94 protein-coding genes and 5 pseudogenes (2 of these 99 running past the window's edge) are annotated in these 115343 nt (G+C 70.7%); 56 read left to right on the top strand and 43 right to left on the bottom strand.

All coding sequences use genetic code 11. From position 1 onward, the window contains the following. Window positions 1-728 carry the end of an NCS1 family nucleobase:cation symporter-1 gene (locus tag ACIBLC_RS02410; RefSeq protein ID WP_399208735.1) on the top strand. The gene continues 802 nt to the left of window position 1, outside the view, so 728 of the gene's 1530 nt are visible here — the last part of the coding sequence; its start codon lies beyond the left edge, outside the window; the stop codon is at window positions 726-728. 122 nt (window positions 729-850) lie between these two features. Here the strand turns inward: ACIBLC_RS02410 and ACIBLC_RS02415 are convergent, their stop codons facing one another. Then, on the bottom strand, window positions 851-1510 hold the full coding sequence (locus ACIBLC_RS02415; protein WP_399208736.1) for a hypothetical protein: 660 nt from the start codon (window positions 1508-1510) through the stop codon (window positions 851-853). Window positions 1511-1782: 272 nt separating this feature from the next. On the opposite strand from ACIBLC_RS02415, the gene ACIBLC_RS02420 reads away from it, so the two are divergent. Next, a complete protein-coding gene (locus tag ACIBLC_RS02420) occupies window positions 1783-2415 on the top strand; it encodes a DUF4232 domain-containing protein (protein ID WP_399208737.1) in 633 nt (210 codons plus the stop codon). A 22-nt stretch (window positions 2416-2437) separates the two neighbouring features. Here the strand turns inward: ACIBLC_RS02420 and ACIBLC_RS02425 are convergent, their stop codons facing one another. Further along, window positions 2438-3493 carry a biotin/lipoate A/B protein ligase family protein gene (locus ACIBLC_RS02425; protein WP_399208738.1) on the bottom strand — a complete coding sequence of 352 codons (1056 nt, stop codon included), beginning with the start codon at window positions 3491-3493 and terminating at the stop codon, window positions 2438-2440. Window positions 3494-3818: 325 nt separating this feature from the next. Here ACIBLC_RS02425 and ACIBLC_RS02430 point away from each other — a divergent pair, with 325 nt between their 5' ends. The 8 genes from ACIBLC_RS02430 to ACIBLC_RS02465 all read left to right on the top strand — a co-directional run bounded on the left by ACIBLC_RS02430 (window position 3819) and on the right by ACIBLC_RS02465 (window position 13284). Continuing rightward, window positions 3819-5675 (top strand): gamma-glutamyltransferase family protein, encoded by a 1857-nt coding sequence (locus ACIBLC_RS02430; RefSeq protein WP_399209259.1) that lies wholly within the window; start codon window positions 3819-3821, stop codon window positions 5673-5675. Window positions 5676-5813: 138 nt separating this feature from the next. After that, window positions 5814-6659 (top strand): inositol monophosphatase family protein, encoded by an 846-nt coding sequence (locus ACIBLC_RS02435; RefSeq protein ID WP_399208739.1) that lies wholly within the window; start codon window positions 5814-5816, stop codon window positions 6657-6659. A gap of 282 nt (window positions 6660-6941) precedes the next feature. Beyond that, window positions 6942-8351, top strand: a complete 1410-nt coding sequence (locus tag ACIBLC_RS02440; protein ID WP_399209260.1) for a phytoene desaturase family protein — start codon at window positions 6942-6944, stop codon at window positions 8349-8351. Further along, window positions 8348-8857, top strand: a complete 510-nt coding sequence (locus ACIBLC_RS02445; RefSeq protein WP_399208740.1) for an O-acetyl-ADP-ribose deacetylase — start codon at window positions 8348-8350, stop codon at window positions 8855-8857. Before ACIBLC_RS02440 ends, ACIBLC_RS02445 begins: the two co-directional genes overlap by 4 nt. 79 nt (window positions 8858-8936) lie before the next feature. Further along, the gene (locus ACIBLC_RS02450) at window positions 8937-9677 is read left to right on the top strand and encodes a class I SAM-dependent DNA methyltransferase (protein WP_399208742.1); all 741 of its coding nucleotides are present in this window, start codon (window positions 8937-8939) and stop codon (window positions 9675-9677) included. A 475-nt stretch (window positions 9678-10152) separates the two neighbouring features. Further along, window positions 10153-11097 (top strand): lysylphosphatidylglycerol synthase domain-containing protein, encoded by a 945-nt coding sequence (locus ACIBLC_RS02455; RefSeq protein WP_399208743.1) that lies wholly within the window; start codon window positions 10153-10155, stop codon window positions 11095-11097. 155 nt (window positions 11098-11252) lie between these two features. After that, window positions 11253-12725, top strand: a complete 1473-nt coding sequence (locus ACIBLC_RS02460; RefSeq protein WP_399209261.1) for an AlkA N-terminal domain-containing protein — start codon at window positions 11253-11255, stop codon at window positions 12723-12725. Window positions 12726-12798: 73 nt separating this feature from the next. Next, window positions 12799-13284 (top strand): methylated-DNA--[protein]-cysteine S-methyltransferase, encoded by a 486-nt coding sequence (locus ACIBLC_RS02465; RefSeq protein ID WP_399208744.1) that lies wholly within the window; start codon window positions 12799-12801, stop codon window positions 13282-13284. A 104-nt stretch (window positions 13285-13388) separates the two neighbouring features. Here the strand turns inward: ACIBLC_RS02465 and ACIBLC_RS02470 are convergent, their stop codons facing one another. Then, window positions 13389-14126 (bottom strand): SIR2 family NAD-dependent protein deacylase, encoded by a 738-nt coding sequence (locus tag ACIBLC_RS02470; RefSeq protein WP_399208746.1) that lies wholly within the window; start codon window positions 14124-14126, stop codon window positions 13389-13391. Window positions 14127-14225: 99 nt separating this feature from the next. On the opposite strand from ACIBLC_RS02470, the pseudogene ACIBLC_RS02475 reads away from it, so the two are divergent. Next, a pseudogene (locus ACIBLC_RS02475) lies at window positions 14226-14333 on the top strand (DUF2191 domain-containing protein); the annotation flags it as partial. A 25-nt stretch (window positions 14334-14358) separates the two neighbouring features. Here ACIBLC_RS02475 and ACIBLC_RS02480 read toward each other — a convergent pair. Next, window positions 14359-14850 (bottom strand): NUDIX domain-containing protein, encoded by a 492-nt coding sequence (locus tag ACIBLC_RS02480; protein ID WP_399208747.1) that lies wholly within the window; start codon window positions 14848-14850, stop codon window positions 14359-14361. Between the two features lie 229 nt (window positions 14851-15079). Between ACIBLC_RS02480 and ACIBLC_RS02485 the strand changes: the two genes are divergently transcribed. After that, entirely contained in the window at window positions 15080-16240 is a 1161-nt protein-coding gene (locus ACIBLC_RS02485; protein ID WP_399208748.1) for a glycerate kinase, read from the top strand. Window positions 16241-16300: 60 nt separating this feature from the next. On the opposite strand, the gene ACIBLC_RS02490 is transcribed toward ACIBLC_RS02485, so the two are convergent. Continuing rightward, on the bottom strand, window positions 16301-17506 hold the full coding sequence (locus tag ACIBLC_RS02490) for a helix-turn-helix domain-containing protein (RefSeq protein WP_399208749.1): 1206 nt from the start codon (window positions 17504-17506) through the stop codon (window positions 16301-16303). A 187-nt stretch (window positions 17507-17693) separates the two neighbouring features. On the opposite strand from ACIBLC_RS02490, the gene ACIBLC_RS02495 reads away from it, so the two are divergent. Genes ACIBLC_RS02495 through ACIBLC_RS02515 form a run of 5 tightly spaced genes read left to right on the top strand, consistent with a single transcriptional unit; the run spans window position 17694 to window position 22635 of the window. Continuing rightward, complete coding sequence (locus tag ACIBLC_RS02495; protein WP_399208750.1) at window positions 17694-18500, top strand: ABC transporter ATP-binding protein; 807 nt, start codon at window positions 17694-17696, stop codon at window positions 18498-18500. Continuing rightward, a complete protein-coding gene (locus ACIBLC_RS02500) occupies window positions 18497-19351 on the top strand; it encodes an ABC transporter ATP-binding protein (protein WP_399209262.1) in 855 nt (284 codons plus the stop codon). The genes ACIBLC_RS02495 and ACIBLC_RS02500 overlap by 4 nt, the downstream gene beginning before the upstream one ends. Then, a complete protein-coding gene (locus ACIBLC_RS02505) occupies window positions 19348-20238 on the top strand; it encodes a branched-chain amino acid ABC transporter permease (RefSeq protein WP_399208751.1) in 891 nt (296 codons plus the stop codon). The genes ACIBLC_RS02500 and ACIBLC_RS02505 overlap by 4 nt, the downstream gene beginning before the upstream one ends. A 25-nt stretch (window positions 20239-20263) precedes the next feature. Next, window positions 20264-21370, top strand: a complete 1107-nt coding sequence (locus tag ACIBLC_RS02510; protein ID WP_399209263.1) for a branched-chain amino acid ABC transporter permease — start codon at window positions 20264-20266, stop codon at window positions 21368-21370. Then, window positions 21367-22635: an ABC transporter substrate-binding protein gene (locus tag ACIBLC_RS02515; RefSeq protein WP_399208752.1), complete on the top strand. Its 1269-nt coding sequence runs from the start codon at window positions 21367-21369 to the stop codon at window positions 22633-22635. Before ACIBLC_RS02510 ends, ACIBLC_RS02515 begins: the two co-directional genes overlap by 4 nt. Before the next feature lie 95 nt (window positions 22636-22730). On the opposite strand, the gene pssA is transcribed toward ACIBLC_RS02515, so the two are convergent. From pssA to ACIBLC_RS02560, 9 genes are all read right to left on the bottom strand, one after another. After that, window positions 22731-23549 carry a CDP-diacylglycerol--serine O-phosphatidyltransferase gene (pssA, locus tag ACIBLC_RS02520; RefSeq protein ID WP_399209264.1) on the bottom strand — a complete coding sequence of 273 codons (819 nt, stop codon included), beginning with the start codon at window positions 23547-23549 and terminating at the stop codon, window positions 22731-22733. Window positions 23550-23577: 28 nt separating this feature from the next. Beyond that, window positions 23578-24234: a phosphatidylserine decarboxylase gene (locus ACIBLC_RS02525; RefSeq protein WP_399208753.1), complete on the bottom strand. Its 657-nt coding sequence runs from the start codon at window positions 24232-24234 to the stop codon at window positions 23578-23580. A 171-nt stretch (window positions 24235-24405) separates the two neighbouring features. Further along, entirely contained in the window at window positions 24406-25611 is a 1206-nt protein-coding gene (locus ACIBLC_RS02530) for an acyl-CoA dehydrogenase family protein (RefSeq protein ID WP_399208754.1), read from the bottom strand. 2 nt (window positions 25612-25613) lie between these two features. Then, the gene (locus tag ACIBLC_RS02535) at window positions 25614-26126 is read right to left on the bottom strand and encodes a MaoC family dehydratase (protein WP_399208756.1); all 513 of its coding nucleotides are present in this window, start codon (window positions 26124-26126) and stop codon (window positions 25614-25616) included. Between the two features lie 5 nt (window positions 26127-26131). Continuing rightward, the gene (locus ACIBLC_RS02540; protein ID WP_399208757.1) at window positions 26132-27091 is read right to left on the bottom strand and encodes an HpcH/HpaI aldolase/citrate lyase family protein; all 960 of its coding nucleotides are present in this window, start codon (window positions 27089-27091) and stop codon (window positions 26132-26134) included. Next, a complete protein-coding gene (locus ACIBLC_RS02545) occupies window positions 27088-29115 on the bottom strand; it encodes a protein meaA (RefSeq protein WP_399208758.1) in 2028 nt (675 codons plus the stop codon). Before ACIBLC_RS02545 ends, ACIBLC_RS02540 begins: the two co-directional genes overlap by 4 nt. Before the next feature lie 10 nt (window positions 29116-29125). Next, window positions 29126-30463 carry a crotonyl-CoA carboxylase/reductase gene (ccrA, locus tag ACIBLC_RS02550; RefSeq protein ID WP_399208759.1) on the bottom strand — a complete coding sequence of 446 codons (1338 nt, stop codon included), beginning with the start codon at window positions 30461-30463 and terminating at the stop codon, window positions 29126-29128. Between the two features lie 399 nt (window positions 30464-30862). Further along, the gene (locus tag ACIBLC_RS02555) at window positions 30863-31675 is read right to left on the bottom strand and encodes a TetR family transcriptional regulator (protein ID WP_399208760.1); all 813 of its coding nucleotides are present in this window, start codon (window positions 31673-31675) and stop codon (window positions 30863-30865) included. A gap of 136 nt (window positions 31676-31811) precedes the next feature. Continuing rightward, window positions 31812-33617: a 3-hydroxyacyl-CoA dehydrogenase family protein gene (locus ACIBLC_RS02560; protein ID WP_399208761.1), complete on the bottom strand. Its 1806-nt coding sequence runs from the start codon at window positions 33615-33617 to the stop codon at window positions 31812-31814. Window positions 33618-33988: 371 nt separating this feature from the next. On the opposite strand from ACIBLC_RS02560, the gene ACIBLC_RS02565 reads away from it, so the two are divergent. Then, window positions 33989-34561 carry an adenylosuccinate lyase gene (locus tag ACIBLC_RS02565; protein ID WP_399208762.1) on the top strand — a complete coding sequence of 191 codons (573 nt, stop codon included), beginning with the start codon at window positions 33989-33991 and terminating at the stop codon, window positions 34559-34561. A gap of 106 nt (window positions 34562-34667) precedes the next feature. Here ACIBLC_RS02565 and ACIBLC_RS02570 read toward each other — a convergent pair whose 3' ends face one another. Both ACIBLC_RS02570 and ACIBLC_RS02575 read right to left on the bottom strand, forming a co-directional pair. Continuing rightward, window positions 34668-36251: an alpha/beta hydrolase gene (locus ACIBLC_RS02570; protein WP_399208763.1), complete on the bottom strand. Its 1584-nt coding sequence runs from the start codon at window positions 36249-36251 to the stop codon at window positions 34668-34670. A 169-nt stretch (window positions 36252-36420) separates the two neighbouring features. Next, window positions 36421-37455, bottom strand: coding sequence for an Rv2578c family radical SAM protein (locus tag ACIBLC_RS02575; protein ID WP_399208764.1), 1035 nt, complete (start codon window positions 37453-37455; stop codon window positions 36421-36423). Between the two features lie 172 nt (window positions 37456-37627). Between ACIBLC_RS02575 and ACIBLC_RS02580 the strand changes: the two genes are divergently transcribed. The 4 genes from ACIBLC_RS02580 (at window position 37628) to ACIBLC_RS02595 (ending at window position 44189) form a co-directional block, all read left to right on the top strand. Beyond that, window positions 37628-38083 (top strand): SRPBCC family protein, encoded by a 456-nt coding sequence (locus tag ACIBLC_RS02580; protein WP_399208765.1) that lies wholly within the window; start codon window positions 37628-37630, stop codon window positions 38081-38083. Window positions 38084-38252: 169 nt separating this feature from the next. After that, window positions 38253-40652 (top strand): MFS transporter, encoded by a 2400-nt coding sequence (locus tag ACIBLC_RS02585; RefSeq protein WP_399208766.1) that lies wholly within the window; start codon window positions 38253-38255, stop codon window positions 40650-40652. Window positions 40653-40812: 160 nt separating this feature from the next. Then, a complete protein-coding gene (locus ACIBLC_RS02590) occupies window positions 40813-43269 on the top strand; it encodes a SpoIIE family protein phosphatase (protein WP_399208767.1) in 2457 nt (818 codons plus the stop codon). A gap of 194 nt (window positions 43270-43463) precedes the next feature. Beyond that, entirely contained in the window at window positions 43464-44189 is a 726-nt protein-coding gene (locus ACIBLC_RS02595) for a class I SAM-dependent methyltransferase (protein WP_399208769.1), read from the top strand. 52 nt (window positions 44190-44241) lie between these two features. Here the strand turns inward: ACIBLC_RS02595 and ACIBLC_RS02600 are convergent, their stop codons facing one another. Further along, complete coding sequence (locus ACIBLC_RS02600; RefSeq protein WP_399208770.1) at window positions 44242-45891, bottom strand: carboxylesterase/lipase family protein; 1650 nt, start codon at window positions 45889-45891, stop codon at window positions 44242-44244. 204 nt (window positions 45892-46095) lie between these two features. Between ACIBLC_RS02600 and ACIBLC_RS02605 the strand changes: the two genes are divergently transcribed. The 8 genes from ACIBLC_RS02605 (at window position 46096) to ACIBLC_RS02640 (ending at window position 54962) form a co-directional block, all read left to right on the top strand. Further along, complete coding sequence (locus tag ACIBLC_RS02605) at window positions 46096-46929, top strand: M55 family metallopeptidase (RefSeq protein ID WP_399208771.1); 834 nt, start codon at window positions 46096-46098, stop codon at window positions 46927-46929. Next, window positions 46922-48226: a M20/M25/M40 family metallo-hydrolase gene (locus ACIBLC_RS02610; protein WP_399208772.1), complete on the top strand. Its 1305-nt coding sequence runs from the start codon at window positions 46922-46924 to the stop codon at window positions 48224-48226. The genes ACIBLC_RS02605 and ACIBLC_RS02610 overlap by 8 nt, the downstream gene beginning before the upstream one ends. 29 nt (window positions 48227-48255) lie before the next feature. After that, on the top strand, window positions 48256-50217 hold the full coding sequence (locus tag ACIBLC_RS02615) for a prolyl oligopeptidase family serine peptidase (protein WP_399208773.1): 1962 nt from the start codon (window positions 48256-48258) through the stop codon (window positions 50215-50217). Further along, window positions 50214-51140, top strand: coding sequence for an LD-carboxypeptidase (locus ACIBLC_RS02620; RefSeq protein WP_399208774.1), 927 nt, complete (start codon window positions 50214-50216; stop codon window positions 51138-51140). The genes ACIBLC_RS02615 and ACIBLC_RS02620 overlap by 4 nt, the downstream gene beginning before the upstream one ends. A gap of 180 nt (window positions 51141-51320) precedes the next feature. Continuing rightward, on the top strand, window positions 51321-53123 hold the full coding sequence (locus ACIBLC_RS02625) for a CocE/NonD family hydrolase (protein WP_399209265.1): 1803 nt from the start codon (window positions 51321-51323) through the stop codon (window positions 53121-53123). A gap of 58 nt (window positions 53124-53181) precedes the next feature. Next, the gene (locus ACIBLC_RS02630) at window positions 53182-53430 is read left to right on the top strand and encodes a DUF1049 domain-containing protein (protein WP_399208775.1); all 249 of its coding nucleotides are present in this window, start codon (window positions 53182-53184) and stop codon (window positions 53428-53430) included. A gap of 32 nt (window positions 53431-53462) precedes the next feature. Beyond that, window positions 53463-54032: a GNAT family N-acetyltransferase gene (locus tag ACIBLC_RS02635; protein WP_399208776.1), complete on the top strand. Its 570-nt coding sequence runs from the start codon at window positions 53463-53465 to the stop codon at window positions 54030-54032. A 33-nt stretch (window positions 54033-54065) separates the two neighbouring features. After that, on the top strand, window positions 54066-54962 hold the full coding sequence (locus tag ACIBLC_RS02640; RefSeq protein ID WP_399208778.1) for an arginase family protein: 897 nt from the start codon (window positions 54066-54068) through the stop codon (window positions 54960-54962). A 155-nt stretch (window positions 54963-55117) separates the two neighbouring features. Here ACIBLC_RS02640 and ACIBLC_RS02645 read toward each other — a convergent pair whose 3' ends face one another. Beyond that, window positions 55118-55471, bottom strand: coding sequence for a VOC family protein (locus tag ACIBLC_RS02645; protein WP_399208779.1), 354 nt, complete (start codon window positions 55469-55471; stop codon window positions 55118-55120). Window positions 55472-55678: 207 nt separating this feature from the next. Here ACIBLC_RS02645 and ACIBLC_RS02650 point away from each other — a divergent pair, with 207 nt between their 5' ends. Beyond that, window positions 55679-57226: an NAD(P)/FAD-dependent oxidoreductase gene (locus tag ACIBLC_RS02650; RefSeq protein WP_399208780.1), complete on the top strand. Its 1548-nt coding sequence runs from the start codon at window positions 55679-55681 to the stop codon at window positions 57224-57226. After that, window positions 57223-57417 carry a hypothetical protein gene (locus ACIBLC_RS02655; protein ID WP_399209290.1) on the top strand — a complete coding sequence of 65 codons (195 nt, stop codon included), beginning with the start codon at window positions 57223-57225 and terminating at the stop codon, window positions 57415-57417. The genes ACIBLC_RS02650 and ACIBLC_RS02655 overlap by 4 nt, the downstream gene beginning before the upstream one ends. Here ACIBLC_RS02655 and ACIBLC_RS02660 read toward each other — a convergent pair. Both ACIBLC_RS02660 and ACIBLC_RS02665 read right to left on the bottom strand, forming a co-directional pair. Then, the gene (locus ACIBLC_RS02660) at window positions 57414-58235 is read right to left on the bottom strand and encodes a class I SAM-dependent methyltransferase (RefSeq protein WP_399208781.1); all 822 of its coding nucleotides are present in this window, start codon (window positions 58233-58235) and stop codon (window positions 57414-57416) included. The two genes, ACIBLC_RS02655 and ACIBLC_RS02660, sit on opposite strands and share 4 nt — an antisense overlap. 121 nt (window positions 58236-58356) lie before the next feature. Continuing rightward, window positions 58357-59850, bottom strand: a complete 1494-nt coding sequence (locus tag ACIBLC_RS02665) for a bifunctional phosphatase PAP2/diacylglycerol kinase family protein (RefSeq protein ID WP_399208782.1) — start codon at window positions 59848-59850, stop codon at window positions 58357-58359. Window positions 59851-60055: 205 nt separating this feature from the next. Between ACIBLC_RS02665 and ACIBLC_RS02670 the strand changes: the two genes are divergently transcribed. From ACIBLC_RS02670 to ACIBLC_RS02695, 6 genes are all read left to right on the top strand, one after another. After that, window positions 60056-61675 carry an ATP-binding cassette domain-containing protein gene (locus ACIBLC_RS02670; RefSeq protein ID WP_399208784.1) on the top strand — a complete coding sequence of 540 codons (1620 nt, stop codon included), beginning with the start codon at window positions 60056-60058 and terminating at the stop codon, window positions 61673-61675. Window positions 61676-61852: 177 nt separating this feature from the next. After that, window positions 61853-62086 (top strand): DUF6158 family protein, encoded by a 234-nt coding sequence (locus tag ACIBLC_RS02675; RefSeq protein WP_399208785.1) that lies wholly within the window; start codon window positions 61853-61855, stop codon window positions 62084-62086. Window positions 62087-62305: 219 nt separating this feature from the next. Next, complete coding sequence (locus ACIBLC_RS02680; RefSeq protein ID WP_399208786.1) at window positions 62306-63097, top strand: RNA polymerase sigma factor SigF; 792 nt, start codon at window positions 62306-62308, stop codon at window positions 63095-63097. Window positions 63098-63561: 464 nt separating this feature from the next. Further along, window positions 63562-64218 carry a hypothetical protein gene (locus ACIBLC_RS02685; RefSeq protein WP_399208787.1) on the top strand — a complete coding sequence of 219 codons (657 nt, stop codon included), beginning with the start codon at window positions 63562-63564 and terminating at the stop codon, window positions 64216-64218. A gap of 234 nt (window positions 64219-64452) precedes the next feature. After that, window positions 64453-65700, top strand: coding sequence for an aminotransferase class I/II-fold pyridoxal phosphate-dependent enzyme (locus ACIBLC_RS02690; protein WP_399208788.1), 1248 nt, complete (start codon window positions 64453-64455; stop codon window positions 65698-65700). Then, window positions 65697-66824 (top strand): MBL fold metallo-hydrolase, encoded by a 1128-nt coding sequence (locus ACIBLC_RS02695; protein WP_399208789.1) that lies wholly within the window; start codon window positions 65697-65699, stop codon window positions 66822-66824. The genes ACIBLC_RS02690 and ACIBLC_RS02695 overlap by 4 nt, the downstream gene beginning before the upstream one ends. A gap of 91 nt (window positions 66825-66915) precedes the next feature. Here the strand turns inward: ACIBLC_RS02695 and ACIBLC_RS02700 are convergent, their stop codons facing one another. Together ACIBLC_RS02700 and ACIBLC_RS02705 are read right to left on the bottom strand one after the other, a co-directional pair. Further along, the gene (locus tag ACIBLC_RS02700; protein ID WP_399208791.1) at window positions 66916-67539 is read right to left on the bottom strand and encodes a DedA family protein; all 624 of its coding nucleotides are present in this window, start codon (window positions 67537-67539) and stop codon (window positions 66916-66918) included. 100 nt (window positions 67540-67639) lie between these two features. After that, a complete protein-coding gene (locus ACIBLC_RS02705) occupies window positions 67640-68413 on the bottom strand; it encodes an MBL fold metallo-hydrolase (protein ID WP_399208792.1) in 774 nt (257 codons plus the stop codon). A gap of 84 nt (window positions 68414-68497) precedes the next feature. On the opposite strand from ACIBLC_RS02705, the gene ACIBLC_RS02710 reads away from it, so the two are divergent. The 4 genes from ACIBLC_RS02710 (at window position 68498) to ACIBLC_RS02725 (ending at window position 74196) form a co-directional block, all read left to right on the top strand. Next, window positions 68498-68965: a hypothetical protein gene (locus ACIBLC_RS02710; RefSeq protein ID WP_399208793.1), complete on the top strand. Its 468-nt coding sequence runs from the start codon at window positions 68498-68500 to the stop codon at window positions 68963-68965. A gap of 117 nt (window positions 68966-69082) precedes the next feature. Beyond that, window positions 69083-71170 (top strand): phage holin family protein, encoded by a 2088-nt coding sequence (locus ACIBLC_RS02715; RefSeq protein WP_399208794.1) that lies wholly within the window; start codon window positions 69083-69085, stop codon window positions 71168-71170. A gap of 162 nt (window positions 71171-71332) precedes the next feature. Further along, window positions 71333-72394, top strand: a complete 1062-nt coding sequence (locus tag ACIBLC_RS02720) for an ATP-binding protein (protein WP_399208796.1) — start codon at window positions 71333-71335, stop codon at window positions 72392-72394. A gap of 65 nt (window positions 72395-72459) precedes the next feature. Then, entirely contained in the window at window positions 72460-74196 is a 1737-nt protein-coding gene (locus ACIBLC_RS02725) for a hypothetical protein (protein ID WP_399209266.1), read from the top strand. A gap of 16 nt (window positions 74197-74212) precedes the next feature. On the opposite strand, the gene ACIBLC_RS02730 is transcribed toward ACIBLC_RS02725, so the two are convergent. Beyond that, on the bottom strand, window positions 74213-76714 hold the full coding sequence (locus ACIBLC_RS02730) for a VWA domain-containing protein (RefSeq protein ID WP_399208797.1): 2502 nt from the start codon (window positions 76712-76714) through the stop codon (window positions 74213-74215). Next, window positions 76704-77489: a hypothetical protein gene (locus ACIBLC_RS02735; RefSeq protein ID WP_399208798.1), complete on the bottom strand. Its 786-nt coding sequence runs from the start codon at window positions 77487-77489 to the stop codon at window positions 76704-76706. The genes ACIBLC_RS02730 and ACIBLC_RS02735 overlap by 11 nt, the downstream gene beginning before the upstream one ends. 156 nt (window positions 77490-77645) lie before the next feature. On the opposite strand from ACIBLC_RS02735, the gene ACIBLC_RS02740 reads away from it, so the two are divergent. After that, on the top strand, window positions 77646-78074 hold the full coding sequence (locus ACIBLC_RS02740) for an OsmC family peroxiredoxin (protein ID WP_399208799.1): 429 nt from the start codon (window positions 77646-77648) through the stop codon (window positions 78072-78074). 222 nt (window positions 78075-78296) lie between these two features. Next, entirely contained in the window at window positions 78297-80207 is a 1911-nt protein-coding gene (dnaK, locus tag ACIBLC_RS02745; protein WP_399208801.1) for a molecular chaperone DnaK, read from the top strand. Between the two features lie 772 nt (window positions 80208-80979). On the opposite strand, the gene ACIBLC_RS02750 is transcribed toward dnaK, so the two are convergent. The 4 genes and pseudogenes from ACIBLC_RS02750 to ACIBLC_RS02765 all read right to left on the bottom strand — a co-directional run. Continuing rightward, window positions 80980-81129: a hypothetical protein gene (locus tag ACIBLC_RS02750; protein WP_399208802.1), complete on the bottom strand. Its 150-nt coding sequence runs from the start codon at window positions 81127-81129 to the stop codon at window positions 80980-80982. 134 nt (window positions 81130-81263) lie between these two features. Beyond that, window positions 81264-82637: a hypothetical protein gene (locus ACIBLC_RS02755; protein WP_399208803.1), complete on the bottom strand. Its 1374-nt coding sequence runs from the start codon at window positions 82635-82637 to the stop codon at window positions 81264-81266. 4 nt (window positions 82638-82641) lie between these two features. Beyond that, complete coding sequence (locus ACIBLC_RS02760) at window positions 82642-83838, bottom strand: JmjC domain-containing protein (protein WP_399208804.1); 1197 nt, start codon at window positions 83836-83838, stop codon at window positions 82642-82644. Window positions 83839-84544: 706 nt separating this feature from the next. Continuing rightward, window positions 84545-85163, bottom strand: a pseudogene (locus ACIBLC_RS02765) (IS630 family transposase); the annotation flags it as partial. Between the two features lie 389 nt (window positions 85164-85552). Between ACIBLC_RS02765 and ACIBLC_RS02770 the strand changes: the two are divergent. Beyond that, entirely contained in the window at window positions 85553-86746 is a 1194-nt protein-coding gene (locus ACIBLC_RS02770; protein ID WP_399208805.1) for an esterase-like activity of phytase family protein, read from the top strand. A gap of 77 nt (window positions 86747-86823) precedes the next feature. On the opposite strand, the pseudogene ACIBLC_RS02775 reads toward ACIBLC_RS02770, so the two are convergent. Together ACIBLC_RS02775 and ACIBLC_RS02780 are read right to left on the bottom strand one after the other, a co-directional pair. Further along, window positions 86824-88479 (bottom strand): annotated as a pseudogene (locus ACIBLC_RS02775) (molybdopterin-dependent oxidoreductase); the annotation flags it as partial. Window positions 88480-88647: 168 nt separating this feature from the next. Continuing rightward, on the bottom strand, window positions 88648-89511 hold the full coding sequence (locus tag ACIBLC_RS02780; RefSeq protein WP_399208806.1) for a helix-turn-helix domain-containing protein: 864 nt from the start codon (window positions 89509-89511) through the stop codon (window positions 88648-88650). Window positions 89512-89703: 192 nt separating this feature from the next. Here ACIBLC_RS02780 and ACIBLC_RS02785 point away from each other — a divergent pair, with 192 nt between their 5' ends. Continuing rightward, window positions 89704-90129, top strand: a complete 426-nt coding sequence (locus ACIBLC_RS02785; RefSeq protein ID WP_399208807.1) for a hypothetical protein — start codon at window positions 89704-89706, stop codon at window positions 90127-90129. 7 nt (window positions 90130-90136) lie between these two features. On the opposite strand, the gene ACIBLC_RS02790 is transcribed toward ACIBLC_RS02785, so the two are convergent. Further along, window positions 90137-90976, bottom strand: coding sequence for a helix-turn-helix domain-containing protein (locus tag ACIBLC_RS02790; RefSeq protein WP_399208808.1), 840 nt, complete (start codon window positions 90974-90976; stop codon window positions 90137-90139). A 36-nt stretch (window positions 90977-91012) separates the two neighbouring features. On the opposite strand from ACIBLC_RS02790, the gene ACIBLC_RS02795 reads away from it, so the two are divergent. From ACIBLC_RS02795 to ACIBLC_RS02805, 3 genes are all read left to right on the top strand, one after another. Beyond that, the gene (locus ACIBLC_RS02795; RefSeq protein ID WP_399209267.1) at window positions 91013-92080 is read left to right on the top strand and encodes an ADP-ribosylglycohydrolase family protein; all 1068 of its coding nucleotides are present in this window, start codon (window positions 91013-91015) and stop codon (window positions 92078-92080) included. 98 nt (window positions 92081-92178) lie between these two features. Continuing rightward, on the top strand, window positions 92179-92484 hold the full coding sequence (locus tag ACIBLC_RS02800) for a 4a-hydroxytetrahydrobiopterin dehydratase (protein WP_399208809.1): 306 nt from the start codon (window positions 92179-92181) through the stop codon (window positions 92482-92484). Window positions 92485-92489: 5 nt separating this feature from the next. After that, window positions 92490-93239: a class I SAM-dependent methyltransferase gene (locus ACIBLC_RS02805; protein WP_399208810.1), complete on the top strand. Its 750-nt coding sequence runs from the start codon at window positions 92490-92492 to the stop codon at window positions 93237-93239. 163 nt (window positions 93240-93402) lie between these two features. On the opposite strand, the gene ACIBLC_RS02810 is transcribed toward ACIBLC_RS02805, so the two are convergent. From ACIBLC_RS02810 to ACIBLC_RS02840, 7 genes and pseudogenes are all read right to left on the bottom strand, one after another. Then, window positions 93403-93870 (bottom strand): cupin domain-containing protein, encoded by a 468-nt coding sequence (locus tag ACIBLC_RS02810; RefSeq protein ID WP_399208811.1) that lies wholly within the window; start codon window positions 93868-93870, stop codon window positions 93403-93405. A gap of 282 nt (window positions 93871-94152) precedes the next feature. Continuing rightward, window positions 94153-94662, bottom strand: a complete 510-nt coding sequence (locus ACIBLC_RS02815; RefSeq protein WP_399208812.1) for an SRPBCC family protein — start codon at window positions 94660-94662, stop codon at window positions 94153-94155. A gap of 210 nt (window positions 94663-94872) precedes the next feature. Beyond that, window positions 94873-95232, bottom strand: a pseudogene (locus ACIBLC_RS02820) (alkene reductase); the annotation flags it as partial. A 291-nt stretch (window positions 95233-95523) separates the two neighbouring features. Continuing rightward, window positions 95524-95844, bottom strand: coding sequence for an alpha/beta hydrolase (locus ACIBLC_RS02825; protein WP_399208813.1), 321 nt, complete (start codon window positions 95842-95844; stop codon window positions 95524-95526). Between the two features lie 98 nt (window positions 95845-95942). Beyond that, on the bottom strand, window positions 95943-96884 hold the full coding sequence (locus ACIBLC_RS02830) for an NADP-dependent oxidoreductase (protein WP_399208814.1): 942 nt from the start codon (window positions 96882-96884) through the stop codon (window positions 95943-95945). 111 nt (window positions 96885-96995) lie between these two features. Beyond that, a pseudogene (locus ACIBLC_RS02835) lies at window positions 96996-97806 on the bottom strand (helix-turn-helix transcriptional regulator). Window positions 97807-98225: 419 nt separating this feature from the next. Then, window positions 98226-98537: a hypothetical protein gene (locus ACIBLC_RS02840; RefSeq protein WP_399208815.1), complete on the bottom strand. Its 312-nt coding sequence runs from the start codon at window positions 98535-98537 to the stop codon at window positions 98226-98228. Window positions 98538-98841: 304 nt separating this feature from the next. On the opposite strand from ACIBLC_RS02840, the gene ACIBLC_RS02845 reads away from it, so the two are divergent. Then, window positions 98842-99141, top strand: coding sequence for a MerR family transcriptional regulator (locus ACIBLC_RS02845; protein WP_399208817.1), 300 nt, complete (start codon window positions 98842-98844; stop codon window positions 99139-99141). A gap of 308 nt (window positions 99142-99449) precedes the next feature. Here ACIBLC_RS02845 and ACIBLC_RS02850 read toward each other — a convergent pair whose 3' ends face one another. After that, complete coding sequence (locus ACIBLC_RS02850) at window positions 99450-99929, bottom strand: hypothetical protein (RefSeq protein WP_399208818.1); 480 nt, start codon at window positions 99927-99929, stop codon at window positions 99450-99452. A gap of 62 nt (window positions 99930-99991) precedes the next feature. On the opposite strand from ACIBLC_RS02850, the gene ACIBLC_RS02855 reads away from it, so the two are divergent. Beyond that, a complete protein-coding gene (locus ACIBLC_RS02855; RefSeq protein WP_399208819.1) occupies window positions 99992-100960 on the top strand; it encodes a helix-turn-helix transcriptional regulator in 969 nt (322 codons plus the stop codon). A gap of 40 nt (window positions 100961-101000) precedes the next feature. Further along, window positions 101001-102884: a rhamnogalacturonan lyase gene (locus tag ACIBLC_RS02860; protein ID WP_399208820.1), complete on the top strand. Its 1884-nt coding sequence runs from the start codon at window positions 101001-101003 to the stop codon at window positions 102882-102884. Window positions 102885-102930: 46 nt separating this feature from the next. On the opposite strand, the gene ACIBLC_RS02865 is transcribed toward ACIBLC_RS02860, so the two are convergent. Both ACIBLC_RS02865 and ACIBLC_RS02870 read right to left on the bottom strand, forming a co-directional pair. Beyond that, complete coding sequence (locus tag ACIBLC_RS02865) at window positions 102931-105564, bottom strand: cellulose binding domain-containing protein (protein WP_399208821.1); 2634 nt, start codon at window positions 105562-105564, stop codon at window positions 102931-102933. Between the two features lie 115 nt (window positions 105565-105679). Beyond that, on the bottom strand, window positions 105680-108595 hold the full coding sequence (locus ACIBLC_RS02870) for a glycoside hydrolase family 48 protein (RefSeq protein WP_399208822.1): 2916 nt from the start codon (window positions 108593-108595) through the stop codon (window positions 105680-105682). Window positions 108596-108848: 253 nt separating this feature from the next. Between ACIBLC_RS02870 and ACIBLC_RS02875 the strand changes: the two genes are divergently transcribed. The 4 genes from ACIBLC_RS02875 (at window position 108849) to ACIBLC_RS02890 (ending at window position 113954) form a co-directional block, all read left to right on the top strand. Beyond that, window positions 108849-110327, top strand: coding sequence for a cellulose binding domain-containing protein (locus ACIBLC_RS02875; protein ID WP_399208823.1), 1479 nt, complete (start codon window positions 108849-108851; stop codon window positions 110325-110327). A gap of 92 nt (window positions 110328-110419) precedes the next feature. Continuing rightward, window positions 110420-112129: a glycoside hydrolase family 6 protein gene (locus ACIBLC_RS02880; protein ID WP_399208824.1), complete on the top strand. Its 1710-nt coding sequence runs from the start codon at window positions 110420-110422 to the stop codon at window positions 112127-112129. Between the two features lie 160 nt (window positions 112130-112289). Then, window positions 112290-113192 carry a class I SAM-dependent methyltransferase gene (locus ACIBLC_RS02885; protein ID WP_399208825.1) on the top strand — a complete coding sequence of 301 codons (903 nt, stop codon included), beginning with the start codon at window positions 112290-112292 and terminating at the stop codon, window positions 113190-113192. Window positions 113193-113252: 60 nt separating this feature from the next. Then, on the top strand, window positions 113253-113954 hold the full coding sequence (locus ACIBLC_RS02890; protein WP_399208826.1) for an SDR family oxidoreductase: 702 nt from the start codon (window positions 113253-113255) through the stop codon (window positions 113952-113954). A gap of 72 nt (window positions 113955-114026) precedes the next feature. On the opposite strand, the gene ACIBLC_RS02895 is transcribed toward ACIBLC_RS02890, so the two are convergent. Both ACIBLC_RS02895 and ACIBLC_RS02900 read right to left on the bottom strand, forming a co-directional pair. Beyond that, on the bottom strand, window positions 114027-114818 hold the full coding sequence (locus ACIBLC_RS02895) for an aldo/keto reductase (protein WP_399209268.1): 792 nt from the start codon (window positions 114816-114818) through the stop codon (window positions 114027-114029). 82 nt (window positions 114819-114900) lie between these two features. Further along, window positions 114901-115343: the 3' portion of an ABC transporter ATP-binding protein gene (locus ACIBLC_RS02900; protein ID WP_399208827.1), read on the bottom strand. 412 nt of this gene lie beyond the right edge of the window; the window shows 443 of its 855 coding nt (coding positions 413-855); its start codon lies beyond the right edge, outside the window; it ends in the stop codon at window positions 114901-114903.

Below are 115343 nucleotides of genomic sequence, written 5' to 3' on the forward strand. Positions count from 1 at the left end.
TCCCGGACTTCACCCGGTACGGCAGGAGCCAGAAGGCGCAGACCTGGGGGCAGGCGCTCGGCCTTCCCACCACGATGACGCTCTTCGCCTTCCTGTCCGTGATGGTCACCTCCGGTTCCCAGGCGGTGTACGGCGAGGCGATCTGGGACCCGGTCCAGCTCGCCGCCAAGACGGACAACGTCTTCGGCATCATCTTCGCGCTGGTGACGGTTCTGGTGGCGACCCTGTCCGTGAACGTCGCGGCCAACCTGGTCTCGCCGGCCTTCGACTTCTCCAACATCGCGCCCCGTAAGATCAGTTTCCGGGCCGGTGCCCTCGTCACCTGCGTGCTCGGCGTGCTGATCTTCCCGTGGAAGCTGTACTCCGACCCGCAGGGCTACATCTTCACCTGGCTCGGTCTCGTCGGCGGTCTGCTCGGCACGGTCGCCGGCATCCTCATCGCCGACTACTGGATCCTGCGCCGCACCAAGCTCGACCTCGCCGACCTCTACAGCACGGGCGGCCGCTACTGGTACGACGGCGGCTGGAACTGGCGGGCCGTGGTCGCCTTCGTCACCGGCGGCGTACTGGCCGTCGGCGGCGCCGACTTCCATCCACTGATCGACGGACGGCCCATCCCGGCACTGGACGCGCTCGCCGACTACGGCTGGGCGGTCGGCCTCGGGACGTCGATGGTGCTGTACCTGGCGCTGATGCTGGCGCGAGGGCGGGGGAAGACGACTGTCTGATTCAGGGCCACTTGGGTGGGGCCGACCGTCTGACGGCGGTCGGCCGCACCCATCCGGTCAGCCGCACCCATCGGGTCAGCCTCGCCATTGCCGCTCTGCCCCGCGGGTTCCTGCTCGGTGCGCTATTTCTTCTCCAGCGCGGCTACGGCTTCCTTGGCGGCGCTGATGGCACCCTTGTTGATCACGTCCGCGCTGGGTGCCTTCTTCGACTCGAAGTCGCTGCCGTTGTACGTGATGAGGACCAGCGCGTTGGAGGCTCGCACGATCACCACTCCCTCGCGGGTCTGCTGCTTGTCCTCGGTGGTGAGGTTCACGACGGAATAGCCCGAGTCGCCGACGCCGGGGACCGCCCCTCCGCCGCTCTTGTCCGCGACGCGCTCCTTGTAGGACTTCTCGGCGGCCGCGTCCGACTCCTTGACCTCGTACGAGACGTCCAGCCAGCGGTAGTCGAACCCCTTCAGGGCGTTCCAGGAACAGGTGCGGCGCACCGACTTGTCGGTCGACGCGATCTCCTGACCGGCCGTCTTGGCGCCCGGGACCAGCGACTTGATCGTCTTGTCGGCCACGCTGTCGCAGGGCGCGGGGGCGGCGGCGTACGTCTTGGTGGCCGCGGAGGTCGACGGCGCGGACGACGACTCTGTCGGCTTCTGCGGCGATTTGTCCTCGGCGGCGGTCGGGGTCGCGGCGAGCGGACCGGTCGTCAACGCCCAGCCCGCCGAGGCGAGCACGACGACCGGCAGCAGACGCGCGGTGAGAGCGAGCGGCAAAGGAAGAGAACGCACGGCGCACTTCTCGTGGGGGACGGTGCGGAGATGGCCCGCACTGCGGACGGGACGCCAGTGTCACACGACTCCCTGTGGGGCGGAAGCCCGAACTCGCTCCGTGCCTGTGTGGTGACAGTGACTCGCTGTTGACGGCCTGTGCGCCCCCGGCGTCGGCGCGGGCCGCGGCGGGGCATGCGGACCGTGTCCGTCCTCCCGCGCTGAACTGGCGCGCGGGCAGAGGGAGTTGCGGGGGCGCGCCTCTCGTCGGGGCCGCGTGCCATGATCGGCGGGTGAGCGCGATACGCCTGAAGTCGACCCGTGGAGCGGCCCTCGTCTGTCTGGTGGCGCTGGCCGTGAGCGGCTGCGGGCTCTCCACCGAGCTGGACCGCGAGCTTCACCCGGATGGCAGACCCAGTCCGGAGAGCGAGCCCGGCCCGGCCGCGACACGTGCCGTCGAACCACCCGAGTCCGGCTCGCCCGCACCGTCCCCGCCGGTCCAGGCGGCGAGCGGCTGCCCGTCGTCCGGTCTGCGATTCGGGGTCGGCCCTGTCGACGGGGCGATGGGGCTGCGGTCCATGACGCTCACCATGACCAACTGCGGCGAGCGGCCGTACGAGCTGGACGGCTACCCCTCCGTCACCGTCCTGGACGAGGCGGGCGAACCGTTCCCGGACGTCCGCACGGCCGAGGGGACGGACGAGGTGCCCATGGCGTCGGACCGGAGCGAACCCGAGCCCTTCACGCTCGGACCCGGCGAGACCGCCCAGGCGGGGCTGCTCTGGCGGATGGCGGCCGAGGACGGTACGTACCTCCGCGTCGCGCCGGACAAGGAGCGGGACGCCGTGAACGTGCGCCTCGACGACCCTCTCGACATCGGCCCGGAGAACGTGCTGGGTACGACGCCGTGGGTCCCGGCGTTGTAGCGGGCCGTCCTGACGGCGGGAGTTACGGCACCCTGCCGGTCCACTCCGCCGAGCCGAACTTCGTCCGCGCGAGTTCCTCAGCGCGCGCCAGCTCCCCGGGTGTCACCTTGCCGGCCGACAGCCCGTACCGGCCACGGAACGAGTCGGTCATCCTCTCGATGACCGCCTCGCGGGCCAGCCCGGTCTGCCGCCGCAGCGGATCCACCCGCTTCTTCGCGCTCTTCGTGCCCTTGTCGGAGAGCTTCTCCCGGCCGATGCGCAGTACTTCGAGCATCTTGTCGGCGTCGATGTCGTACGCCATGGTCACGTGGTGGAGCACCGCGCCGGGCCCGCCGCCCGGGCCGACCGTCCGCTTCTGCGCGGCGCCCGCGACCTTCCCGGCCTCCGTGGCGATGTCGTTCAGCGGCTGGTACCAGGCCTTGACGCCCATGTCGCCGAGCACCCAGTCGTCGAGGTAGGCGTAGCTGTCCTGGAACGACAGCCCCTGGACGAGGGACTCGGGCACGGAGAGCGAGTACGTGATGGTGTTGCCCGGTTCCACGAACATCGCGCCGCCGCCGGAGATGCGCCGTACGACCTCGATGCCGTGCCGCGCGGCGCCGGCCGGGTCGACCTCGTTGCGCAGTGACTGGAAGCTGCCGATGATCACGGCGGGCGCGGCCCACTCCCACACGCGCAGCGTCGGGGGCCGGTGGCCCGCGGCGACCTCGGCGGTCAGGACCTCGTCCAAGGCCATGTGCAGGGCGGGGGACTGGGGTCCCTCGTGGATCAGCTGCCAGTCGTAGTCGGTCCAGTCCGTGGCGTGCGCGAGCGCCCTGCGTACGGCGATGGCGATGCCCTCGGAGGTCAGGCCGTACATCACCGTCCCCTCGGGCAGGGCGGCGTCGACACGGGCGGCCAGTCCTGCCGCGTCGGTGTCCGCCGGGGCGCCGTTCAGCGCGTCGTCGACGGCGTCCAGCGCCTCGTCCGGTTCGAGGAAGAAATCGCCCGCCACGCGCGCGTGCCGCAGGACTCCGCCCTCGACGTCCAGGTCGACCACGACGAGCTTGCCGCCCGGGACCTTGTACTCACCGTGCACCGATCCGCCTCCGTATCCGTTCCACGAGGGGCAACGCCGGCCTCGGATGATTGATTCCGGCAGGGTGGCGCCCTCGGCGGTTCGCCGAGGAATCCTTATTGCATGGTGTCTGCAATAGCGGATCTATTGCAGAGAGGTCGTGCGTCGGGTGACACTGAGGCCCGGGTGCGGAGCGCGTCCTGCCTGACGCGTCCGAGTTCCTCGGGCATCGCTCCGCACCCCCTTCTCGCCCGGCTGCCCGACTCCGGTTCGGACGCGGGCGTGGGCCTGCGATCAGCGGAGCACTAGCCTGGTCCGGCCCATGTGCCGAAACAGCGAGGTGCCCGTGTTCACGACCCGCCCCACCCTCCAGGGCACCTTCGGCATGGTGTCCTCGACGCACTGGCTCGCCTCGCAGTCGGCGATGGCCGTCCTGGAGGACGGCGGCAACGCATACGACGCCGCGGTCGCCGCCGGCTTCGTCCTGCACGTCGTCGAACCACACCTCAACGGACCCGCGGGCGAGGTCCCCATCATCGTCGCGCCCGCGGGCAGCGAGGTACGGGTGCTGTGCGGACAGGGCGTCGCGCCCGCCGGAGCGACGATCGCCCACTACCGGGGACTCGGTCTGGATCTCGTACCCGGTACCGGGCCGCTCGCCGCCGCCGTACCCGGCGCCTTCGACGCCTGGATGCTGCTCCTGCGCGACCACGGGACGAAGTCCCTCGCCGACGTCCTGAAGTACGCCATCGGGTACGCGGAGGACGGGCACGCGCCCGTGGAGCGCGTCGGCGAGACGGTGGAGGCCGTGCGCGAGCTCTTCGAGACGGAGTGGACCTCGTCGGCGGAGGTCTACCTGCCGGGCGGCAGAGCGCCCCGCCCCGGCGAACTGTTCCGCAACCCCGCCCTCGCCGACACCTGGCGACGGCTGCTCGAAGAGGTTTCCGACGACCCGGAGGTGTCCGCCGCGTCCGGGGTCTCCGGGGAGGCGGAGCGGGTGCGGCAGATCGAGGCCGCGCGCGAGGTGTGGCGTTCCGGCTTCATCGCCCAGGCGCTCGTACGGCAGTCGCGGCGCCCCGCCATGGACACCAGCGGCGAGCGCCACGCCGGCACGTTGACGGCCGCCGATCTGGCCTCCTGGTCCGCGAGTTACGAGGCTCCGGCGACGTACGACTGGCGAGGCTGGACCCTCTGCAAGGCGGGCCCCTGGAGCCAGGGCCCGGTCCTGCTCCAGCAGTTGGCCCTGCTGCCGCCGCGACTGCCGCGATACGGCTCCGCCGACTACGTCCACCTCCTGATCGAGGGCTGCAAGCTGGCCATGGCCGACCGGGAGGCCTGGTACGGGGACGCGGCCGAGGTGCCGCTCGACGCGCTGCTGTCGGAGCCGTACAACACCGCCAGGCGCGCGCTCGTCGGCGACAAGGCCTCCTACGAACTGAGCCCCGGCAGTCCCGGCGGGCGGGTGCCACGGATGAGCGGGCACGCGCGCGTGGTGGCCGCCGGCGAGCCGGGCTTCGACGCGCTCGCGGCGCCGGGGGCGGGCGAACCCACGGTGACCCGGGCGGCCACGGACCCCGGGGTGGCGCCGGACGGCGGCACCCGCGGCGACACCTGCCACCTCGACGTCGTCGACCGCTGGGGCAACATGGTCGCGGCCACGCCCAGCGGCGGCTGGCTGCAGTCCAACCCGGTCGTGCCCGAACTGGGCTTCCCGCTCGGCACCCGGCTCCAGATGGCCTGGCTGGAGGAGGGGCTGCCCAACTCCCTGACGCCGGGCCGCCGTCCGCGCACCACGCTGACCCCCTCGCTCGCGTTGCGCGGCGGAGTGCCGGTCATGGCGTTCGGCACACCCGGCGGTGACCAGCAGGACCAGTGGCAGACGCACTTCTTCCTGTCCGTGGCGCTCCGCGCCGAGGTGCGCGGCGGCCTCGACCTCCAGGGCGCGATCGACGAGCCGAACTGGCACAACGACAGCTTCCCCGGCTCCTTCTACCCGCGCGGCATGCATCCCGGCAGCGTCACCGTCGAGTCGCGCATGGACGCGGGCGTCGTCGAGGAGCTGCGCCGCCGCGGGCACGACGTCCAGGTCGGCGAGGCCTGGTCGGAGGGCCGGCTGTGCGCGGTCGCACGGGACCCGGACACGGGAGTGCTGTCGGCGGCGGCGAATCCGCGGGGGATGCAGGGGTACGCGGTGGGACGCTGATCCGCGTACCCTCGACTCCCACGCACCCCAGCGCGGCGCACACTCTCCGTCACCGCGCGCTCCGGGAATTCACGGTGAATCCACCCGGAGTGCACCCGTCCGGTGAGGATTGTCAGCGACGCGTGCTGTCATGGAGTCATGATCGTAGACATCGAAACCATCGACGAGTTTCTCTCCCGCCGTACGACCGACGTCGAAGAAGCGGTCCGGAAGGCTGCCGCCGCCGAGATCATGCCGCGCTTCCGGCAGCTCGCCGCGCACGAGATAGACCAGAAGACCGGCCCGCACGACCTGGTGACGGACGCCGACCGCAAGGCCGAGCAGTACCTCACCGAGGCTCTCACCGCGCTGCTGCCCGGCTCAGTGGTGGTCGGCGAGGAGGCGGTGCACGCCGATCCGGCGACCTACGACGCGATTCGCGGCGCCGGGCCGGTCTGGATCGTCGACCCGGTCGACGGGACACGGCAGTTCGTCCACGGCGACCCCGGATTCTGCACGCTGGTCGCGCTCGCGCTGGACGGCGTCGTACGCGCGTCCTGGACGTTCGCTCCGGCGCGCGACGAGTTCGCCACCGCGGTACGCGGCCGGGGCGCCGTACTCGACGGCGTGCCCCTGCGTTCCGGCTCGCCCACGCCCGGCCGCGACCTCGACATCGCCACCTCGCACCCGGACTTCACCACGGACGCGCAGAAGCGCGCGCTCGTCGGTCTGTGGGCCGACGGCGTCGTCACCCGTCCGTGCGGCTCCGCCGGCCTGGAGTACCTGGCCGTCGCCCGCGGCGAGTTGGACGCCACGGCCTTCTCGTGGGAGGCCGCCTGGGACCACGCGGCCGGCCTGCTCCTGGTCGAGGAGGCGGGCGGTACCCACCTGACTCTCGCGGGCGAGCCGTTCCGCGTCACCGGAGGCAACACGATGCCGTTCACGGCGGCCCGCGACGAGGCCACGGCCCGCCGGGTGGTGTCGCTGCTGACGGGCGGAAGCTGAGCCGGGGCGGGCTGCGTCGGGGGGATGGAGGAAGTTCGGGCGGGTCTGTGTCGGGGAATCGCCGGAGTTCGGGCGGCCTGCGCCGGGGGGATCGCCGGACCCCGGGCGGCCCTGCGTCGGGGGAATCGCCGGAGGCCGGGCGCGCTGTGTCGGGGGATCGTTTGAGTCCGGGCCCGCGGAGCGGCGGTATCCCAATCGCCCGCGCTGTGAAGGCTGTCAGTCCCCCGGCATATCCTGATCCCAGTGGCCATCGGCTGACAAAGGAGTCCGAAGGTGCCGTCGATGCTCGATGTGGTCGTGGTGGGTGCGGGTCCGAACGGACTGACGGCCGCCGTGGAGCTGGCCCGCCGCGGCTTCTCCGTGGCCGTGTTCGAGGCGCGCGACAGCGTGGGCGGCGGAGCCCGCACCGAGGAGCTGACACTGCCCGGCTTCCGGCACGACCCGTGTTCGGCGGCCCACCCGCTGGGCGTCAACTCACCCGCGTTCAGGGCGATGCCCCTGGAGCGGTACGGCTTGGAGTGGCTGCACGCCGAGCTGCCCATGGCGCACCCGTTCTTGGACGGCACGGCGGCCGTGCTCTCAAGGTCCGTGGCGGAGACCGCCGCCTCGTTCGGGCCCCGCGACGCCGGTGCGTACCGCCGCCTGGTCGCCCCTTTCCTGCCCAAATGGGACACGCTGGTCCACGACTTCATGTCGCTGCCCCTGACCGCGCTGCCCCGCGACCCGGTCACCCTCGGCCGCTTCGGGCTCGTCGGGCTGCCGCCCTCGACCTGGCTGATGCGCCGCTTCCGGGACGAGCGGGCCAAGGCGCTGTTCTCCGGGCTCGTCGCCCATGTCATGGCCCCGCTCGACGGGATCGCGACCGGTGCCGTGGGCCTGGTCTTCGCCCTCGCCGCGCACGCCCGCGGCTGGCCCGTCGCGCGCGGCGGCTCCCAGTCCATCTCCGACGCGCTCACCGCGTACCTCAAGGACCTCGGCGGCAGTGTCCACACGGACTACGAGGTCAAGCGTCTCGACGATCTGCCGCCCGCGCGCGCCTACGTCTTCGACACCTCGCCCACCGCGCTGTCCCGCATCGCCGGCTTCGGCCGCTACTACGAGCGGTATCGGTACGGAGCGAGCGTATTCAAGATCGACTACGCGCTCGACGGCCCCGTGCCGTGGACGGCGAAGGAGGCGCGCACCGCCGGGACCGTGCAGGTCGGGGCGAGCCGCGCGGAGATCGGCAGCGCCCTGCGGGCGGCCTCGCGCGAGGGCCGGGCACCCGACGCGCCGTTCCTGATCACCGTGCAGCCCGGCGTCGTCGACCCCTCCCGGGCGCCCGCGGGCAAGCAGGTCTTCTGGGCGTACGGACACGTTCCGAACGGCTGGACGGGGGACCTCACGGACGCGATCGAGCGCCAGCTCGAGCGCTTCGCGCCGGGCTTCCGCGACCGTGTCCTCGCCCGCGCGACAGCCGGCCCGCCCGAACTCGCCGCCCGCAACGCCAACTACGTGGGCGGCGACATCGGGTCCGGCGCCGCCGCCGGACTCCAGCTCCTGCTGCGTCCCAGGCTCTCCCTCTTCCCCTACAGCACCCCGCACCCGGCCGTCTTCATCTGTTCCTCGGCCACCCCGCCGGGCCCCGGCGTCCACGGCATGTCGGGGCACAACGCGGCGAAGGCGGTATGGCGCAGGCTGAGGCAGTCATGACCACGATCACGCTGGTGCGGGGCGACATCACCCGGCAGAGCGTCGACGCCGTCGTCAACGCGGCGAACTCCTCGCTGCTCGGCGGGGGCGGCGTCGACGGCGCCATCCACCGCAGGGGCGGCCCCGCCATCCTCGCCGAGTGCCGCGAGCTCCGCGCCTCCCACTACGGCAAGGGCCTGGCCACCGGACAGGCGGTCGCCACCACGGCCGGTGAGCTGGACGCGCGCTGGGTGATCCACACCGTCGGCCCGGTGTGGCAGGGCCCGGACAGCGACCCCGCGCCCCTTGCTTCCTGCTACCGGCAGTCCCTCCGGGTGGCGGACGAGCTGGGCGCGCGCACCGTCGCGTTCCCCGCCATCTCGACCGGTGTCTTCCGATGGCCGACGGAGGACGCCGCCCGCGTCGCGGTCGAGACGGTCAGGGAGGCACGTACGACGGTCGAAGAGGTCAGATTCGTCCTCTTCGACGAGCGCGCCTACGACGCGTTCGCCGAGCAGGTCCGCTGACCCGCCCCCCGGACGGGGCGACGAGCGGCCGGCGGAAATTGCCGGGCGTCGAAGACGGCTTCCGCAGTACGGTCCCGCTGTGACCGACGAGGACGGGTATTTCGGGGAGAGCGTCGCGGCGACCTACGACGAGTCGTCGGGGCGGGAGTTCGAGCCGGGCGTCGTGGGGGCGGCGGTCGACTTCCTGGCGGGGCTCGCCGGCGGCGGCCGGGCCCTGGAACTGGGCATCGGGACGGGGCGCGTCGCGCTGCCGCTGGCACGCGGGGGAGTTCCGGTCCACGGCATCGACATGTCACGGGCGATGGTCGACCGGCTGCGCGCCAAGCCGGACGGCGACACGATCGGGGTGACGATCGGCGACTTCGCGACGACGAAGGTGGAGGGGGTCTTCTCCGTCGCCTATCTGGTCTTCAACACGATCATGAACCTGACGACGCAGGCAGCGCAGGTGGACTGCTTCCGCAATGTCGCGGCCCACCTCGAACCCGGTGGCCGGTTCGTCATCGAGGTCATGGTCCCCGAACTGCGAAAGCTCCCTGCGGGACAGACCGTCGTGCCCTTCCACGTCGGCCCGACGCGATGGGCGTTCGACGCCTACGACGTGGCCACTCAGCGGGTGAGTTCGAACTACGTCGAGGTCGTCGACGGGCACGGTGAGTACCGGTCGATCCCGTTCCGCTACGTCTGGCCGGCGGAACTCGACCTGATGGCTCAGCTCGCCGGGCTGCGCCTGTGCGAGCGCTGGGAGGGATGGACCCGGGAACCGTTCACCAGCGAGAGCGGCCGGCATGTCTCGGTCTGGGAGAAGCCCGCCGCGTAGCCGCGCGGACGGTCGGCGCCGGAGCCGGTCGACAGTCGGCCGGGAGCCGCCTGGCTCGTTGTCCTGGTGGTGTGGAAGGCCGGCCGCGTCGAGGAGAAGCGGACGGCCGGACCGCGCCCGCTCCCGGCGGACGGTCCTCGCCGCGCTGAGGCGGCCGGCCATTCCCCCGGGAGGCGGCGCGGCCGGCCACTCCGCGCGGGAGGCAGCCGGACCCCAGTCCGTCGTTCTGACGACCCCCGGAGGGGTCTCCAGCTGAAGCTGCCCCGCGCCTCCGGATGCCGCACCCGCCCTGCACCTCTGAGCAGTGCGCGATAATTTGTCCTTGATTGCGCAGAGGCTCTTCGGCCTGTGGCGGTGAAGGGTGGACGATGGCCAGGACGTCGCACGTGGCGGGTGCCGCCACGGTCGCCCGTCGGGCCTGCCCGTGGCACGTCATGGGTGAGCCGCCGGTCCGCGCCGGGGGAGGCCCGGCGACATGAGCGCTCCGCCGACCGCCCCCGCGACATCGAATCCGACCGTCGGCAGACGGGTCTCCTGGCAGGCCGGGGTCTCGCTCCTCGTGGTGCTGGGCGCCTTGTACCTCGCGCGGCGCCACTGGCCGGTGATCGAGGCGGGAGCCGTGCGGCTGGCCGGCGCCGACCGCGGCTGGCTGCTGGTGGCGAGCGCCGCCACCGTGGCTACCTGGGCGTGTTCGGCACTCGCCCAACAGGGGGCGGTGGCCCGGCCGTTGCCCGCGCGGCGACTGGTGGCCGTGCAGTTCGCGGCGTCCGCCGCCAACCATGTGCTGCCCGCCGGCCTGGGCGCGGGCGCGGTCAACCTGCGCTTCCTGAACCGGTGCGGGCTGCCGCTCGCCCGGTCGGCGACAGCCCTCGCGGTCAAGGCCACCTCGGGAGCCGTGGCGCGCGGCCTCCTGATCGCCTCCCTCGCGCTGGCCTGTCCCGGCGTACTCCACATTCCGCACGTTTCGGCGACGCCGGTGGCGGTCGCGCTCGCGGTGGTCGCCCTCGCCGCGGTGCTTCTGAAGGGGCCGCTGCGGCGCGCCCTGCGGGCCGTGCTGGCGGATGTCCGCGCCGTGCACGAACTCCCCGCGCGGGCCGCCGCGTTGTGGGGCGGCTCGCTCGCCTTCGCCGGCCTGCACGCCTCGGTGGTGATCGCCGTGTCCCAGGCCATCGATCTGCCGCTGCCCCCGGTCCAGGTCGCCCTCGCCTACCTCGCGGCGAGCAGCGCCGCCGTTCTGCTCCCGACCCCCGGCGGACTCGGCTCCCTGGACGCCGCCCTCGCCCTGGCCCTCACCCTCGCCGGAGCACCGGCAGGCGCGGCGGCATCCGTCGTCCTCGGCTACCGGCTCCTGACCGTGTGGCTGCCCCTGCTGCCGGGACTGCTGGCACTGGGAGTGCTGGTACGCCGCCGGGTGGTGTGAACGTCCGCATGGTCATCCGGCTGACAGCAGCCGACAGCAGCCGACAGCAGGGGGCGTAAGGGCTGATGGCCGGTCCCAGGACACGTCAGCTTGATGTCGGATTCCCGCCAGCCCCGGCCTCGCGCGTGCCCGATGCTTGAGGCATGAGGAACGGGATGCACACCGACACGGAACGCTGTGTGCGCGCGGTCCAATCGAAGGACGCGCGCTTCGACGGCTGGTTCTTCACGGCGGTCGTGACCACGCGGATCTACTGCCGGCCCAGTTGCCCGGTGGTGCCGCCGAAGCCGGAGAACATGACGTTCTACCCCAGCGCGGCGGCCTGCCAGCAGGCCGGATTCCGGGCCTGCAAGCGCTGCCGCCCCGACACCAGCCCCGGCTCGCCGCAGTGGAACCAGCGCGCCGACCTCGTCGCCCGCGCCATGCGCCTGATCGGCGACGGAATCGTGGACCGCGAGGGCGTACCGGGACTCGCCACCCGGCTCGGCTACAGCACCCGCCAGATCGAGCGACAGCTCCTCGCCGAGCTCGGTGCGGGCCCGCTCGCCCTCGCCCGGGCCCAGCGCGCCCAGACCGCGCGGCTGCTCATCGAGACCACCCCGCTTCCGATGGCGGAGATCGCCTTCGCGGCCGGGTTCTCCTCGATCCGTACCTTCAACGACACCGTCCGCGAGGTCTTCGCGCTGTCACCGAGCGAGCTGCGCGCACGGCTGCCCAGGCAGAAGGCAGGCGCCGCCACTCCGGGAGTGCTGAGTCTCCGGCTCCCCTTCCGCGCTCCGCTCAACCCCGACAACCTCTTCGGCCACCTCGCGGCGACCGCCGTACCCGGCGTCGAGGAGTGGCGGGACGGCGCGTACCGGCGGACCCTGCGCCTGGCCTACGGCCACGGGATCGTCGGGCTCACCCCGAACCCCGACCACATCGCCTGCCGCCTCACCCTCAGCGACCTCCGCGACCTGCCCGTCGCCATCAGCCGCTGCCGCCGCATGCTCGACCTGGACGCCGACCCGGTCGCAATCGACGACCAGTTGCGCACCGACCCGCTGCTCGCGCCGCTCGTCGACAAGGCTCCGGGCCGCCGGGTGCCGCGCACTGTCGACGGGGACGAGTTCGCCGTACGGGCCGTGCTGGGCCAGCAGATCTCCACGGCCGCCGCCCGTACCCACGCGGCGCGTCTGGTCACCGCGTACGGAGACCCGGTGGACGATCCCGAGGGCGGCCTCACCCACCTCTTCCCGTCCCCCGGGTCGCTCGCCGCGCTGGACCCCGAGTCCCTCGCGATGCCGCGCACCCGCCGCGCCACCTTCACCACGCTCGTACGTCAACTCGCCGACGGGTCAATCCACTTGGGCATCGACAGCGACTGGGAGGAGACCCGCGCCCGGCTCCTCTCCTTGCCGGGCTTCGGCCCCTGGACGGTCGACGTCATCGCCATGCGCGCCCTGGGCGATCCCGACGCCTTCCTCCCCACCGACCTCGGAATCCGGCGCGCCGCACAGGAGTTGGGCCTGCCGTCCACTCCGGCCGCACTCACGGCACGTGCGGCGGCGTGGCGCCCCTGGCGGGCGTACGCGGTCCAGTACCTGTGGGCGACGGACAGCCATCCGATCAACTTCCTTCCGGAGTAGGCCCGTACGAGACAGCCGTACGAGGATCCACAAGCAGAGCTGAGTAGTTATGCCCCCCGCACAAGGACGATTCATGAAGCGTCACACCGTGATCGACAGCCCCTACGGACCTCTGACCCTCGTCGCCGACGAAGGCGCCCTCTGCGGCCTCTACATGGTCGGCCAGCGCCATCGCCCCCTTGAGGAGAGCTTCGGCGCACGCGACGACGACGCACTCTTCGACGAGGTGTCGGACCAGCTCGCGTCGTACTTCGCGGGCGAGTTGAAGGAGTTCGACCTGCCGCTGCGGCTCGACGGCACGCTCTTCCAGCAGGGTGTCTGGGAGCAACTGCGGACGATTCCCTACGGCGAGACCCGCTCCTACGGCGAACTGGCCGCGAACCTCGGCAACTTGGGAGCCTCCCGCGCGGTGGGCCTCGCCAACGGCAAGAACCCGATCGGCATCATCGTGCCCTGCCACCGCGTCGTCGGTGCGAACGGCAGCCTGACGGGATACGGCGGCGGGCTCGACCGCAAGCAGCGGCTGCTGGACTTCGAGAGCGGCGCCGCCCTCTTCTGAGCGCCCGTGAACAGGGCTGGACGGTCAGAGGAGAGCGGAGCCACGGCCGTCCCCGTACCCTCGACCTCGCCCCGTCGGATTCCTGGTCGCCACCGGTCAGTTCCTCACCCGTCACTCTCGTTGCCCAGCCGGCGCAGCAGTTCGGGCAGGGCGGTGCCGATGGGCTGCCGGATGACCTCGTCGGCGCGATCGTCGTACGGCGTCGGTTCGGCGTTGACGATGATCAGCCGCGCCCCGTGGTCCGCGGCGACCCCGGCGAGTCCGGCCGCGGGCTGCACCTGGAGGCTGGTCCCGACGGCGATGAACACCTGGCACGCCTTGGTGATGGCGAGGGCCTCGCCGAGTACGACGGGGTCGAGCCGCTCGCCGAACATCACCGTCGCCGACTTGAGGATGCCGCCGCACCTCAGGCACGCGGGGTCGCCCTCACCGGCCTCGACCCGCGCGAGCGCGTCTTCCATCGGCGCCTTCGCGTGACACTCGGTGCACACCACCGTCCGCGCCGTGCCGTGCAGTTCGAGCACCTTGCGGGCCGGCGTCCCGGCGAGCTGGTGCAGCCCGTCCACGTTCTGCGTGATCACCCGCACCGGCACCCCGGACCGCTCCAGCTCCGCCACCGCCCGGTGCGCCGTGTTGGGCTCGGCCCGCAGCGCCTGGTTCTTCCGCCGCAGCTGCCAGGACCGGCGCCGGATCTCCGGATCACCCATGTAGTACTCGTACGTCACGAGCTTCTCGGCCTCGGGATCCTTCCGCCACAGGCCGTTCGGGCCGCGGTAATCAGGGATGCCGGAATCGGTGGAGATGCCGGCTCCACTGAGGATGGCGACGAGAGGCCTGTTCATGGGCCGAGGGTAGGACGTCCGATCGACGTGGGGCGAGGGGGGTGGTCTGCGAAAGCGACTGCCAAGGGCCGGTGATCGCGCGGGTGTCAGGGTCCCGCCATGGCCGAGGTCACTGTCTCCCTGGCCGACGGCGGGAGTGGCAGCCCCCGGAATGCCGTCGAGCTCGTTGTGCGTGACTACATCGCGTACGGGCACCGCGCGGAGTCATTCCGCCCCGGCCCGCCTCGCGAAGTCAGCCGACGCGCTGCCCGTTCTCCAGCTCCACCGTTCCCGTGCCCTCCGTCAGGACATCGAGCGCGGCGACGACGCGAAGGCCCAGCTCGCCCGGCAGGTACCCGGCAAGGTCCTCGCGCGCGACGAGACGCCAGGACAGGAGCTCCTCCTCCTGGATCCGGATCGCCGCGAAGTCCTCCGTGGTGAGTACTCCGCCGTCGTACAGATAGGCCACCAGCGGGGGTCGCGCCGCGCCGTGCACCCAGTCCACGGCGAGCAGCCGTCCGAGTTCGACGTCGAGGCCGATCTCCTCGGCGGTCTCCCGGCGGGCGCCCTGGCGCGGAGTCTCCCCGTCGTCCGATTCGACGGTGCCGCCCGGAAGCGCCCAGCCGTCACGGTAGTTCGGCTCGACCAGCAGGACGCGCCCGTCGGTGTCACGGAAGAGGGCGGCGGCCCCGGCGAGGACGCGGGGGAGGCCCGCGATGTACGTGGCGAAGTCTTGAGTGGTCACCCACGAAGGGTAACGAGCAGATTGCCCGCGATCCGGCCCGGCCGGTCCCCGTGGACGCGGTCGGCGAGCTCGGTGCCCACAGGGTCATGTCCGGTTCACCGGTTCCGGACGGTCGGACGCGGCGTTCCGCGAGGTGGCCGGGGCATGACGGCGGGGGCTTCCTCCGGTTAAGGTCGCAGCGGCGCGACTGCCTTGACGTGAGCAAGGCTCGAAAGCAAGGGGATGCAAGGTGGCGGACGCTGCTGTGAACCGGACTCGGCAGGCGGCTCGTGTGCTGATCGCCGCGGACAAGTTCAAGGGAACGCTGACGGCCGTGCAGGTCGCCGAGCGGGTGACAACCGGGCTGCGCCGCGTCGCGCCGCACGTCGAGGTCGAGGCTCTGCCGGTGGCCGACGGCGGCGACGGGACCGTCGACGCCGCTGTGGCGGCCGGATTCGAACGACGTGAGGTGCGGGTCGCCGGTCCGCTCGGTGACGAGGTCACGGCGGCGTACGCGCTGCGCGACGGCACGGCGGTCGTGGAGATGGCCGAGGCGAGCGGTTTGCAGCGGCTGCCCGCCGGGGTCTTCGCGCCGCTCACGTCCTCGACGTACGGATCGGGCGAGCTGCTGCGGGCCGCGCTGGACGCCGGGGCCCGGTCCATCGTGTTCGGCGTGGGCGGGAGCGCCACCACCGACGGGGGCGCCGGCATGCTGTCCGCGCTCGGTGCGCGCTTCCTGGACGCGGACGGCGAGCCCGTCGCGCCCGGCGGCGGCGCCCTCGGCGACGTGGTGACCGCGGACCTGTCCGGCCTCGACACCCGGATCTCCTCGGTCGACCTCGTCCTCGCCTCCGACGTGGACAACCCGCTCACCGGCCCCAAGGGCGCCCCCGCCGTGTACGGCCCGCAGAAGGGCGCGAGCCCCGACGACGTGGCCGCCCTGGACGCGTCCCTCGCCCACTTCGCCGCCGTACTGGAGAAGGCCGTCGGCTCCCGGGCCGCCGAGTACGCGGCGGCGCCCGGCGCCGGCGCGGCGGGCGGCATCGGGTACGGCGCACTCGTGCTCGGCGCCCGCTTCCGGCCCGGAATCGAGGTCATGCTCGACGTCCTCGGCTTCGCGCCCGCGCTGGAGCGCGCCACGCTGGTCATCACCGGCGAGGGTTCCCTCGACGAGCAGACCCTGCACGGCAAGGCACCCGCCGGGGTCGCCGCCGCCGCCCGCGCCGCGGGCAAGGAGGTCGTCGCGGTCTGCGGCCGGCTTGCCCTGCGCCCGGAGGCCCTCGGCAAGGCCGGCATCCGCCGCGCGTACCCCCTCACCGAGGTGGAACCCGACATCGCGAAGTGCATCGAGGACGCGGGACCGATCCTGGAGCGGGTCGCGGAGAACATCGGCCGCGATTTCCTCAACTGAGCTCAGCTCAACCACGCCGGGCGCGGTCCCAGGAAGGGGCGGAGGGGGGGAGGGAACCCCTCACCGCCCCACCCCCGGTAACCGGTACGCGTCCAACGCCAGCGTCATCTCGATCAGATCCCGGGGCCGGGCCAGCGACCGCGAGGTGAGCTGCTCCAGCCGCCGCAGCCGGTTGAAGACGGTGTTCCGGTGGCAGTACAGCCGGCTCGCGGCCCGACCGGCCGAGCCCTCACAGGCCAGCCACACGTCGAGCGTCTCAAGGAGCACCGCCCGGTCGCCGGGCTCCAGCTCGAGCAGCGCCCCGAACACGTCCGCCACCAGGCGCCCCGCCAGCTCCGGCTGGCTCACCACGAGCGCGGTCGGCATCCGCTGGTCCAGCCGTACGACGTCCCTGGCGTCCGGCGGGCAGGTGCGCAGCGCCAGCTCGGCGAGCCGCCGGGCCCGGCCCAGCTCGGCGAGCCCGGCCACCACCGGACTGATCCCGCCCGGCCCCTGACACCGTCCGTCGAGCAGCTGGGCCACCGCGTCGAGCCCCTGCCCGGCGTCCAGCGCCACCACGCCCACCTCGCAGTCCGCCCGCATCCGCCAGATGAAACGCAGCCCCGCGCCCAGCAGCGGCCGTGAGCAGGTGTCCCGGCCGTCATGGCGCTCGGCACGCAGCACCACCACGGCGTACTGCCCCATCTCCGGCAGATCGAGCCCGGCGGCGGCCCGTGCCGCGAGCCCGGGCGACTGCTGCCCCTCGAGCAGGGCGTCGAGCAGAGCCTGCAACTGCTCGTCCGTGCGCCGCCGCAGCTCCGCCTCGGTGGACCGGTACGCCTCCGTGGCGGCCGTGGCCTGCGCGTCCACCGCGGACCACACCATGGTCGCCGAGCGCATGAGCATCGAGATCCGCTCGGGCGCCAGCCCCACCGCGCCTTCCATCAGCGCGTCCCAGACGAGATAGCCCGCGGCACGGTAGGAGTGCACGAGCAACTCAAGCGGAAGCCCCTGCTGGGCCCGCCGTCGCCCGGTGTCCTCGGCGTGTTCCAGATCGCGGCGTGGCGAGTCCCGCGGCGCGGAGAGCGTCTGGATGCCGACGCGCATCGCGGCTTCGGCCTCCCGCCACTGCTGGTCGTGCGGCAGCACCTGTCCATAGACGGGGGAGTATTCGGTGAGCTGCCGCAGATGCTCGTCGACGAGCTCGGGCAGCCGTTCCAGCAGAGTCGTGCAGGACTCCGCGAGCAGCTTCCAGTCATGACCGGTCCGCGGTCGGCGCCCTCCCATGGCCGGAGGATGTCACCCGGACGGCACCTTCGACAGGCCCCTGACACGCGGTCTTGTGCGCGTGCACAACGGCCGGCCACCACCTCTGGGCACCCGCCGCGTTTCGCCCGAACCCCGTGGACGGGCGCCTGGACCAATGCTGAGGTGAGCGCCACACCGAGTGAGGAGATGGGGAGGTGGCAAGGTCATGAGCGGTTCCGCTCTGCTCGTAAGGGACCTGTCGGTCGGCTACGGCCCCGTACGCGCACTGCGCCAGGTGTCTCTGGAGGTACCCGAAGGAGCCGTGGTCACGGTCCTCGGCAGCAATGGCGCCGGTAAGTCGACACTGCTCCGGGCGATCTGCCGGACGCTCTCCTTCCACGGGGGAGCGGTGACCGGCGGCACGATCGGTCTCGGCGGACAGCCGCTGGACCGGTTCTCCGCGGACCGGGTGGTCGCCGCCGGAGTGTCCCAAGTGCCCGAAGGGCGAAGGGTGTTCGCCCGGATGACGGTCGCGGACAATCTGCGGGCCGGGGCGCTCGGCGCCGCGGGCGGCCGGGAACGGCGGGCGCGGGCGCTGCGCCGTGTGCACGACCTGTTTCCCGTACTCGCCGAACGCGCCCAGCAGCGCGCGGGACTCCTGTCCGGCGGGGAACAGCAGATGCTCGCGGTCGCGCGGGCCCTGATGGCCGCGCCCAAAGTGCTGCTGCTCGACGAACCCTCCCTGGGGCTCGCCCCGTTGATGGCCCAGCGGATCGCCGACACCGTGCGCGAGATCAACGCCCAGGGCACCTCCGTGCTGCTCGTCGAGCAGAACGCGGCGCTCGCCCTGCGGCTCGCGTCGCGCGCGTACGTCCTCGAAGTCGGCGAGGTGACCCTCTCGGGCGCGGCCGACGAACTCGCCGCCTCCGACGAGGTGCGCCGCCGCTATCTGGGCGTGGTCGACGAGGACGCGGCGGCCGACGCCGCACCGGCGCGCGGCACCCTGCCGACACTGTCCCGGTGGGAGGGGTGAATCCCGTGCCGGACGTTCCGGCCCTCGAAGTGCGGGACTTGACGGTCCGTTTCGCCGGCCTGACCGCCCTCGACAACGTGAGCTTCACCGTCCGCCCCGGCACCGTCCACGCGCTCATCGGTCCCAACGGCGCGGGCAAGTCCACCTGCTTCAACGTGCTGTCGGGTGTCTGCCGGCCCGCCTCGGGCAGTGTCCGCTTCGGCGACCAGGAGCTGACCGGGCTGCCTCCGCACCGTATCGCGGCCCTCGGCGTCGCCCGGATCTTCCAGAACCTCGCTCTGCCGCCGCACGCCACGGTCGAGGACAGCCTGTTGCTCGGCCGGCACCGGCTGACCCGCAGCGGCTTCGTGTCCGCCGGACTGCGGCTCCCTTCGGCGGCCCGCGAGGAGCGCCTGCACCGCGAACGTGTACGTGAGATAGCCGAGTTCGTGGGTCTGGAGCAGCAACTCGGCCGTCCAGCGGGCTCGCTCCCGTACGGGCAGCAGAAACTCGCCGAACTCGCCCGCGCGTTGTGCATGGAGCCCCGGCTCCTGCTCCTCGACGAGCCCGTCGCGGGCATGACCGCCGACGAACGGCGCCGCACGGCCGCGGTCGTCGCGGGCGTCCGCGACAGCCTCGGCATCTCGATCGTGCTCGTGGAACACGACATGGGGGTGGTGATGCGGCTCGCGGACGCCGTGACCGTACTGGACTTCGGCCGCCGGATCGCGGACGGCGCCCCCGTCGACGTACAGAACGATCCGGCGGTCGTACGGGCCTATCTGGGCGAGCGCTCGGACGACGAACCCGCGGACGGGCAGCCCGTCGAAAGCCACCGCCACCGAACCGACGGCGAGGAGACCGCCTCATGAGTACCTTCGCCGAACTCCTCCTCAACGGGCTCTCGTTGGGATCCGTCTATGCCCTCATCGCCCTCGGCTTCGTCGTCATCTTCCGGGCCACCGAGGTCGTCAACTTCGCGCACGCCTCACTGCTGCTGGCGGGCGGATACGTCACCGCGACCCTCCACGACGACATCGGCTTCTGGCCCGCGCTGCTCGCCGGAATCCTGGGCGCCGCGCTGGTGGGGGCGGCGGTGGAGTTCCTGGTGATGCGCCGCTACCGGGGGTCCGACCAGAGTGTCCTCGCCATCGTCACCATCGGCGTCGACATCCTGCTCACCACCGAACTGACCCGCAGGATCGGCACGGACGTGCTGCCGCTCGGCGACCCGTGGGGCACCGCCGTGCTCACCGTCGGGCCGGTCTCCCTCGCGCACACCCGGATCGCCGCGTTCGTCGCCGCCGCCCTGCTCATCACAGCCTTCCTGCTGGCCTTCCGGTACACCTCCTGGGGCGTGGCGATGCGCGCCGCCGCGGAGAGTCCGGAGACCGCCGCCCTGATGGGCGTACGGCTGGGGCGGGTGTCGCTCAGCGCCTGGGCGGTGGCCGGCGGACTCGCCGCCGTCGCCGCCCTGTTCCTCACCGTCTTCCCGACCCCGGGCCTGGAACGGGCCACCTCGCTCGCCGCGCTGAAGGCCTTTCCGGCCGCGATCCTCGGGGGTCTCGACTCCACGACGGGCGCGCTGGTCGGCGGCCTGCTCGTCGGGGTAACGGAGTCCCTCGCCACCGGCTACCAGAGCGATCTGACCTTCCTGGGCAGGGGACTCGGCGATCTCGCCCCGTACCTGGTGATGGTCGCGATCCTCCTCATCCGGCCCGCCGGGCTCTTCGGCACGAAGGAGCTGGCCCGTGTCTGAGGCCACGAAGAGCAGCGCCCGGCCGCTGTGGTTCACCCGTACCCGCACCTACGTCTGGGCCGCGGGCGCCGTCCTCCTGCTCGCCCTGCCCTTCTACCTGGACCGCTTCTGGCTCCAGGCGGGCCTGTTCGCGATGGCCGCCGGGATCGGCGCGATCGGCATCAACCTCCTCACCGGCGCGACCGGACAACTCTCCATGGGGCACGCCTTCTTCCTCGCGGTCGGGGCGTACGGCTACTGCGTGTTCGCCGGTGAGGGGGGAGACGGACTGACCGGGCTCGGCCTGCCGACCTGGCTCGCCGCCGTCCTGGGAGTACTGGCCGCAGGCGTCGCGGGCGGGCTGTTCAGCCCCATCGCGGGACGGCTGCGCGGCGCCTACCTGGGCATCGCGACCCTCGCCCTGATCTTCATCGGCCAGCATGTGCTCTTCAACGCGCGTGAGCTGACGGGCGGCTTCAACGGCCGCGACGTACCGCCCCTCAGCCTCTTCGGCCTCACCTTCGACGACAGCGAACTCCTTGTCGCCGCCGTGCCGTTCGGCTCCGCCGAGAAACTCTGGTACGCCGGACTCGTGCTGCTGCTCGGCGGCGCGCTCTTCGCCCGTGGCGTGCTGCGGGGCCGCCCGGGCCGGGCCATGAACGCGATCCGCGACCACCGGATCGCGGCCGGGGTGATCGGCGTGCCGGTCGCCCGCTACCGGGCCGCGGTCTTCGTGCTGTCCTCGATGTACGCGGGCCTGGCCGGCGTCCTGCTCGCGCTGATCTTCCAGCGGACGGTGCCGGACTACTTCGGCATGATCCTCTCGCTGGAGTACCTCGCCATGATCGTGATCGGCGGACTCGGCTCGGTCGCCGGGGCGGTGATCGGGGCGGCGTTCGTCTCCCTGCTGCCCCAGCTGCTGACCCGCTACAGCGACGCGCTGCCCCTGGTCTCCGACCCGGGCACCGGCGGGATCGCACCGGGCGAGGCGTCCCGGTACCTCTACGGCGCCGCCGTCGTGGCGGTGGTGCTCTTCCTGCCGGGCGGCCTGGTCGGGGTGGCCGCCCGCCGTCGCAAGGGGCCGGATCCACGGCCCGAACCAAAGCCCAGCCCAAGGTCCATCGCAGGGGCCACTCCAGGGGAGGAACGATGAGAACGACATACGTGGCGAGGGCCGCCGCCGGATCGCTGGCTGCCTTGCTCGTGCTGTCCGGATGCAGCTCCAAGGCCAAGGACGGTGACGACGACAAGGCCACGGCCGCCGCCGGCGGGGTGAAGACCGGCGAAGGCATCTCCGGCAAGACCATCACCCTCGGCGCGCTCACCGACATGACCGGCGTCTACGCCACCCTCGGCAAGAGCGTCACCCAGGCCCAGCAGCTCTATGTGAAGCAGCTCAACGCCGGCGGCGGTGTGTGCGGCTACCAGCTGGCGCTCACCGTGCGCGACCACGGCTACGACCCGCAGAAGGCGGTGTCCGGCTACACCGAGCTGGCACCGAAGGTGCTGGGCTTCACGCAGTTCATCGGCTCGCCGTTCGTCGCCGCCGTCAAGCAGCGCGTGGACGGTCAGGACAAGGGCCTCGTGCTGCCGCAGGCCTGGTCGGGCAGCCTGCTGGGCAGCCCCTACATCCGGGTCATCGGATCGACGTACGACATCGAGACGATCAACGCCATCGACTTCCTGATGAAGGAGAAGGGCCTCAAGAAGGGCGACAAGATCGGCCATGTGTACTTCGAGGGCGACTACGGCGAGAACGCCCTGGTCGGCTCCAAGTACATGGCGAAGGAGTCCGGGCTCACCGTCGTCGAACAGAAGATCAAGCCGACCGACAACGACATGACCGCCCAGGTCGCCGCCCTCAAGCAGGCGGGCGTCAAGGCGGTCGTGATCAGCGCGGGCCCGCGCCAGGCGGCCTCGCTGGTCGGGGTCGCGGCGGCCGGGAAGTTCAACGTGCCGATCATCGGCAACAACTCGGCCTACGCCCCGCAGCTGCTCGCCACCCAGGCCGGACCGGCCCTGACGGCGAACTACTACGTGGCCTCGCCCTCGCTCCCCATCGGAGGCGACACCCCGGAGGCCAAGAAGCTGGTCGCCGACTACAAGGCCGCCTACCCGAAGGACTCCCTCGACAACGGAGTGGTGGCCGGCTGGACCGCGGCCGCCGCCTTCGGCGAGGCCCTGAAGAAGGCCTGTGTCAGCAAGGACCTCACCCGCGAGGGCGTCGACAAGGCCCTGCTGACCCTCAACGCCTTCGACGCGGGCTTCGGCGTCGTCCAGGACTTCAGCGACCCGAAGTCGCCGTCCTCGAACCAGAGCGTCATCCTGAAGCCCGACAAGAACGCGGTGGGCGGCATGACGGTCGTACGGGAGGCCTCGGCCGCGTCCGTGGCGGAGAGTTACACACCCGCCGGGTAAAACCCGTGGAGCGCCGCACACAGGGCGCGTGACAGCAACGCCGAAGGGCCCCGAACCGGATGGTTCGGGGCCCTTCGGTCACTCCTGTACGGGCACTACGGCAGCTGGGTCGCGCGTGCCTCACGCCGGTTGCCCCGGAAGTTGTTCACCCGGCGGGCGGTGGCGAAGAGCGGGATCACCGCGCCCGTCACGAGCTGGAGCGCACAACCGGTCTGGAGCAGCAGCTGACCACCGGGGGCGTCGAAGGCCCAGGCGGCGAGCAGCCCCATGGAGACGACGATCCAGGTGAGCATCGCCACCGCGAGGGGTCCGCGCGGCTTCGGATACTCGACGCGGCTCACCATCAGCCAGGCGGTGCCGACGATCGCCATGAGCGTGGCGACGAACGGCAGCTCCAGCAGCACGATGGAGACCACGGTGAGCGCCCCGAAGGGCGACGGCATGCCCTGGAACGTGCCGTCCTTGACCGTGACGCAGGAGAAGCGCGCGAGTCTCAGGACGACCGCGAGGAGGACCACGATGGCCCCCACCGCCGCCATTCGCTGGTGCGCGTCGTCCGCGACCATGCCGTAGACCAGCACGAAGTACGCCGGAGCGAGGCCGAAGCTGATCAGGTCGGACAGGTTGTCCAGCTCGGCGCCCATGGGGGAGGAGCGGAGCTTGCGGGCCACCAGGCCGTCGAAGAGGTCGAAGACCGCCGCGCACAGCATGAGGATGACGGCCGTGGCGGCGCTGTGCCGCGCCATGCCGGTCTCCTGGCTGCCCGTGAGGTGCGGGATCAGGATGCCGGTGGTGGTGAAGTACACCGCCATGAAGCCGCAGGTCGCGTTGCCCAGGGTGAGGGTGTCCGCTATCGAGAGGCGGAGAGAGAGGGGCATCTCCTCCTCGTCGTCCACGTCGTCCGCTTCCGGCACCCAGCCGGTGCGGGACTGCGTCTCGGGATCAATCACGGTCAATTCGAGTCACCCCAGCCACGGTCTTCTGACCGACCTCCACGTCCACCTCGACACCCTCGGGGAGGTAGATGTCGACACGCGAACCGAACCGGATCAGACCGATCCGGTCGCCCTGCTCGACCTTCGTACCCTGAGGGATGTAGGGAACGATACGGCGGGCGACCGCACCGGCGATCTGGATCATCTCGATGTCACCGAGTTCGGTGTCGAAGTGCCAGACGACGCGTTCGTTGTTCTCGCTCTCCTTGTTGAACGCCGGGACGAACCCACCGGGGATGTGCTCGACCGATGTCACCGTGCCCGACAGAGGCGCGCGGTTGACGTGGACGTTCAGCGGGCTCATGAAGATCGCGACGCGGGTGCGTCCGTCCTTCCACGGCATGATGCTCTGCACCACACCGTCGGCGGGCGAGATGACCCGGCCCTGGGAGATCTCTCTCTCGGGGTCGCGGAAGAACCACAGCATGCCCGCCGCGAGCGCGGTGGCGGGCACGGCCACGGCCTTGGCGGCACCGGAGTGACGCGCGCGTGCCAGGCTGAGTGCCGCGGTGGCAACGGTCGGGAGAAGCCACGGCGATGCTCCGCGCGCGAGGCGTACGCCGACCAGGCTGTCGCGAGGTGCAGAGGTTTGGCTGTGGGGCATGGACGACCTTAGTAGCGGATGATGCCGCGCTGAAAACGGGGGACGGCGGCTTTCCCGGAATCGTACCGGTCGCGGGCCACAACTGGGTAAGCCAGGAAGCCGAGTCGGCGGCTGAAGAGTGCTGACGGGGTGTGATGTTCTTCTCGAAGGAAACACCCCTAACCGGGACATCTATCCCTGGAGTCGGTACTCCTCGAGCAGCCTGCGCCCGATGATCATTTTTTGGATCTCGGCGGTTCCTTCGCCGATCAGGAGCATCGGCGCCTCGCGGTAGAGGCGCTCGATCTCGTACTCCTTGGAGAAGCCGTAGCCGCCGTGGATCCGGAAGGCGTCCTCGACCACCTCTTTGCAGTATTCGGAGGCGAGGTACTTGGCCATCCCTGCCTCGAGGTCGTTTCGTTCCCCGGAGTCCTTTTTGTGTGCCGCGTTGACCATCATCGCATGGGCGGCCTCGACCTTGGTAGCCATCTCGGCCAGCTTGAACTGGATGGCCTGGTGCTGGGCGATCGGCTTGCCGAAGGTGTGCCGCTGCTGGGCGTAGGAGACGCCCAGCTCGAACGCGCGCTGAGCGACGCCGCAGCCACGCGCCGCCACATTCACCCGCCCCACCTCGACGCCGTCCATCATTTGGTAAAACCCTCGGCCGGTGGTGCCGCCGAGTACCCGATTGGCCGGAATGCGCAGTCCGTCCATGATGAGTTCGGTGGTGTCGACGCCCTTGTAACCCATCTTGTCGATCTTCCCGGGAATGGTGAGACCGGGGCGGACCTCTCCGAAGCCGGGCTCCTTCTCGACCAGGAAGGTCGTCATCGACTTGTGGGCCGCGGTGCCCTCGGGGTGTCCTTCGTCACTCTTCACGAGGACGGCGACCAGATTGGACGTGCCGCCGTTGGTCAGCCACATCTTCTGACCGTTCAGGACGTAGTCGTCGCCGTCCTTGACCGCCTTCGACGTGATCGCCGAAACGTCCGAGCCGAGCGCCGGCTCCGACATCGAGAACGCGCCGCGCACCTCGCCCAGTGCCATCCGTGGCAGGAAGTGGTCCTTCTGCTCCTGCGTGCCGTGCTGCTTGAGCATGTACGCCACGATGAAGTGGGTGTTGATGATTCCCGAGACCGACATCCAGCCGCGGGCGATCTCCTCGACACAGAGCGCGTACGTCAGGAGGGACTCGCCCAGACCGCCGTACTCCTCGGGGATCATCAGCCCGAAGAGGCCCAACTCCTTGAGACCGTCGACGATCTCCTGCGGGTACTCGTCGCGGTGCTCCAGCTCGGTCGCGACCGGGATGATCTCCTTGTCCACGAAGTCGCGGACGGTGGAGAGGATCTCCCGCTGGATGTCGGTGAGACCGGCGGTCTGGGCGAGTCGGGCCATGGTTACTTCTCCTGCTCCTTGAGCCGGGGGCGGCCGGGCTGCTCGCCGCCGCGCTCCTTGATGTACGTCTCGGTGGGAACCATCACCTTGCGGCGGAACACGCAGACCAGCGTGCCGTCCTGCTTGTAGCCCTTGGTCTCGACATGGACGATGCCGCGGTCCGACTTGGACCTCGACGGCGTCTTGTCGAGGACCCGCGTCTCGCCGTAGACCGTGTCCCCGTGGAAGGTCGGCGCCACGTGCTTCAGCGACTCGACCTCCAGGTTGGCGATCGCCTTGCCGGACACGTCCGGGACCGACATGCCGAGCAGGAGCGAGTAGATGTAGTTGCCGACGACGACGTTCTTCCCGAAGTCGGTCGTGTTCTCCGCGTAGTTGCTGTCCAGGTGGAGCGGGTGGTGGTTCATGGTCAGCAGACAGAAGAGGTGGTCGTCGTACTCCGTGACCGTTTTCCCCGGCCAGTGCTTGTAGACCGCGCCGACCTCGAACTCCTCGTAGGTGCGTCCGAACTGCATGATGCTCAGGCCTCCGGGACTTCGAACTTGGACGTGCGCCGCATGCCGGCGGCCCGGCCCTTGCCGGAGACGACGAGCGCCATCTTGCGGCTGGCCTCGTCGATCATCTCGTCGCCGAGCATCGCGGAGCCCTTCCTGCCGCCCGCCTCGGACGTGCAGTACTCGTACGCGTCCAGGATCAGTTCGGCGTGGTCGAAGTCCTCCTGGGAGGGCGAGAAGATCTCGTTCGACGCCTCGACCTGGCCCGGGTGCAGCACCCACTTGCCGTCGAATCCGAGGGCCGCGGCGCGCCGGGCGACCTCGCGGTAGCCGTCCACGTTGCGGATCTGGAGGTAGGGGCCGTCGATCGCCTGGAGGTCGTAGGTGCGGGCCGCCATCAGGATCTTCATCAGGATGTAGTGGTAGGCGTCCGCGCCGTAGCCGGGCGGCTGTTCGCCCACGACCAGGGTCTTCATGTTGATCGACGCCATGAAGTCGGCCGGGCCGAAGATGATGGTCTCGGTGCGCGGCGAGGCGGCCGCGATCTCGTTGACGTTGACCAGGCCCTTGGCGTTCTCGATCTGCGCCTCGATGCCGATCCTGCCGACCTCGTAGCCCATCGTCTTCTCGATCTGCGTCAGCAGGAGGTCGAGAGCGACGACCTGCTGGGCGTCCTGCACCTTCGGCAGCATGATGCAGTCGAGGTTCTGGCCGGCCCCCTCGACCACGGTCACGACATCGCGGTACGTCCACTCGGTCGTCCAGTCGTTGACCCGCACGACCCTCGTCTTGCCGGTCCAGTCACCCTCGTTGAGGAACTTCACGATGGTGTGCCGCGCCTCGGGCTTGGCGAGCGGCGCGCACGCGTCCTCCAGATCCAGGAAGACCTGGTCCGCGGGGAGGCCCTGGGCCTTCTCCAGGAAGCGGGGGTTGCTTCCCGGCACCGCCAGACAGGAGCGGCGGGGGCGCAGACGGTTGACGGTCATGCGGGGACCTCCAGGGGGTCGAGCTTGTTCGCTTTGCGGATCTCGTCGACGATACGGCCGATGATTCCGGTGATGTCGAAGTCCTTCGGGGTGAAGACCGCGGCCACTCCGGCGGCCCGCAGCAGTTCGGCGTCGGCGTTCGGGATGATCCCGCCCGCGATCACCGGGATGTCGCCCGCGCCGGCCTCGCGCAGCCTCTCCAGCACGTCCGGCACGAGCTGGGCGTGCGAGCCGGACAGGATCGACAGGCCGACGCCGTGCACGTCCTCGGCGACGGCCGCGGCCACGATCTCCTCCGGGGTGAGCCGGATGCCCTGGTAGACCACCTCGAACCCGGCGTCGCGGGCCCGCACGGCGATCTGTTCGGCGCCGTTGGAGTGCCCGTCCAGGCCCGGCTTGCCCACCAGGAAGCGGAGCTTGCCGACCCCGAGGTCCTTGGCCGTCACCTCGACCCTGCGGCGCACCAGCGCCATCGCGGTGCCCTCCCCGGCGGTCACCGCGACCGGCGCGGACGAGACACCGGTGGGGGCGCGGAACTCGCCGAACACCTCGCGCAGGGCCCCGGACCACTCGCCGGTCGTGACACCGGCGCGGGCGCACTCCAGGGTGGCCTCCATGAGGTTGTCGGTGCCCTTGGCGGCCTCCTTCAGCCGCTCCAGCGCCTTGCACGGGCGCGGGTGGTTGAACGGCGGCTGGTAGCGGGTGTCGCGCCAGTTCTGGAGGGCGGCGACCACCCGTGCCTCGACGGCCGGGTCGACCGTCTGGATGGCCGCGTCCAGGTCGGCCGTGAGCGGGTTCGGTTCGGTCGTCTCGAAGATGTTGACGCCGACGATCTTGTCGATGCCGCCCTCGATACGGGCCCGGCGCTCGGCGTGCGAGGAGACGAGCTGCGACTTGAGGTAGCCCGACTCGACGGCGGCCATCGCGCCGCCCATCTCCTCGATACGGTCCATCTCGGCGAGCGAATCCTCCACCAGGGAGGCCACCTTGGCCTCGATGACGTGCGAGCCCTCGAAGATGTCCGCGTACTCCAGCAGGTCGCTCTCGTAGGCCAGCACCTGCTGCATGCGCAGCGACCACTGCTGGTCCCAGGGCCTGGGCAGGCCCAACGCCTCGTTCCAGGCCGGGAGTTGTACGGCACGCGCGCGGGCGTCCTTGGAGAGCGTCACGGCCAGCATCTCGAGCACGATCCGCTGGATGTTGTTCTCCGGCTGGGCCTCGGTCAGGCCAAGGGAGTTGACCTGGACGCCGTACCGGAAGCGCCGCTGCCTGGGGTCCTCGATGCCGTACCGCTCGCGCGTGATCTTGTCCCAGATCCGCCCGAACGCCCGCATCTTGCACATCTCCTCGATGAAGCGGACGCCCGCGTTCACGAAGAAGGAGATGCGCGCGACGACGTCACCCCTGCGGTCCTCGGCGATCTGCCCCGAGGCGAACACCGCGTCCAGTACGGCGATCGCGGTGGACATCGCGTACGCGATCTCCTGGACCGGAGTGGCTCCCGCCTCCTGCAGGTGGTAGCTGCAGATGTTGATCGGATTCCACCTGGGGATGTGGTTCACCGTGTAGGTGATCATGTCCGTCGTCAGCCGCAGTGAGGGCACCGGCGGGAAGACGTGCGTGCCCCGCGACAGGTACTCCTTCACGATGTCGTTCTGGGTGGTCCCCTGGAGCTGGGTGATGTCGGCGCCCTGCTCCTCGGCGACGACCTGGTAGAGCGCCAGCAGCCACATGGCGGTGGCGTTGATGGTCATCGAGGTGTTCATCTGCTCCAGCGGGATGTCCTGGAACAGCCGGCGCATGTCACCGACGTGCGAGACCGGCACGCCCACCCGGCCGACCTCGCCGCGGGCGAGGACGTGGTCGGGGTCGTACCCGGTCTGGGTCGGCAGGTCGAAGGCCACGGAGAGACCCGTCTGACCCTTGGCGAGGTTGCGCCGGTACAGCTCGTTGGACGCCTCGGCGGTCGAGTGACCGGCATAGGTCCGCATGAGCCACGGCCGGTCCTTCTGGCGCTCAGTCATCTAGGAGACCTCAGATGTTCCGGAAGCGGTTGATGGCGTCGATGTGCAGGCCGCGCTTCTCCTCGTCGCGGACACCCAGACCCTCGCGGGGCGCGAGCGCCAGGACTCCGACCTTGCCCTGATGGAGGTTGCGGTGCACGTCGTACGCGGCCTGCCCGGTCTCCTCCAGGGAGTACACCCGGGAGAGCGTCGGGTGGATCTTGCCCTTGGCGACGAGCCGGTTGGCCTCCCAGGCCTCGCGGTAGTTCGCGAAGTGCGAGCCGACGATCTTCTTCAGGGACATCCACAGGTAGCGGTTGTCGTACTCGTGGTTGTACCCGGAGGTCGAGGCGCAGGTGACGATGGTGCCGCCCTTGCGGGTGACGTAGACGCTCGCGCCGAAGGTCTCGCGGCCGGGGTGCTCGAAGACGATGTCGACGTCCTCGCCACCGGTCAGCTCGCGGATCCGCTTCCCGAAGCGCTTCCACTCCTTGGGGTCCTGGTGGTGCTCGTCCTTCCAGAACCTGTAGTCCTCGGCGTTGCGGTCGATGATCGCCTCGGCGCCCATCGCCCGGCAGATGTCCGCCTTCTGCGCGCTGCTCACGACGCAGATGGGGTTGGCGCCGCCGGCGAGCGCGAACTGCGTGGCGTACGAGCCGAGTCCGCCGCTCGCTCCCCAGATCAGGACGTTGTCGCCCTGCTTCATGCCGGCGCCGTTGCGGGAGACCAGCTGGCGGTACGCGGTGGAGTTCACCAGGCCCGGGGCGGCGGCCTCCTCCCAGCTGAGGTGGTCCGGCTTCGGCATCAGCTGGTTGGACTTGACGAGCGCGATCTCGGCGAGGCCGCCGAAGTTGGTCTCGAAGCCCCAGATGCGCTGCTCGGGGTCGAGCATCGTGTCGTTGTGGCCGTCGGAGGACTCCAGCTCGACGGACAGGCAGTGCGCGACGACCTCGTCGCCGGGCCGCCAGGCGTTCACGCCGGGGCCGGTGCGCAGCACGACGCCCGCGAGGTCGGAGCCGATGATGTGGTACGGCAGGTCGTGGCGTTTGGTGAGCTCGCTGAGCTTGCCGTAACGCTCCAGGAAGCCGAAGGTCGACATCGGCTCGAAGATCGAGGTCCACACCGAGTTGTAGTTGACCGAGGAGGCCATCACGGCCACCAGAGCCTCGCCGGGGCCGAGTTCGGGCACCGGCACGTCGTCCAGGTGGATCGACTTGCGGGGGTCCTTGTCGCGAGTGGCGAGGCCGGCGAACATCTCCGTCTCGTCCTTGTGCACGGTGATCGCGCGGTACGACTCGGGGAGGGGCAGAGCGGCGAAGTCGGCGGACGTGGCCGTCCGCGACTCGATCGCGTCCAGGATTTCCTTCACGGTGTTGCCTCCGGCGACTGGCGTCTCGAGGGAAGACGCTGAGGGTTACGTCGGTGCTGCTGCTGGATGTGAGGGGTGTGCCGTCGGTTCGGCGGAGTTGGGGCGATGGCAGCGCTTTGTGGCGCGAAGGGTGCCTGTGACGCAGGCGTCCGGGCGCGCTCGCCATTGGCTTGCGGGGACAGCCGGCGTACGAAGGGTCTCTGCACGCCGGCCGCCCGGACTCCTTCAACGTATGGCACGCCGTGTCACCTGACAAGGCACGGAGTGCCAGAAGTTGCGCTCAGGTGAAATCTTTACGTAACACTTGAGCGATGATCGATCAGGTGGGGTGCCTGACGGGCATGAAAACGCCGGACGCGCTCGAATGGAGCACGTCCGGCGTAACGAACCGAGTGTGTACTACGACCGCTCGCGGAGGGCCTGCTCGATGGTTCGCATGACCTGGTCCAGCGGGGCGTCGACGCGGGCCACCGTCACCAGGACGTCCCCCTCCGTGAATGAGGAAGCGGGCGCCGCCTGGGACGCGACCTCGCGTCCGGCGCCGATCCCGGTGCCGAAGGTCTTCCGCACGATGGAGAAGGCGTGGTCGAGCTGGGACTCGACGTCGCCCTGTCCGCCCGCCCGCAGCCAGCGCCGCAGCACGTGGTTGTGCGCCGTCACCACGGCCGACGCGGCGACCTCCGCGAGCAGCGGGTCGTCGTTGGCGTCGTCGTCGTGGGCGTGCTCGTCGAAGTGGCCCAGCAGATAGCGGGTGAACAGTCGCTCGTAGCGCGCCACGGAGGCGATCTCGGCCTCCCGCAGCGTCGGCACCTCGCGCGTGAGCTTGTAGCGCGAGACGGAGATCTCGGGCTGGGCCGCGTACATCTTCATGACTTCCTTGATGCCACGGCACACCGTGTCGAGCGGGTGCTCGTGCGCGGGAGCCGCCTTCAGTACCGCCTCGGCCCGGATCAGGGTGTCGTCGTGGTCCGGGAAGATCGCCTCTTCCTTGGAGCGGAAGTGGCGGAAGAAGGTGCGCCGTGCGACCCCTGCCTGGGCCGCGATCTCGTCGACGGTGGTCGCCTCGTACCCCTTGGTCGCGAACAGCTCCATGGCCGCGGCCGCCAGCTCTCGCCGCATCTTCAGGCGCTGGGCCGCCGCGCGACCGCCCGCGGCACTCTCCGGTGCGTCGGACGTGGCAGGTGTACGTGAGGACTTGGCGGGCTGGGACATGCCCCGAACGTACTGCATCGGTGCAGGAGAGTGCGCATGTCCGGGGATCCCCCCGCCCCGCACGGGCGGGGGGTGTACGGCAGGGCCGAGCAGGCCGCCCCAGTCGGTCCCGTCTCCGAACCAGTCGCCCTCTCCCTCAGCGCCGGGCATATTCGCGGAAGCCGCGGCCGGTCTTCCGGCCCAGGCAGCCCGCGGCCACCAGGTGCTCCAGGAGCGGCGCCGGGGCGAGGCCCGGGTCGCGGAACTCGCGGTGCAGCACCTTCTCGATTGCCAGCGAGACATCGAGCCCGACCACGTCCAGGAGCTCGAAGGGGCCCATGGGGTACCCGCCGCCGAGCTTCATCGCGGCGTCGATGTCGTCGAGCGTCGCGTAGTGCTCCTGGACCATCTTGATCGCGTTGTTCAGGTACGGGAACAGCAGCGCGTTCACGATGAAACCGGCCCGGTCCCCGCAGTCCACCGGGTGCTTGCGGACCTTCGCGCACACCTCGCGCACGGTGGCGTGCACGTCGTCCGCGGTCAGGACCGTCCGCACGACCTCGACGAGCTTCATCGCCGGTGCCGGGTTGAAGAAGTGCATGCCGATGACGTCCGCCGGACGCGAGGTGGCGCGGGCGCAGGCGATGACCGGGAGCGAGGACGTGGTGGTGGCGAGGATCGCGCCGGGCTTGCAGACCTTGTCGAACGTCGCGAACAGCTGCTGCTTGATCTCCAGGTCCTCGGCGACCGCCTCCAGGGCGAGATCGACGTCCTCGAAGGCGTCGTAGGAGCCAGCCGGGGTGATCCTCTCCAGGGTCTGCGCCGCCGCCTCGGCCGTCATCCGGCCCTTGTCGACGGAGCGCGCGAGGGACTTGCCGATCCGGGCCCTGGCGGCCTGCGCCTTCTCCTCGCTGCGGGCGGCGAGGACGACCTCGTAACCGGCCTTCGCGAAGACCTCGGCGATGCCGGACGCCATGGTGCCGGAGCCGGCGACCCCGACGGAGCGGACGGTACGACCGGGGACCCGGGCGACGCCGTCGAGGGGGGTCAGCGCGTCCCGCACGACGTCCGCGCTGCCGGAGGACTCGTACGAGTAGAAGCCGCGCCCCGACTTCCGGCCGGTCAGGCCGGCCTCGCTGAGCTGCTTGAGGATGGGCGAGGGGGCGTGCAGCCGGTCGTGCGACTCGGCGTACATGGCTTCCAGGACCGTCCGCGCGGTGTCGACGCCGATCAGGTCGAGCAGCGCGAGGGGGCCCATCGGCAGCCCGCAGCCGAGCTTCATCGCGGCGTCGATGTCCTCGCGGGAGGCGTACTTGGCCTCGTACATCGCGGCGGCCTGGTTGAGGTAGCCGAACAGCAGCCCGTCGGCGACGAAGCCGGGGCGGTCGCCGACCGCGACGGGCTCCTTGCCGAGCTCCAGGGCGAGGTCCGTGACGGCCGCGACGGCTCCCGGCGCGGTCAGCACCGAGGAGACCACCTCGACGAGTTTCATCGCCGGGGCCGGGTTGAAGAAGTGCAGGCCGAGGACGCGCTCGGGACGGGCCGAGTCCGCGGCGAGGCGCGTCACCGACAGGGCGTTCGTGCCGGTGGCGAGGATCGTGTCCGCCCGCACGATGCCGTCCAGCGCGCGGAAGACCTGCTGCTTGATGTCGTACGACTCCGGAGTCACCTCGATGACCAGGTCGGCGTCGGCCGCGGCGGTCAGGTCGGTGAACGTGCGGAAGCGGGACAGGATGTCGTCGCGCTCCTGCTCGGTGAGCCGCTCGCGTCGCACGGCGCGGGCGGTGGAGTTCTCGAGCGCCGTGACCGCCTGGGCGGCGGTGGCCTCGCTGATGTCGATGCCGATGACTTCGCGGCCGGCGCGCGCCAGGACCTCGGCGATGCCGGTGCCCATCGTGCCGAGGCCGACGACGGCGACGGTCTTCAGCGGGGACGGAGAGGGGTGGGACTGGGGAGTGGCCATCGCGGGACTCCAGGGAGAGGGTGACGACTGAGGAGCGCACGCGGGTGCGCCGACAGGCGCACACCGTGCGGGAGTTGTTGCGGGTGATGCCGGGCCGACGAGCGCACACGCCCGGTGCCGTCCCTGGGCGACGTGCCTGAACCCAGCGAACGGTGAAGCCGACCGGCTCTGTCCCGGAGCCATGTCGCACTGAGGTACCTGAAGTACCGAACCGACTGCTCTCACGACGGCTGCGTCACCAGGCCGCCGCGAGTTGAGACGCGAGTGGGTAACTCGCTCGTCTGAGCTTAACCCGCCAGTAACGAGCGCGCCAGCCCTCGAGTTTGTGATGTACGTCCCCGCAGCTCAAGGGTTTGCCTAGGCTCGGCGGCATGGACGAGGAGTTGCGATCACTCACGGAGCGTTTACGGAGCGAGGCCGGGCCTTCGGCGACGTACGACCGTCTCGTGGCGACCCAGGACGCGGGCGAGCTGGCTGCCGCGCTCACCGAGCCCGGACAGCCGCTGTGGGCAAGGGAGTTGGTCGCCTTCCGGCTCGGGGTCGCGGGGGACCGGCGGGCCTTCGAGGCACTCGTCCTGTTCCTCAACCACCGCGACCCGCAGCGCTGCGCGTCCGCCGCGTACGCGCTGGCCCGGCTCGGCGATCCCCGCACCGCCCGAGCGGCCGCCGCACTCGCCACCAACGAACTCCGCGTCGCCTACGCCCTGCATCCCGTACGTCTGCTGGCCGAGCTCCGCGCCCCCGAGGCGGCGCCCGCGCTGATCACCACACTCGAACGCCGGCTCCGCCCGCACGACCCCTACCGCGGCGTCGCCCTCGCCTGCGTCGAGGGCCTGGCCACGCTCGGAGACGAACGCGCCCGACCGGTACTGAACGAGGCCCTGGCCCATCCGGCACTCGCGAAAGCGGCGGCAGACGCCCTGGCCCGCCTGCCGAAGGGGTAGATCAGCGGTGGGCCACCTTCGTGAGAGCACCTCGGGCACCGCGACACCGCCGACGACGCCGAAGGGCTCCTCGGCGCCGTCTGGGGCGGTGTTCAGGTGTGGGGCTTCAGCTTCGGTGGCCGAGTAGGCCGTGGAGGGTTGAGCCGCGGGCTGTGGTGGAGGCGGCTTTGGTGGTCAGGGGGGTCGGGGCGGGGAGGGTTTCGCATACCGCGTCGACCTCGCCGCCGCTGCGGGGGACCTTGCCGTCGGTCAGGTACGTCGCCAGGTACTTGTCCAGGCAGGTATTTCCGCTCAGGGTGATGCCGTGGTTCCCGCCGCCCTGCTCGACGACCAGGCTGGAGCCGCGCAGGAGGTGGTGGACGGTGACCGCGCCCTCGTACGGGGTGGCCGCGTCGTCCGTGGCCTGGAAGAGCAGCGCCGGTGGAACGGCGTGGTTGGAGACGTCCACCGGCCGGAGCGAGTCGGTCGGCCAGAAAGCGCACGGCGCGTTGTACCAGGCGTTGCTCCACGTCATGAACGGCGCCTTCTCGTGCGCCGCCCAGTTGTCCGCGCGCCACTGGTCCCAGTCGCGCGGCCACGACGCGTCCCGGCACTGCACGGCGGTGTAGACGCTGTAGCCGTTGTCACCGGCCGCGTCCACGGCGGCGAAGTTCTCGTACGCCTCGACCAGCGGGTCCGCGTTCTTGTCGTTCACATAGGCCGCGAACGCCTCGGCGAGGTAGGGCCAGTAGCCGTTGTAGTAGCCGCCGGGGAGGAAGGTGTCCTCCAGTTCGGAGGCGCCCACCTTCCTGTCCGCGGGCTTCTTGGCGAGCGCCGCGCGCATCGCGTACCACTTGGCCTCGATCCTCGCGGGGTCGGTGCCGAGCTTGTAGGCGGTGTTGTGCTTGGCGACCCAGGACATGAAGGCCAGATGGCGGTCGTTGAACGCGTGGTCCTGGGCGAGGTTGTCGTCGTACCACACACCGGTGGGGTCGACGACGGAGTCGAGCACCAGGCGCCGTACGCGGTCCGGGTGGAGCTTGGCGTAGACGGCGCCCAGATAGGTGCCGTACGAGTACCCGAAGTAGTTGATCTTCTTGGCGCCGAGCGCGAGCCGGATCGCGTCCATGTCCTGGACCGCGCTCACCGTGTCGATGTACGGCAGCAGCTCCGCGTACTTGGCGGCGCACGCCTTCGCGAAGGACTTGACGCGCGTGAGGTTGGCCCTCTCCAGCGCCGGAGTGCTGGGCACCGAGTTCGGCCGCACCGGGTCGGAGTACCCCGGCTCGCAGTCCAGCGCGGGCTTGCTCGCGCCGACCCCGCGCGGGTCGAACCCGATGACGTCGTACTGCGCCGCCACCGCCCTGGGCAGCGCGGACGCGACGAATCCGGCGAGGGTGAGCCCGCTGCCGCCGGGGCCGCCGGGGTTCACCAGCAGCGGACCCTGGTACTTCTTCGCCGTGTGCGGGACGCGCGAGAGAGCCAGCGTGATCCGCTCGCTGTACGGGTTGGAGTGGTCCAGCGGCACCTTCAGGGACGCGCACTGGAGCGTCGGATAGGCACTCGTGCCGCACTTCTTCCAGGCGAGCTTCGCGGTCGGGGCGGTGCGCGGTGCGGTCGCGGAACCGGCGCTCGCGTCGGCGGGGATCGACGTCACCATCCCCGCCACTACAGCGGCAGCGCCGCACAGAGCGACTGCGCGTTTCTTCATAGGGCCTCCCGGGACGGAGGGTGTTGGGCCGTGCACGCCACGGCCTTCGCCGAATCGTCCCGGACCGGGGGGCCGGAGGAACTCGTTCTGGCGAGACTTGACCCGATTGGGCCGAGGGATGCGCTCGGATGCCGTCGACGAGGGTTCGGATCCTGTCAGCGGAGCGCGTTCACAGGAGTGTGAGCTGGGTCGGCTCGGGTGCCGCCGGCTCCGGGGCGGCGGTCATCCTGCGCGGCATCCCCGCACGCGAGGGACCGATGCCGTACTCCTGGGCCAGCTCGTGGACCTGGCGGGTGATCCGGCGCTGGTACCACTTCGGGGCGTAGGAGCCCTCCGCGTAGAGCCGCTCGTAACGGCGTACGAGGTGCGGATGGTAGTGCGCCAGCCAGGCCATGAACCACTCGCGCGCGCCGGGCCGCAGATGCAGCACGAGCGGGGTCACCGAGGTGGCCCCGGAGGCGGCTATCGCCCGTACGGTGGCGCGCAGTTGGGCCGGGTCGTCGCCCAGGAAGGGGATCACAGGGGCCATCAGGACCCCGCAGCCGATGCCGTGGTCCGTCAGGACGCGGACGGCGTCCAGGCGGCGCTCCGGCGCGGGTGTGCCCGGTTCGACGGTGCGCCACAGCTCGGGGTCGGTGAAGCCCACGGAGACCGAGATCCCGACGTCGGTCACCTCGGAGGCCTGCTTCAGGAGCTCGAGGTCGCGCAGGATCAGCGTGCCCTTGGTGAGGATGGAGAACGGGTTCGCGTGGTCGCGCAGGGCGGCGATGATGCCGGGCATCAGCCGGTAGCGGCCCTCCGCCCGCTGGTAGCAGTCGACGTTGGTGCCCATCGCGATGTGCTCGCCGTGCCAGCGGCGGGAGCCGAGCTGGCGACGCAGCAGATCCGGCGCGTTGACCTTCACCACGATCTGGGAGTCGAAGTCGAGCCCCGTGTCGAGGTCCAGATAGCTGTGCGACTTGCGGGCGAAGCAGTACACACACGCGTGCGTGCAGCCCCGATAGGGGTTCACGGTCCACTCGAAGGGCATCCGGGAGGCCCCCGGCACCCGGTTCACGATGGACCTGGCCCGGATCTCGTGGAAGGTGATGCCCCGGAACTCCGGGGTGTCGAAAGTACGGGTGGTCACCGCGTCCGCACCGAACAGAGCGGCGGCTCGGGCGGGATCGCCCGCGGGATCCACTGTGAGGTTCTCCCAGCGCATGAGGCCTCCTCGGTAGCACTGACCACAGAATAGAACACATGTTCCCTTGATCGTGCGACCTGGTATTCGGCACCCCGCGTGGCGCCCGGCGGGGCCCCCGATTTGGGCGGCCCGGCCGGGGGGTGGTTGGCTGGCCGCACACCCCGAGAAACCAAGTGCTGGAGGAAGTGCAATGGCGCAGGTCGAGGCCACCACGGAACGGGTCATCGCGGCGGACGCGGAGGCGGTGTTCGACGCTCTGGCCGACTACACCGGCACGCGCGCGAAGCTGCTGCCCGAGCACTTCAGCGAGTACGAGGTGCGCGAGGGCGGCGACGGGCAGGGCACCCTCGTCCACTGGAAGCTCCAGGCCACCAGCAAGCGGATCCGCGACTGCCTGCTCGAGGTGAGCGAGCCCACCGACGGCGAGCTCGTCGAGAAGGACCGCAACTCCTCGATGGTCACCACCTGGCGCGTCACCCCCGCCGGCGAGGGCTCCTCGCGCGTGGTCGTCTCCTCGGTCTGGAACGGGGCGAGCGGTATCGGCGGCTTCTTCGAGAGGACCTTCGCGCCCAAGGGCCTCGGCCGGATCTACGACCTGGTGCTCGCCAAGCTCGCCACCGAGGTGGAGAAGCAGCCCCAGGGCTGACGTCGCGGGGTGCACCGCCCAAGAGCCGGTTCTTCAGGGCGGGTTGCGGTCCTCACCGGTTCGAGTGGATCTCTGCGTCGCGGGGCGTTACGCCGTAACTCGTCGCGCTTGCCAGCAGTTGTCGCGTAAGCGGCAATTGTGCGAGTAGGCGCGACGAGGGGAGCGGTACGTGGGCGGGATCACTCTGGTGAAGGACGAACCGGCTGCCGCACCCCCGCAGGACCGCCCGCCACCGGCCACCGGCACGGCCCAACTGGGCCCGCGCCAGGTCCGGTTGGTCTTCCTCGGGCTCATGCTCGCGCTGCTGCTCGCGGCGCTGGAGCAGATGATCGTGGCCACCGCGCTCCCGAAGATCGTCGGTGAGCTGCACGGCCTGGACAAGATGTCCTGGGCGATCACCGCCTATCTGCTCACCTCCACCGTCGGACTCCCCGTCTACGGCAAGCTCGGCGACCTCTTCGGCCGCAAGGGCGTCTTCCAGTTCGCGATCGTCGTCTTCGTCATCGGCTCCGCGCTGGCCGGCTGGTCGCGAACCATGGACCAGCTGATCGCCTTCCGCGCGCTTCAAGGCGTCGGCGCTGGTGGCCTGATGATCGGCGTGCAGGCGATCATCGCGGACATCGTGCCGCCGCGTGAACGCGGCCGTTTCATGGGTCTGATCGGCGCCGCGTTCGGCGTCGCCTCCGTCGCGGGACCGCTCCTCGGGGGCTATTTCACCGACCACCTCTCCTGGCGGTGGTGCTTCTACTTCAACGTGCCCTTCGGCCTGCTCACCCTCGCCGTCGTCACCGTCGTACTGAAACTGCCGAAGCCCCGCAGCAGAGCGCGACTGGACGTGCTGGGCGCACTGCTGCTCGCCGCCGCGTCGACCTGCCTGGTCCTGCTGACCAGTTGGGGCGGCACCGAGTACGCGTGGGGCTCGCGGGTCATCCTGGGGCTCGGCGCGGGCGCGCTCGCCGCGACGGTCCTCTTCCTCGTCGCCGAGCACTACGCGGCCGAACCCCTCATCCCGCTACGGCTGTTCAGGGACGGCGTCTTCAACATCACGGCGCTGGTCGGCCTGGTCGTCGGCGTCGCCCTGTTCGGCGCGGCCAGCTACCTGCCGACGTTCCTCCAGATGGTGGACGGGGCCTCGGCGACCGAGTCCGGGCTCCTGATGCTTCCCATGATGGGCGGCATCGTCGGCGCGTCGATCGTCTCCGGACAGCTCATCAGCCGGACCGGCCGCTACAAGGTCTATCCGATCCTCGGCGGCGCGCTCTCGGTCCTCGGCATGTGGCTGCTGTCCCGGCTCGAGGTCGACACACCCAGGCTGCACTACAGCGTCTGGATGGCGGTGCTGGGCGCCGGAATCGGCATGGTGATGCCGGTGCTCGTCCTCGCCGTGCAGAACTCCGTGCGCCCGGCCGACCTCGGCACCGCCACCAGCGCCAACAACTACTTCCGGCAGATCGGCGGCAGCGTCGGAGCGGCCGTCTTCGGCACCCTGTTCGCCAACCGGCTGGCCGACGAACTCGCCGGCCGCCTCCCCGCGGGCGGGGGGACGGGGGTCCCGGAGTCCGAGTCGCTCACCCCGCAGCTCGTCCACGCGATGCCGGCCGCCCTGCGCGACACCTACGTCGAGGCGTACGCGCAGGCCATGCCGCGGATCTTCCTCTACCTCGTGCCGGTGCTGGTTCTCGGCCTGCTCATCGCCTTCTTCCTCAAGGAGACCCCCCTGTTGACCAGTACAGAGTCCTACGACGCTCCCGCCACCGACGCCGAGCGCGCACCGCTCGCACCCCTCCCGCAGGCCCGCACGTCGTACGCCGCCGGTCTCCCCGTGTGCGGCACCGTGCAGCACCCCGACGGCACCGTCGTACCGCGTGCCGCCCTCACCCTGATCGACGTCGCGGGACAGCAGATCGGGCGGGGCGCCAGCGCCGAGGACGGGCGGTACGCGCTGTCCACGCCGGGATCGGGGTCGTACGTCCTGATCGCCGCGGCGGGCGGCCACCAGCCGCAGGCGGTCTCGGTGACCGTCGGTGAGCGCCCCGTGGAGCTGGACGTGGTGCTCGGCGGGGCCGGACGTCTCGCCGGAAGCGTGCTGACCGCGGACGGTACGCCGGTGCGCGAGGCCATCGTCACGCTCACCAACGTCCACGGCGAGGTGGTCGCCACCACCCGCAGCGGGCGCGAAGGGGGCTATGTCATCACGGAGTTGGTGGCGGGCGAGTACACCGTCGCCGCCAGCGCGCCCGCCTTCCGCCCGGCCGCCCTCCCCGTCAGCGTGCAGGCCGCCCGCGAGACCCGCCAGGACGTCGAACTCGCGGGCGGCGCCGTGCTGCGCGGCACCGTGCGGGCCGGCGGCGGACGCCCCGTCGAGGACGCGCGCGTGACGCTCCTGGACGCCGCCGGGAACGTGGTGGACACACTCACCACGGGCGCGGACGGAACGTTCAGGTTCGTCGACCTGTCCTCCGGCGAGTACACCGTCATCGCGGCGGGCTACCCCCCGGTGGCCACCGTGCTCCAGGTCGCCGGGGGCGGCAGGACGGAACGGGACCTGCAACTGGGCCACGAGGACTAGTCATTTGGGCACGAGAACCGGTCATCGCTTAGGTCCCGGCGGCGCCGGCGCTACTCGTGGGTTCAATTCCGCCAATGCCACACATCGCGACGGACCGCCGCCGTACGGTAGTAATGGCGGCACAGATCTTCCGGAGCCGTGGGGAGAGAGGGCCTGGGCCATGGACCGTGGCACCGACGCGGGCGCGACTCCCAGCCGCGGAGCTGGGAACGGCGCGGTGGAGAACGCCGCCGCCGGCCGTATCCCGCTGGCCGTGGTGGTCGTGGACCGCGACGGCCTCGTCTCGCACTGGAGCACCGGTGCGAGACGTCTTTTCGGCGCCTCCAAGGAAGACGCGGTGGGTCGCTCCGCCGTCGACCTGCTCCCGGTCTCCGGCGCACTCCCCGATGACGAGGACACGGCGCCCTACGGGGGGTACGCGGCGTACGACGGACTCGGCCACGATCTTGAGTCCTCCCTCGACGGGCGGCTCTCCTACCCGGCCGCCGGGCGCGCCCGCCTCACCGTGAGCGGTCCCGACCGCGTCGACGTGCTGTGGTGGGCGTACCCGCTGGTGGGCCCCGGCCCCGAGCGGCTGCTCGTGCTGGCCGCCGACGCGGGCGCCATGAGCCACGAGGACGACGAGGCGGGTGTCGAGCGCATCGCGCCCGGCTTCGCCCTGCACACCGACTTCCCGGGCGCCGAGGAGCTGGCCAGGCAACTGCCCTCCATCCTGCCCAGCATGAGCGTCGGCGAGGGCATCAGGATCGTCTCGCAGATTCTCGAACTGGGCTATCCGGTACTGGAGTTCAGCCAGAACGACCGGGTGCCCGTCACCCCCGACTGGGGCGTACCCCGGCGCGCCGAGCGCAAGGCGCGCCGTGAGCGGGCGGCCAGGGCGGCGGCCACCGGTGAAACCCTGCCGGTGGACGTGCGGGACGAGGGCGAGGACCTCGAATACGTCGCCGTACGCGAGCGCCTGGAGTTCCTGAACGAGGTCAGCGGACGCATCGGCACCTCGCTGGACCTCGCCCAGACCATCCTCGAGGTCAGCCGCGCGGTGGTGCCACGCTTCACCGACGTGGCGGGCACGTATCTGCGTGAACAGGTCGTCGCCGGTGAGGGGTTCGACGAAGGGGTGCCCGACACGACGACCATGTGGCACCGGGTCGCGCTGGAGCACACGGACGAGCCGGGCCGCTGGGACGACGTCGTGCCGGTCGGCGAGGCCATGCCCTTCCCGGCGCACACGCCGTTCTTCCAGTGCATGACCACCGGTGAGCCCGTCCTCGTGCCGCGCATCAGCGAGCAGATGGGGCACATGATCGCCGCGCAGTTCGAGAAGCGCGACATCCGGCCGCTCATCACCCACCGGTCCATGCTGGTCGTACCCCTGAAGGCCCGCAACGCGGTCCTCGGGTTCATGATCCTGCTGCGCCACCCCGAGCGGGTCGAGTTCAACGACATGGACCGCGTGACGGGCGCCGAACTGGCCGCCCGCGCCGGGCTCGTGCTGGACAACGCGCGCATGTACACGTACCAGGAGAGCGTCGCCGAGACCCTCCAGGACAGCATGCTGCCGCACATCGCGCCGCGGATGGCGGGCTGCGACATCGCCACCCGCTATCTGCCCGGCACTCTCCTGGGCCGGGTCGGCGGCGACTGGTTCGACTCGGTGAAGCTGCCCGGCTCCCGGACCGCCCTCGTCGTCGGCGACGTGATGGGTCACGGCCTCAACTCGGCAGCGATGATGGGCCAGTTGCGCACCGCCGTCCAGACCATGGCCGCGCTCGACCTGCCGCCCGCCCAACTCCTGCGCAACCTCGACGACCTCGCCCAGCGGCTCGGCGACAACTACCTCGCGACCTGCCTGTACGCCGTCTACGACCCGATCGCGGGCGAGCTGCACCTCGCCAACGCCGGTCACATCCCGCCCGTCGTCGTGCGCGCCGCGGACGGCCACAGCGACCTCCTCGACCTGCCGACGGGTGCGCCGATCGGAGTCGGCGGGGTGCCCTTCGAGGCGGTACGCGTGCGAGTGGAGCCCGGCGATCGGCTCGTGATGTGCACCGACGGACTGGTCGAAGTACGCGGCGAGGACATCGGTGTCGGTCTCGCCACGCTCTGCGAGTCCGCCGCCCACCCGGCGGCGTCCATGGACGACGCCTGCGACACCATCATCCGCGCGCTCAACACCCGCGGCGGCCGCAAGGACGACGTGGCGCTGCTGATGGCCCGCCTGAACGGCATCGAACCCGAGGACGTCGCCGAATGGCGGCTCACGCTCGACCCGGTCGAGGCACGGCGGGCCCGTGCCGTGGTCCGCGAGCAGCTCCACGTCTGGGGGCTGGCCGCGCTCGCCGATCCGGCCGAGCTGATGGCGAGCGAGCTGGTCACCAACGCCGTACGGCATGCCCACAGCCGCCATGTCGAACTGCGCCTGGTGCGCGGCGAGACACTGCTGTGCGAGGTGGACGACGACGACCACACGCTGCCGACCCTGCTCAGCGCCGGTCCCGGTGACGAGTCCGGGCGCGGTCTGGGCGTCGTCAGCACGCTGTCCCGCGAGTGGGGGGCGAGCCGTACGACCGCAGGCAAGACCGTGTGGTTCGAACTGACGCTGCCGCGACGCCGCTAGCCGACCGACCAGGCAGTCCGGTCGGTCGGCGGTGGCGGGTGCGCGGGGCGAGGCCCAGGGGGCGTACGCCGGAGTACGCGTGTCGAAGGTGCCGTGAAGGAATGCGCCACGCGCTTGTGGCTGTGACCAAGGCGCGATAAACCGATCTGGCCCCGTCTCCCGACGGGTCGGCGTCGCAACCCCGGGAGTTGGGCATGAGCGTGACGAGTCGGTACAAGGAGGCCTGGGAGGGCTTCTGGCGCGAGGCCCCCGACGAACAGGGTGCGGTGTTCTGGGACGCGGAACCCGTGCTGACCGCCGGAGTTCACCTGGCCCGCTTCGAACCGCGCATGGTGGACTTCGAGTTGCCCCTGGTCGACCTGGGCTGCGGCAACGGCACACAGACCCGGTTCTTCGCGGAGCGCTTCACCCGGGTCGTCGGCGCCGACATCTCCGCCGCCGCTCTCGACCACGCCCGCCGCGCCGACCCGGAGGGCAAGGCCGAGTACCGGCTGCTCGACTCCGCCGAGAAGAGTGAGGTCGAGGCGCTGCACGCGGAACTCGGCGACGTCAACGTCTACATGCGCGGCGTGCTCCACCAGTGCGAGGCCGACGACAGGCAGGCCCTCGTCGACGGGATCGCGACGCTCATCGGCGAGCGCGGCCGGGCCCTCCTGGTCGAGCTCTCGGAGAACGCGCGCCCCCTCCTGATGGGCCTCGCGCAGGGCCCCGAGGGCCCGCCCCCCAAGCTGCGGCCGGTCCTGGCGCACGGAATCGTCCCCGGCGAGGTCGCGGACGCCGCGGTCCCCGTGTACCTGGGCGCGGCGGGTCTGACCGTGCTCGGCAGCGGTGAACTCCCGCTCATCACCACGGAGTACACACCGGACGGAACCCGGATCGAGCTGCCGTCGGCGTGGCATGTGGTGGGGCGGGAGGGCTGAGGCGAAGGCCGGTGCGGTGCCTGACTGGGCACCGCACCGGCCCGCGGTCCGGCTAGAGGCTCTTCCAGAATCCGAGGTTGTGCTCCTCGTCGAACCGTGTGGAGGCCCTGGAACAGGCCGCCGGGGACGCGCCGCTCGACGGCGCGGTGTCGCAGGCGGAGAGTGACATCACGGCGCCGGTCCTGGTGCGGTACTTCGGCCAGGCCGGGGTACGGCTGCCGTTCGGGTCGCCGTTCGCGGCGAAGTGGCCCCAGTAGCGGATCATCTGCTCGGACAGTTCGAGCTGGTCGTCGTCGTACGGCATGGTCTGGCCGAGGTAGTCCCAGAGGTAGCCGAGATCGTCGACGTGGACGGCGCCGCCGAACGGGAAGTTCCGCGCGGTCTCGCTCTTCTGCTGGATCAGGAAGATCGAGGTGAAGTGCGGGGTGTCGCTCTCGGCGAACTCGTAGGCGTAGGTGGGCGTCCAGCGCGAGAGGGTGCCCATCAACTGGGCGCGGGCGTACGAGGTGGAGTCGTTCTGCGCCGAGGTCCACGCCTCACCGGGCGTCTTGTAGGCGCTGAGCGGGTATTCGGCGAGGACCTTGCCGGCGTCGGTGCCGTAGGCGGTCCTGATCTGCGCCTCGTACTGGGCGGCGGTCATCGGCTTGCCGAGGTGGTCGTAGTTCTGGAACGTGGACAGGCCGCGTTCGCTGTTGGTCTGGCCGAGCACGACGGGGACGCGGCTGAACCTGCCCGACTCCACGGCGACCGCCGGGTCGGCCGGGAAGGCGGCGCCGCCGAGAGAGGGCCGTACGGCGGCCTTCTGCTGGGCCGTGACGATCGCCGAGGCGGGCTTGGCACGCAGGCAGGCGAGCACGTCGGACGCGGTGGAGCAGCCGATCTCCTTGACGAAGGCCCGGCTCTGCGTCTCACCGGCCGCCGCGGACTGCATCCCGCAGCTGCCGCTCATGATGCCCGCGCGGGCGAACAGGCCCTTGGCGGTGGGCGAGGCGAGCTGGGCGCAGACCGAACTGGCGCCGGCGGACTGGCCCGCGATGGTGACGTTCTTCGGGTCGCCCCCGAAGTTCGTGATGTTGGACCGCACCCAGCGCAGCGCCGCCTGCTGGTCCAACAGACCGTAGTTCCCGGCGCCGTCGGCGCTTTCGGTACGCAGCTCGGGCAGGTTGAGGAAGCCCAGCGGGCCGAGCCGGTAGTTCACGGTGACGACGACCGAGCCCGTCCGCTCGACGAACTTGCGCGGGTCGGTGTCCTGCCCCGCGCCGCCGAAGTAGCCGCCGCCGTGGATCCAGACGAGGACCGGGAGGCGGCCCTTCGTGCCCTCGGGCACATAGACGTTGAGGCCGAGACAGTCCTCGGTGGTGGTCGGATTCTCGTAGCCGGGATCCCAGCCGGACGGCTGGGCGCAGCGGTCGCTGAACTCGGTGGCGTCCCGGACGCCCTTCCACTTCGCCGCGGGCTTCGGAGCGGTCCACCGCTGGGCGGCGGTGGGGGACGCGGCGTAGGGGATGCCGAGCCACTCGTCGTAGTGGGTCCGGCTGCTGCCCCTGACCTTGCCGTCGGTGGTTTCCACGACGGTGGAGGTGGGGCGTCCGGAGCTCTGGGCCGACGCGCCGGTCGACATGGAGTTCGCGAGGCCCAGGCCGAGCAGCCCCGCGAGGGCCAGGGCCGTACCGATTCTTCCGTTGACTGTCCTGCGGCTCATCGATACCTGCTTCCTGCTGAAGGAATGGGGTACACCGGCCCGGCAACGTAACCTCGCGGCAATACTGTCAGCAATATGTGCGACAAAATCTCCTACAACTCTTGAAGCGATCCCGGGCGGCGACGAGGTCCGGATGTTCAACCTTGAGCGGCCCGCACGGAGGTTCTTGGCCCGTCGCCTTCGCGGCGCGTAACGTGACGCGGCATGAAGATCCTCATCAGCGCCGACATGGAAGGCGCCACCGGGGTGACCTGGCCGGCGGACGTGCTGCCCGGGACGCCGCAGTGGGAGCGGTGTCGTTCGATGTTCACCTCGGACGTGAACGCCGCCGTGCTCGGGTTCTTCGACGGGGGCGCCGACCAGGTGCTGATCAACGAGGCCCACTGGACCATGCGGAACCTGCTGCTCGAGCAGTTGGACGAGCGGGCGGAGATGCTCACCGGGCGGCACAAGTCGCTGTCCATGGTGGAGGGCGTGCAGCACGGTGACGTGGACGGTGTCGCCTTCGTCGGCTATCACGCGGGCGCCGGCATGGAGGGCGTCCTCGCGCACACCTACCTGGCGAACTCCGTCACCGGGGTGTGGGTGAACGACGTACGGGCCAGCGAGGGGCTGCTCAACTCCCACGTGGTCGCCGAGTACGGCGTGCCGGTCGTGCTCGTCACCGGGGACGACCTGGCCTGCGAGGACGCCATCGGCTACGCGCCCGAGGCGTTGAAGGTCGCCGTCAAGGACCATGTGTCGCGGTACGCGGCGGTGTGCCGTACACCGGCCAGGACCGCCGCCGACATCCGCGCGGCGGCGAGGGAGGCGGCGCCCCTGGCGGTCCGTCAGGAGCCGCTCGTGGGCGGCCCGTTCACCGTTGCGCTGGAGTTCGACGCCGAGCACCTGTCGATGGCGGCGACGGTGGTGCCGGGCGTCGAGCGGGTCGGGGAGCGGAAGGTGGCGTACACCAGCGGCACCATGTACGAGGGAATTCGCACGTTCAAGGCGGTCACGACGATCGTGTCGGCCGCGGTGGAGGAGCAGTATGGCTGACGCGTCGGCACTGGATGAGGTCGTACGGTTCACCTCGGACCTCATCCGCATCGACACCACCAACCGGGGTGGCGGGGACTGCCAGGAGCGCCCGGCCGCGGAGTACGCCGCCGCCCGGCTGGCCGAGGCGGGCCTGGAGCCCGTCCTCCTGGAGCGCACCAGGGGACGTACGAACGTCGTCGCCCGCATCGAGGGCACCGACCCCTCGGCCGACGCGCTGCTCCTGCACGGTCACCTGGACGTGGTGCCCGCGCAGGCCGAGGACTGGAGCGTGCACCCGTTCTCCGGGGAGGTCCGTGACGGGGTGGTGTGGGGGCGCGGCGCCGTCGACATGAAGAACATGGACGCGATGATCCTGGCGGTCGTGCGGGACTGGGCGCGGACGGGCGTACGGCCCAGGCGCGACCTCGTGATCGCGTTCACCGCCGACGAGGAGGCGAGCGCCGAGGACGGCTCCGGCTTTCTCGCCGACGTTCATCCGGGCCTTTTCGAGGGGTGCACCGAGGGCGTCAGCGAGTCCGGGGCGTTCACCTTCCACGACGGCGCCGGGCGCGAGCTCTATCCCGTCGCGGCGGGCGAGCGCGGCACCGCATGGCTCAAGCTCACCGCGCGCGGCCGGGCGGGGCACGGTTCCAAGGTCAACCGCAGCAACGCGGTGACGCGGCTGGCCGAGGCCGTCGCGCGGATCGGGGCGCACGAGTGGCCCCTGCTGCTCACTCCGACCGTGCGCGCGGCTCTCACCGAACTCGCCGCCGTATACGGCATCGACCCCGACTTCGAGGATGTCGACGGCCTGCTCACCAAGCTGGGTCCCGCCGCCACGCTGGTCGAGGCGACCGTGCGCAACAGCGCCAACCCGACGATGCTGAGCGCCGGTTACAAGATCAACGTGATTCCGGGGGAGGCCGTCGCGTACGTCGACGGCAGATACCTCTACGGCGCCGAGGACGAGTTCCGCTCGACCCTCGACCGGCTCACCGGACCGGACGTGGAGTGGGAGTTCCAGCATCGCGAGGTGGCGCTCCAGGCGCCGCTGGAGTCGGCGACGTACGCGAGAATGCGGGCCGCCGTCGAGGAGTTCGCTCCCGAGGGGCATGTGGTGCCGTACTGCATGTCCGGCGGCACGGACGCCAAGCAGTTCTCGCGGCTCGGCATCACCGGCTACGGCTTCTCGCCGCTGAAGCTCCCTAAGGAGTTCGACTACCAGGCCCTTTTCCACGGCGTCGACGAGCGCGTGCCCGTCGAGGCACTCCACTTCGGCGTCCGCGTACTCGACCGCTTCCTCCGAACGGCCTAGGACTCCGGGAAATGGGGAGAGTGGGGGACATGGTGCAGACCCTGGCGTACGGATCGTGGCCCTCGCCCATCGACGCGGCGCTCGCCGCCGCGCACGACGGACATCCCGAGTCCGTCGGATTCGTCGGCGACGAGACGTGGTGGACCGAACCCCGGCCCACCGAAGGCGGGCGGCGCACGCTCGTGCGGCGGAGGGCCGACGGCACGGAGGAGTCGGTGCTGCCCGCACCGTGGAACGTGCGCAGCCGCGTCATCGAGTACGGCGGACAGGCCTGGGCCGGCGAGATGCGCCCCGAAGGACCGCTGGTGGTGTTCGTCGACTTCGCCGACCAACGGCTGTACCTGTACCAAGTCGGCGAGGAGCCGCGGCCGTTGACCCCCGTGTCGCCCGTCGGTGGTGGACTGCGCTGGGTGGACCCGCGGTTGTGTGCCGAGCGGGGCGAAGTGTGGTGCGTACTGGAGGAGTTCACCGGGGACGGACCGACGGATGTGCGGCGGGTCGTGGCCGCCGTACCGCTGGACGGTTCGGCGGCGCGGGACCGGGGCGCCGTGCGTGAACTCAGCGACGGACGCCACCGGTTCGTCACCGGGCCCCGGCTCTCGCCCGACGGCCGGCGCGTCGCCTATCTCGCCTGGGACCATCCCCGGATGCCCTGGGACGGGACGGAACTGATCGTCGCCGAGGTGGCCGACGACGGCACCTTCGGGGAGGCCCGCACAGTCGCCGGCGGGCCTGACGAGTCGATCGCGCAGGCCGACTGGGCCCACGACGGCGCCCTGTTGTACGCCGGTGACCGCACCGGCTGGTGGAACCTGTACCGGGACGGTGTGCCGGTGTGCCCGCGTGAGGAGGAGTTCGGCGGGCCCCTGTGGCGGATCGGCCACCGCTGGTTCACGCCGCTGGAGGACGGACTGATCGCCGTCGTCCACGGCCGGGGCGCCACCGCGCTCGGCATCCTGGACCCGGAGACCGGTGAGGTCGTCGACGCGGCGGGCCCCTGGACCGAGTTCGCCCCGACGCTCGCCGCGCACGGCAGCCGCGTCCTGGGCATCGGCGCCAGCCCGCGCAGCGCGTACGAGGTCGTCGAACTGGACGCCCGCACCGGACGCGCCCGGGTGACCGGCGCCGCGCACGACGACCCGGTGGATCCCGCGTACTACCCGGAACCCCTGATCCGCACCTTCACCGGACCCGACGGGCGCGAGATCCACGCGCACATCTACCCGCCGCACCAACCCGGCCACGTCGCGCCCGACGACGAGCTGCCGCCGTACGTCGTCCACGCGCACGGCGGCCCCACCAGCCGGGCGCCCCTCGTGCTCGACCTGGAGATCGCCTACTTCACCTCACGCGGCATCGGCGTCGCCGAGGTCAACTACGGCGGGTCCACGGGGCACGGGCGGGAGTACCGCAACCGGCTGCGCGAACAGTGGGGTGTCGTCGACGTCGAGGACTGCGCGGCCGTCGCGCTCGCACTGGCGGACGAGGGCACCGCCGACCGGCGGCGGCTCGCCGTCCGCGGGGGGAGCGCGGGCGGCTGGACGACCGCCGCGTCCCTGACGAGCACCGACGTGTACGCCTGCGGCACGATCCTCTACCCGATCCTCGACCTCGCCGAATGGGGCTCGGGGGAGACCCACGACTTCGAGTCGCAGTACCTGGAGACCCTGATCGGGCCGCTCGCCGAGGTGCCCGCCAGATACGCGCAACGGTCGCCGTCCGAGCACGCCGACCGGATCAGCGCGCCCTTCCTGCTGCTCCAGGGCCTCGACGACGTGATCTGCCCGCCCGCGCAGTGCGAGCGGTTCCTCGCCAGGCTGGAGGGGGAGGGGCAGCGGGTTCCGCATGCCTACATCGCCTTCGAGGGCGAGGGGCACGGCTTCCGGCGGGCCGAGACGATGGTGCGGGCCCTGGAGTCCGAACTCTCGCTGTACGCACAGGTGCTGGGGCTGAATCCGCCCGGTATCCCGACATTGGAGCTCGCCAAGTGAAGCCGTTGACCCGCCCCGCCCGACTCGTCCCGGGCGCCCGCGTCGCCGTCGTCGCGCCCAGCGGACCCGTGGTCGAGGAGCGGCTCCAGACCGGGCTCGACATCCTCCGCGGCTGGGACCTGGACCCCGTCGTGGCACCCCATGTCCTGGACCGGCACCCCGAGTTCCCCTACCTCGCGGGCAACGACGCCGACCGGGCCGCCGACTTCCAGGCCGCCTGGTGCGACCCGGACACGGCCGCGGTGTTCTGCGCCCGCGGCGGATACGGGTCGCAGCGGATGATCGACCTGCTCGACTGGGACGCGCTGCGGGCCGCGGGCCCCAAGCTGCTCCTCGGCTTCAGCGACATCACCGCCCTGCACGAGGCGTTCGCGGCCCGCCTGGGGCTCGTCACCCTGCACGGGCCGATGGCGTCCGCCCTCGACTTCCTCAAGAACGCGCGGGCGCAGGAGCATCTGCGGGCCACCCTCTTCGAGCCGGAGACCGTGCGGACCATCGAGTCCGCCGGACGCGCCGTGCTGGTCCCCGGCCGGGCCCGCGGAGTGACACTCGGCGGCTGTGTGAGCCTGCTGGCCGCCGAACTGGGCGCGCCGCGGGCGCGGTCCGGCGCGGCCGGCGGACTGCTGATGATCGAGGACATCGGCGAGGAGGCGTACCGGCTGGACCGCATCCTCACCCAGCTCCTGCGGGCCGGCTGGCTCGACTCGGTCGCCGGGATCGCGCTCGGCTCATGGAAGCACTGCGGGCCGTACGAGGGGCTGCGTGCCGTGTTCGCCGACCGGCTCGGCGGGCTCGGCGTGCCCGTCGTGGAGGACTTCGGCTTCGGGCACTGCGAGGGAGCACTCACCATCCCCTTCGGCGTCATGGCCGAACTCGACGCCGACGCGGGGACGTTGACGCTGGACGAACCCGCGCTCGTCTGACGGCGCGGTCACTCGAATCGCCGTCGAGAAACACCTGGCACGGTGATTGACCCGGACCGACGGCTGTCACAGCATGATTACCGGTCGGTAAGTAGCGGCCGCGCCCGTCGAGTCGTGCCCGGCCGAGTGGTGCTCGGCCGAGCCGTGCTCACCCGCGTGCCAAGTCGGGTTGTCCTCAGTGTGGAGGTCTTCGTGTCCCGTCGTTCTCGTGTGTCCGGATCCCGTGTCCCGCTGGCCCTGGCCCTCGGTGCCGCGCTCACGGCGCCGCTCGCGTTCACCGCGCCCGTCGCCGCGGCCACCGGTCAGTACACCGTCACCGCCCTGAAGTTCACCGTCCAGGCCGGTGGCCGCACCTGCACGATCGACGCCGACCTGTACCGGCCCGCGGGCGTGGACCGCCGGCACACCGCGCCCGCCGTACTCGCCACGAACGGCTTCGGCGGGAGCAAGTCGGACGGTTCGACGGACGCCGTCGGCAAGGCGTTCGCGGCCCGCGGATACGTCGGGCTCGTCTACTCGGGGCTGGGCTTCGGCCGCTCGGGCTGCCTGATCTCCCTCGACGACCCGCGGATCGACGGCGTGGCCGCCTCGCGCCTCGTCGACTTCCTGGGCGGCACCCGCGCCGCCGACGACGGAACGGAGGCCGACTTCGTCACCCGCGACGGCAGGGGCGACCCCCGGGTCGGCATGATCGGCGGCTCGTACGGGGGCGCCGTCCAACTGGCCGCGGCCGCCGTGGACCACCGCGTCGACGCACTCGTCCCGATGATCACCTGGAACGACCTGTCGTACTCGCTGGACCCGAACAACGCCGCCGGCGCCCGCACCGTACCCGGCGCCTTCAAGTGGCAGTGGACCAACGGCTTCTACCTGATCGGCGAGGGCCAGCCGCTCACCCCGGCGAACCTCGACCCCTCCCACGTCGGCTCCGCCACCTGCCTGCACTTCGTGAGCGACGCCTGCGACACGATCCGGACGCTGAACTCTGGGACCTACCCGGCCGCGAAGACCGGCCCGCTGCTCCACTACTCGCGCAGCGTCTCGCCCGTCTCCTACCTCAGGAAGGTGAAGGCACCCACCCTCCTGGTCCAGGGACAGGCGGACAGCCTCTTCAACCTCAACGAGGCGACAGCGACGTACAAGACCCTCAGATCGCAGGGCACGACGACCAAGATGATCTGGCAGTCCTGGGGGCACAGCGGCGGCCGCACCGACCCGGCGAGCGGTGAACTCAACCTGGTCCAGGGCAACTTGGAGTCGAGCTACGTCGGCAAACGGATCCTCGCCTGGTTCGACCGCTACCTCCGGCACCGCAAGGGCGTCGACACGGGCCCCTCCTTCGCGTACTACCGAGACTGGATCACCGACCCGAACGGCACCTACGCCACCGCCCCGCGGGTGCCCGCGCTCAGCCAGAGGCTCTACCTCTCCGGCGACGGCAAGCTCGTCGACAACCGCAGGAAGGTCGTTCGCGGCAGCCGGGAGTACACCAACGGGCCGCTGCCCACCAGCCACTCCGAGAACTCCCTCGCCGGGATGGCCGGGCTGCCCGATCCGGCTCCGTACGACACCGAGGGGACCTACCTCGGGTGGACGAGCGCGCCCCTGACCCGTTCCGTCGATGTCGTCGGCGCGCCCAGGGCCACCCTGAAGGTGGTCTCGCCGAAGACCGAGCTGGTGCAGAACTCCGGCGACGCCGCCGACAAGCTGGTCCTCTTCGCCAAGCTGTACGACGTGGCACCCGACGGCACGAAGACGCTGGTGCACCGGCTGGTGGCGCCGGTGCGGGTGCCCGACGTGACCAGGAGCTTCACCGTCTCGCTGCCGGGGATCGTGCACCGGTACGAAGCGGGACACCGGCTTCAGTTCGTCGTCGCGGCCAGCGACGACGCGTACTTCGGGAACCGGGGGGTGAAACCGGTGACGATCACGAGTGCGCCGGGGAGGACCGGGGTCCTGGAGCTGCCGGTGGCCGGGGACTGAGTCACCCGGAGGAACCTCCCGCCGCGCGTGGCACCGCCTCGAGACCCATGCTGAGCGCATGAGCCCGAAGACCTCCGAAAACGCCGGTGTGGGTGGCGGCAAGAGTGGTGGCGGACTGGTGACGCCCACCAGGGTCAGCGTGGTCGCGCTGGCCCTGCTCGCTCTGATCTTCATCTTCGAGAACACCCGGAGCACCAGGATCAGGCTGCTGATCCCGGAGGTGACCATGCCCCTGTGGATGGCGCTGCTCGGCACCGCGGTCATCGGCGCGCTGTGCGGGGCGTACTTCATGGGGCGGAGACGATGAGGGGCGGACACACGTTCGCGTAGGCTGGCCGGATGCCTGAGAACGCCCCCGGCCACCTCGCTTCAGGTCCTCGTGTGGGCATCCGGCCCTACACCTACGAGGACGCCGCGGAGTTCACCGCCCGGGCCCGGGAGAGCAAGGATCTGCACCAGCCGTGGCTGTTCCCGCCCGTCAGCGCCGACACCTACGCCGCTTACGCGAGGCGGCTGATCGAGGATCCGACGAAGGCCGGGTTCCTGGTGTGCGAACTCTCCCGGAGCGGTGAGGGCGCCGGAGGGGCGATCGCCGGGTTCATCAACATCAACAACATCGTCGAGGGCGGCTTCCTCTCCGGGGCGCTGGGCTACGGCGCCTTCGCCCACGCGGCCGGCCGGGGACTGATGGGCGAGGGGCTCGGGCTCGTGGTCCGGCACGCCTTCGGCACGATGCGGCTGCACCGGCTCGAAATCAACGTGCAGCCCGGCAACGCGGCCTCGATCGCACTCGCCCGGCGGTGCGGGTTCCGGCACGAGGGCTTCTCGCCGGACTTCATCTACATGGACGGGGCCTGGCGGGACCACGAGCGGTGGGCGATCACCGTGGAGATGATCCGGTCCCGCTGACGCCGGCGGGCTCCGTCGGCGAGGATGTCCGCCATGCGCAACCTCGTCGTTCTGGACGCCCCCTCCAACCTCGGGCTGCGCCCGCCCGCGCCCGGCACCGTCCCCGGCTGCTACAAGCTCGCCGGCGCCCTGCGCGAGCAGGGGATCGTGCGGCGGCTCGGTGCGCTGGAGGGCGGGGTCGTCGTACCGCCGCGCTACGACCGGGGCGAGTGGCAGGAGGGCGACGGGGTCTTCAACGCCGTAGCCATCGCCTCCTACACCCGCAGGCTCGCCGACCGGATCGAGCACCATGTCCGTGCCGGTGACCTGCCGGTCGTCCTCGGCGGCGACTGCTCCATCCAGCTAGGCGCCTCGCTCGCGCTGCGCCGCATCGGACGGTTCGGACTCGCCGCCGTCGACGGCTCGGCCGACTTCCGGCATCCCGGGAACTCGGACCGGATCGGGGCGGCGGGCGGCGAGGAACTCGCCCTCGCGACCGGCCGCGGGCAGGACGACCTCACGGACCTGGAAGGTCTGAAGCCCTACCTCAGGGACGAGGACGTACGGCTCTTCGGCATCCGGGACTACGACACCGACCGGGACGAGCTCGCGGCCCTGAAGATCCCGACGGCCACTGTGGGCGAGCTGCGGGAGTGGGGTGCGGACGCGATCGCCCGGGCCGTCGTGCAGACGCTGGAGCTTCCGCACCTGGACGGCTTCTGGGTGCACCTCGACGCCGACTGTCTCGACCCGTCCGTGATGCCCGCCGTGGACAGTCCCGACCCCGACGGGCTCCTTCCTGACGAACTCCTCGCGCTGCTGCGTCCGTTGGTGCGGTCGCCGCGCTGCGTCGGGCTCAACGTCACCATCTACGATCCCGATCTGGACCCGGAGGGGGTGGCGGGGGCGCTGCTCGCCGATCTTGTGGTGGGGGCGTTCGGGGAGGCGTGAGGTTGGGTTTATCGCTCCCTCCGCCCCCTGCCCGTCCCTTGTTCCTGGGGCTCCGCCCCAGACCCCGCTCCTCAAACGCCGGATGGGCTATTTCTTAGCCCGTCCGGCGTTCGAGGGCGAGCGCGTCAGCGCGAAGCGGGTGCGGAGGGGGCGTGTTACTCCCCGGCCCGGCGGTCCACGTACTCGTACACCGCTCCGTCGGGATGCATCGCGATCAGGTTGCGGCCGACAGGGGTCGCCACCGGGCCCGCCAGGACGTGGGCGCCCGAGTCACTGAGGACGCGGTAGGCCTCGTCGACGTCCTTGACGGCGATGGTGGCGGCGACCTTGCGGAGGACGTCCAGTTCGGCCGGGGGTCCGCTCATGAGGAGGAAACAGCCGACCGCAGCGACCGAGACACCGCCGCGCTCGAAACGCAGGGCCTGTCCGCCCGCGAGTCTCTCGTAGAACGGGACCGAAGCCTCCAGGTCGTCGACGCAGATACGCAGCGTGGCTCCCAGAATCTCCATACCGCGAAGCCTAGTTGGGGCAGGCCGGGGACGAGATCCCTTCGGCGGGATCCGGGGCGGCGTGCCGTCGGTCTTTCCCGGCTCGCCCCGGACCGGTGACCGGGTGAACCCTGGATACGGGTGAAACGCCTGGCGCCCGTGCGTTTGGGTGCTCTGACCAGGGGGACGCGGAAGGTCCCGTACGAGCGACACCGCCGGAGGCGAACTGTGAGTCGACCCCGCATTGTGATCGTCGGTGCCGGATTCGCCGGGTATCGGACGGCCCGCACCCTGGCCCGGCTGGCCCGGCACAAGGCCGACATCACCCTGCTCAACGCGACCGACTACTTTCTGTATCTGCCCCTGCTGCCCCAGGTCGCCGCCGGAATCCTGGAGCCACGCCGCGTCACCGTCTCGCTGGCCGGCACCCTGCCGCACGTCCGGCTCGTGCTCGGAGAGGCCGACCGTGTCGACCTCGAAGCGCGCGCCGTGCACTACACGGACCCCGAGGGCGACACGGGCGCGCTGCCGTACGACCGGCTCGTGCTCGCCGTCGGCAGCGTCAACAAACTGCTGCCCGTGCCCGGGATCGCCGAGTACGCGCACGGTTTCCGGGGTCTGCCCGAAGCGCTGTACCTACGTGATCACGTGACCCGGCAGGTGGAACTCGCCGCCGCGTCCGACGACCCCGAGAGCAGTGCCGCGCGATGCACCTTCGTGGTGGCCGGCGCCGGCTACACCGGCACCGAAGTCGCCGCGCAGGGACAGCTGTTCACCGACGCACTGGTACGCAAGCAGCCGCTGCCCGAGGACGTGCGGCCCCGCTGGCTGCTGCTCGACACCGCCTCGCGCGTTCTGCCCGGACTGGATGAGGGGCTCTCCGTCACCGCCGACCGCGTGCTGCGGCAGCGAGGCGTCGACGTGCGCATGAAGACCTCCGTCCAGGAGGCGACCGAGACCGGAGTGCGGCTCAGCGACGGGGAGTTCGTCGACACCCGGACGCTGGTGTGGTGTGTCGGCGTACGGCCCGATCCGCTGGTCGAAGGGCTGGAACGGCCCCTTGAGCACGGGCGGCTGCTCGTCGACCCGTATCTCCAAGTGCCCGGCCAGTCCGAGGTGTTCGCCTGCGGAGACGCGGCGGCGGTACCGGACCTGGATAAGCCGGGGGAGTACACGCCGATGACGGCGCAGCACGCCTGGCGACAGGGTAAGGCCGCCGGGCGCAACGTCGCCGCCTCGATCGGCATCGGCGAACGGCATGCCTACCGGCACCGTGACCGGGGCTTCACCGTCGACCTCGGCGGGGTGAAGGCCGCCGCCAACCCGCTGGGCATCCCGCTGTCCGGCCCGATCGCCGGAGCCGTCACCCGGGGCTACCACCTCGGCGCGATACCCGGAAACCGGCTGCGCGTCGCGGCCGACTGGGCTCTGGACGCCGTACTGCCGCGCCAGGCCGTGCAGTTGGGCCTGGTCCGCTCGTGGTCGGTGCCGCTGGAGACCGCGTCGCCGGAGCTGGCGCGGGTGGGGGGTGCGCGCGGGAGGTCCGCCGACGCCCACCCCGCCGACAACCACGCCCACGCCGACACTTCCGCGAAGCCCGCCGCGGCGTCCGCGAAACCCACCCGCACGCCCACAAGGCCCACCCGCACGCCCACAAGGCCCGTCGGTACGCCGGCAAAGCCCGCCGGCGCGTCCGCGAAACCCTCCGACTGGCCGGACGAGCCCGCCGAAAGCCCCAAGGAGCCCGAAAGCGACCGCCGGGATGAAACATCATGAACACCGGCCAACTCGCCGACCGCGCAGAGCGGTTGCCGGTCGACAGCGTCCGCGCCTCCGACGCCGCGGGCTCCGGGCACCTCACGTCCTCGATGTCCGCCGCGGAACTGATGGTGGTCCTGCCGGCCGACCATCTGCGCTGTGACTTCGACCTTCTGGTCCCCGCGAGTTTCCCGATTCGGGCGATCTAGGCACCCTTGCGGCAGAGGATTTCTCCGTGCGGGACGGAGAACCAGCCGTCCTCCCGCCGCGCCCACTCCCGCCAGCCGGCCGACACGGCCCGCAGCTCCTCCACGGTCGCGTGACCGCCTTCCGTGGCGCGGTCCGCGTACGCCGAGGCCAGCGTGCGGTCCGCCCACAGGCCGCCCCACCACTCGCGCTCGTCCTCGGTGGCGAAGGTCCAGGTGCTCGACGTGGCCGTGACATCCCGGATGCCGGCCGCCAGTGCCCAGGATTTGAGACGGCGTCCGGCGGCCGGTTCGCCGCCGTTGGCGCGGGCGACACGCAGATACAGGTCCTGCCAGTCGGCCATGCCCGGCACCTCGGGATACCAGCTCATCGCCTCGTAGTCCCCGTCGCGGACCGCGATGAACCCGCCCGGCCTGGTCACCCGGTGCATCTCGCGCAGCGCCTGGACCGGGTCGCCCACGTGCTGGAGCACCTGGTGGGCGTGGACCACGCAGAACGTGTCGTCCGGATAGTCCAGCGCGTGTACGTCCGCGACCGCGAACTCGATGTTCCCCAGGCCGCGTTCGGCGGCCGTGGCGCGGGCCTGGTCCAGGATTCCCGGCGCGTGGTCGACGGCGGTCACCTGCCCGTCGGGGACGAGCTCGGCCAGGTCGGCGGTGATCGTCCCCGGCCCGCAGCCGATGTCCAGGATCTTCATGTGGGGCTTCAGCGAGTCGAGGAGGTACGCCGCCGAGTTGGCGGCGGTGCGCCAGACGTGCGAGCGCAGCACGGACTCGTGGTGGCCGTGCGTGTAGACGGCGGTCTCCTGCGACTTCGACATGACGGGTGCCCTTCTCGTCTCCTCGGCGGATACGCATCACCGTACGCGCCCATGTCGAATGGTGAGATCTGCGTCTTGCAATATGGACAGAGGCCGTGAGTGCCCTGCTCGATGACCTTTCTCAGGGGAGCGGGCGGTACACAGTCAGCGCCTCGGGGATCTTCTGGAGCGTCACCTCACCCGCCACCTCAGTGACTTCACCGTCGTACGCGAGGAGCGTGCCGGGTGCGACGCCGTCCACCCGCAGTCGGCGCACGCGTACGGCGGCGTGGGCGGGGGAGCGCGTCAGCGGACCCGCGAGGGCGGCGGCCAGCAGCCGTACGGCGGGGCGGCGCCCGCCGTGCACGACCCGAACGTCCAGGAGGCCGTCCGAGAGGTCGAAGCGCCGGGCGGGGGCGAGGCCCGTCCGGTAATAGGTCCCGTTTCCGGCGAACAGCAGCCACAGCGGGTGGGAGCCGCCGCCCACCTCGGCGTGAAGCGGGCGGGCGTCCGCGCGCAGGACGCGCAGAGCGCCGAGCACCCCGGCCGGCCAGCCGCCGATCCGTCCGGACCAGCGCTCCCGCTCCTTCACCAGTTCCGGATAGACGCCCAGGCCGCAGGTGTTGAGGAAGACGCCCTCCGTGCTGCCCGAGGAGAACCGCCCCACGTCCACCCGCGCGGCCTCGCCCCGCTGGACGGCCCGGCTCAGGTCGCGCGGGCCCTCCACGCCGAGGTCGTGGGCGAAGTGGTTGTGGGTGCCGCCCGGCAGGACGGCGAGCGGGAGGCCGTGGCGCAGGGCGATCCGGGCGGCGGTGTTCACGGTGCCGTCGCCGCCGCACACGCCGAGCACCCGGGCGTAGGTCGCCGCCTTCTCCAACTCGGCCTCGACGTCGGCCGGTTCGCACTCCACGGTCTCCGCGAGCGGCAGGACGTCATGCAGGGCGCGTATCCGGCCGGCGGTTCCCGCGCCCTTGTTCGCCACCACGACCAGGCCCTCGCCCTCGGGCAGCGCGGGCGCCTCCGCGTCGGGGCAGTCCGGCCGGAGCCGCTGATCGCGCGTCGGCGCCATGGCCCGTACGGCATACGCGGCGCCCGCGCCCAGGACCGCGCCCGCGAGGACATCGCTCGGGAAGTGAACGCCGGTGTAGACGCGGGACACGACGACCGCGGTGGCGAGCGGGGCCACGGCCACGCCCCAGCCGGGGGACTCCAGGGCCACACCCGTCGCGAAGGCCGCGGCGGAGGCGGCATGGCCCGACGGGAACGAGGTGGTGATCGGCTGGCGCTTCAGCTGCCTGATCACCGGGACGGGGTCCAGGGCGGGCCGGGGGCGGCGCACCGAGCGCTTGCCGACGGTGTTGATGGTGACCGACGCGAGGGCCAGCGAGGCGAGGCCGCGGGCGGCGGCGGCACGGGACCTGGGGGTGCGGGCCGCCGCGATGGCCGCGGCCGTGGCGAACCACAGCACGCCGTGGTTCGCGGTGCGGGTCAGCCTCGGCAGGACGTGGTCGGCACCCGGCCAGTGCCGGGTCGCGATCGCCTCGAACAGGTGGTAGTCCGAGTCGAGAAGCCGGTCCCGGAGGATGCGGGGGCCCGGAGGGCGAAGCGTGAGGTCCACGTCTGGGATCGGGTTCATGGAGGTTCATGTACCCAGGGATCTGTTTTTCGCCCTCGCCGCCCGAGCCTGTCCCGTGGGCCTGCCCGGCCGCCCCGCCCCGTCCCCGTTCCGCCCGTCCGGGTTCGACCCCGAGGGCCGGAATACCGTGGCCTGCCGAACAAATAGCATGGCCTGCCTGATACCCGTTTGCCCGTCGCCCCCCACCCCCGGAGAATGCCTCCCCATGGGACACCTCGAAGCCGCACACCTTGAGTACTACCTTCCCGACGGGAGGGCGCTGCTCGGCGATGTGTCGTTTCGGGTGGGGGAGGGGTCGGTCGTCGCCCTGGTGGGGCCCAACGGCGCCGGGAAGACGACACTGCTGCGGCTGATCTCGGGGGAGCTGAAACCACACGGCGGGACCGTCACCGTGGGGGGCGGGCTCGGGGTGATGCGCCAGTTCGTGGGATCCGTCCGGGACGAGACGACCGTACGGGACCTGCTCGTCTCCGTGGCGCCGCCGAGGATCCAGCAGGCCGCCAAGGCCGTGGACGCGGCCGAGCACGCGATGATGACCGTCGACGACGAGGCCGCGCAGCTCCGGTACGCGCAGGCGCTGTCCGACTGGGCCGAGGTGCGCGGATACGAGTCGGAGACCCTGTGGGACATGTGCACCACGGCCGCGCTCGGTATCCCGTACGAGAAGGCGCAGTGGCGGCAGGTGCGGACGCTCTCCGGCGGTGAGCAGAAGCGGCTCGTGCTCGAGGCCCTGCTGCGCGGCACCGACGAGGTGCTGCTCCTGGACGAGCCGGACAACTACCTCGACGTTCCCGGGAAGCGCTGGCTGGAGGAGCGGCTCAAGGAGACCCGTAAGACCGTCCTCTTCGTCTCGCACGACCGTGAACTGCTGGCCCGCGCCGCGGAGAAGATCGTCAGTGTCGAGCCCGGCCCCGCCGGAGCGGACGCCTGGGTGCACGGCGGCGGTTTCTCGACGTACCACGAGGCGCGGCGGGAGCGGTTCGCCCGCTTCGAGGAACTGCGCAGGCGCTGGGACGAGAAGCACGCCCAGTTGAAGAAGCTGGTGCTGAACCTGCGTCAGGCGGCCTCCATCAGCCATGAGTTGGCGTCCCGCTATCAGGCGGCGCAGACCCGGCTGCGGAAGTTCGAGGAGGCCGGGCCGCCTCCCGAGCCGCCGCGCGAGCAGGACATCAGGATGCGGCTGCACGGCGGCCGTACCGGAGTAAGGGCCATCACCTGCAAGGGACTTGAGCTCACCGGCCTGATGAACCCCTTCGATCTGGAGGTGTTCTACGGGGAGCGGGTCGCCGTCCTCGGCTCCAACGGCTCGGGGAAGTCGCACTTCCTGCGGCTGCTCGCCGGTGACACCGTCGCGCACACCGGGGAGTGGAAGCTCGGCGCCCGCGTGGTGGCGGGGCACTTCGCGCAGACGCACGCCCACCCGGAGCTGGAGGGGCGCACACTGCTCGACATCCTGTGGACCGAGCACGCCCAGGACCGCGGCGCCGCCATGTCCCGGCTCCGCCGCTACGAGCTGACCGCGCAGGCCGAGCAGCGGTTCGAGAAGCTCTCCGGCGGCCAGCAGGCCCGTTTCCAGATCCTCCTGCTCGAGCTGGCGGGCTCCACCGCCCTGCTCCTCGACGAGCCGACCGACAACCTCGACCTGGACTCCGCGGAGGCCCTCCAGGAGGGTCTGGAGGCGTACGAGGGGACGGTCCTCGCGGTCACCCACGACCGCTGGTTCGCCAAGTCCTTCGACCGCTACCTGGTCTTCGGCTCCGACGGCCGGGTGCGGGAGACGCAGGAGCCGGTCTGGGACGAGCGGCGCGTGGAACGGGCGCGGTAGCACCCGGAGCCCCGTCCACGCCTGGATTCCGGGTGCCGTCCCGGAGGACCCGCGCCCCCGAAGTTCGTAGAGTGGAGGGGGACGGCGGGACCCCTGCCGCCCCGGACGCCGGTCGGGACAGGTTCGCCGGGCGGGTCCGAGGACCGTGCCGAAGGCCACGACGAGCGGGGTGTCACCATGACCGGAGTCGACCCGGGCGCTCTGGACGACCAGCAGCTGATGAAAGAGCTGGAGACCATCCACCGCACCCGCCACGACACACTGCTGCACGGTTCGAACGACGCGCTGCGGACCCACAACGACCGCATGGCGCGGCTGGAGGGCGAGTACCTCCGCCGCCACCCGCGCCGCCCCGTCGCCGCCGGGCGGACCCGCGAGGGAGCCCGCGAGCGGGGCCCCGCCGGGGAATGACCCCGCGGCGCGACCCGGCCGGACCGCCTCCGCGCTGACCGGCTGAACCCCGCGTGTTTGGCCCGCCCGAGTCGGGGCAGGCGGAATCACAGTGCTTCGGACTGGAGGCACGTCCGTGGGAGCGGTGTGTCACGCGCCCCGGGTGTGCCCGTCCGTCATCCGGATGCGCTCCCACGGTGACTGTCCCATCAGGCACCTGTGAGGGAGTTACGACGCATCATGCGAACTCGAGCGAGCGCCAAGCACCATCCCCACGACGACGCCCCGGACACCGCGGGGTCGTTCCGCGAACTCGCCGCGCTCCCTGAGGGGCGGCAGCGTGACGCGCTCCGCGCCGAGATCGTCGAAGCCTGGCTGCCGATGGCCGAACGGCTCGCGGGACGGTTCCGCAACCGTGGCGAGAGCTCCGAGGACCTGCGCCAGGTCGCTGCCCTCGGCCTGGTCAAGGCGGTCGACCGGTACGACCCCGAACTCGGCAACGCCTTCGAGAGCTACGCCGTGCCGACCATCACCGGCGAGATCAAGAGGCACTTCCGCGACCACATGTGGACCCTGCACGTGCCGCGCCGCGTCCAGGATCTGCGCAACCGCGTACGGTTCGCGAGCCAGGACCTGTCGACCGTCACGGGCCGCAGGCCCACCGTCGCCGAGATCGCCGAGCGCGCCCAGCTGAGCGAGGAGGACGTGCGGGCCGGCCTGGAGGCACTGGAGAGCTTCACCGCGCTCTCCCTGGACGCCGAACTGCCGGGCAGCGAGGACGGCTACTCGCTCAGCGACGCCCTCGGCTCGGCCGACCCGGCCCTGGACACCGTCATCGACCGCGAGGCGGTCAAGCTCCGGCTGCGAGCCCTCCCCGAGCGCGAGCGCGCCATCCTCTACATGCGGTTCTTCGACGACAGGACCCAGAGCAGCATCGCCGAGGAGCTCGGCATCTCCCAGATGCACGTCTCCCGGCTGATCAGCCGCTGCTGCGAACGCCTGCGTGACCAGGTCATGCGCGACGCCGTCTAGGCACGCTCCTCAGGGCGCGCCGGTCCGAGGGGCGCGCGCTCCAGCGCCACCATCCCTCCGCCGCTCCGGGCCGACCGTCACCCTCAGCCTCTACGGCTTCCGGCCCGGCGCCCTGGAGTACGTCCCGACCCTCGTGTACGTCCCGTACGGCCTCGCCCGCGCACTCGGCGACCTCGCCGCGAGCTGCCCGGTCCGCGAGCGCTCCTGCCGTGCCGTGCTCACCGAGTCCGACCAGTTCGGCGCGGCCCCGCGCTCCCGGCCCGTGGTCGAACAGGCCTGCGGCGGGACATCGCCCTCGCCGTCCGGCCGAGGCCACCGGGGACCTCGCACCGTCACCCGCCCGGCGGTGCGGGTAGCGCGAATGGTGCCCGGCGGCGGGCGCCCACCGCCCAGGCGGGCTGTGATGGGATCCGGGGGCACGACGGCCGTGCCTCCTCCAGCGCCCCGCCGAAGGAGCCCAGCTCATGCGCCGTACCGCCCGTGTCCTGTCCGCCACCGCCCTGGCCGGTGCCGCTCTGGGCGCCGCCGCCTCGGCCGCGTTCGCGGACCCGGCCGCGGAGGTCTCCCCTGGCTCCGTGGAGCCCGGCGGCAGCGTCACCGTCTCCGTCACCTGCGACGCGATCGGCGGCGCTCCGCCCGACTTCATCGAGGCCACCTCGCAGGGTTTCGAGGACGGCAAGGTCCAGCTGCGCCGGATCGCGGCCAACGACGAGACCCTGGCGGGCGCGGCGTACAGCGGTACGGCCCGCATCCCGCCTGGCGGCGGCGGGGGCGAGCACGGCGAGAACTCGGTCGGAGACGGCGACGTGGTGGGCCCCGAGTCCGAGTGGGACGTCGACGGCGCGTGCCCCGTGGCACCCGGCGGACGCGAGAAACAGTGGGCCGCCTCGTACACCGTGGCCCGTGGCGACGCCCCCGCCCGCGACACGGCGGAGCTGGAGCGCCGCGGCACGGCGGAGCTGGAGCGCCCCGCCCCGGTCCAGCGCGGCGTCCACGCGGGCGAGGGCGGCGCCTTCACCGACTCCCTCCCGGCCCTGATCGCCGGCGGCGCCCTGATCACCGGCGCGCTGGGAGCGGCCGTGTACCGCCTGCGGACCAGGGACGCCTCGGCCGATCGCTGACACCTCCAGGACGCCCATGGGTCCGGTGAAACGTGGGTACGGAGAGGCCTAGGGCGCGAACAAGGTCGTACGGGACGGGAGTGGCGTCGTACGGGACGGGAGCGGCGAAGCCGTACGACCGACCGCCAGGCACCGCACGGCACAGCCCTGCAAGCACCGCACAGTCCCGAACCAGCACCGAACAACCCTGCACCAGCACCACAGCACCGCACCACGGAACGCGCGGAGGCACCCATGCGGCGGACGGATCCGGAAGGGCACGGGCCGGTTCGCTACGGGCCGCCGCTCCCCGATCAGGGGCTGCCCGTGCTGCCGGAACTGCGTGCCGTGCTCGCCGCCGCCGCGGACCGTTCCGACGCCGAGCCCCCGGGCGGCGGGCCGGCGCTCCTGCACGCGGCCTGCGGCTACTGGATACGGCGCGGGCTGCCCGCCTCTCCCGACCGCGTGGCCGCGGCCCCGGGCGCCCCCGCGCTGCTCCTCGCGCTGACCGGCGCCCTCGGCGGCGATGTCCTGGTACCGCGGCCGTGCGCCGCGTGGTGGACGCCGCAGGCGCACCTGCTGGGAAGGTCCGTGTTCCATGTGGCGACGCCCGCGGAGTGCGGCGGAGTGCCGGACCCGTACGCCCTCCTGGAGACCGTACGCAGAGTGCGCGCCGAAGGCGGCGACCCGAGACTGCTCGTGCTGTCCGTCGCCGACGACCCGACCGGCACCGTCGCGCCCCCCGAGGTGGTCCACGAGAGTGTCGAGGCGGCGGCGGGCGAGGGACTCCACGTCGTCAGCGACGAGACCTGGCGCGACACCCTGCACCAGCCGCACGACACCGTGCTGCTCAGCCCCGCCGAGATGCTCCCCGGCGAGGTCACCGTCCTCACCGATCTCGCCGGCCCCTTCCTGCCGCAGGGCTGGCCCGCCGCCGTCGCCCGCTTCCCCGACAACGAATTCGGTGCCCGGCTGCGCGCCCGCGTCCTCGACGTGCTCACCGTGCTCGGCGCCCGGGTCGCCGAACCCGTCGCCGCGGCCGCCGCGTACGCGCTGGGCGAGCCCGAGGCGGTCACCGCGCGGCTCGCCGCCTCCGTACGCCTGCACGCGCGCGTGGCCGCCGCCGCGCACCACGCGGTGGTCGGTTCGGGCGCCCTCGCGCTGCCCCCACGGGCCGGCAGGCACCTGTACGTGGACCTCGGACCGCTGCGCGCCGCACTCGGCGCCCACGGTGTGGGTGACGCGCAGGATCTGGAGGACTTCCTCACCACCCGGCTCGGCCTGCCCGCGCCCGGCGGCCACCGGTTCGGTGACGAACTCGCCGCGCTCCGGGTGCGGCTGGCCACCAGCCCGCTGCTCGGCGCGACCGACGAGGAGCGGGCGGAATGCCTCACCGCTCCCCCCACGCTGGAACCGCCGCATGTGCAACGCGCGTTGACCCTGTTGGAGTCGGCCTTCGACGATCTCCGAGACGACGCTCAGCGATGGGAGCCTCCTCGATGACGCAGCAGTCCGAGACGACCACGAGCAGCTCTACGACCTCCACGGCCACTCGGGACGGGGACGATCCGGCGTCCGCCCCGGCTCCGGCCCCGGCATCGGCGCAGCCCGGAGCCGACCTGCCCCCGCTGCCGTCCCTCTCGTCCCTGTCCCCTCCCGCTCCGCTCGCCGAGCCACGTCCGCTCGGCGAACGGCGTGTCTGGCCACGGTCGTTCGTGGACCGGCTGACGGCGCCGCTGCCGGGGCTGCGCTCTCTCGCCCGGTTCGCCCGCGAGGGGGCGCTGCGGCCGGGGCCCGCCGGTCTCGCCGACATCCCGGCACTGCCGTTCGAGCCCGGGCCGCTGCCGCGGGTCGGCGCGCACACCGTCGCCGTCTCCTGGGCGGGGCACGCGAGTTGGGTGATCCGGATCGGCGGGCTCACCGTTCTCACCGACCCGGTCTGGTCCCGCAAGATCCTCGGTACGCCCGCCCGGATCACACCCGTCGGCGTGGCCTGGAGCGCCCTGCCACCCATCGACGCGGTCGTCATCAGCCACAACCACTACGACCACCTGGACGCGCCGACCCTGCGCCGACTCCCGCGCGACACACCGGTGTTCGTGCCGGCCGGGCTCGCACCCTGGTTCAGACGACGCCGGTTCACCCAGGTCACCGAGCTCGACTGGTGGGAGGCCGCCGAACTGGACGGCGTCCGCTTCGACTTCGTCCCCGCCCACCACTGGTCCAAGCGCAGCCTCACCGACACCTGTCGCACGCTCTGGGGCGGCTGGGTCCTCACCGCGCCCGACGGACCGCGCGTGTACTTCGCGGGCGACACGGGATACGGCCACTGGTTCGCCCACATCGGCCGACGTCACCCTGGCATCGACCTCGCGCTGCTGCCCATCGGCGCGTACGACCCCCGGTGGTGGCTCAGCGACGTGCACTGCGATCCGGAGGAGGCGGTCCGCGCGTACGTCGATCTCGGCGCCCGCCGGATGGCCCCCATGCACTGGGGGACCTTCGTCCTCTCCGCCGAGCCGGTCCTCGAACCGCTGGCCCGGGTCCGGGCGGCCTGGGAGAAGGCGGGTCTCGACCGCGATGACCTGTGGGACCTGCCGGTGGGGGGTTCCCGGGTGCTGGGGTGACGGCGCGCTGCGGGCAGCGTGCTCCGCAGGGACGCTGCTCGGCGCGGACGGTGCTCCGCGGGGACGGCGCGCTGCGGGGAGGCTGCCCGCCCTACTGGGGCGCGGCCCTGCGCACCCTCTTCCACAAGCTGGGCAGCAGGCCGATCACCACCGTCAGGACCACCGCCGCCAATACCCCCTCCCAGGGCTCGCTGAAGAGGGAACCGCCCAGGACACCGATGAGTTGGTAGGTGGCCGCCCAGGCCAGACAGGCGGGTACGTCGCCGCGGGCGAAGGTGCGCAGCGGCATCTTCGCCAGCAGGCAGGCGAGCATCACCGGGATGCGGCCGGCCGGGACGAGACGGGACAGGACGAGTACGGCTATGCCGTGGTCGCCCAGTTTCTCCTGGGCCTGCGCGAGCCGCTCCTCGGGGGCGCGGGAGCGCAGGGCCTCCAGCCAGCGGGAGCCGTTCTTGGAGTGCATCCCGCGCCGACCCAGCCAGTACAGCGCGACATCACCGAGAAACGCGGCGAGCGCCGCCACCCCGAAGACCAGCAGCATCGCGAACGGCGCCGTCTGGTGAAAGGCCACCACGGCCGCCGAACTCACCAGCGCACCCGTCGGCACCACCGGCACCAGCGCCCCGATCAGCACCAGCACGAAGAGCGTGGGATACCCGATCGCCTGCTGCGCGGTCTCCGGCGACGTGGTCGAGGCCGCGGCCAGGAAACTCACCGGACCACCCCCGGGGCGGGACGCGCGCACCGGCTCGCGGCCACCAGAGCCGGACGCACACCCGGACTCGCGACCACCACGGTCGCGGCGGACAGGACCGTCACCGCGCGACCTCCGGCCGTACGCTCTCGCCGTGGCCGAGCAGGTGCACCGCGACCTGGGGGGCGCGCTCGGCGGCGAGGCGCACGAACTCCGCGCCCGGCGCGTGGAATTCATGGGGGCGCACGGCATCCATTCCGATCGGCCAATACGTGCCGTAGTGCACCGGCACAGCGCTGCGGGGCATCAGCCGGACGAGCGCCTCGGCCGCGCGCCCCGCGTCCAGGTGTTCTTCCCCGAGATACGGACCCCATCCGCCGACCGGCAGCAATGCCACGTCGACCGGTCCGACCTCCTCGGCCATCGAGTCGAACAGCCCGGTGTCCCCGGCGAAGTACGTGCGTGCCTCGCCCTCGACCACGAAGCCCAGGGCGGGTACCCGGTGCGGACCGACCGGCAGCCGCCGCCCGTCATGGTGGGCCGACACGGTCCGTACGACCAGGTCACCGACGTCCGTCCGGTCGCCGGGCGCCACCTCGGTGACCCGCAGATGGTCCAGCCTGCGCAGCGCGGGCACCGCGCGCGGGGCCCCCCGGGGCACCAGCAGACGGGTCCCCGGCGCGAGCCGCGCCAGCGAGGGCGGATGCAGGTGGTCGGAGTGCAGATGGGAGACGAGCACCACGTCGGCCACCGCGGCCGCGGCAGGGGGCGGCGCCCCGCGCCTGCGCCTGAGGTGCGCGAGCCGGCGCGCGAACAGCGGGTCCGTGAGCACACGTGTGCCGGAGTCCTCCAGCGTGCAGGTGGCATGCCCCCACCAGGTGATCTCCACCGGCACTTCTTTGCCTCCTTCGCGCGACTCCCCCCGAGCCTACGGGCAGGAGTAGGGTCGGCGACGAAACCCGGAGGTGAGGGGGACGCCATGGGAGAAGCGCGCGGTGCCACCGGCACACACGCCCTCGGGTTCCCGCCCGGCAGGGCGGGAACCCTCTCGCTGCGCGTGACGGCGATCGCGAGCCTGACGCCCCTGGAGGAACTGGACGTCGACCCGTTCCTGGTCGACTCCCGCAGCCAGCACGCGATGTGCGCCCGCTGGGCCGCCGAACACGGTCATGTCGTCACACGGGAACTTCTCGTACGAGGCCTGCGTCCCGACCACCGCACCCTGTGGGCCGACGTCGAGGCGGGCCTCGTCGACCTGTTCGTGGCACCCAGCCACCGCGTCCTGGAGCGCGCCCTCGCCTCGGTCGACGAGTTCACCGCCGAGTGCGTACGCCGCGGCGTACGGGTCGAGACCGTCGGCAGCGCGGAACCCTCGTACGACGCGCAGATGAAGGCCCGTGTGCACCGCCGTCTGTCGATGCCGACGGCCGGGTACGACGGCCGGTGAGCCGTTGACCTGCGATCCGGCCCGTGATCCGGTGATGATCGGTGCCCCCCGCCCGTTGTGACAGGGTGGGAGCAGGCTTCGCGGACCGGGCGGGCCGGGACGTGAGGCGGGCAGGGCGTGGGTGGCGGGCGTTGGCGCAGGATCCTCAGCGGGCTGTGGCGGAGTATCGCGGTGTGGGCCGTGTCCACGGTCACGATGCTCGTCCTCGCCGGAGCGCTGCCCGACTTCCAGCTCCAGTCGGACACCGGTGACAGCGCGACCCGGATCGCCGTCACCGCGGTGGTCGGCGCCGGCGTCTTCGGTCTGCTCTCGTCGTTGGTGTGGCCGCTGCTCGTCAGGGCGCTGCTGTTGGTCCCCGCGCTCGTACTCGGACTGCTCGTCTTCTTCCTCAACGGCTCCCTGCTGCTGATCGCCCTGCGGATAAACCCCTCCGGGCGGGGCGAGGCCGCGCCGGAGACCGCCGTGGTCGTCGCCGCGGTGATGTCCGCGGTCGCCTCGGCCACCGGCGGTGCCCTCGCCGTCCGGGACGACGACGCCTACCGGCGCAGGCTGTACCGCCTTGCCGACCGCCGCCGCAGACGCACCGACGGGCGGTCCGGCCCCTCGACCCCCGCCGCCGTCTTCCTCCAGCTCGACGGGGTCGGCCACGACGTACTGCGGGAGGCCGTCGGCAAGGGACTCATGCCGACCGTCGCCCAGTGGCTCGGCGGCGGCCCGGCGGGCACCCGCGCCACCCACCGCCTCACCCCCTGGCGCACCGACTGGTCCAGTCAGACCGGCGCCAGCCAGCTCGGCATCCTGCACGGCAGCAACCACGACGTCCCGGCCTTCAGGTGGTACGAGAAGGACAGCCACGAGGTCATGGTCTGCAACCGGCCCAGCAGCGCCGCCGAACTCCAGCGCCGGGCCGTCGAGTACACCGGCGACGGGGGACTGCTCAGCGCCGACGGCGCCAGCCGCGGCAACCTCTTCAGCGGCGGCGCCGACCAACTGGCCCTCGTGCTGTCCGTGTCCGCGCGCAGGGGCCGTGAGAACCGCTCCCGGGCGGGCTACCTCACGTACTTCATCGACCCCGCCAACGCCGTCCGTACGGCCATGTCCTTCGTCGCCGAGGTCTTCCGGGAGATCACCTCGTCCACCCGGGGGCGGCTGGAGAAGCGGCGGCCACGCGTCAAGCGCGGCGGTCTGTACCCCCTCATCCGCGCCTTCGCGACGGTCATCGAGCGCGACGTCGTCGTCACCGCGGTGATCGGCGACATGCTGTCCGGACGCAGCTCCGTCTACGCCGACCTGGTGGGGTACGACGAGGTGGCGCACCACTCCGGGCCGCGCGGCCGGGACGCCGAGAAGGTCCTGGCGCGGCTCGACCGCTCGATCGCGCTGATCGCGAAGGTCGCCGACCACGCGCCGCGGCCGTACCGGATCGTGCTGCTCTCCGACCACGGCCAGAGCCCCGGCGAAACGTTCCTGACCCGTTACGGGCTCACCCTCACCAATCTGGTCCGGGCCGGCTGCGGACTGCCCGTGCCGCGCAGAGCACGGCGCACCCACAGCGGCGCCGAGGCGCGGGCGGCGGTGCGGGCCGCGCTGCGCAGGCCCGTCGAGGAGGGCGGCGCCCAGCACCCGCCCGCGCGGCACCGCTCCGAGCCGATCGTGCTGGCCTCCGGCAACCTCGGCCTGATCTCCTTCCCCGACGTGCCGCACCGGATGAGCCGCGAGGAGATCGACCGGCGCCACCCCGCGCTGCTGTCCACGCTCGCCAACCATCCCGGCGTCGGCTTCCTCCTCGTACGCAGCGAGGAGTACGGAGGGCTCGTCATCGGCGCGCACGGGGCGGAGGTTCCGCTGGACGAGCTCGACGACGAACACCCCGGCCCGCTCGCCGACTTCGGACCCGGAGCCGCGGACGTCGTCCGAAGGACCCACTCCTTTCCGCACGTCGCCGACATCATGGTCAACTCCTGGTACGACCCCGCGGAGGGCGAAGTCCTCGCCTTCGAGGAGCAGATCGGCTCGCACGGCGGGCTCGGCGGCGCCCAGGGACGGCCCTTCCTGCTGTCACCAGTCGCGCTGTCCGCGCCGGTCGAGGACGGCGCGGAACTGGTCGGCGCGGAGCAGGTGCACCACGTACTGCGGCGCTGGCTGCGCGAGTGCGACGGGCCGCAGGTACCGCTGCCGGCCCGGCCGAACGAGCGGGCCGCCTGATCCTGCGCCCGCCGCGCACGCCGGAAGAGCTCGCCGCACACGCCGTAAGAGCTCGCCGCGCACGCCGGAAAATGGGCTGCGTGAACGGACTCCCGCGCACAGACTGTCCGTATCGGACATCGCGCACCCGCGCGCCCCACGGACACCCTCAGGAGTTCCTGCGTGCAGGCAGCCGTCACCGTCACTCCCGCCCGGATACCGGAGCTGCTGCTCGGTCTCGCGACCGTGCGGCCGGTCTTCATCTGGGGCGCTCCCGGCATCGGGAAGTCGTCCCTGGTAAGGGAGTTCGCCGAGTCGCTCGGCCTCGAGTGCGTGAGCCTGCTCGGCACCCAGCTCGCGCCGGAGGACCTCATCGGGGTCCCGCAGATCCGGGACGGGCGCTCGGTGTTCTGCCCGCCGGAGGCGATCGCCCGCGACGAGCCGTACTGCCTGTTCCTGGACGAGCTGAACGCGGCGACGCCCGACGTGCAGAAGGCGTTCTACTCGCTGATCCTGGACCGCCGTATCGGCAACTACGAACTGCCGCCGGGCTCGATCGTCATCGGCGCGGGCAACCGCTCGACGGACAACGCGCTGGCCAGGCCGATCGCCTCCGCGCTGATCAACCGCCTCGCCCATGTGCACCTGGAGGCGTCTCCGAAGGACTGGCTGGTGTGGGCCGCCGCCAACGACATCCACCCGTGGATCCTCGACCATCTCACCGACCGCCCGGACCACCTGTGGTCCAAGCCGCCCAAGACGGAGGAGCCCTTCTCCACGCCCCGCTCCTGGCACATGCTCTCCGACGCCCTGCGCTCCTTCGGGCCCGCCCTCGACGAGGACACCCTGAAGGTGATCGCGCACGGCACGCTGACGCCCGCGCACGCGGTCGCCTTCTGCGGCTACGTCAAGATCGTGCGCAGCAGGTTCGGCATCGAGGCCATCATCAAGGGCGAGGCCCGCTGGCCGAGCCGGCTGGAGGACCGCGACCTGCTCTACTACCTCGCCGAGTCCTTCCGCGGCCGTCTCGTCAAGGAACTGCCCGCCAGCAAGGAACACACCTCGGAGCACGGGCGGCAGACCGCCTTCCGCGCCAAGTCGCTGCTGGTGCAGCTCGCCGAGATCTCCGTCGAGGTCGCCCAGAGCGTCATCGCCGCCGACGGCGACGGCAATCCCGTACTGCCCGCGTGGTTCCTGGTCGAGGCCGCGCGGGACATGCCGAGGCTGGTGGAGGCGCGGCGGTGAGCGGCAAGCGCAGGCAGGGGGAGAAGGAGAAGCCGGATCCGGCCGCCGAGGCCTTCGCGGAGGGGATGCGGCTGGTGCGGGCCAACCGCGCGCTGGCCGCCATCGGGTTCAGCACCTGCCGGCAGAAGGACTGCCCGGCGGGCCCCCGCGACGGCCTCGTCCGCGTCGACTCCAGCGGCGTGCTCCACATGCACCCCACCCGCCGCGCCGACCCCGCCGCCTGGGCGTGGGCCGCCGCGCACGGCATCATCCACCTCGGCTTCGGCCATGTCCCGGCGGCGACCGGCGAGCGGGTACAGCCCGACCGCTTCGACCTCGCCGCCCGCTGCGCCGTCGTCAACCGCTTCCTGCTCGGTTTCCCGGTCGGGCTGACCCCCGAGGACCTGCCGGACTCCTATCCCGACGGCGACGAGGAGCAGCTCGCCGCGCGCTGGCGCCGTGACGGGATTCCGGCGGCGTACGAGCGGTGCGGTACGGCGGGCGGTGAGCCGGACCAGCTCCTGGTGACCTGGCACACCTGGAGCGGCGGCACCGTGCCCGACTGGCAGCTCGCCTTCGCGCACGCGCTGACCCGCACGATGGCCGCGGCGATGGACATGGCGGGCGGCCGCCGCGCCTCCATGCGCGGCGGACCCACCCGGCTGCAGCCCTGGGAGAAGGCGCTGAGCTGGTTCGTGTCCTCCTACCCCCTTCTCGGCGGCATCGCGGCCGGCATCACCGTCGTCGCCGACGCCGAACTCGCCCGCGCCCACGGCATCTCCGTCGCCGCGGTCGACGCGGAGGCGGCCGAGATCTACATCAACCCGCTGCGCGAGTTCGACGACGAGGAATGGCGGTTCGTCCTCGCCCACGAGATGCTGCACGCCGCCCTGCGCCACAGCGACCGCTGCGGCACCCGTGACCCGTACCTCTTCAACATCGCCGCGGACTACGTCATCAACGGCTGGCTGTGCGAGATGCACGTCGGCTCGATGCCCGAAGGGCTGCTGTACGACAAGGAGTTGAGGGATCTGTCGGCGGAGGAGGTGTACGACCGGATCGCGACGGACCTGCGCCGGATGCGGCGCCTGTCCACACTGCGCGGCAAAGGCGTCGGCGACATGCTCGGCGGCCCGCTCGGCTCACCCCGTGACTACGTCGACCTCGACGAGTTCTACCGCCGAGGCCTGGGCCAGGGACTTGACCTGCACCAGCGGCAGGAGCGCGGCTTCCTGCCCGGTGGCCTGGTCGAGGAGATCCGCGCCCTCAGCCATCCACCGCTGGACTGGGACGCCCAACTGGCCCGCTGGTTCGACGAGTTCGTGCCCCGCCCCGAGCCGCTGCGGACATACGCGCGTCCCTCGCGTCGCCAGGCGGCGACCCCCGACATCCCACGCGCCGGCCGCTACTTCCCGCCCGAGGAGATCGCCCGCTGCACCTTCGGCGTGGTCCTCGACACCTCCGCCTCCATGGACCGCACCCTGCTCGGCAAGGCGCTCGGCGCCATCGCCTCCTACGCCGAGGCCCGCGACGTACCGGCCGCCCGCGTCGTCTTCTGCGACGCCGCCCCGCACGACGCCGGCTATCTCCCGGTGACGGAGATCGCCGGCCGCGTGCGGGTGCGCGGTCGCGGCGGTACGGTCCTCCAGCCCGGCATCGACCTGCTGCTCCGCTCGGACGACTTCCCGCCCGGCGCGCCCGTCCTGGTCATCACGGACGGCTGGTGCGACGTCCTGCGGGTGCGCCGCGAGCACGCCTACCTGATTCCGCAGGGTGCCCGGCTGCCGTTCACGGCGCGGGGGCCGGTGTTCCGGGTGAGCTGAGGCCGGGCGCGCCGCCTCAGTACTGCGGCCAGAACCCGGAGCGCATCCTGCCGAAGGCGTTCATCGTGCGGACGCCGGGCGCGAAGCCGGGACTGTGCGACGCGTCGCTGAAGGAGACCATGGTGCCCAGCGTCTCCGCGAGCGTCATGAACTTGCGCAGCGTCACCTGGTCGTCCTTGAACTCCTTGGCCGGCAGGTGGCTGTGTGCCGCCTCCAGTGCCCGGAGATGGCGGAGCAGCCGGTCCTTCGCCGCCTCCCGGTCGCGGTCGTAGAGGTCGTCCAGCGCGTAGAAGGTGACCTCGCTGGTCCACAGACCGACCGCGTGCACCGTCACCGTCTCCTCGGAGAGGGTGAGCGCCGCGGCCAGGTCGATCTCGTGCCGACGGCCCTCGCGCGCCACGGTGTCCACGTACTGCACGGTCGCCGTGCCCAGTTCCGACAGCGCACGTCCCGGCGGCACCCTGACCTCGAGGACCACCCAGTACGTCTCCTCGAACGCCAGGTCGGGCGCGAAGATCCGGACACCCTTCTCGTCGGTGATGATGTCGGGCAGTGCCTCGGCGCCGTAGTTCTCCCGCGCCAGACCGGCCGCCTGCCCCGCCTCGCGGTGCACCGCGGCGCGCGCCCGGGGGTCGGTGATCAGGTCGTGCCCGTACAGGTGCCGGATCTCCACCCCGGGGTCGATGTCCAGTCTGAGCTGGATGTCGATGGCGGCGAGGTGGTCGCGCCGGCTCAGGTCGCCGAGCAGATCCGCCCCGACCTGCTCGGGACGGGTGACGAAGGTCGAGTTGCCGCCCGCCAGCCCGGCGAGCGCGGCCAGTTCGGGCATCCGGGCGTCGGAGCCGAAACCGAAGCAGGACAGCGTGAGGTCGCCGCGCATCTTGGCCGCGATGTTCGTGCGGATCCTGATCCAGTCCAGTTCGCCGGAGGTCGGGTCGCCGTCCGAGAACAGGTACAGGCAGTTGATGGTCCGCCCGTTGCGGGAGTTGCGGCTGATCTCGTCGATCCCGTACTGCACCCCGAGGTTGATGTCGGTCGCGCCCTGCGGAGTCAGTCCGGACACCACTGCCGAGAAGCGGTCCGCCGGCAGGTCCTTCTTGGCGACGGCCGGCAGGACGGTGCGTACGTTGTGGTCGAAGGTGATGATGCCCAGGCAGTCCGCCGGCCGCAGTTCGCGGTAGATGGTCTGGAGCGCCGACTTCACGGTGTCGAGTTTCTCGCCCGTCATCGAGCCGCTGATGTCGACGACGAAGACGAAGTTCACCGGGAGGGGTTCGCCGGCGGGAGTGTCCTCGGGCGGGGCCGCACCGGCCTTGAGAGTGATCTCCACGAAGTGCGTCGTCGCCTCGTTGGCCTTGAACTCACCCGGCACGGCGGCGAGTCCATGACTCACCGCGACGGCTTCCCCGGGTCCAGGACCCGGCACCTGATCGGTACGGGACGCCACGAAGTCGTCGAACCTGATCTGATCCTGCCCGATGATCACGCCCTGCTCGATGAGGTCCTTCGCGCCGAGGACCGAACGAGTGCCGAAGGCGTTGTTGCGGCGGATGAAGAGGCCGTCGTGGGGGAGGGGCTGCGTGGTGTCGCGGGGGGTGGGGGCGGGGCCGCCGGGGGGTGAGAAGAAGGGCTGGGCGGGGCTGCTCGCGGGCGCTCCGTAGTGCCTGGTGGTGGCTCTGCTTCTGAGGCGGAAGTCCGTTTCGAAGCTCGGGACATCGTCATAGGAGTCGGTTGTCGTGAGACGAGCCAGATGCTCCCTGTCCATCGACAGGTGATCACTGTAGTAAGCCGGGGTTCCCTCCACGTGGACCGTGGTTGGCTCGCCTCCGGCGTACCTCGGGGACAAGTCCGGCTCCACCCAACACCCCGAGTGGATCCCCCGACCCTGCCGCAGCCACCGCCACAGCAACCCGTCCGGGGTCCCGGCGTCCGGAGCGGTGACCTGCGGGTGAACGATGACGGTGAGCTGCCGGTCGTACGCGGGCGGGGACTCCGAGAGGGCACTGATGCTCACCGTCGAGACCCGCAGCCCTAGGAGCGACGCGTAGGCCCGGCACTCCCTCTCGCGCCGTTCGTACAGGGAGCGGTGGTCCGCGCCCAGAGGCACGCCTGGATGAATCAGTTCGACCAGCAGGAGCGCCGATGGTCCCTGGTACCACTGCGGCAGGGGTGGCGGCGGAGGCGCGGCGCCGGTGACCGAGAGGTCGCACAGGCGCAGTTCCGCGCCGCCCCGCAGGAAGTCCCAGAGCCTGGTGCCCGGCTCGCCGGCAGGCAGGACCGGCGCCTCACCCGGATGAACCACGACCACGGCATCGGGATGCGCCGCGAGCAACGCGTCGGCCTCGGCCGCGGTCCGTGCGACCGGCTCCAGCGGCGTCAGCCCCAGCGCGGCGGCACGCCGTTCGGCCTCGGCGGTCAGCCGGCCTAAGGCGGCGTCGTCCCCGTCGGTGACCGCGGGAGGCCCGACGTACAGGACGGCCTGCCGGCCGGCGGCCACGGCGTTCTCATCACTCGGCATGTGCACTCTCCGTCGTACGGGTGGGAAGCGGGCACCGGGCCTCCAGCTCGCTGCGGGTGCGTACTCCACCGTCGAACATCCCCTCGGCCCTCAACCGGCGCAGCCAGGCATCGAGTTCGGCGCTGAGCCCGGTGTTCTCCTCGGCCAGCCGGGCGGCCCGGTCGCGCTGTGCCGGGTCGTTGGCCAGGAGCAGCAGGGTGATCTTCAGGGCGAGGCCGTGCGGATTGCGGGCGTCGAGCTTCAGCGCCTCCTCGACGTATCCGGAGGCGACGGTGAAGTTGGAGCGGATCAGGGCGATCCGGGCCTTCCAGTACCAGAACTCCTCCGATTCCCGGTCCGCTCCGGAGGCCTCAAGGGCGCGCTCGGCCTGGTCCGGCTCATTGAGGGCCACATGCCTGCGTACGGTGGTGAGTGACCGTTCGACCTTCGCCGTCCCGGCGCCATCGCGACGGGGACGCGCACGCGGGCCGGTGACCACGCGGGCCGCGACGAACACCACGGCGAGCAGGAACAGCAGCAGCATGCCGACGAGCACGAGGAACTGCTGTATGCCCTCGCTCTCGGCGAGCGTGGCGAAGATCCCGAGGATCGCGACGCTGAAGGCGAGCACGATGACGGCGCCGAAGAGTGCGGTCGCCTGGGCCGAGGTGAGTGTCCGGAACATCTTGGTGCGGATGATGTCGCGTACGAAGTCCCGGTAGAGCAGATACAGGACGCCGAGTGCGATCCCGCCAAATCCCGCGATTCCCCCGAGGACTTGGAAGAGTTCGACCATGACTGGACTGTAGGGCCTCTTCGTGGCTTTCGGCAGGGAAAGTCACAGGTACGGTCCGGCAGGTCGCGGCCCCATCAGACGCGTGCACCGGCCCAAGGTGTGATCGGATGGGCAACACGGAACCCGGTAGCGGGACCACACCCGAAAGGACACATCGTGGCAACCACGCGCTCTGCACACACCGTCTGGGAAGGCAACCTGCTCGAGGGCAAGGGCGTCGTCACCTTCGACTCCTCCGGCGCCATCGACGAGCAGCCCGTGACGTGGGCGTCGCGCTCCCAGGACGCGAACGGCAAGACCAGCCCCGAGGAGCTGATCGCGGCCGCCCACTCCAGCTGCTTCTCCATGGCGTTCTCGCACGCCCTCGCGGGGGCCGGCACCCCGCCCACCAAGCTCGTCACCTCCGCCGACGTCTCCTTCCAGCCGGGCGAGGGCATCACCGGCATCCACCTGAACGTGGAGGGCACGGTGCCGGGTATCGACGCGGACGCCTTCGCCGCCGCGGCCGAGGACGCCAAGAAGAACTGCCCGGTCAGCCAGGCGCTCAGCGGCACGACGATCACACTGTCGGCGAAGCTGTCCTGACGGCCCGCAAGCCCCGAAGGCAGCACGGCGCCGCGGTCCCCCAGGGGCCGCGGCGCCGTCATGCCCGGGCTCGTGCGGGACCCATGGCCGCGCCCGCGCGGGGCTCATCCCCTGGCCCGTGCGGGTCCATGTCCGGACTCGCGCGGGGCGTCCGCCCCATTGACAGATGCGCACTCAAGTTTTGTGCTGGAGGGCGGCAGAACCGGGCGGAAGGGGACGGACATGGCACGTGCGGTCGGGATCGATCTCGGTACGACGAACTCCGTGGTCGCTGTTCTGGAGGGCGGCGACCCCACGGTCGTGGCCAACGCGGAGGGCGCGCGCACCACGCCCTCCGTGGTGGCCTTCGCCAAGAACGGCGAGGTGCTCGTCGGCGAGGTCGCCAAACGGCAGGCCGTGACGAACGTGGAGCGCACCGCGCGTTCCGCGAAGCGGCACATGGGTGATTCGAACTGGCGCTTCCCGGAGACGGGCGCCATCGACGGCACCCGGTACCGCGCACAGGAGTTGGCCGCGCGCGTGCTCCAGAAGCTGAAACGGGACGCCGAGGCCTACCTCGGCGAGGACGTCACGGACGCCGTGATCACGGTGCCCGCCCACTTCGACGACGCGCAGCGCCAGGCCACCAAGGAGGCCGGTGAGATCGCGGGCCTCAAAGTTCTGCGGATCATCAACGAACCGACGGCCGCCGCCCTCGCGTACGGGCTCGACCGCGGCGAGGAGCAGACCGTTCTCGTCTTCGACCTGGGCGGCGGGACCTTCGACGTCTCGCTGCTGGAGATAGGCGACGGTGTCATCGAGGTCAAGGCGACCAACGGTGACACCAAACTGGGCGGCGACGACTGGGACCAGCGGGTCGTCGAGCACCTCGCCCAGCGGTTCAAGGTCGCGCACGGCATCGACCTCGGACACGACAAGATGGCGTTGCAACGGCTGCGCGAGGGCGCCGAGAAGGCCAAGATCGAACTGTCCAGCTCCACCGAGACCACCGTCAACCTGCCCTACATCACCGCCACCGGCGACGGCCCGCTGCACCTGGACGAGAAACTGACGCGCGCTCAGTTCCAGGAGCTGACCGCCGACCTGCTCGACCGCTGCAAGAACCCCTTCCACCAGGCGGTGAAGGACGCGGGCGTGCAACTGTCCGTCGTGGACCGTGTCATCCTGGTCGGCGGCTCGACCCGGATGCCCGCCGTCACCGACCTGGTGAGGGAACTCACCGGCAAGGACCCGCACAAGGGCGTCAACCCGGACGAGGTCGTCGCCGTGGGCGCAGCGCTTCAGGCGGGTGTCATCCGCGGTGACGTCAAGGACGTCCTGTTGCTCGACGTCACCCCGCTGTCCCTGGGTATCGAGACCAAGGGCGGCATCATGACCAAGCTCATCGAGCGCAACACCACGATCCCGACCCGGCGTTCGGAGATCTTCACGACCGCCGTGGACAACCAGCCCTCGGTCGGCATCCAGGTCTACCAGGGCGAGCGCGAGATCGCGGCGTACAACAAGAAGCTCGGTGTCTTCGACCTCACCGGGCTGCCGCCCGCGCCGCGCGGGGTCCCGCAGATCGAGGTCGCCTTCGACATCGACGCCAACGGGATCATGCACGTCTCCGCGAAGGACCTCGCGACGGAGCGCGAACAGAAGATGACCGTCACCGGCGGCTCCGCGCTCCCCAAGGACGACATCGACCGCATGATGCGCGAGGCCGAGCAGTACGCCGACGAGGACCACGCCCGCCGCGAGGCCGCCGAGACCCGCAACCAGGCCGAGCAACTCGTCTACCAGACCGAGAGGTTCATGCAGGAGAACGAGGAGCGCATCCCGTCCGAGACGAAGCCGGAGGTCGAGGAGGCGATCGCGGAGCTGAAAACGCTTCTGGAGGATCCCGCCGACACGAGCGCGCTGCGGGCCGGCGTCGAGAAGCTCGCCATGGTGAGCCAGCGGATGGGGCAGGCCATGTACGCCCAGGCCCAGCAGGCCCAGCAGGCCCAGCAGGCACCTCCGCGGGAACCGGCCACCGAGCAGGCCCCGAACGACGAGGAGGGCGTGGTGGACGCGGAGATCGTGGACGAGGAGCGGGAAAGGGGAGGAGACGCGGACAGGGGCCGGGACGCGAAGGGCGGCACTGCCTAACGGGCTCGCGCACGGTTGGTAGTGATACGTCAAGGATTTCGGTGGGGCTCGGGGCCATATCTTGTCACCGCCAACCATGCACGAGCTCGTAAGAGTTGTCTTTAAATGTCACGCTCACAGCGGCAGCGATGCCGCACGACTGCTCCAGGCGGTTGAAGCACCGTTCCATCACGTTGCGTTGCTTGTGGAACTGCTCGTCGAAGACTGGCGGTGCTCGCCGCGGCCGCCGCGTCTGAGCCGGTTGCGGACCTGGTCGACCCGCTTGGGAATGGTGTGGCTGATGTCCCGCCGCCCAGTCAGGTGCGGATGACCTGGGATCCGTAGCCCTTGGGGCCCAGGACGTGGGTGGCCCGTATCCGGGGCCGTCCCGGGCCCCGGTGGGGCACTCGTAGCGCTTCCGTCGCGACGGTGAACTGGGGTGGTCGTTGGTGTTGCCGCCCGTGAGGCTGAAGCGGGCGGCCAGCACCGTCGCAGGTCGGGTGGATTCTGTTCTGGTCAGGCCACCTCGGGAGCGTCCGAGGCTGGGACTTCGGGGCCCCTGTTCGAGCCTCGCGGCGTGCTGCTGGCCACGGACGACGGTGGAATCGACCGACACCAGTCAGTCGATGTCCCCAGCCGCGTCGGGGTGTGCCTGGGCTGCCCCGGAGGACACAGGCGGCAGCGGCCCGACGCACTCCCACTCGGCGTCGCACAGTTCGTGGCGACGTATCGCCCAACCATGATTCGCCACTCAAGATCTTTTAAAGACGCGACCTAGCGGCCAGTGCGTCTCCTACGTCAGGAAGTCGTCGCCGTTTCCGTCCAGGAACCAGCTGACGAACGCCCTGGCGCCACCCGCGGCAAGTCCTTGGATGACTTTCCCGACAAGTCCGCCCGCATTGATTTTCGAGAACCTCCGCCGCCATGCCGACAGCTTTTTCATATCCCACCTCCGAGAGCCTTTGACGTGCATCACGGTAGACCGCTGGAGGTAGGTGAATCCATTGTCAATCTTTGCAGGCAACGATTATGCATTTCGATCTCGAATGCATTCGATGTTCTATTTGTTGCAGTGCGTCAGCTAGAGATTATATTTCCATGCTGTGGGTTTGCAGGAGACCTGTACACGGTGAGCATCGATGCGAGGTGTTGCACTGCATCCATTTCCTGGTGTTCCTGCAGGTATTGCATGAGATCTGTCGACTGTGTGATCAGGATGTATGCAGAGTGATGCAACGTCGACAGAACGCTCTCGGCGAGGCGGCAGGCCTCTTCCGGCTCGCCGGCCTGTGCCAGGGATCCGGCCAGAACCAGCTGGCCCTGCGCGTGGTTCTGGTGCCTCCACATGCTCGTCGCCTGATCGGCGGTGCGCATGGCCTGGGCGCCGAACTCGCTGGCTTCCCTGGACCTGCCGAGCCACAGCCACGCCCGCCCCAAGGCGTGCATGCTAGGCGAGGTGCCCCACCCGTTGAAGACGACGTTCTGTAGGTCGGAGTCCTCGTCCGGCCTGATGGCGCCGATCCTGCGCTCGGTCTCGGAGATCGCCTTGACGGCTTCGTGGGGCATGCTGAGCAGCGCGCTGGTGCGCGCCTGCAAGCTCAGCACCTGCACCAGGTTCCCGGCATGCGAGTACGGAAGGGCGGCCTCCACCAGTTGGTGGGCCGCCTGCGGGGCACCAGCCTGGTAGTACATGGTCGCTTCTTCGAGCGTGGTCCACGACATCATGTCATGGTGGTTAATCTCCTCGGCCAAGTAGAAGGAGCTGCCGAAGTAGAGGCGTGCGTCGTCGAGCCGACCGATGGAGCGGCTGGCGCGGCCCAGCAGTCCCGCCATTCGTGCACCGCTGAGACACAGTTCGCCACGTTTCTTGCATGCCAGCGGCCCGCTCAGCGCGTCCGTGAGCTTCCCCACGTATGGCACGAGTTCCTTGATGATCTCGCGCTGGTCGTAGCGGGTGAAGTTGCCGGCGAAGTGATCGACGAGGATGCCGATCGCGTCGATGCTGCCATCGCTGACCTCGGAGGATCCGGTGATCTCGGCGAGTCTGAGAGCCTCGGGCGAGATGGGTTCGAGTTTTCCCCCGCCCAGTCCCCAGGCCGCCATGCCGATCCCGCTCTTCAAAAAATTCCGACGCCTCACCGCGTCTCTCGCTTCCCTGAGAGTGCGGGCCACCACCGGCGACCCGGCTCCATGATCTGTTCCAGGTCGGCTCTCCCTTGGGCGCTCTTTCGAGAAGTCGGCCTTCAATACGTCTTGTTCCACCCCTAGTACCTGTGCGAGGTGGGTGACGTACCCATTTCCCGGTCGCGTCTTTCCGTTCATCCACCGCCACACCAGGGAGGGATCCGGCCGCATCGTTCTTCCGCTGTTCTCGAAGATGCGCTGAGCGAGTCCCTGATAGGTCAGGCCCAGTTCGGCCATCCGCTGGGCGAGCAGCGTCGAGTTCGGCATCTGATCACCCCGGATTCGCCGGTGTGTCCCGTGGATCCCGGCCAGGGTGCGGACGTACGGCCAGCAGCCCGGTGTCGTGCAACTCCTTCACGAGGTGGACGACGGATCCCCGATCGATACGGCCGTCGCAGTGGGAGAGCATCTCCGCGCAGCTGTGCCATTCGCCGTCCAGCAGGAGTCGCGTCAGGGGTTTGGCGACGTCGGACAACTGGATCCGCTGTCCACCCGCGTATAGGACGTGTTCGCCGGGCGTCCCAGGGTCGTCCTCGACGTAGGCACGTGAGGCCAGCAGCCTGCAGGTGAACTCGCCGTCGCCGTCGTCCGGGTCCAAGCCCCACAGCAGATTGGCTGCGGTGCGTGCCGGTGCCGTGGCGTCCCGGTCCTCCAGGAATTGCTCCAATACACCTGGTCGCAACTCTTCCCGCAACTGACGCAGCAGTTCCTCCTCGAACTGTGCGAACTCCTGTGTTGACCGGTGCGGCACACTGGCCCGGAAGCCCTCGTGGCCGCGGAGGAAGTCGGACAGCCAGACGATGAAGTCGATTCCCGTCGGCCGCATAAAGCCGAAGGTTAGGTGCAGCGATGCCTTACCGATCGGTTTCGCCTCGTGCCAGCACCCCCGCGGGATGTATAGCACATCACCAGGGTGCGTCACGTAACGCGCCAATGGGCCGGATGTTGGTAGCGGATTATGCTCGACGTCCCGGAAAAGCGGCCACGCCCGCGACATTCCGTGGACTAACCATTCCTTGTCGCCGTCGACCTGTATGACCAGGGCGTCGTGATCGTCCCAATGATTCGTGAAACCCGGTAATTCGCCGAACGAGGCGTACACGTTCACCGAGACGCGGACCCCGAGTTCGGCCTCAAGAGCGCTGGCGAGATCCTCCACCGGCTCGTCCAGTTCGTCGACAGAACTGATGACGACCGTCGCGCCCTCCCGGAATTTGCGGGTCAACAGCGCAGGGTCGACTCGGGCTACTTCCAGGCCTCGGTTGGTCTTCGAATACCGCATGAAGGAATCGGGTTCGAGCACCGTTCCTTCCTTCGCCAAGCGAAGCTGAGGGTAGGTCAGCCGGGACTTGGTCAGAAGCAAATCGAGCCGCTGCCAGGTTAAGAGGTGGGCAAACCGGTCCGGTTTGCCCGGGAAGTGCGCGTGCTGCTTACCGAAAATATCCCGAAAGAATTCTTCGGTTGTCATCGGGGAGATTAATGCGGACAACTTGACACGCGTCACGTGATCCCCCTACTGCCCCTCGATGTACGTGTCGGTGGTGACCATGTCCACCCGGTTCGCCGCCTGTGGGATGGCGTCGATCGATATTAGTAGCTGTGGCTCTTCCGGCTCATTGAGCTGAGGAGGCGGAGCGTCACTCTCCGCGCGATTCTTGATCCCCAATCCGACCTCCATGACCGTAGGATGTCGCTCGGTCGACGATAGCATTTATCGTTTCCGAGCGTGAATACTTGGTACGTTGAGCTTGCTTCTGGTGGTGCAAGTGATGCCATAGTGGCGAGTATTGCGGGAAGTCACAGAACAAGCCAAGTGAAAGGCCGATTCAGGACTAGTCTTGCGTGTCGGAGGTAGCTTTACATTTGTGATTTCAGGACAATGGGGCTGTTTATCTGGCCGCTGCGTTGCAGCTCCATGGGGTGACTGATCGCGCCTGGAGGCGTTGGCGTTGATGTCGATGGCCCCGGTGGTTGGTGCAGCGGGCGTGGATCCTGCTGCTGGCGTCGGAGGGGCTGGCCAACACGGACATTGCCGCTCAGTTTGGAACGTCGCTTCCTACCGCGCTGAAGTGGCCTGATCGGTACGGGGCTTCGAGTATCTTCTGCGCTCGGGGATCTGCCGCGTCTGGGTCGGCCGGGAACCGGTGGATGTGGTGACGCTGGCCGGGAACGGCCAGCCGGCGACTGATCGCCGGCGTTTTGTGGGTGGCGTAGTTGTCCAGCACCAGATGGACGTCAAACTCTGCCGGTACCTCCTGGTCGAGCTTTACCAGGAACTTTTTGAACTCCTCGGCACGGTGCCGGCGATGGGGGAGCCGCCGATCACTCTGCCGGTTGCCATCTCCAGCGCTGCGAACAGCGTGGTGGTGCCCGCGCGCACGTAGTCGTGGTTGATGCGCTGGGGAACCCCGGGCATCATCGGCTGCGAGCGGGACAGCGCCTAGATCTGCGACTTCTCGTCCACGCAGAACACCAGCGCCCGCTCGGACGGATCCAGATAGAGACCGACCACCTCATGGACCTTGTCGACGAAGTACGGTTCGTCGACAGCTTGAACGTCTCTGAGCGGTGCGACTGCAGACCGGACGCCCGCCAGATCCGCGACACCGTCGACTGTGAAAGCCCCAACTCTGCGGCCATCGCCCGCGTCGACCAGTGCGTGGCGTTCTTCGGAGTGGTCTCCAGTGTCCTTTTGACCACCGCCTCGATCTGATCGTTGGTGACTGTCCTGGGTCCGCGCGAACGGGGCATGTCACCCAGCCCGGCGATCCGATTCTCGACGAACCGCAACCGCCCCGCGGGGTGCGGTGTCGAACGACGCCGCACCCACCCTCCAGCGCAGCCCGTTCCTCGTCCCACAGCGTCAACTCGGCCTTCGGCCGCCCAGTCCGCGCTACCAGGCAAGCCTAGACATCTGAACGGAATTCCTGACTCAGAAGACTAGGGCTGTCTGACATTTCCCGTCTGCCCCGTGACGCCATGCACGCACTCTCGCCCCACCGGGCGCAGCCCCAAGTGCGTTCATAGCACGAGGTCCACGCCTGGCACGCCGAGAGCACGCTCCTGACGCCGCGAGGCCGCTCTCCGGGCGACGACGGGAATCGGCAGGCAGGCCCGATCCCGGTGTCCCGCGTCGCCCTGCGTTCGGCCGCCCGTCACCCGCGGTCCCTAACGTGCGGGTCATGAAGAGACTTTCGATCACGGTCAGCGCGGTCGCGCTGACCGTCGGACTCGCGTCCCCCGCGGTGGCCGAGCGCCACTCCGGGGACTTCGGCCAGGCCAGGCTGACCGGCTTCGCCTCGCTCCCGGCCGAGACGTTCGTCCCGAACAGCGAGCCGTCCGGTTCGGCCATCGGCGCCGGACCGTTCAACGGCATCACCGGCCCGTTCGCGGACCAGCCGGTCCAGGGCTTCAGCGGTGCCATCGACCGCCACGACGGCAGCTACGACGTGCTGTCCGACAACGGCTACGGCAACCAGTCCAACAGCGCCGACTTCCTGCTCCGCGTGCACCGCGTGAAGCCGGACACCAGGACCGGCAAGGTCAGGGTCCTGGGCGGCTTCAACCTGAGCGACCCCTACCACAAGGTGCCGTTCGCGCTCACCCGGGCCGACCGGGTGCTGACCGGCGCGGACTTCGACGTCGAGTCCATCGTCCGGGCCCACGACGGCTCGTACTGGCTGGGCGACGAGTTCGGCCCGTTCCTCCTGCACTTCTCCCCGTCCGGCAGGCTGCTCGAAGCTCCGATCGCGCTCGCCGGAGTGCGGGCGCCGGAGAACCCGTACCTGAACGGTGCCCAGCCCACCATCGCCGGCAGCAAGGGTTTCGAGGGCATGGTCCGCTCGGTCGACGGCCGGCACCTCTACCCGCTCCTGGAAGGCACGGTCAACGGCGACACCCCCGGCGACCTGCGCTTCAGCGAGTTCGACCTGAAGTCCCGTACGTACACCGGGAAGCGGTTCACCTACCGCCTGGAGTCGCCCTCGAACGCCATCGGTGACGCCATCGCGGTCGACGAGAACCGCTTCCTCGTCATCGAGCGCGACGGCGGCCAGGGCGCCGACGCCAAGTTCAAGCGGATCTACCTCGCCGACACCCGCGACCGCGACGGCGACGGGGCCATGGACAAGACCCTCGTGGCCGACCTGATGAACATCGCGAACCCGAAGGGCCTCGGCGGCTTCGGCGCGACGTTCACCTTCCCGTTCACCACGATCGAGGACGTGGTCCTCCTCGACAACAGGACCCTCGCCGTCCTGAACGACAACAACTTCCCGTTCTCCTCCGGCCGTACGCCCGGCAAGGCGGACAACAACGAGTTCATCACCATCCGGCTCGCGCAGAGCCTGAAGGCGGACAAGCGCGCCCTTCGCTGACGCCGGGACACCCCCTAGACCTCCGTCTTCTCCCAGCCCCGCCGCTCCGGCCGCGGCCCGAGCTGCTTCGGGTCGCGGCTGCGGTACACCACGTACGGGCGGAACAGATACCGCACCGGCGCGCTGAACATGTGCACCAGACGCGTGTACGGCACCAGCGCGATCAGCGCCATCTTGGCGGCGGGCACGGAGGTGTGCGCCTCCTGCCAGGCGGGCGTCCCGGGCGCCGAGGCGTCCTCGTACGAGTCGGGCCAGTCGCCGGGCAGCCCCTCCCGGCCCACCCCGTACTGGGCGAGCAGCAGGTCGAAGACCGTCGTGACCAGCGGCCCGTCCGCCCCGCCGAGCTGTGTGGCCGGCACCCCCCGGCGCACGACGTCGCCGCGCCCCTGCCCGTGTTCGCCGCCCTCGGTGTCGAAGCGCGGCAGCAGCACCTCGAGCCCGCCGGCCGCCTCATGGCCGTACAGGCTCAACTCGGGCTTGATAGCTCCCAGTTCGAGGTTCCATCTGCCCTTGCCCGACTCGGTCCAGCGGAAGCCGAGGGAGCCGTTGGGGACGACCGCCCGGCCGGTCACCGAGTCCAGTACGGCCGTCTTCCACTCGGCGCCCTCGACGTCCTGACCGAGGTCACAGGCGCGCAGGAACTTGGCCGGGACGTACGCGCCGTCCTTCTCGGCGAGGGTCACCAGGAACGGCAGGTCCGTGAACTTCCTTACGTAGTCCGCGAAGAAGGGTGTCTCGCGGTCGACGAAGAACTCCTTGAGGACGACGTGCCCCATCGCGAGGGCGAGCGCGCCGTCGGTGCCGGGGTGCGGGTGCAGCCACTCGTCGGCGAACTTGGCGTTGTCCGCGTAGTCGGGGGCGACGACCACGACCTTCTGGCCCCGGTAGCGGGCCTCGGCCATCCAGTGCGCGTCGGGCGTCCGCGTCACCGGCACGTTGGAGCCCCACATCATCAGATACGCGGCGTCCCACCAGTCACCCGACTCCGGGACGTCGGTCTGGTCGCCGAAGACCTGCGGGGAGGCGACGGGGAGGTCGGCGTACCAGTCGTAGAAGGAGAGCATCGGGGCGCCGATGAGTGAGTGGAAACGGGCGCCGGCCGCGTGCGACACCATCGACATCGCGGGGATGGGGGAGAACCCGGCGATGCGGTCGGGGCCGTACGCCTTGATGGTGTGGACGTGCGCGGCGGCGACGATCTCGACCGCCTCGTCCCAGGTGGCGCGCACCAGGCCGCCTTTGCCGCGGGCCTGCTGGTAGCGGCGCCGGCGCGCCGGGTCGGCCTGGATGTCGGCCCAGGCGAGGACGGGGTCCTCGAAGCGCTGTTTCGCCTCCCGGTACATCTCCAGGAGGACCCCGCGTACGTACGGGTAGCGCACCCGGGTCGGGGAGTACGTGTACCAGGAGAAGGCCGCGCCACGGGGGCAGCCGCGGGGCTCGTACTCGGGGCGGTCCGGGCCCACCGACGGATAGTCCGTCTGCTGGGTCTCCCAGGTGATGATGCCGTCCTTGACGTACACCTTCCAGCGGCAGGAGCCGGTGCAGTTCACCCCGTGTGTCGAGTTCACGACCTTGTCGTGACTCCAGCGGTCCCGGTAGAAGGAGTCCGCCTCGCGGCCGCCCGTCAGCCCCACACTGTGCAGGTCGGGAGAGGGGGTGCCGGGCCGGAAGAACCGCCCCGCACGCAGCAGCGCGGCGCCAGGCTCGCTGGGTGGTACCCGCGTGTCGGTCACGTGCGTGCGCTCCCTTGCTCACCCTGTGATCCGAATCTAGGGGCGAGTCAGGGAGCGCACCCGTTCACGGCAGCCGTACGGGGCACGGGCCGACGGCGGGCGGCCGGGCGGGGTACGGGCGGCGGGAGGGGCGCCGGCGGTGGGCCGGGGGCCTGGCGCCCGGGCGGCTCAGAACGTCTCGCGGAAGTCCCGGAGGAGCTGCTTGGTGCGCTGGGCCGAGGCCGCGTGGGCCGACATGTGGTCCAGCACCTCCAGGTGCAGCGCCACCTCGATGCGCGAGTCGAGGTACAGGGCACCGGTCACGTACTCGCTGTAGACCATGTCGGGCAGCTCCGGCTCCGCGAAGCGGAACAGCGCGAAGGACGTGTACGTCCCCGGGTGCGGGCCGTTCGTGAACTCGGCGACCTGGAGTGTGATGTGGTCGTGCTCGACCGCCTCCAGGAGCCGGTCGATCTGGTCGCGCATGACCTTGCCGTCGATGCTCACCGGGCGCCGCAGCGCCGTCTCGTCCATGATCACCCAGAGGTGGGGGGCCTTCTCGCCGGTGAGCAGCCCCTGCCGCTTCATCCGCAGCGCCACATGCCGCTCGATGGACTCGGGACCCGTCTGCCCGACCGTCCCCGCCTCCAGCACGGCACGCGCGTAGTCCTCGGTCTGCAACAGCCCCGGCACGAAGTGCGGCTCGTAACTGCGGATCAGCTCGGCGGCGCCCTCCAGGCTGACGTGCATGCTGAACCACTCCGGCAGCACGTCGTGGAACCGCTGCCACCACCCCGGCCGGTTTGCCTCCTCGGCCAGCCCGACGAAGGCGGCCACCTCGTCGGCGGCCACTCCGTAGGTCTCCAACAGCACCTGGACGTAAGGGATCTTGAGCGAGACCTCGGCCATCTCCATGCGCCGCACGGTCGCCGGGGCCACGCGCAGCACGCGCGCGGCCTCCTCCCGCTTCAGCCCCGAGGTCTCCCGCAGTTCCTGGAGCCGTCGCCCCAGAACCACCTGTCCCACGGTGGGCGCAGCCCGCCGCTCGCTCACGCCACGCCTCCCCACGCGCCGAAGTACATGCGCAGTGTGCCATGTTCCCCCGGATCCCTCACAGGGGCGACCGGGTCGCCTTCGCCTCAGCGGCCCCGCGACCCATTACCCCGGTGGTAATCGACCGTTGCCCCGCCCGCCCCTCATCGTGGTCCCACCGCAGGAACCGAACCCGACGGAGGGTGATCCGCCATGTCCGCAACCCAGCTCGCAGTACTGGCCCGCACGAGTGAACCGCGCACCGCGCTGCGCCGGTTCCTGGTGGCGGACGCCCTGGTCACCGGCGTGAACGCGGTCGCCTACCTCGCCGTCTCCGGTCCGCTCGCACGGCTGCTCGGGGTCGGTTCCGGCCTGCTCCTCATCCTCGGGGCGGTCCTCGGGGTCTACGCGGCCGGGGTGGGACGGCTCGCGTCCCGGCGAGAGCCGTCGCCCTGGGCCGTGCGGACGGTGATCGAAATCAACTACGCCTGGGCGGTGCTCAGCTTCGTCGCGCTGCTGTTCTGGCTGTCACCGAGCGCGGCCGGAGCGGTGTGGGCGCCCGCACAGGCGATGACCGTGGCGGGAATCGCGACGCTCCAGTACGCGGCACTGAAGGCGATCCGGCCGAACGGCAATTGATGGAGTGTCAGGACATCCTTCCCTGAAGGAACTTGGCCGTCGCGGGGTCCGCCGGGAGGAACGTCTCGATGGCCAGCTCGGACACCGTCACGTCCATCGGGGTGTTGAAGGTCGAGACGGACGAGATGAAGGACAGGACCTGCCCCTCGTGCTCGATCCGCATCGGCAGCGCGAAGTACGGGACCCGGTCCAGGGAGCCCTCCTCCTCGGCGGGCTCCGGGTCCGGTCCCGCCGGGAAGGCCGCCACCTCCTCGTACAGGGCACGCAGCGGCTCCGACCTGCGCAGCGCGATCTGGCGGTCCAGCTGCGCGAGCAGGTGCTCGCGCCAGGCGCGGAGGTTGCGGATGCGCGGTGCCATGCCCTCCGGGTGGAGGGTGAGACGCATCGCGTTCAACGGGGGCACGAGAAGGGCATCGGGAATGCCCGCGAGGAGCATGACGATGCCCTGGTTGGCGGCGAGGACGTTGTACATGGCGTCCATCACCAGCGCCGGATACGGCTCGTAGCCCTGGATCAGCCGCTCCATGCCCTCGCGCAGGGCGTCCATCGCCGGGTCGTCGAGCGGGGTCTCCGCGTAGCGCGGCGCGAACCCGGCGGCGAGCAGCAGCGCGTTGCGCTCCCGGACGGGGACCTCCAGGTGCTCGGCCAGCCGCAGCACCATCTCCTCGCTCGGCCGGGAGCGGCCCGTCTCGACGAAGCTGATGTGCCGGGCCGAGGAACCGGCCCGTAGCGCCAGCTCCAGCTGACTCACCCGCCGCTGCTCCCGCCAGCCGCGCAGCAGCGGGCCGACCCCCCTGCCGGCGGGGCCACTTGGCAGCGCGGAGGCACCCGGCGCGACAATGCTCATAAGAGGACGGTAACCGAGGAGCGGTGTGTGAACGAGATGGGCGACGGACGGCTGGGCTGGGAGGCCGAGGCGGTCTACCGGGCACGGGTACGCGGCTGTCTGCTGGGAGGGGCGATCGGGGACGCGCTCGGATACCCCGTCGAGTTCGACTCCCTGGAACGCATTCGGACCACGCACGGGGCCCAGGGGGTGACCGGCCTGGTCCCCGACGGCGACGGTGTCCTCGGGCGCGTCAGCGACGACACCCAGATGACCCTGTTCACGGTCGAGGGCATCCAGCAGGCGCACGCCCGCGAGCGTCTCAAGGGCATCGGGGGCGGCTGGTCCCGACTGGTGCGATGGGCGTACGGACGATGGCTGGACACCCAGACGAAGACCGGGCCCGACAGCGACGTGCACGGCGGACTCGCCGCGCAGAGCTGGCTGTACGCCCGACGGGCACCCGGCAACGCCTGCCTCTCCGGACTCCAGCACCAGGACTTCGTGCCCGACCCGATGGCCGAACTCGGCCCGCCCGGACCGGTCAACTCCGCCTCCAAGGGCTGCGGCGCGGTGATGCGCTCGGCACCCTTCGGCCTCACCCGGACCTCCGCCGGGACCGCGTTCGGCATGGCCGCCCGCTGCGCCCAGATGACCCACGGCCACCCCACGGGCTACTACGCGTCCGGAGCCCTCGCCGCGATCGTCACGCACCTGGTCTCCGGGGACTCCCTGGAGGGCGCGGTCCTGCGCACGCTCCGGCTGCTGGCCCGTCACCCCGGCCACGAGGAGACGACGGCAGCCCTGACCAGGGCCCTCGACCTGGCCTCCGAAGGCGCCCCGAGCGCCGAGAGGCTGGAGTCCCTCGGTGCCGGCTGGATCGCCGAGGAGGCCCTGGCCATCGGCGTCTACAGCGCCCTCGCCACCCCCGAGGTGACCGACGCCCTCCTCCTCTCCGTCAACCACTCAGGCGACAGCGACTCCACCGGCTCCCTCTGCGGCAACCTCCTCGGCGCCCTGCACGGCGACCACGGACTCCCGCACGAATGGCTGGAGCGGATCGAGGGACGCACCACGATCACCGTCCTGGCGGACGACTTCGCGGCGGAGTGCGTACGACGCTGAGTCACCCCGGGCTCACCCGGAGCCGAGTTCCGGGGGACTGTGGCACGCTGAGGAACAGCCCTTCGCGCACCCCCCGCCGTACGAATGGAGCCCAGGTCATGCCCGTCGAACCGCTGACGCAGAAGGAGATCGAGGAGCATCTGGCGGACCTGCCCGGCTGGTCCCTGGACGGTGACCGGCTCGCCCGCGCCTACGAGCTCGGCTCGCACTTCGCGGCGGCCGGACTCGTCGTGCACATCGCCCAGGTGCAGGACGAGCTGGACCACCACTCCGACCTCACCCTCGGCTATCACACCGTCTCCCTGACCGTGAACACACACAGTGTCGGCGGCGCGGTCACCGCGCTCGACCTCACGCTCGCCCGCAGGGTCGAGGAACTGGCTCCCGGCCACGGCGCGCGCTGACCCGCATGCTCGACTACGACAAGGAAGCCGACGCCTACGACGCCTCGCGCGGCGGTGCACCGCGGGCCGCGGCGGCCGCCGACGCCGTGACCCGCCTCCTCCCCGGGAACACCCGCACCCTGCTCGACGTCGCCTGCGGCACCGGGACAGTGACCCGGCGCCTCGCGACCGGCCTGCCGGGACTCCGGGTCACGGGAGTGGACGCCGCGCCCGGCATGGCGCGCAGGGCGGTGACCCGGATACCGGGCGCGGTGGTCCTCGCCGACAGCCGCCGACTCCCCTTCCCCGACGGTGAGTTCGACGCCGTGACCAGCGTGTGGCTGCTCCACCTGCTGGACGGACCCGAGGACGTCCGGGCCGTCGTCACCGAGTGCGCGAGGATGCTGCGCCCCGGCGGGGTGTACGTCACCACGGTCGACAAGAGCGCCGCCCATGACGTCGGGAGCGACATCGACGCCGTCCTCGCCCCGCGCCCGCGCCGCCCGGCCCAGGACCGGGCGGAGCGTGTCGGAGCGTACGCCGCCGAGCACGGCCTTCTCCCGGCGGGCCGGGCCCGGTTCCTGGGCCACGGTCAAGGGCGCAGCCCGCGCAGCACGGTGGCGGACCTGCGCCGCGGCTGGTTCACCCGGCTGGCGCCGGACGACCCCCTGACCGCGCACTTCATCACCCGCCTCGAGGCGCTCCCCGAACAGGAAGTGCCGCGCGGGGAACCGGAGTTCACCCTGCTGGCCTTCAGGAAGCCGTCCGCCGGGTGAAGTCCATGACCCAGTTGGTCAGCCAGGTCTCCTCGCCGTCCACGGAGAAGGCCTGCTCCCAGCGCGCCGTGGTCCCGGTGATCCCTGTCCCCCGGCCCCGACCTCCACACCGGGACCGGAGGCTTCGGCCGGCCCGGCGCGGGTGCGCGGGTCCGTGAGCGGTTCAGCGCGGCGGGCCGAGGATGACGCCGCCGTAGAGCTCGGATGCCTCTGCCAGGAGGGACTTGGGGATCTCGAAGCCGTCGGGACGCGGGGTGGTGAGGTCGCGTCCGGCGTGGCGGAACATGCCCTCGATGCCGCCGGGCGTGGTGATCATCAGAAGGTCGGCGCGGTGAGAGGTGATGCGGTAGCCGTGCGGGACGTTCCGGGGCAGGTAGACGATCCCGCCTTCGCTCAGTTCGTGTTCCTCCTCCCCGGACCACACCAGGGCCGTGCCCTTGATGAGCATGAACACCTCGTCCTCACGGGTGTGCAGGTGGAACGGCGGGGCTTCGCCCTTGGCGACGTCGAAGCGGCCCACGGTCAGCTTGCCCTCGGTAGCTTCCTTGTCGAGCAGCACGGAGAGCGTTCCCCCGTCGAGCCATTCCAGCTTCTGCTGTTGTTCGGGCTGCGCCAGATAGGCCATGGTCATTCGGGGACCTCCAGGGAAACTCCAGCCGTCAGGCCGAGGCGGAATCGGACTCCTGCGGAGCGGGTAAGGGGTCGGGATCCGCCTTCAGGAGCGAATCCTGATGCTCTGACTCGCAGGCCTGAACATGAGACTCGCGGGCCTGAACGTGACTGGTGGTGCGGTGAGTTTGTGAGTGCGACCGCACACCGTGTGAAGCGGACGTTCACCTCCGGTGGGGGAGGGACACTGCGGGGGCATGGGCGGTGCAGGGAACGGTGTGGGCCGCACACGGCGTATCCGCGTTCAGCTCGATCGGTCCTCTGTTTCGATGACGTGGACGCACCGGTCGAGGGCGGCCACCATGTAGCGGCGCCAGAGCGGGGTGAAGGGGCCGGCGAGGATCCAGCGGCGGCCGGGCAGCGGCTTGAACTCGTAGGTCCAGCGGATGAGTGTGCCGTCGCCGTCGGGGTTGACGTTGAACTCACCCCGGATGCCGGCCGCGAGGTGGGAGAGGACGTTGGTGAAGCCGGTCAGTTGGTAGGCGAAGCTGGAGCCCAGTACGTACTCGGTGAGTTCTTCGTCGGCCTGGGAGCCGTCGTCGAACTGCGGGTTCCTTCGCGGGCCCGCGTGGTCCCAGGCCTCGGTCTGGTTCTTCACGCTGCTGATGCCGGGGAACGGGGCCACCGGGCGGAAGACGGTGGGGAGGTCGATGGGCACCAGGATGTGGAAGGCGTCCTGGGGAGCCGTGCGGGTCCGCTGCTGGACGGTGATGGTGACGGTCTTGTCGGCTGGGCCGATGAGGAGTGTGGTCATGGTTCAGCTCTCCGTGGTGGGGAGGGTCGGGTTGTCGGTGTAGCCGCCGTGGAAGGTGGCCGGGTCGGGCTCGTTGAGCGGGGCGTCCGTGTGGACGCGGTGCGGCAGGTCGGGGTAGGCCAGTGCGGTGGCGTCGGCCAGACCGGAGGCGAGCTCGGCGCAGCGGGTGTCGAGCGGGGTGCCGCAGCGGTCGACGATCAGTGCCGTGACTCACTGTCGGCGTATGTGCTGCGGGAATTCCTCGCCGGGGCTCTGGAGGAGGTGCAGGCAGGCGAGGCCGATCGGGGCGATGACGTCGAGCGGCGCCGGGTGGACGTCGCGCTCGGTGATGTCGTTGTAGCTGTTGTGGTGAGAGATGCGCAGGCCGGTGCGGTCGGCGCCGATCGGGGCGCCCACCGCGGACGTCACCTTGGTGGCGGAGCGGATGCGGTGGGCGACGGAGCCGCCGTAGGGCTCGGTGCGCTCGTCGGTGTTGGCGGAGAGGAACTGGTGGAGGAGGTAACCGTTTCCGCCGTGGATCTCCACGCCGTCGAACCCGGGGGCGACGGCCGCTCCCGCCGTGGGGCGGAACTCGTCGACCGCACGGCGATCTCGTCGGCGGTGAGGACCCGGGGGACGGGCGTCTCCTAGAGGCCGGTGGCGGTGAACATGACGCCCCTGGGGCTAGTGCCGTGACAGGCAACGTTCGCCCCGTCGCGACGCCCGGCACGCTCCCCCACAGCCTTGAGGGCGTGGGAGGTGCCCCCACTCGCCGCACCGGCCGAAGACCCAAGTACGTCCAGTACGAGGGCCTCCGGCCGGCACGCCGAGAGCACGCACCGGACGCCGCTCCTTCACGGGCAAACATTGCCTGCCACGGCACTAGAGGGAGGCGAGGACGCGGACGCGGTCGGCGATGGCGCGGCGAGCGACGTCGGTGGTGAAGGCGATGGAGTCGAACTCGTGCGGGACGCCGGGGTGCAGGGGGAATTCCACGGGGACGCCGGCCCGGTTGAGCTTGGTCGCGTAGGCGAGGTCCTCGTCACGGAAGGCGTCGAGCTGGCCGACCTCGATGTAGGCCGGGGGCAGCCCGGTCGCGTCCTGGAGGCGGGCGGGAGCCGCCGTGGCGGGCGCCCCCGGCCTGCCCGCCGCGTCGCCGAGCAGCGCCGGCCACGCGGTGCGGCTGTCGTCGTAGGACCACAACAGCTGCGCTCCGCCAGGTCCGGCAGAGCGCAGCTACCTGCGATGGCTCGACCGCTTGCAGGGAGACGCGACGCGATCGCCCTGCCGAAGAAGGGCGCCTACGTGAGAGAAGCGGCGTTGGGAAGGATGAGGATCTTGCCGGAGAGCGCGCCTTCCGCGGCCTGCGCGTGCAGCGCCGGCAGCTCGGCCAGCGGCACCCGTCGAGCGATGTCGACGTGCAGCGCTCCGGAGTCGACCAGCGTCACCAGCCTCGCAAGCTGCGCGGCGTCGCTGTTGACGAAGAGGTTGACGCCGCGCACGCCGCGTTCCTCGTCGGAAGGCGCGGGCATCCACACCGTGGTGTTCACCACGATGCCGCCGTCGCGGACCACGGAGGTCAGCGCGGCCAGTTGCATCGGATCGACCGGCGCGAGGTTGAGCACGACGTCGACCAGCGCGGACAGCTCGGGGACCCCGTGGCCGAACACCTCGTCGGCACCCGCCGTCCTGACGCGTTCGATGCTGCGAGCCCCGGCCGTGGCGATCACGTGTGCGCCGGCATGCTTGGCCAGCTGGACGGCGTAGCCGCCGACCGCGCCGCCCGCACCGTTGATCAGCACCCGCTGGCCCGCAGTGAGCTTGGCGTGGTCGAAGAGGGCCTGCCAGGCGGTGAGCCCGACCAGCGGCAGCCCGGCCGCATCGGCCAGCGGTATGCTCGCGGGCGCTGCCGTCAGCAGGCCGACCGGTGCGATAACGTACTCCGCCGCCGCGCCGGCGCCGGTCATCGGCAGGAAGCCGACGACCTGGTCACCCGCCCTGACCCTGTCCGCGCCGTCGCCCAGCGCGTCGACCGTGCCCGCGACGTCGATGCAGGGGGTGTGCGGCAGGGTCACCGGGATGGGGCCCTGCATGAAGCCCGCGCGGATGTTGCCGTCGACCGGGTTGAACGACGTTGCGGCTACCCGGATCCGTACCTCCCCTGCCGCGGGAACCGGCTGTTCCACGTCCTCGTAACGCAAGACGTCCGGAGTGCCGTACTCATGGAAACGCACTGCTTTCATAGCAATGCCACCTTTCATGGCGGAGGAGATGCTTCGAATCTGAGGCATCGTGAGACACGGGCGCGCCTCGGCTTCGAGGCAGTGCCTTCAGGTGTGTGAGGTCGGCAGCCGCTAGACGGCGGTCAGGAGCTGAAGCTTGCCGTGGCTCGGGGAACCGGGCACGGCGGTGAAAACCAGCAGCGTCTGACACTGCTCCGGATCCAGCAGCATCTCGGCGTACAGCTCCAGCTCCCCCAACTCGGGGTGCAGGTAGCGCTTGAGGTCGTGATGATGGGTCACTCCCACCTCGTGCAACCGCCAGATGTTCGCGAACTCGGAACTGGCCTCCAGCAGCGCCGCGACGATCTCGCCGGCCCTCCCGGTGGGATCCGCCGTGTACGCCTCCCGGATCTCCGTGGCGAACACCCTGCCCCGTATCGGGTGGTCCTCGACGGGGTACAGGCCGCGGATCCGCGGATCACCGGTGAACCAGCGGTAGACCAGGTAACGGGACATGCCCGAGTACTGGGTGTGGTCACCGAGCAGGGCGACCGCAGGGGGTGTCTGCAGCAACGCCTCGCCGAGCCGTGACAGCACGATGGCGGGCACGTCCGAGAGGCCGGCGACGATCCGCGTCATCGTGGGACCGATGTAGTCGTCCCGCGGGATCCGCCGCGGCGCCGGGTTCCCGCCCAGGATGAAGAGGTGGTCTTGCTCGCTCTGGTTGAGACGCAGCGCCCGGGCGAGCGCGGCGAGCATCCGCTCCGACGGCGCCGGACCCCGCTGCTGCTCGATTCGGCTGTAGTAGTCGGCCGACATACCGGCCAGCACCGCCACCTCCTCGCGCCGCAGCCCGCCGCTGCCCGCGGGGAAGCCCGACATCCTCCGGCTGCAACGCCTCACGACGCGCTCGGAGAAAATCCGCCAGCAACGCCCGGTCCATCGTCCGACCTCCTCTGTTCGACAGGGCAATCTTGACGCGAACCCGGAACCGGATGAAGGGCAGATCTAACCCCGGACAAGTTGTCCCTGGCTGGGGCTCCGACCGCACAGGTCCACGGCGGGCGGGGACGGCGGCCTCCGCCGGGCCCGGGCCCGGGCCCGGGGCCCAGCCCGTCGTCGGCGCGGCGGCGCGGGCGGTGGAGCGGGAGCAGTCTGCGGTCGCGGAGGGGCACCGCCCCGGCGAGTGCGAAAGCCGCTGCGGATCCGGTGGCGGGCCGGCCCGTCCACTGCTGGACCCAAGCCGCCACCTAGGGTTCTTCAATCAGTCATGTCCACAACTGGTCAAGAAGCGGGTCCACGGCGGACGGCGGCCGCCCCTCGGCGAAGTCGGACAGGAACGGTCCAGGACCGAGCGCGTCTTCAGTACGGCCTCGGCGGGAGTGGCGAAGCCCGCCACCGGGGGCCCTGGATGAGCAGGTAGAGGTGCGACTGCGCCGCGGCCCACGCGCGGTAGGTGCCGGTCAGAGTGTGGAGCACGGCCCGCCCGCCGTCCCGGGTGTCCACCGCGTGGACGGCATCGGCGGCACCTTGGCAGGCGTCGAGCACCAGCTCCGCCAAGGTCGTCGCGGCTGGAGAAGTGGCGGTGCAGCGCCGGACCAGAGAGCCCCGTCTCCTTGGCGGTCTTCCTCCGCCGCCGAGCTGGAGCCTGCCGAGCACACCGTGCTCGACCATGGCGTGACTGTACGGCGCGGCCAGGGTTACACCCTTCGTGGCGCTGCCGTGCGCGCAGTACACCGCCAACTTCTCGACCGCTGCCAGCCATTCGACGGGACCACTGCGGTCCCGGCCCAGCGCAAGGCCCGCCGCGAGTATGAGAACCGCCTGAGCGCCCTTGTGGCAGACGCCCGGCGCTGAGCAGTCGGCGTGGGCCCACCAGGGTCATTCCGTGGTGGGTCGGCGTATCTGGTCCGTGCGCCCGCTTCTTCCGGCCGAAGGAGGACAGGTGCGGATCGGTGAGGTCGCCGAGTAGACGGGCGTGAGCGTGAGAGCCCTGCGCCGCCATTACGGGGAACGGCAGCTGCTCCACGCCGACCGCAGCGCCGACGGTCAGCGGCACTATCCCGACTCCGCCGTCGAACGCGTCAGGCTGATCCCACAGCTGTACGCCGCAGGCTTGGCGAGCACCACGGTCCGCGATGTGCTGCCGTACGTCGACTCCGGCGAGGTACCCCCTGGCCCGGTGGACCGATTGGTGGCCGAACGCGCACTCATCGACCAGCGCATCACCGACCTGCGAGAGCACTCGTCTGCCACGACAAGACCCCCCGCCTGGTAACCGAGGCCGGTGGAACCTGGAGCCGATACGCTCCCGGTGACCACACCCGGCGAGTTGTCGTTCCACTCCCGCCGGCATGCGCTGACGGGCGGCGGGGCGCGGCCGCCAGATGTCCTGCCGCGCCGCCACTCAGCGCCGATTCCACTTCACCGAAGGCTCCCCTTGTCCGCCACCAGCCGCTGCCAACGACTCAGCGACAGGTCGTACGCAGGTCTTGGACCTGCTGCCATGCGACAGATCGCACGCAGAGACCTTCTACAAACCTGCGCGTACTCCCGTTCCCGCGCGTACTCCAGTTTGCGCGGTGCTCATGAGCGGTCTCCTGTGGTGCCCTCGGGGAGGGAGTCGTGGACGTAGGCGTCGAGGTCGGGGGTGTCCGGCGCGAGCATGTGCCGTACCCAGGCGTCGCGTTCGTGCAGGATCGGCGGCAGCTCCCAGACGCAGCCGATCCAGGGGCGTTCGAGTGTGACGAAGTGGGCCGGGTCCCGGTCCGGGCAGCCGAGCACCGGCTGGCCGGCCGACGCGCCCCGGAAGTGCAGGACGTTGTCCCACACCCAGCTGTAGGCGTTGAGGTACGCGCCGTCGTCGCCGCCCCGGTGCAGCACGACGAAGGTCGCGGGCGGGGTGTCGTCCGGCTCCGGGAGCAGGTGCGGCAGCATCGCGTACGCCGCCTTCTCGACGTCGGGCGCGATGCCGGCCGGGTCCGTGGTGACGTGGTAGCGCTTGATGTGCCGTCCCGCGAGCTCGATCGGCGGCGGAACGGTCAGCAGTTTCTCCCTGAAGGCCATGCGAGCAAGCTAGGTCCGGTCCACTGACACCTTCTGTCAGTGGAGTCTGGGATTCTGGTGCGGTGAAGTCAGCGCGGCTCCTCTCGGTCCTCCTGCTCCTCCAGACCCGCGGCCGGATGACCGCCGCCCAACTGGCCGAGGAGCTGGAGGTGTCGGTGCGGACCGTGTACCGGGACGTGGACGCGCTGCACGCGGCGGGCGTGCCGCTGTACGGGGACGCCGGGCACGCGGGCGGCTACCAGCTCCTCGACGGCTACCGCCTCCGCCTCACCGGACTCACCGAGGGGGAGGCCGAGGCCCTGTTCCTCGCGGGTGTTCCCGGACCGGCCGCCGAGCTCGGCCTCGGTTCTGTCCTGGCCGCCGCCCAGTTGAAGGTGCGCGCCGCTCTCCCGGGCGAGTTGCGCGCGCACGCCGACCGGATCAGCGGCCGCTTCCACCTGGACGCGCCGGGCTGGTACGCGGACGCCGACGAGACGCCGTACCTCCCCGCGGTCGCCGACGCCGTCTGGAACAGCCGTGTCCTGCACATCCGCTACCGCCGCTGGCGGGCGCCCACCGATGTGGAGCGCCGCCTGGAGCCGTACGGCCTCGTCCTGAAGGCGGGCCGCTGGTACGTCGTCGCGGGGCCGGGCCCTCGTACATTCCGGGTCGATCAGATCCTCGAACTGGCGGTGGGGGACGAGGAGTTCACCCGCCCCGAGGACTTCGGCCTCGCAGCGTACTGGACCGCGTACCAGCGCGACTTCCACGACCGGCTGTTCCGCTCGGAGGCGGTGGTGCGGCTCCGGCCGGGAGCCGCACTCACCGGGCAGCTCGCCCGTGCTGTCGAGGCCAACGCCCGCCCGGACAAAGAGGGTTGGCTTCAGGCCACCGTTCCCATCGAGTCCGTCGACCACGCGCACGCCGAGTTCCTCCGGCTGGGCACGGACGTCGAGGTCCTGGCCCCGGCGGAGCTGCGGGAGCGGATCGCCCGGACGGTCACGGAACTGGCCGAGAGGTACGGCAACCCGGCGGTGCGCGGCGGCGACTGAGGGGTCGGAACCCCGCCCGTCCTCTCAGGAGGTACGTCACGTGCAGCACCCGCACCCGCACTCGCAGCCGTCCAGCACCCGAAGAATCGCGCTCTCCGCGGTGATCGCCACGGCGGCCCTCGTCGCCGCCGGACTGACCGCCCTCACCCCCGGCACCGCCCAGGCCGCCACCGCCCGCCAGGTCGAGGCCCTCGACCGGGGCGTCGTCAGCGTCTACACCGGCAGCGGCAACCTCGTCAGCTGGCGCTGGCTCGGCACCGACCCGAACGACGTGTCCTTCAACGTCTACCGCGCCGGTACGAAGGTCAACTCGAGCCCGGTCACCGGCTCCACGAACTACTTCCACTCCGGAGCGCCCAACTCGGCCGACTACACGATCCGCGCGATCGTGAACGGCGTCGAGCAGGGCGACTCGGTGCACGCGATCCAGTTCCGCACCGGATACAAGGACGTGCCGATCACCCCGCCCGCCGGCGGCACGACCCCCGACGGCGTCGCCTACACCTACGAGGCCAACGACGCCTCCGTCGGGGACCTCGACGGCGACGGCGCGCTCGACTTCGTCCTCAAGTGGCAGCCGACGAACGCCAAGGACAACTCCCAGTCCGGCTACACCGGCAACACGGTCATCGACGGCGTCAAGCTCGACGGCACCCGGCTGTGGCGCGTCGACCTAGGCCGGAACATCCGCTCGGGCGCGCACTACACGCAGTTCCAGGTCTACGACTACGACGGCGACGGCAAGGCCGAGGTCGCACTGAAGACGGCGGACGGCACGACGGACGGCCGGGGCACGGTGATCGGCAGTTCCTCGGCCGACTACCGCAACTCGAGCGGGTACGTGCTCTCCGGGCCCGAGTACTTCACCATGTTCAACGGACAGACGGGCGCCGCCATGGGCACCGTCGACTACGTCCCCGCGCGCGGCACGGTCTCCTCCTGGGGCGACTCGTACGGCAACCGCGTCGACCGGTTCCTCGCCGGAACCGCCTACCTGGACGGCGCGCGGCCCTCGCTCATCATGGCGCGCGGCTACTACACCCGTACCGTCATCGCCGCCTGGGACTGGCGGGGCGGGGCCTTCACCCGGCGCTGGACCTTCGACACCAACTCCTCGACCAACAGCGGCAAGGGGTACGACGGGCAGGGCTCGCACAGCCTGTCCGTCGGTGACGTCGACGGCGACGGCAGGGACGAGGTCGTCTACGGGGCGATGGCCGTCGACGACAACGGCAACGGTCTGTGGACCACGAAGACCGGCCACGGCGACGCCCAGCACCTGGGCGACCTGGACCCGTCGCACGCCGGCCTGGAGTACTTCAAGGTCTCGGAGTCGACCGGCCAGCCCGCCGAGCTCTACATCAACCCGGCCAACGGGACCGTGAACTGGAGCCTCGCGGCCTGCTGCGACAACGGCCGGGGAGTGGCCGGGGACATCTACGCCGGCAACGACGGCGCCGAGGTGTGGTCGGCCTCCGACACGTCCATCCGCGACGAGGCGGGCGCCACCAAGGGCCGCGAGCCGTCCTCCGTCAACTTCCTGTCCTGGTGGGACGGCGACCCCGTCCGCGAACTCCTCGACGGCACGCACATCGACAAGTACGGCACCTCGTCGGACACCCGCCTGCTGACCGGCGCCTCGGTCCACTCCAACAACGGCACCAAGGCCACCCCGTCCCTGTCCGGCGACATCTTCGGCGACTGGCGCGAGGAGGTCGTCTGGCCGACGACCGGCAACACCGCCCTGCGCATCTACTCCACCCCGACCGAGACGACCACGAGGATCACCACCCTCCTCCACGACACGATGTACCGCACAGCCCTGGCCTGGCAGAACACCGCCTACAACCAGCCGCCCCACCCGAGCTACTTCATCGGCAACGGGATGGCGACGGCTCCCCGACCGACGGTCTACACGCCGTAGGTGAAGACGAGGGCGCGTGCCGTGACCGGCACGCGCCCTCCATCGGTCAACTGACCGCGCAGCTCTGATCACCCAGCTTGAACACGGTCGGTTCGCTGTTCGATCCCGACCAGTTCGCCGTGAAGCCGAAGCTCACGGAGGAGGCCGGCGCCACGTTGCCGTTCCAGCCGGCGTTCCTCGCTGTCACCGTCGCGCCGGACTGGGTGTGGCCGGCGTTCCAGAGCTGGGAGATGGTCTGGCCGTTCGGGAAGGTCCAGTTCAGGGACCAGCCGGACCAGGCGCTCGATCCCGTGTTGGTCAGCTTCACGTCGCCCTGGAAGCCGCCGGCCCACTGGCTCGTGATGTCGTACGACACCGAGCAGGCCCCGGTACCGCCGCCGCCGTCGGGAGTGCCCGCCGTCTCGCCGTAGACGATCCCGCGCCCGTTCGTCGACACGTACACACGCCCGTACACCCGGGGATCGCCGGTGATCGCGGCGCCGGTCCAACCCCACTGGTGGGCGTCGTCGTTGATCCGCGTCCAGCTCGTGCCCTTGTCCGTCGAGCGGAAGATGCCGCGTACGCCGCCGATCTTCGCGCTCGTGTAGAGGGTCTGGTACGAGGCGTCGGGTGCCGCCTTGCCGAAGCCGACGGTGTCCGCCTCGGTGACGCCGGACAGCTTGGCGAAGCTCGCGCCGCCGTCCGTCGAGTGCCACAGACCGTACGCGCCGTCGCTCGCGCCGCCCGCCAGCCACACGTCGCCCTTCGTGCCGGGCAGCGCCTTGAAGCGGACGCTGTCGCCGCTGGGCAGACCGCCGGCGGCGGACGCGGTGAAGGTCGCGCCGCCGTCCGAACTGACGTAGAACGTGCCCGACTTGAAGCCGTAGAAGGTCCGCGGGTCGACCCGGTCCGACTCGACGACCGCGCCCGCCGGGATGCCGCTCGAAGCGGACCAGGACGAGCCGAACCCCGTCGTGTACTGCACGCCCGTACCCGCGGGACTCCACACGAACCGGCTGCCGTCGGCCGCCGCGGCGACCGTGCCGCCGCCGCTGACGCCCGAAGGATCCGTGCCCGCGAACCAGTTGGCGCCGTTGTCCGTCGAGAACGCGATGTGCGGCCCGGCGTCGAGATTGCCGACGCGGACCACCGTGTCGGGGCTGGTCTCGCCGAAGTCCAGGCTCGTGGTCGTGGTGAAGTTGGGCGAGGTGAACATCATCGGCGGCACCTGGGTGACGTCCGTGTGCCGGAAGCCGCCGATGTCACCGAGGGCGCTGAGCAGCGGGGCGCCGGACGGGGGAGAGGCGAGGTCGTTGACCGCGGTCTCCTCCAGGCCCCGCACCATCGGTTTGATGGTGAACTGGCTTCCGCTGTCCCAGTTCGTCAGGTTCTCCGTGCCGAAGACCGTCGCGCCCGTCCCGTACATCATCCGGGCGGAGTTGAACGGGTCGATCTCCAGCGCCTCGGTCATCCACCCGAGTTTCGGCGACTGTTCGGGCGGTGAGGGGTTCGCGCCGAAGGTCAGCCAGGGGGCGGAGGAGACGTCCATCGTGTAGCGGTTCGAGCGGTTGGGATAGGAGGTGTAGTCCCAGGCCTTCGTCCAGGTGCCGCCGCTGTCCGTGGTGCGGAAGAGCTGGGTGTCCGGCCACCAGGAGCTGTACGCCGTGGCCATCACCGTCCCGGGGTGCTGCCGGTCGACGGTCAGTCCGCTGAAGCCGTAGTAGGTGTCGGCCTCGGCGACCGGGCTGATGTCCGTCCAGGTCCCGGTCGCGGTCGCGTACCGCCACAGCCGTCCCTTGCCGCCGTCGTAGGGGCCGCCCTTGTCGCTGTACGCGAGATAGAGGTAGCCGTTCGTCGCGTCGAGAACGCCCTTGTGGGCGAGGTAGCCGGTGGGCTGCCCTGCGAGCCGGGACCAGGTGGATCCCCCGTCGGTCGAGCGGTAGACCGCGTTGTCCTTGTCGGCGACCCCGACGTAGACGGTCCGGCTGGCGTTACCGGCCGAGCCGGTCGACTCGTCGAAGGTGACCCAGACGATGCCCTGGTTGTCGGAGGCGTAACCGCTGGTGTCGGTCGGATCCTGCGCGTAGTTGCCGACGTTGGGGAAGCTCGTGACCTGGGACCAGGAGACGCCCGAGTCCGTCGACCGCCACAGCCCCTTGCCGCTGGGCGCGCCGAGATACAGCACGCTGTTCCTGTTCGGGTCGACGGCGAGCCGCTCGCCCATGCCGCGGCCGGGCATGTTCCCGCCCAGCTTGAAGGGCAGGTCCGCCTTCTGCCAGCTCGCGCCGCGGTCGGCGGAACGGAGCACGGCGCCGTTTCCGGGGTCCCAGCTGTTCGTGTACGTGCCGACCGCCGCGTACACCCTGTCGGGGTTCACGGAGTCCGAGGCGAGGCTGACGACGCCGGTGTGGCCCCAGTCGTTCCAGCCGACCGAGTCGAGCAGCGGGGTCCAGGTCTTCGACGCCTCCACCCAGCGGTAGGCGCCGCCGATGTCGGTGCGGGCGTAGGCGAGGTTCTTCTCGGAGCGGTTGAAGACGATGCCGGGGACGAAACCGCCGCCGTCGATCCGGGCGTTCTTCCAGGTGTACGTGTCGGCGGCGAGAGCCGGGCCGGGGGGACCGGCCGCGAGCGCGGGCGGGGTGCCGGCCAGGAGTCCGGCGGCCAGGGCGAGCACGGCCGTGAGGATGCGGGTTCTTCGCACGGGTGGGGTCCTCTCCGGGAGAGAAGGGTGCGCGACGACCGGGCGGCCCCCAGTGCGGGAGGGGGCCGCCCGGCGCGGTACGCGGAGCTCCAGGCCCTGGTGGGCCTGGCGGGGGCTATTCGAGGAGCTCCGCGTACGAGCCCATGGCGAGAGCGATGTCCGCCTGGGCCCAGAACCGGTGGTACGTGAAGGAGGGCGCGGCCCCGCCCGCCAGATAGGACTCGATCTTCGACCACGCGGGGTCGTCCTCGTAGAAGGAGCGGATCGAGTCGAACGTCGACGACGCGTTGACCGGGTCGCCGTTCGGCATGGTGCCGCTCCAGCCGCTCGGGACGTACAGACCGTCGTCGAAGCGGTTGTAGTCGGCGCGGGTCTCCGGGACGGCGATGCCCAGGCCGTCCTGGTAGTTGCCCCACATGCCGTCGAGCAGCGCCTTCGCCGTCGTCGCGGCCTGCGTGTCACCGGACCTGTCGGCGTAGTACGTCAGGGTCTTGGCGTACGCGGCGGCCACGCCGACGTCGTTCGTGTAGTCGGCGACGGTGACGTGAAGTCCGCTGTTGGCGCCGGGACTCGATGCGTTCCAGGTGTCCGGTGTGCCGGACCACTGGAGGGTGGAGGGGATCTGGTAGGTGCCGTCCGGGTTGATCGTGGTCTTGGACAGTGCCCAGTCGACCCACTTGTCGAGGACCGCCTTGGCGCTCGCGTTCCCCGTCTGCTGGTAGTACTCGGCGACCCGCTCCATGGACCACGCCTGGAAGCCGAACCACTGGTTGGACGGCGGGTCGTGGTACACGGGCTTCTCGTCGTAGAACATGCCGTAGAAGGTCGGCGTACCCGCCGGGGGAACCGCGTAACGGCCCGCCCAGCTGTTGGTCGCACCGCCCGCGATGGCGCCCTCGTTCGACTGCAGCCAGCGGTAGAACTCGAGCTGCCGGTTGAGCGAGGTCGCCCAGTCCGCCTGCCCTGTCGAGGACTTGGGCTTCAGGTCGGCGTACGAGCTGAGCGCGTAGGCGGCCAGCGGGTTCTGGTAGCCGCCGTGGGTGTGGCTGGAGCCGATGCGCCAGGCCCAGCCCGCCGAGGTGTCGGTGGCGCCGCCCCAGGCGTAGTACCAGGACATCAGGTAGTGCGAGGCGTCCTTGCCGGTACCGGCCGCGCACGTCGACGGGCCGACGCAGTTGCCGATTTTCTTGAAGTACTTGTCGTACATCGAGTAGCGCAGATAGTCGCCCATCTTCGCCGCCTTGCCGACGGTCGTCGAGACGTCGGCTCCCTTGCCCTGCTGCTCGGCCCACACATCCGCCCAGTACGCGGCCTGCACGGCCCGCGCGTCGGCGTCCGGCGCGTTGGTGAACTTCCACTGCTTGGCGTACGAGGCGTCGCCGGTGAAGAGGTCCAGGTACCCGTTCGTGCCGCCGTACTTGAAGGCGTCACAGGTGGGCTGGGGGACCGTCTCCCACACCGATTCCTGCGGGCCGCGCTGGAAGGTGTTGATGTACGAGGGTCCGGTGTCCGTCGGTCCCGCCTCGCACTTGCCGGGCGAGTTGCCGAAGCCGTAGACGTTGTCCACGTCCTGGAGCCAGTGCATCCCGTACACGTCGTCCGTGCCGTAGGCGCTCTTCAGCTCGCCGGCGATCGGGTCCGGACCGACCGGCACACCACTGTCGAGCTGGGCCGGGTACTGGTTGGGGGTGTCGTACTCGGGTGCGTACGTCGCCGGCTTCGAGGCGTTGTAGAAGGAGTTCGTCGGCTGGTCGGCGTGCGTGGGGATCATGTACGTCTCCATGGTCGTCCACGCGGCGTTGAACCTGGACCAGTCGCCGGTGACCTTCCCGTACATCGCCTGGAGCCAGATCAGATAGCTGTACGCCTCCGAGGTCGTCTCATGGCCGTGGTCCGGCGCCTCGACGATCAGTGTCTCCACCGAGTGGTACGGGATGCCCTCGGGGGAGAAGTAGCCGTTCGCCGGGTTGGTGATCTTGCCATAGAGGTCCAGGAAACGGGCGTCGTACGCCTTCGACGCGGCCAGTTCCGTCACGGTGACCGCGGCCTTGGCGTGGCCGGTCGCGGAGGCCGTGAAGGTCGCCGAACCCGTACCGGAGGCGTCGGCGGTGATGGTCACCTTCTGCGCCGTGTTCCAGTTGGCCGGCGTGAAGGTGAGAGCGGCGCCGCCGGTGACGGACAGCCCGGTGTTGCCTTCCGTGCGGGCGACCGCGACGGTCACGTTCGCGCTCGGCTGTGTCGACAGCTTCACGTCGAAGGTGCCCGACTTACCCTGCTGGACGCCGAGTTGGCCCGGTGAGGCCACCACGGCGGGACCCGATGCCACCGTGATGCCGACCGGTGTGGAGTCCGCCGACGCGCCCAGGCTGTCGTACGCCTTGGCGACCAGCGAGTGGCTGCCCGCGGCCAGGCTGTTGACCGACAGCGTGTACGGCGAGCTGGTGTCGGTCCCCAGCAGGGTCGTGTCGTCGTAGAACTCGATTCGGCTGATCGTCGCGCTGTCGGCCGCCGCCGCTGTCGCGGCCAGCGGGATCGCGTCGCCCTGGGAGTAGACGGCGCCCGCGGCCGGGCTGGTCAGCACGGTCACCGGCGGCTGGTGCGCGCCGGCGCAGGTGGTGCCGTTGACCGCGAAGGACGTCGGGGCGGTGTTCGTGCCGCTGTAGGTGAACTGGGCGCCGGTGGTGACGGCGGCCCCGGCGGCGATCGTCCCGTTCCAGGTGGCGTTCGTCGCCGTGACCGTCCTGCCGGACTGGGACCAGGTCCCGTTCCAGCCGTTGGTGAGGGTCTGGTTGCCTGTGTAGGCGTACGTCAGGTTCCAGCCGCTGATCGCGTCCGTACCCCGGTTGGTGAGGGTGAGTTCCGCGGTGAAGCCGGAGCCCCAGTCGTTGGTCCTGTAGTCGACGCTGCACTGAACTGCCGCCGCGTGGGCGGGAGTTGTGCCGGTCGCCAGGGTGGTCAGCGGAAGGGCTAGGGCCGCCACGACAGCCGTCCACAGTCGCCGCGCGGTGCGGCGTCTCCGTCTGGAATGCATGTGCTGGTTCCTCCTTGCGGCTCGGAGAAGTGGGGGAGGAGCAACAAGCCTTGAACCAGTGGGAGCGCTCCCATAGTGGAGATGAGGGTGAGAGGGGTCAAGGTGCTTGAAGAGTCGAAATGATTCGATTGATCAACAGTGCAACTGCTCTGTCCTTTACCGGCACTTGGCGCTAACTTCATCCGCACCAGTGGGAGCGGTTCCATCAGTCGACGCGTGTGTCACGACGCGTCCGAGCTGCAAGGAGTCGCTCATGAGACATCCCCCTCGATTAGGCATGCTCGTTCTCGGCGCCGCGGTGGCCCTTGTCGGCACCGCGATCGCGCCGGTCGTCACGGCTTCAGGAGCCGCACCCCCCTGCACGGTGGAGTACTCCGTCACCGGACAGTGGGACACCGGCTTCCAGGGCGCTGTGACGGTCACCAACAACGCGGCGGCGGTGAGCAGTTGGAGCCTCACCTTCGACTACGCGCAGGGCCAGAAGGTCACCCAGGGCTGGAACGCCAAGTGGTCCCAGTCCGGTACGACGGTCACCGCGGCCAACGAGAGCTGGAACGGTGCGCTGGGCTCAGGGGCCAGTGTCAGCGCCGGATTCCTCGCTTCGAGGTCGGGGAGCAACGCCGTACCCACGTCGTTCAGGCTCAACGGGACGACGTGCAACGTGGACGTCGAACCGACGCCCACGCCCACCCCGACCGATCCGCCGCCCGCCACCGGTGAGGCACCCGAACTGCACGTCTCCGGTAACAGGCTGGTCGACGCGGACGGCGCGACCCGCAGGCTGCTCGGCGTCAACCGCTCCGGCGGCGAGTACATGTGCGTGCAGGGCTACGGCATCTTCGACGGTCCGGTCGACGACGCCTCGGTGCAGGCCATCGCCGACTGGAAGGCCAACACGGTCCGCATTCCGCTGAACGAGGAGTGCTGGCTCGGCCTGTCCAACATCAAGCCCGAGTACGGAGGCGCCAACTACATCGCCGCCGTCAAGGACCTGGTGGCGAAGGTCGAGGCGCACGGCATGACGCCGATGCTCGAACTGCACTGGTCCTACGGCCAGTACACCGGCAACTCCGCCGGATGTTCGGACGTGCACGCCAGCTGCCAGAAACCGATGCCGAACGCGCAGTACACGCCGTCCTTCTGGACCTCGGTCGCGAGCACCTTCAAGGACGACGGGGCCGTCGCGTTCGACCTGTTCAACGAGCCCTACCCGGACCGCGCGACCTCCACGACCACCCAGGCGTGGACCTGCTGGCGGGACGGCGGCAACTGCCCCGGCATCTCCTACGAGGTGGCCGGAATGCAGGACCTGGTCGACGCGATACGCGGCACCGGCGCCCAGAACCTGATCCTGGCCGGCGGGCTCGCGTACTCGAACGACCTGAGCCAGTGGCTGACGTACCGGCCCAGCGACCCGACGGGCAATCTCGTCGCCGCCTGGCACGTCTACAACTTCAACACCTGTTCCAGTGAGAGCTGCTGGGACTCCACGCTCGCTCCCGTGGCCGCGCAAGTCCCGCTGGTGGCGGGCGAGATCGGCGAGAACACCTGCGCGCACTCCTTCATCGACCGGGTGATGGCGTGGTTCGACGCACGGGGTCTCTCCTACCTCGGCTGGACCTGGAACACCTGGGACTGTTCCTCGGGTCCGGCCCTGATCTCCGACTACAACGGCACACCGACGCCGTTCGGTATCGGGCTGCGCGACCACCTGCGCGCCCTCGGCGGATAGCCCTCGGCGGCCGGCGCCGCAACGGCCGGCCCACCGGACAACCCCCTACGGAAAGTCGTCCAGCAGTCGTCTACCGACAGGAACCCGCACTCATGAGCCGTACCAGAACAGCGTTACTCGCCGCCCTCGCCATGGTCGCCGGAACGGCCGGAGCCGCAGCCGCGGTCATCCCGGTCGACGTGGGCGTCGCGGCCGTCCCCTGCTCCGTCGACTACAAGGTGCAGAGCCAGTGGGGCGCCGGCTTCACCGGCGCCGTCACCGTCACCAACAACAGCGCCGCCAAGTCCTCCTGGGCGGTGAAGTGGTCGTACGCCGGGAACCAGCAGGTCACCTCGGGCTGGAACGCGAAGATCAGCCAGAGCGGCACGGCGGTCACGGCCGCCAACGAGAGCTACAACGCCTCGCTGCCGAGCGGCGGTTCGGTCAGCTTCGGCTTCAACGCCTCGTACAGCGGAACCAACGCGCTGCCGACCACCTTCACGCTCGACGGGGTGACCTGCAACGTCGACGACGGGGGCGGAGGCGGCGATCCGACGGATCCGCCCGCCGGCAGCAGGGTCGACAACCCGTACGCCGGAGCCAAGGTGTACGTGAACCCCGAGTGGGCCGCGAAGGCCGCCGCCGAACCGGGCGGCAGCCGCATCTCCAATCAGCCCACCGGAGTCTGGCTCGACCGGATCGCCGCCATCAACGGCGTGAACGGCGGCATGGGGCTTCGCGCCCACCTCGACCAGGCCCTGGTCCAGAAGGGCTCCGGCGAACTGGCCGTCCAGCTCGTCATCTACAACCTCCCCGGCCGTGACTGCGCGGCCCTCGCCTCCAACGGGGAGCTCGGCGCGACCGAGATCGACAGGTACAAGACCGCCTACATCGACCCGATCGCCGCGATCCTCGCCGACCCGAAGTACGCGGGCCTGCGGATCGTGACCACGGTGGAGATCGACTCGCTCCCGAACCTGGTCACCAACGTCAGCCCGCGCGCCACCGCGACGGCCAACTGCGACACGATGAAGGCGAACGGGAACTACGTCAAGGGTGTCGGCTACGCCCTGAACAAGCTCGGTGACGTGCCCAACGTCTACAACTACGTGGACGCCGGACACCACGGCTGGCTCGGCTGGGACGACAACTTCGGGGCCTCCGCCGACATGTTCAAGCAGGCCGCGACCGCCGAGGGCGCCACCGTCGCCGACGTGCACGGCTTCATCGTCAACACGGCCAACTACAGCGCCCTGAAGGAGGACCACTTCACGATCAACGACACCGTGAACGGTTCGTCGGTCCGGCTGTCCAAGTGGGTCGACTGGAACCGCTACGTCGACGAGCTGTCGTACGCGCAGGCCATGCGGAACCAGCTCGTCTCCATCGGTTTCGACTCCGGCATCGGCATGCTGATCGACACCTCCCGCAACGGCTGGGGCGGCACCGCGCGGCCCACCGGACCGGGCGCGACGACCTCCGTGGACACGTACGTCGACGGCGGCCGCTACGACCGGCGCATCCACCTCGGCAACTGGTGCAACCAGTCCGGTGCCGGCCTCGGTGAGCGTCCGAAGGCGGCTCCGGCGGCCGGGATCGACGCGTACGTCTGGATCAAGCCCCCGGGTGAGTCGGACGGCTCCAGCACCGCCATCCCGAACGACGAGGGCAAGGGATTCGACCGGATGTGCGACCCGACGTACACCGGCAACCCGCGGAACAACAACAACCTGTCCGGCGCGCTGCCGAACGCGCCGCTCTCCGGACACTGGTTCTCCGCCCAGTTCCAGGAGCTCATGAAGAACGCCTACCCGGCGCTCTGACCGGCGGGTAGACCGTGGCACACCGGGGCCGGGGCCGCTTGGACCGGCCCCGGTGGACCACACTTCCGCCGCCCGAGAGTTTGCTGTTTACGCAACACGAGTAGCTGTTTCCGGGAGTTGTGACGCACGCTGTTCTCACCCGGACGAGAGGCTCGGAACCATGGCACACGACCACGACCACGATCACGGCCGGACCCACGCGGGTCACCCGAAGCACGACCACACGCACATGGACTTCGCCCAGATGCTCCCCTACCTGGAACAGGAGGCCGAGCTGTTCACCCCGCTGTACGCGAGCGTGGCGGCCTGGCTGCGGGAGTGGCAGCCCGAGCCCGAGATGATCGTCGACGCGGGCAGCGGCCCCGGCGTCATCTCCTGTCTCCTCGCCGACACCTTCCCGCAGGCGCGGGTCGTCGCCGTGGACGGTGTGGAACCCCTCCTGGAGCGGGCCCGCGAGCGGGCCGGCCGGCTCGGGTTCGCCGACCGCTTCAGCACCCTGCGGGCCGAACTCGACGACGGGCTCGGTGACTTGGAGTACCCGGCCGATCTGCTGTGGGCCAGCAGGTCCCTGCATCATGTCGGCGACCAGCGGGCGGCGCTCGCCGGTTTCGCGCGGGCGCTCGCACCCGGCGGCGCCGTGGCCCTCCTGGAGGGCGGTCTGCCCTCGCGTTTCCTGCCGCGCGACTTCGGCATCGGCCGTCCGGGCCTGCAGGCCCGTATCGACAGGGTCCAGGAGGAGTGGTTCGCCGAAATGCGGGACGAGCTGCCCGGCGCGGTGACGGAGACGGAGGACTGGCCCGCCCTGCTGGCGTCCGTCGGCCTGCGTCACGTGGGGACCCGCACGTTTCTCGCAGACTTCCCGGCCCCGCTGTCGCAGGAGGCCCGCACCTTCGTCGTGTCCTCCTTCACCCACCGCCGGGACACGATCGCCGAGGGCCTCGACGCGGATGACCGCGCCACCCTCGACCGGCTCCTGGACCCCGACGACAAGGCGAGCGTGCACCACCGCACGGATCTGTTCCTGCTGACGGCGCACACGGTCCACGTCGCAGTGCGGCCTTGACTTCGAGAGCGCTCCAGGTGATGAACTCCCCCTGTCCATCGCGAACTTATGGGGGAAACCATGACCGACTCGCCTGTAGCGCTCATCACCGGCGGCGGCAGCGGCATCGGCGCCGCGGTCGCGCGCAGACTTCTCGACTCCGGGCACCGGGTGACGGTCACCGGGCGCGGTGCGGAGCGGTTGCGCGGATTCGCTGAGGAACTCGGGCACCCCGAGGGCCTGTTGACGATCGCCGGGAGCGCGGCCGAGTACGACCACGTGAGTGCGGCGGTCGAGGCGACGCTCAAGGAGTTCGGGCGGCTCGACACCGTCATCGCCAACGCGGGCTTCGCCACCCACGACACCGTCGCGGAGGGGGACCCCGCCGGGTGGTCCGAGATGGTGCTGACCAACGTGCTCGGTCCCGCGCTGCTGATCAGGGCCTCGATCGACGCCCTGAAGGAGACCCGGGGCCGGATCGTGCTCGTCGGCAGCGTCGCGGGCCACGTGCACACCCCCGGCAACATCTACGGGGCGACGAAGTGGGCCGTGACCGGGCTCGCCGAGAACACCCGGCGGCAGGTCACCGAGTTCGGGGTCGGCGTGACCCTGATCTCGCCGGGGCGGGTGGAGACCCCGTTCTGGGACAACTACGGCAGCCTGCCGCCCGGTCTGCTGCTGACCGCCGACCAGCTCGCCGAGTCGATCGTCTGGGCGATCGGGCAGCCCGCCGGGGTCGATGTGAACACCGTGGTGGTGCGGCCGGTCGGCCAGCCGGTCTGAGCCGCCCGGGTACGAACGGCGCCGGCCCGGACGCGAAGCACGCGTCCGGGCCGGCGCCGGCGATGGTGCGGGTCAGGCCGTGTTGAACGCCACCGGTGCCGTACCCACGCGCCGGTCCTCGTTCAGGGCGGAGACCGCCGCGATGTCCTCGTCGTCCAGGGAGAAGTCGAAGACGTCGATGTTCTCCTTGATCCGGGACGGGGTCACGGACTTGGGGATCACGACGTTCCCGAGTTGAAGGTGCCAGCGCAGGACGATCTGGGCGGGGGTGCGGCCGTGCTTCTGGGCGATGGCGACGATCGCCGGGACCTCGAGGAGGCCCTGGCCCGAGCCGAGCGGGGACCACGCCTCGGTGGCGATGCCCTGCTCCGCGTGGTACTCACGCGCCGCGATCTGCTGGAGGTGCGGGTGCAGCTCGATCTGGTTGACGGCCGGGACGACGGACGTCGCCTCGATCAGCGACTCCAGGTGCTCCGGGAGGCAGTTGGAGACACCGATGGCCTTGGCGCGGCCGTCCGCGTGGATCTTCTCGAAAGCCTTGTACGTGTCGATGTACTTGGCGCGGTCCGGCGTCGGCCAGTGGATCAGGTACAGATCCACGTAGTCCAGGCCGAGCTTGTCGAGTGAGGTGTCGAACGCGCGCAGGGTCGAGTCGTACCCCTGGTCGCTGTTCCACAGCTTGGTGGTGACGAAGAGATCCTGGCGGGCGACTCCGGAGGCGGCGAGACCCCTGCCGGTGCCCTCTTCGTTGCCGTAGATCGCGGCCGTGTCGATGCTGCGGTACCCGGCCTCCAGCGCGGTGGCGACCGCCCTCTCCGCCTCGTCGTCCGGCACCTGCCAGACGCCGAAACCGAGCTGCGGCATCTCGACGCCGTTGTTCAGGATGATCGGGGGGACCTTGCTCACGAGCTCTCGATCCTTCAGTCGTCGGGTGGAACCTCCATCGTCAACGATCACCGGCCGTGTCGCATTCCTTGTCGGTCGATTCACCCCGTGGACCGGCGCGGCGAGCCCCGGATTGGCCGGAAACAGATCCCAGATAAGCCTGCCTGACCCTGGGGTCGGCGTGCACCTCGGCGGGTGTTCCCTCGGCGAGGATCCGGCCGAGGTCGAGGACGACCACACGGGTGGAGAGTTCCATGACGAAGGCGACGTTGTGCTCGACGAGGAGTACGGCGCAGTGTTCCTCGGCCGAGAGGTGACGCACGACGGACGACAGCTGGACGATCTCGTCGTCCGTCATTCCGCTCGCGGGCTCGTCCAGCAGCAGCACCCTCGGCGGCTCCGCGACCGCACGCGCCAGTTCGACCATGCGCGCCCGACCGACGGGGAGGGTTCCGGCGTACTCCTCGCCGACTTCGTCGAGCCCGCAATCGCGCAGCACGGCCG

This window comes from Streptomyces sp. NPDC050535 (assembly GCF_044457665.1).
Classification (GTDB): domain Bacteria; phylum Actinomycetota; class Actinomycetes; order Streptomycetales; family Streptomycetaceae; genus Streptomyces.

What these genes read in the sequence shown, in the direction of transcription:
- ACIBLC_RS02495 (WP_399208750.1), top strand. Translation starts at nt 17,694, where the DNA reads ATGAGCGGTTCCGCTCTGCTCGTAAGGGACCTGTCGGTCGGCTACGGC.
- ACIBLC_RS02805 (WP_399208810.1), top strand. Translation starts at nt 92,490, where the DNA reads ATGCTCGACTACGACAAGGAAGCCGACGCCTACGACGCCTCGCGCGGC.
- ACIBLC_RS02515 (WP_399208752.1), top strand. Translation starts at nt 21,367, where the DNA reads ATGAGAACGACATACGTGGCGAGGGCCGCCGCCGGATCGCTGGCTGCC.
- ACIBLC_RS02880 (WP_399208824.1), top strand. Translation starts at nt 110,420, where the DNA reads ATGAGCCGTACCAGAACAGCGTTACTCGCCGCCCTCGCCATGGTCGCC.
- ACIBLC_RS02665 (WP_399208782.1), bottom strand. Translation starts at nt 59,850, where the DNA reads ATGAACCCGATCCCAGACGTGGACCTCACGCTTCGCCCTCCGGGCCCC.
- ACIBLC_RS02595 (WP_399208769.1), top strand. Translation starts at nt 43,464, where the DNA reads ATGAGCGTGACGAGTCGGTACAAGGAGGCCTGGGAGGGCTTCTGGCGC.
- ACIBLC_RS02815 (WP_399208812.1), bottom strand. Translation starts at nt 94,662, where the DNA reads ATGACCACACTCCTCATCGGCCCAGCCGACAAGACCGTCACCATCACC.
- ACIBLC_RS02570 (WP_399208763.1), bottom strand. Translation starts at nt 36,251, where the DNA reads ATGAAGAAACGCGCAGTCGCTCTGTGCGGCGCTGCCGCTGTAGTGGCG.
- ACIBLC_RS02555 (WP_399208760.1), bottom strand. Translation starts at nt 31,675, where the DNA reads ATGTCCCAGCCCGCCAAGTCCTCACGTACACCTGCCACGTCCGACGCA.
- ACIBLC_RS02660 (WP_399208781.1), bottom strand. Translation starts at nt 58,235, where the DNA reads ATGTCGAAGTCGCAGGAGACCGCCGTCTACACGCACGGCCACCACGAG.
- ACIBLC_RS02615 (WP_399208773.1), top strand. Translation starts at nt 48,256, where the DNA reads ATGGTGCAGACCCTGGCGTACGGATCGTGGCCCTCGCCCATCGACGCG.
- ACIBLC_RS02445 (WP_399208740.1), top strand. Translation starts at nt 8,348, where the DNA reads ATGACCACGATCACGCTGGTGCGGGGCGACATCACCCGGCAGAGCGTC.
- ACIBLC_RS02610 (WP_399208772.1), top strand. Translation starts at nt 46,922, where the DNA reads ATGGCTGACGCGTCGGCACTGGATGAGGTCGTACGGTTCACCTCGGAC.
- ACIBLC_RS02725 (WP_399209266.1), top strand. Translation starts at nt 72,460, where the DNA reads ATGCGGCTGGTGCGGGCCAACCGCGCGCTGGCCGCCATCGGGTTCAGC.
- ACIBLC_RS02675 (WP_399208785.1), top strand. Translation starts at nt 61,853, where the DNA reads ATGACCGGAGTCGACCCGGGCGCTCTGGACGACCAGCAGCTGATGAAA.
- ACIBLC_RS02605 (WP_399208771.1), top strand. Translation starts at nt 46,096, where the DNA reads ATGAAGATCCTCATCAGCGCCGACATGGAAGGCGCCACCGGGGTGACC.
- ACIBLC_RS02580 (WP_399208765.1), top strand. Translation starts at nt 37,628, where the DNA reads ATGGCGCAGGTCGAGGCCACCACGGAACGGGTCATCGCGGCGGACGCG.
- ACIBLC_RS02545 (WP_399208758.1), bottom strand. Translation starts at nt 29,115, where the DNA reads ATGACTGAGCGCCAGAAGGACCGGCCGTGGCTCATGCGGACCTATGCC.
- ACIBLC_RS02435 (WP_399208739.1), top strand. Translation starts at nt 5,814, where the DNA reads ATGATCGTAGACATCGAAACCATCGACGAGTTTCTCTCCCGCCGTACG.
- ACIBLC_RS02490 (WP_399208749.1), bottom strand. Translation starts at nt 17,506, where the DNA reads ATGGGAGGGCGCCGACCGCGGACCGGTCATGACTGGAAGCTGCTCGCG.
- ACIBLC_RS02455 (WP_399208743.1), top strand. Translation starts at nt 10,153, where the DNA reads ATGAGCGCTCCGCCGACCGCCCCCGCGACATCGAATCCGACCGTCGGC.
- ACIBLC_RS02530 (WP_399208754.1), bottom strand. Translation starts at nt 25,611, where the DNA reads ATGGCCCGACTCGCCCAGACCGCCGGTCTCACCGACATCCAGCGGGAG.
- ACIBLC_RS02470 (WP_399208746.1), bottom strand. Translation starts at nt 14,126, where the DNA reads ATGAACAGGCCTCTCGTCGCCATCCTCAGTGGAGCCGGCATCTCCACC.
- ACIBLC_RS02670 (WP_399208784.1), top strand. Translation starts at nt 60,056, where the DNA reads ATGGGACACCTCGAAGCCGCACACCTTGAGTACTACCTTCCCGACGGG.
- ACIBLC_RS02505 (WP_399208751.1), top strand. Translation starts at nt 19,348, where the DNA reads ATGAGTACCTTCGCCGAACTCCTCCTCAACGGGCTCTCGTTGGGATCC.
- ACIBLC_RS02590 (WP_399208767.1), top strand. Translation starts at nt 40,813, where the DNA reads ATGGACCGTGGCACCGACGCGGGCGCGACTCCCAGCCGCGGAGCTGGG.
- ACIBLC_RS02750 (WP_399208802.1), bottom strand. Translation starts at nt 81,129, where the DNA reads ATGAAAAAGCTGTCGGCATGGCGGCGGAGGTTCTCGAAAATCAATGCG.
- ACIBLC_RS02525 (WP_399208753.1), bottom strand. Translation starts at nt 24,234, where the DNA reads ATGCCCCACAGCCAAACCTCTGCACCTCGCGACAGCCTGGTCGGCGTA.
- ACIBLC_RS02785 (WP_399208807.1), top strand. Translation starts at nt 89,704, where the DNA reads ATGTCCGCAACCCAGCTCGCAGTACTGGCCCGCACGAGTGAACCGCGC.
- ACIBLC_RS02810 (WP_399208811.1), bottom strand. Translation starts at nt 93,870, where the DNA reads ATGACCATGGCCTATCTGGCGCAGCCCGAACAACAGCAGAAGCTGGAA.
- ACIBLC_RS02885 (WP_399208825.1), top strand. Translation starts at nt 112,290, where the DNA reads ATGGCACACGACCACGACCACGATCACGGCCGGACCCACGCGGGTCAC.
- ACIBLC_RS02735 (WP_399208798.1), bottom strand. Translation starts at nt 77,489, where the DNA reads ATGGTCGAACTCTTCCAAGTCCTCGGGGGAATCGCGGGATTTGGCGGG.
- ACIBLC_RS02465 (WP_399208744.1), top strand. Translation starts at nt 12,799, where the DNA reads ATGAAGCGTCACACCGTGATCGACAGCCCCTACGGACCTCTGACCCTC.
- ACIBLC_RS02840 (WP_399208815.1), bottom strand. Translation starts at nt 98,537, where the DNA reads ATGGTCGAGCACGGTGTGCTCGGCAGGCTCCAGCTCGGCGGCGGAGGA.
- dnaK (WP_399208801.1), top strand. Translation starts at nt 78,297, where the DNA reads ATGGCACGTGCGGTCGGGATCGATCTCGGTACGACGAACTCCGTGGTC.
- ACIBLC_RS02850 (WP_399208818.1), bottom strand. Translation starts at nt 99,929, where the DNA reads ATGGCCTTCAGGGAGAAACTGCTGACCGTTCCGCCGCCGATCGAGCTC.
- ACIBLC_RS02800 (WP_399208809.1), top strand. Translation starts at nt 92,179, where the DNA reads ATGCCCGTCGAACCGCTGACGCAGAAGGAGATCGAGGAGCATCTGGCG.
- ACIBLC_RS02575 (WP_399208764.1), bottom strand. Translation starts at nt 37,455, where the DNA reads ATGCGCTGGGAGAACCTCACAGTGGATCCCGCGGGCGATCCCGCCCGA.
- ACIBLC_RS02730 (WP_399208797.1), bottom strand. Translation starts at nt 76,714, where the DNA reads ATGCCGAGTGATGAGAACGCCGTGGCCGCCGGCCGGCAGGCCGTCCTG.
- ACIBLC_RS02600 (WP_399208770.1), bottom strand. Translation starts at nt 45,891, where the DNA reads ATGAGCCGCAGGACAGTCAACGGAAGAATCGGTACGGCCCTGGCCCTC.
- ACIBLC_RS02630 (WP_399208775.1), top strand. Translation starts at nt 53,182, where the DNA reads ATGAGCCCGAAGACCTCCGAAAACGCCGGTGTGGGTGGCGGCAAGAGT.
- ACIBLC_RS02685 (WP_399208787.1), top strand. Translation starts at nt 63,562, where the DNA reads ATGCGCCGTACCGCCCGTGTCCTGTCCGCCACCGCCCTGGCCGGTGCC.
- ACIBLC_RS02790 (WP_399208808.1), bottom strand. Translation starts at nt 90,976, where the DNA reads ATGAGCATTGTCGCGCCGGGTGCCTCCGCGCTGCCAAGTGGCCCCGCC.
- ACIBLC_RS02645 (WP_399208779.1), bottom strand. Translation starts at nt 55,471, where the DNA reads ATGGAGATTCTGGGAGCCACGCTGCGTATCTGCGTCGACGACCTGGAG.
- ACIBLC_RS02830 (WP_399208814.1), bottom strand. Translation starts at nt 96,884, where the DNA reads ATGAAAGCAGTGCGTTTCCATGAGTACGGCACTCCGGACGTCTTGCGT.
- ACIBLC_RS02795 (WP_399209267.1), top strand. Translation starts at nt 91,013, where the DNA reads ATGGGCGACGGACGGCTGGGCTGGGAGGCCGAGGCGGTCTACCGGGCA.
- ACIBLC_RS02640 (WP_399208778.1), top strand. Translation starts at nt 54,066, where the DNA reads ATGCGCAACCTCGTCGTTCTGGACGCCCCCTCCAACCTCGGGCTGCGC.
- ACIBLC_RS02560 (WP_399208761.1), bottom strand. Translation starts at nt 33,617, where the DNA reads ATGGCCACTCCCCAGTCCCACCCCTCTCCGTCCCCGCTGAAGACCGTC.
- ACIBLC_RS02760 (WP_399208804.1), bottom strand. Translation starts at nt 83,838, where the DNA reads ATGACAACCGAAGAATTCTTTCGGGATATTTTCGGTAAGCAGCACGCG.
- ACIBLC_RS02870 (WP_399208822.1), bottom strand. Translation starts at nt 108,595, where the DNA reads ATGCATTCCAGACGGAGACGCCGCACCGCGCGGCGACTGTGGACGGCT.
- ACIBLC_RS02680 (WP_399208786.1), top strand. Translation starts at nt 62,306, where the DNA reads ATGCGAACTCGAGCGAGCGCCAAGCACCATCCCCACGACGACGCCCCG.
- ACIBLC_RS02540 (WP_399208757.1), bottom strand. Translation starts at nt 27,091, where the DNA reads ATGACCGTCAACCGTCTGCGCCCCCGCCGCTCCTGTCTGGCGGTGCCG.
- ACIBLC_RS02655 (WP_399209290.1), top strand. Translation starts at nt 57,223, where the DNA reads ATGAACACCGGCCAACTCGCCGACCGCGCAGAGCGGTTGCCGGTCGAC.
- ACIBLC_RS02770 (WP_399208805.1), top strand. Translation starts at nt 85,553, where the DNA reads ATGAAGAGACTTTCGATCACGGTCAGCGCGGTCGCGCTGACCGTCGGA.
- ACIBLC_RS02875 (WP_399208823.1), top strand. Translation starts at nt 108,849, where the DNA reads ATGAGACATCCCCCTCGATTAGGCATGCTCGTTCTCGGCGCCGCGGTG.
- ACIBLC_RS02895 (WP_399209268.1), bottom strand. Translation starts at nt 114,818, where the DNA reads ATGCCGCAGCTCGGTTTCGGCGTCTGGCAGGTGCCGGACGACGAGGCG.
- ACIBLC_RS02710 (WP_399208793.1), top strand. Translation starts at nt 68,498, where the DNA reads ATGGGAGAAGCGCGCGGTGCCACCGGCACACACGCCCTCGGGTTCCCG.
- ACIBLC_RS02635 (WP_399208776.1), top strand. Translation starts at nt 53,463, where the DNA reads ATGCCTGAGAACGCCCCCGGCCACCTCGCTTCAGGTCCTCGTGTGGGC.
- ACIBLC_RS02690 (WP_399208788.1), top strand. Translation starts at nt 64,453, where the DNA reads ATGCGGCGGACGGATCCGGAAGGGCACGGGCCGGTTCGCTACGGGCCG.
- ACIBLC_RS02535 (WP_399208756.1), bottom strand. Translation starts at nt 26,126, where the DNA reads ATGCAGTTCGGACGCACCTACGAGGAGTTCGAGGTCGGCGCGGTCTAC.
- ACIBLC_RS02440 (WP_399209260.1), top strand. Translation starts at nt 6,942, where the DNA reads ATGCTCGATGTGGTCGTGGTGGGTGCGGGTCCGAACGGACTGACGGCC.
- ACIBLC_RS02695 (WP_399208789.1), top strand. Translation starts at nt 65,697, where the DNA reads ATGACGCAGCAGTCCGAGACGACCACGAGCAGCTCTACGACCTCCACG.
- ACIBLC_RS02890 (WP_399208826.1), top strand. Translation starts at nt 113,253, where the DNA reads ATGACCGACTCGCCTGTAGCGCTCATCACCGGCGGCGGCAGCGGCATC.
- ACIBLC_RS02460 (WP_399209261.1), top strand. Translation starts at nt 11,253, where the DNA reads ATGCACACCGACACGGAACGCTGTGTGCGCGCGGTCCAATCGAAGGAC.
- ACIBLC_RS02565 (WP_399208762.1), top strand. Translation starts at nt 33,989, where the DNA reads ATGGACGAGGAGTTGCGATCACTCACGGAGCGTTTACGGAGCGAGGCC.
- ACIBLC_RS02755 (WP_399208803.1), bottom strand. Translation starts at nt 82,637, where the DNA reads ATGCCGAACTCGACGCTGCTCGCCCAGCGGATGGCCGAACTGGGCCTG.